The sequence below is a fragment of the Streptomyces radiopugnans genome (assembly GCF_900110735.1).
Taxonomy (GTDB): Bacteria; Actinomycetota; Actinomycetes; order Streptomycetales; family Streptomycetaceae; genus Streptomyces; species Streptomyces radiopugnans.
This window is the reverse complement of the sequence record NZ_FOET01000007.1, coordinates 1-112427: the sequence shown is the minus strand read 5'-3', so window position 1 is coordinate 112427 and position 112427 is coordinate 1. Positions and strand designations below refer to the sequence as shown.

Here is a 112427-nt window from a genome sequence, read left to right as displayed (position 1 = left end):
CCGCGCTGCCGCGATCGCCTCGCCCGCGGTCCGGCCGCTCCCGGTCCTGCCGCTCCTCGCCCGTGCGCTGTCCGCCGTCCTGCTCGCCGCTCCGCTCCTCACGGGACCGCTCGTCCTCCGCCTGCTGCCTCCGGTCGGCGGTTTCGGCGTCCTCCCTTTCGTCCTCCAGCAGTTCGGTGGCGTCCGGAACGGCCTCGGGGGTGCCGAGCGCCTCCGGTTCGAGCGTGCCCTCGTCCTCGGTCTCCTCGACCAGTTCGACCAGCCGGTCGAACTCCGAGGAGAGCAGGCGCGATTCCAGCCGGTCGAGAACGGCGTCCTGCATCTCCGGGGAGAAACGGGCGAGTTGTATGCGCACGCGCTTGGAGCGGTCCTGCGGGTCGCCGCGCAGCGAGCGCAGAAGGCCGTTGGTCAGGCGGTCGGGCAGCATCGCCGGATCGATCTGCTCCATGCGCCGGCGGTCGGCGTCGACCGTGGCGTAGCGCAGCCAGCCCGGGGTGGCCCGGCCCTCCTCGACGCGCTCGGCCGCCGCGCCGTCCGTCCCGCCGCCGCGGGCCGCGTCCTGCTCCGCCGACGCCCGGGCCGCCGTCTCCGCCTCGCGTTCCACCGTCTGCTGCGGCAGGCTCACCGCGCCCAGGTCGCGGCCGGCGCGCAGTGCGCCGAGACCGTCGGGGTTCTGGACGGTGTGGAGCAGTTCGTGGGCGAGCAGGCGCATGCCGTCGGCGGTGCCCGGTCGGTAGGCGCCCTCGCGGAAGAAGACGTCCTGGCCGACGGCGACCGCGTCCGCGCCGAGCAGGTCGGTGAGGGCGGCGGCGTCCCGGTCGGTGTGCAGGCGTACGCGTCCCAGGTCGTGGCCGAGCCGTTCCTCCAGTTCGCGGCGGACGCTCGCGTCGAGCGGCAGTCCGGCGCCGCCGACGACGTCCTTGGGCTCGGGCACGGGGGACTTGGCGCCGCGCTCCTTTCGCTCCCTGCGCTTGCGGCGTCGGGCTTCCTGCGCCGAGCGGGAGTCCTGTGACGTGGTGTGGGAACTCATCGGCGCCTCCTCCCGTCCGCGGGAGCGGCCTCGCCGCGCCCCGACAGGCCCGCGTGCACCGCGCGTGCCAGTGCCTCGCCGAGGCGGGCCGGCGAGGTGGTGGCGGGCAGCGGCGGCAGGCCCGACAGCGCCTCCAGTGCGCGTCCTTCGCCGTCCGCCGCCAGCGGTACGCCGCGCTCGCGCACCAGCCGGGTCAGCTCGGCCTCGAACGCAGCCGTGACCCGTTCGGGGTCGATCCGCGCGTCGAAGCCGTCGAGCACCAGCTCGCCGATGTCCACCCGGACCGCCGTGTCGCGTGCCGCGCCGCGCTCCGTGTCGCGCACGGCGTCGTGTGCGGCATGGCGCGGCGCCTCGTTCACACCCATCCGCGGACCTCCGAGGGCGTCAGGGAGCGTTCCAGCTTCAGGTACTCGGTGCGCGCCGCGGCGAGCATGTGCCGCATCCGCAGCGCGTCCCCCTCCTCGGCGGCCAGGAAGGCGGCGGAGAGGGCGATGTTGCGGATCGAGCCGCCCGCGACCGTCAGCCGCGCCAGCAGCTCGGGGGCGACATCCTCGACCGGGGCGCTCTCGGGCAGCACCCGGCGCCAGATCTCGGCGCGTTCGGCCTCGCCGGGGAAGGGGAAGTCGACGACGAAGCGGATACGGCGCATGAAGGCGGTGTCGAGCGCCTTCTTCATGTTGGTGGTGAGGATCGCCAGGCCCCGGTAGGCCTCCATCCGCATCAGCAGGTAGGAGACCTCGAGGTTGGCGTAGCGGTCGTGGCTGTCCCTGACCTCGCTGCGCTTGCCGAAGAGGGCGTCGGCCTCGTCGAACAGCAGCAGGGCGCCGCCCCGTTCGGCGGCGTCGAAGACGCGTCGCAGGTTCTTCTCGGTCTCGCCGATGTACTTGGAGACCACCTGGGAGAGGTCGACGACGAACAGGTCCAGCCCCAGCTCGCGGGCCATCACCTCGGCGGCCAGGGTCTTGCCGGTGCCCGAGCCGCCCGCGAACAGGGCCGTGACCCCAAGGCCCCGGCGCAGGGTGCGGGCGAAGCCCCACTCCTGGTGGACGGTGCCCCGCTGCCGTACATGGGCGGTGATCTCGCGCAGTACGCGCAACTGGCGCTCCGGCAGGACCAGATCGTCCCAGCCGGCCTCCGGTTCGATGCGGCGGCCCAATTCGTCCAGGCCGATGCGGGCCTCCGCGAGCCCGGCCCGCCAGGCCAGTCCGGAGACGTCCGCCCCGGCTGTCCCGTCCTGGCCGGCCTGCCGGCGTACGGCCGCGGCGGCGGAGCGGACGATGTGCGGCGGCAGTGCGAACTGCGCCACCAGTGCGCGCAGTTGCCGTTCCCCGATCCGCGGCACTCCGGCGAGGGCGTCGGCCCACAGGCCGAGTTGCTCCTCCTCCCCCAGCGCCGGCACCGTGACGCGCTCGGCGCGCGTCCGCTCCGTCCGCCTCGGGTCGGGGCTGGAGACGGCGAGCGGTACGGCGGCGGAGGCGGTGAACGCGTCGGCCGCCGCGTCCTGTTCGCGGTCCGTTTCGCCTGCCTCCAGCAGCAGGGCGGCGGGCAGCAGGATCGCCTCGCGCTGCCACAGCCGGGCGAGCCGGTCGCGTTCGGCGTGGTCGGTGGGCAGGTCCTCGGCGCTCAGGGTGTAGAGGCCGAGTCCGCAACTGCGGGCGGCGGCCGCGGCGATGTCGTGGCGGCTGTGCCGGTCGCCGCCGGTGAGTTCCACCCTCGGCGGCGTACCGGGGCCGGCTCCGGCCCAGACCTCTGCGACGCGTTCCGCGGCGCGCTCGTAGGAGGGCGGCAGCCTGTCGGGCGCGGCGGCGCGGGTGAGCATGCCGTGCAGTCGCGCGTCCAGGTACGGGGAGCCGAGGAGGAAGTGCAGGATGCGTTCGTCGAGGCGGATCCGGGTGGTGGTCAGCCTGGTCTCGTCGTCGAGTTCCACCAGGCGCCAGCGGCGCAGCGGCGCGACGGGGGTGAGGGCGCTCCAGTGCGGCTCGCCGAGGGCGGCGAGTGCGAGGGAGAAGGTGGGGTGGGCGCGTTCGGGGTCTCCGCTCGCGGCGGCGCAGCGGCTGCCGGTGGTGGGCTCCAGTTCGGCGGCGGCCAGCAGCAGGACGATCTCGCGTTCGAAGGGTGTCAGCCCGAAGCAGCAGACGAGCGCCTCGAGTGCGGCGGGCTCAGGGGGGTCGGCGGGGTCGGCGGGCCCGGGGGCGCCTGTGGTTCCGGGAGCGCCCACGCCTGCGCCGTCCCCGCGGGCACGGGCGGCGTGGGCGTCGAGGCGGGCCAGGACGGCGCGCATGGCGGCGGCCAGCGCCGGGCCCTCGGCAGTGCCCGTCCTGTCGGCGGTGCCGTCCATGTGCCCGCCCGCCCCCGTCGTCGTCACCTCGTCTCAGCCTTCCTGGTCGTTCGTGGTGCCGTCGTCCCTGTTCGCCTGTGCGCTCCCGCCTGCGCGCGCGGAGCCGCTGCCGGACTGTTTGCGCGTACGGGGCCGGGACGCGGCGGCCTTGGCCGTGGCGCGCCGCTTGCCGGCGGCCTTCTTGGCGGGCGTCTTCTTGGCCGACGCCGACGCCGACGTCTCCGGCCCGCCCTCCGCCTCGGCCTGCGGTGCGGGCGCGGTGGATCTGGCGGCCATGCCGCTCGTCCGGCTCGCCCGGGCCGCCACTTTCCGGGCTGCCGCCCCGGATGAGCGTTCCGCGGATACGGCGGTGGCGGCGAGGTCGGCGGTGCCGGTGCCCGGCCGTCTCGGGGGTTCCGGCGCGCCCGGGGCTCCGAAGGGCAGCGCGCGCACCGTGTGCCGCTGGACCGGACGGGGCACGACGGGCTGTTCGCGGCCCTCGACGAGCACCAGGGCGGCCTGGTAGGCGACCGACAGCGAGTAGGGCGTCTGGTGGAGCATCCCCCACAGCTTGGAGGTCTCGTCGATGTCCATCCGGGTCGGTGTGAAGCGCACCCTCTGGACGGCCTCCGCCAGGTCGCTGCCCGCCAGGTACGGCCGCTGCGCGGCCTCCTCGATCAGCTCCCCCGGCAGCACCGGGAACTCGTGCAGGGTACGCACCACACAGCCGATGAGCCGCTGTCCGACCAGTTCCGCCTCGTTGCCGTAGGCGCTGATCAGGTAGTGCAGGTCCAGCGCCGCCGCCGGGCGCCTGAGCAGGGTGCCGTCCGGGGCGCGGGTGGGCAGGTCGTCGTTGCCCCGGGAGGCGTTCGGGGTCACCTGGTAGAGGAAGACGGTGATGGTGGCGTCGTCGGTGGCCTCCGCAGGCGGCCGCTCGGTCTTCACCGCGACCTGCATGTCGATCTCGGGTTGCAGATTGTGTTCGATCAGCAGGGCGAGTGCCTGTGTGACCGTGGCGACGGCGAGTGCGTTGCTCATCTCCTCAGTCCCTCCGCTCGCTGCCGGCCAGGTAGTCCGCGAGGCTCAACGCGGGCGCGGGCCGCGCGGGCCGCTGCGGGCGGCCCGCGCCGGCGGGGCCCGCGGCAGGTGGTGCGGCGCTGACCTCCAGCCGGCCGATCTGCACGTGTACGGTCCGCTCCGCCGTCCGGGACCGGCGCCTTCCTACGGCGGCGCGTGCGGCCTCGCGCGCCGCCCGGGCGCCGGCGGCGGGCCGCAGGGGCACGGCACCGGTGGGCACCAGGGCGGGGCCCGCGTCCCTGGGCACGGGTGCTGGCGCCGCCGCGGGGAGCGTCTCCCGCGCCGTGCGCGCCGGGACGGTACGGCCGCCGCGCGGGGGCGCGGGCACGGCCGCGGGACGCGGCGAGGCCGCCGCCCGCCCGGTGGGCGGCGGCTGTACGGGCCGTGCCGCCGCGGGCGGTCGCGCCCGGTCACCGTCCTGTGCCGGTTCGGTCCGCACCACCGTTCGGTGCTCGGTGCGGATCTCCCGCTCGTGCCGGGCCGCCGCCCGGTCCTCCCCGGGCCGCACGGCCGGACGGGGTGCGGGCGGGAGGAAGGGGCCTGCTTCCTCCGGCTCCCGGGGCGCCCCCCGCAGCGCCTCGACGCGCTCGTACGGCTCGGGCAGCCGCGGGCGCACCCGTACGGGTACGCCCGGCCCGCCGCCCGGGGCGGCCTCGGCGCCACGGACCGCGGGGACGTGCCGGGTCAGCAGCCGGTCGAAGTAGTCAGGCATCGGCGCACAGCTCCAGGTAGTAGCGGCGCCGCAGCGGACTGAGCGCCAGGATCTCCGGCTCGGTCCAGCCGTAGGCGCCTGCGAGCAGGTGGACGTCGAGGAGCAGGTCCCTCGCCCAGGCGTCGAGTTCGGCCCACAGGTAGGAGGCGATGTCGAGTTCGGCCCGGGTCGTCCCGCCGCATTCGGGGCAGGAGACCCTGAGCGTCACGTCGGCGGCGGGGTCGGCCCGTTCGGCGGCCTCGGCGACGCGTCGCAGCACCGTCTCGGGCAGCAGGGCGGGCAGCCGGTCGGCGGGGACCGGCCGCCCGGCGCGTACGGCCGACACCGTGCAGCGGGCGACCAGCAGGGCCCGGGCGGAGGCTCCGTCCGGGTCCTGCCCCGCCGCCGCGTCCTGGCCGGCTGCCGTGTCCCGGCCGGCTTCCACCGCCTCGGCCACGGCCGCCAGGTCGGCGACGGTCGGCAGCCGGAACTCCACCTCCCAGTCCTCCTCGGCCACCCGCAGCGGGCCGTCCCGCCGGGGCCGCCGGGCGGCCAGATCACCGGTGCCGAGGTCGAACTCCATCGCCTCGCCGCATGGTTCGCACTCCACCCGTACCTGCATCCGCTCGCCGAACAGCGCCCGGCGCAGCGCGAACAGGTCCGCCTCCCGCTCGCCGACCGGCGCCGACAGCAGTTCGCCGTCACCGGCCTCCGGGCGGGCGGTGCGGTGCAGCAGGAGGGCGCGGCCGGGGCCGGTCAGCCCCAGTCCCGCCTCCCAGACGGCCAGCAGTTCCGCGGGCCCCGCCGTCTCCGCCGCGGCCATCACCGCCGTCACCGCTGCCGCCCCAGCCGTCATCCGCCGTACCGTCCGCTCAGGGGTTGGTGAACGAGGGCTCGGTGGGCTCGGGCACCTCGTAGTCGCGCTCCCAGCCCTCGCACTCCAGCTTGAGGCTCTGGATGGCGACCGCGTTGGCGTTGGCGTCCAGCTCGCCCAGCACCTGGTACTCGCTCGGCCAGGTCCGGTAGAGCTTGTGCGAGACGGCCACCTGCCCGGCCTCGTTGAGGACCTGGATGACGATGTCCTTGCGGAAGTCGGCGAGCGAGACCTCGGCCCCGAGTCCGGCGCCGACCTGCCACACCTTGTTGGCCCAGCGGTCGAACTCGGGGTCGTGTGTGACGCCGCGTTCCAGGGTGATGCCCTCGAACTCGGAACGGCCCGGCGATTTGCGCGGTGAGCTCGGGTCGCCGCCGTGCCGGTGCTTGACCACTTCCGTGGTCCGCTTCAGCGGGCTGATCTTGCTGACGCCCGCGACCGTGCGCCCACCCCACAGCACCAGGAACTTGAAGTTCTTGTAGGGGTCGAAACGCTGCGCGTTCACCTGGAATTCAGCCATCGGAATCCTAAATCTCGAACTGTCCGGCGGTCTGCTGGATCTTGACGACCACGAACTCGGCGGGCTTGACCGGCGCGATCCCGACCAGGACGTTGACCACACCGCGCGCGACGTCCTCGTCGGTGGTGGTCTCCCTGTCGCACTTGACGAAGTACGCCTCGCGCGGGGTCGCGCCCTTGAACGCGCCCTGCCGGAAGAGGGTGTTGAGGTAGGCCGAGGCGTCCAGCCGGATCTGCTGCCACAACTGCTCGCCGTTGGGTTCGAACACGACCCACTGCAGTCCGCGGTACAGGCTCTCCTCGACGTGCAGCGTCAGCCGCCGCACGGAGACGTACTTCCACTCGCTGTCGAGGGCGTCCGCGCCCTGGAGGGTGCGGGCGCCCCAGACCACCGATCCGACGGCCGGGAGGGTGCGCAGGCAGTTGACGCCGAGCGGGTTCAGCAGGGCGTTCTCGCGCTCGGTGAGCCGCACGCTCAGCGAGCGGACGCCGGCCAGCCGGGCCTCGGTGCCCGCGGGCGCCTTCCACACGCCGCGCTCGGCGTCGGTGCGGGCGCAGACGCCGGCGATCGCGCCCGAGGGCGGGAAGGAGCGCAGCCGTCCCGTGAGCGGGTCGGTCATCTGCAACTGGGGGAAGTACAGCGCCGTCTGCCCGTCCCGTACGGGGTCGAAGGCGCTCAGCCCGGCGCGGACGCTGTCGACGTCGGCCCAGGAGCCGGGGGCGTCCGCGAGCAGGAAGATCCGCCGCTCCCGGCAGAGCGCCTGTGCGGCCGAGATCACCGTGATCATGTCGTCGGTGGAGTCGTAGGCCGCGAGTTCCGGAAGCGACAGCAGGTTGACATCGTCGACGTCGCGCAGCGCGTGGAGCCCGGTCTTGCCGGCCTCGTCGCCGACGATGTCGCGCGGGCCGGGCGGGTCTCCGTCCGCGCCTCCGGCCAGCGGGAAGACCGGGGGGTTGACGGTCGCCTCCAGGCCCAGGTCGTTGGCGCACTCGCCGAGGAAGCGGACGGTGTCGCGGGGGTCGGTGGAGCCGGCGACGACCTGGAGGCGGCTGCCGAAGGCGGTGACCTCCGCACCGGCGAAGGCCCGCCTGCCGGGCGCGTCCGGCAGGGCGCGCAGCTTGCGCTCCAGGAGCAGGGCCAGTTCGGCGACGTTCCGCGGGGGCTCGCCGTCCCGGTCGGGGTCGTGGAGCGTGAACTCGCGTTCCACGTCGCCGATCTTCACGGTCAGCTCGACGGCGAGGCCGGGCAGTTCGTCGGCGAAGGGCTTGGAGACCGTGCCCGACGGGTCCGGCCTGCCCTCGCCGATGACGTCGGCCCGCACCAGCGCGGAGCCGGCGTTCACCACCGTCTCGGCGTGTCGTCCGTGGCCCGGGTCCATGGACAGGCCGGTGAAGGTCTCGCGCGTGCTGCCGTCCGCGTCCAGGATCCGCAGGTTGAAGGTCTCTTCGGGGTCGCGGGTGTCGTGGTCGACGGCCAGGCGCAGCCGGGAGCCCCAGACACCGGGCTCCTTGGCGTGCACGGTCATCACGGGGCAGGCGCTGTGCCCCTCGGTCGACTCCAGGGTGGTGCAGGCCTCCTCACCGGTGCCGGCCGCGGCGACGCGCACGACCACCGCGGTGGTGCCGCCGTTGCCGAAGAACTGGTGCACGGCGTAGGCGACGGCGCTCTGCGCGGTGAGCCCGCCGAAGCGGCGCTCGAAGTCTGCGAAGCTGGTGACCCTCACCGGCCGGTTGAGTGGACCTCGGCGGGTGTGGCCCACGAAAGCGGTGACCGAGGTGGTGACCGCCGAGATGGTGCGGACGCTGCTGGGAAGTTCCTCGATGTATACGCCGGGATGGCCCGTTTGCACCGGCATTCCCCTCCATTCCCTTCGCGCACCGAGGGTTGAGGAGAAAGAGTGAAGAGAATGCGCGCAGGCGGCGACGCACTGCGCGCGTCTTGTTCAATTCCCCCGTCACACACCCCGTGCGCGGTCGGTTTCGCACGGCCGGGCCGGGCGGCCCGTAACCCCTGATGCATGAGTTCCCCAGGAAGTGTCGAGCCCTGCTGCACGACGGGTCAAGGAGGGGTTTCGGTCATCCGGAAAGTGAGTTCGGCCGGCGCGCCACTTCCTCGAATTCCGCCTGCACGAGCCGATTTATAGACATTAAAAGATATGGAAATAAGATCAACGAGGAACCTGTTCCAGGAAATCGAGCATCGATAACAGGACGAATGCGCGACCCCTTCGGCGCGTCGATTTGCGGCCGGCGCAGGCCCGCGCCGGATCCCGTGCGGCCCGGGGACCGGGCCGGGCCCGGCGCCATGGCCGGAACCGGTCCACGCCCGCTCCGGCCGGCCGTGCGGCCGACCCGCGGAGGGCCGGTCGGCGGCCCGGGGACCCGGTACCCCGTACGGGTGAAACCACCGCCCGTACGGCTCGATGGGGCGCTCCGGGTCCTAGCGTGTCCGCATGAATGATCGAGGGCCGTACGAACGGTGGACCAGACGCCGCCTCCTGCGGGCGGCGACGGGGCTGACGGTGACCGGCGCGACGGCACCGGCCGCCGCGCCGGCGTTCGCCGGAGGCGCCGCTGACGTCCCGGGCGTCCCTGGCGTCTCGGGCACCGATCCCTCCGGCTTCCCCGAGCAGGTCCGGCTCTACCGCTCCCCCTACCGCAACTGGTCGGGCGAGACGGTCTCCGACGGCCTGTGGGCGTGCGCCCCTCGCGACACCGGCCAGGTGGTCGCCGTGGTGAACTGGGCGCACCGCAACGGCTGGACGGTACGACCGCGGGGCCACTCCCACGGCTGGTCGCCTCTGACCCTCGCGGACGGGGCCCGGGACGGGCGGCCGGTGCTGCTGATGGACACCACCCGCCATCTGACGGACGTCCGGGTGAGCGCACCGGCGGGCTCGCCCGCGTCGGTGCGGGCCGGCGCGGGCGTGTCGATGGAGGAGCTGCTGACCCGCCTGGAGGAGCACGGCCTCGGTCTGACCGCCGCTCCCGCGCCCGGCGACCTCACGCTCGGCGGCGTACTCGCCGTCGACGCGCACGGCACCGCCGTCCCCGCCCGGGGTGAGGTACGCGCCCCCGGCGGGACCTACGGCTCGCTCAGCAACCGCGTCCTGTCGCTCACCGCGGTCGTGTGGGACGCGGACGGCGGCGAGTACACCGCCCGGACCTTCGACCGCGACCACCCCGACTGCGCCGTCCTGCTCGCCCACCTCGGCCGGGCACTGGCCACCGAGGCCGTGCTGCGCGTTGGCGGCAACGACAACCTGCGGTGCGTCAGCCGCACCGACATACCCGCCACCGAGCTGTTCGCCCCGCCGGGCCGCGGCGGACGCACCCTCGCCTCCTTCGTGGAGGAGACCGGGCGGGTCGAGGCGATCTGGTTCGCCTTCAGCGAGCACCCCTGGCTGAAGGTGTGGAGCGTCTCCCCCGGCCGCCCGCTCACCTCGCGGCCGGTCGACCGGCCGTACAACTACCCCTTCTCGGACAACGTTCCGAGGCCCCTGGCGGACCTGGCCGGGACGATGGTCACGGAGGCCGCCTGGTATCTGGCCCCCGCCCTGGGCGAGGCCCAGTCCACCGCCGCCGCGGCCGGGCTGGTGGCCACGGCCTCCGCCGACCTGTGGGGCCCCTCGAAGAACACCCTGCTCTACATCAAGCCCACCACCCTGCGCATCACGGCCAACGGGTACGCGGTGGTGACCGCCCGGTCCCGGGTGCAGCGGGTGGTCGCCGAGTTCACGGCGTTCTACCGGGAGCGGCTCGCCGCGTACGCGGCGGAGGGCCGCTTCCCGGTCAACGGGTCGGTGGAGATACGCGTCACCGGGCTCGACCGGCCGGAGGAGGCCGACGTGCCCGGCGCACAGGTCCCGGCGCTGTCCGCGCTGCGTCCGGTGCCCGACCGCCCGGAGTGGGACACGGCCGTCTGGCTGGACGTGCTCACCCTCCCCGGCACACCCGACGCGCCGTCCTTCTACCGGGAGTTGGAGCGCTTCCTGCTGCGCGCCTTCGACGGGACGTACGCGCTGGCCAGGGTCGAGTGGTCCAAGGGCTGGGCCTACACCGACCGGGCCGCCTGGGACGACCAGGAGGTCATCGGCACCGCGGTGCCGGCTTCCCTGCCCGGCTGGGACGGTGCGGTGGCCGCGCTGGACCGGCTCGATCCGCACCGGGTGTTCACCAACCCCTTCCTGGACCGGCTGCTGGACCGAGGCGGCGCCTGAGATGCCGCCCGGCGCGCGGTCCGGCGCACGGTCCGGCCCGCCGCCGGTGGTTTGCGCTGGAGCGCGCTCCAGCCCGCAGGGTCCGGCGCGAGGCCGCCGCAGGTTCCCGCACAGGACCGACGCGAGGGGGAGCACCATGCGGTAAACGCTGTTCGGCAGGACCGGTCCGCGCGTGAGCGAGCCGGCCCCGGGAGCCATGACCATCGGCGGCGGCGGGGGACGGGGCACCGACATCGAGGACCGGCGCCGCCTCTTCCGGCGTCCGGTCCCCGGTGGCCGCTGACCGGCACAGGGCCGCGGGCAGGTCCCGCGCCCGGCCGGCAGGCGCCGCCCGCCGCGGCCGTCCCGGCTCCGCCCGCCGCGCCCCCGCCCGTACCTCCGGGCGTGCGCGGCGGCCCTCACCCCGCGCCCTTCGAGGGCCGGGCGCGTACGTGCATCCGCTCGCCCTGCGGCCCGAAGATGCTGATGAACTCGACGGGCCGCTCCCCGGCGTTCGCGAAGCCGTGGGGGGTACGGGTGTCGAACTCGGCGGCCTCCCCCGCGCCGAGGACGAGGTCGTGCTCGCCCAGGGCCAGCCGCAGCCGCCCGGACAGGACGTAGAGCCACTCGTAGCCCTCGTGCGTCTGCTGCTCGGGCCGCCCTCCCCCGCCGTACCCGGCGGGCATGATCTGTTTGTAGGCGTGCAGACCGCCCAGGCTGCGGGTCAGCGGTACGAAGGTCTGCCCGTACCGGGTGAAGGGGCGGGGGTGGACGCGGGGGTCGCCGGTGGCGGGCGCGCCGACGAGTTCGTCCAGCGGGACGTGGTAGGCCTTGGCCAGGGGGAGCAGCAGTTCCAGGGTGGGCCTGCGCTGCCCCGACTCCAGTCGCGAGAGGGTGCTGAGCGAGATCCCGGTCGTCTCGCTCACCTGGGAGAGTGTGGCGCCGCGCGCCTGGCGCAGGGTCCGCAGCCTGGGGCCCACACCGGTCAGGACGTTCTCGAGGTCGTCGTCGGCCATCTTCCCATTTGCCGATCCGGCAAAGATGTTTGTCAAGCGGATGGGCACGGGCGGAGGCTTGCCGTATGACGGAAGGAGAGACATGACCGGATATGACGGGCCCTCCGCGGTCCCACCCGTCCGGGACGCCGAGCGGCTCTACGACGTGGTGGTCGTCGGGGGCGGCGCCGCCGGGCTGAGCGGGGCGCTGACCCTGGCCCGGGCGCGCCGCTCGGTCCTGGTGGTCGATTCCGGGCGGCCGCGCAACGCCCCGGCCGCCGGTGTCCACGGCTATCTGGGGCTCGACGGCACACCGCCCCTGGAACTGACGGCCGCCGGGCGCGCCGAGGTGCTCCGCTACGGGGGCGAGATCACGGCGGGCACCGTCACGGCCGCCGAGCGCCTGACCGCCGGGGGTTTCCGCCTCTCCCTGGACGACGGGACCGCCGTGGCGGCGGGCCGGCTGCTGGTGGCCACGGGCCTGGCCGACGGGCTGCCCGGGGTGCCGGGGCTGGCGGAGCTGTGGGGGCGCGACGTCCTGCACTGCCCGTACTGTCACGGCTGGGAGGTGCGCGACCTGCCGATCGGCGTGCTGTCCACCGGGCCGGCGGCCGTCCGGCAGGCGCTGTTGTGGCGGCAGTGGAGCGCGGACGTGATGCTGTTGCGGCACATCGGTCCCGAGCCCGGCGACCGGGAGTACGAGCGGCTCGCCGCCCGGGGCGTCGCGGTCGTCGACGGCGAGGTGACCGGCCTGGAGACGAGCGGCGGCCGTCTCGCCGGCGTACGGCTCGCGGGCGGGCGGACCGTGCCCTGCCGGGCGCTGGTGGTCGCCCCGCGCTTCACCGCCCGCGCGGGTTTCCTGGCCGGTCTGGGTCTGGAGACGGCCGAGCAGACGGCAGGCGGCCACGTCCTCGGTGAGCGCGTCGCCGCCGACGCGACCGGTGCCACCGCCGTCCCCGGGGTGTGGGTGGCCGGGGACGTCGCCGACCTGGCCGGGAAGGTCGTCGGCGCCGCCGCCGCGGGTGTGAGCGCCGCCGCGGCGATCAACGCCGATCTGGTGGAGGAGGAGACCGCCCGGGCCGTCGCGGCCCGCGCCGGTCTGGGAAGGGAGGTCCTGCGATGAGCGGCGACGGTATGGACGGCGCCTCGGCCGGGGAGTTCTGGGACGACTTCTACGGTGCGGGCGATCGGGTCTGGAGCGGCGAGCCCAACGCCGTCCTGGTCCGTGAGACGGCGGATCTGGCCCCGGGCAGCGCCCTGGACCTGGGATGCGGTGAGGGGGCCGACGCGATCTGGCTCGCCCGGCAGGGCTGGCGCGTCACCGCGGTCGACGTGTCGGGGATCGCACTGGAGCGCGGAGCCGAGCAGGCCCGGCGGGCGGGTGTGGCCGACCGGATCGACTGGCAGCGGCACGATCTGGCCGAGTCCTTCCCCGAGGGCGTCTTCGATCTGGTCTCCACCCACTTCCTCCACGCCCCCTCCCCCGTCGAGCTGCCCAGGGAGCGGATCCTGCGCGACGCCGCGGCGGCCGTGTCGCCGGGCGGCGTGCTGCTGGTCGTCGGGCACGCCGGTCCTCCCCCGTGGGCGGCCGACCACGGCCACGACGACCACCCGCCCCTGCCCACGTCGGCGGAGGTCCTCGGCTCGCTCGGCCTGTCGGAGGAGGAGTGGGAGCCGCTGGTGACCGGGGAGTACCGGCGCGACGCGACCGGGCCCGACGGACAGCGGGCGGTCCTCGAGGACGCCGTGGTCGAACTGCGGCGGCGGCCCGGCCGGTCCCTCTCCCGCTGAGCCCTCCCCGGATGGGCCCTCCGGGCCGGCTCCGGGGACACGGCCGGGCCGGCCGGCACCGCACACGCGGCACCGGCCGGCCCTGTCGTACGCGGGGCCGTGCCCCGGGCGCGGCGGGTCAGACGAGCCTGGCGTCCAGGGTGATGTTCTTGACACCGGCCAGGGCCTGGCTGACCGGGCAGTTGGCCTTGGCCTCCTCGGCGGCCGCCTGGAAGTCCTCCTCGGACAGTCCGGGGACGGTGGCGCGGACGGTCAGCTTGATGGCGGTGATGCCCTCGCCCGGCTGGAAGGTGACGTCCGCCTGGGTGTCGACCTTCTCCACCGTGTGGCCCTTGCCCGCCAGACCGTGCGAGAAGGCCATCGAGTAGCAGGCGGAGTGGGCCGCCGCGATCAGTTCCTCGGGGCTGGTCTTGCCACCGGGCTCCTCGGCGCGGGCGGGCCAGCTCACGTCGTAGGTGCCGATCCTGGAGGACTCGAGGGCGACGTTGCCCTTGCCCTCGAGGAGGTTGCCTTCCCAGCGGGTCTTGGCAGTACGGGTGGTTGCCATGGCGGTCGCTCCTGACGGGTCGTGAGTGAAGAGTAAAGATCTGCGGTGATCAGTTTATGCAGTGGAACGGCCCCGGCCCGTCGAAACGGTAGGGGCCCGGCGCGTGCCCCACCGGGGTGGGGGTCCGCGGGCCGCGGGAGGGATAACCGATGGCCCGCGGCCCGCGGCGCCGGTAGCGTCCCTTCCCGTACGACACGGCGGCACACATCCGTCTCTTCCTCTTCCTCTTTCTCTCCCGCACGCACGCACCGAAGGCGATGCCCATGACCGGCCGGCCCCCGACGACGACCCTGTGGCGCCCGACCGGGCCCGGGGAACTGGCGCTGGTGCGGGAGTCGCGGTGGCGTGCCTGGCCGCCCCGCCTGCCCGAACAGCCGATCTTCTACCCGGTGCTGAACGAGGACTACGCGATCAGGATCGCCAGGGACTGGAACGTGAAGCACGACGGAGCGGGCTTCGTCACACGCTTCGAGGTCGAGACGGACTTCCTGTCCCGGTATCCGGTGCGGCAGGCCGGCGGGGAGAGCATCCTCGAACTGTGGGTCCCGGCCGAGGAGCTCGATGAGTTCAACGCCCACATCTCCGGACGGATCCGGGTGGTCCACGAGTTCCGCTGATCCGCCGGCGCTCCCCGCGGCCGGGCACCCCGCGCCCCCGCTCGCACGCCCCGCGCTAGGGTGCAGCGTGCTCCTGCGATCCCACCACGGCTCCCTGGCCGACGTACGCGTCCTGCACCACCGGGAGCAGGGCGGTTCCTGGCCGATGCTGTTCTGGAGGCCCGGGGCCGAGCGGCGGATGATCAGCAGCGCGCTGCTGGGCGGCGGGCTGGGCGGGCGCGGCTGGGTCCTCAACGTCCAGGTGCCCCCGGGCTACGCACGGCTGGACGCCGAGCGGCACCTGGCCGAACTGGCCGGGCGGGCGGGCGCGGAGGGCCCCGGCGTGGGACTGATGACCGCGGCCCGGGTGCTGGACCGCTGCCTGGCGGTGGACGAGGGGGTCGAGGCCCTGGTCACGGCCGGGATCGGTGTACACGGCTGGGCGGCGGCGCCGGGCGCGGGCAGCGGTGGGCCGCTGCCCGCCGGGACCATCAACATCCTGGTCTCGGTGCCGGTCGCGCTCTCGGACGCCGCCCTGGTCAACGCCGTGGCCACGGCCACCGAGGCCAAGGTCCAGGCGCTGCGGGACGCCGGTGTGGACGCCTCGGGCACGCCGACCGACGCGGTGTGCGTCGCTGCCGCGCCGCCCCCGCCGGGCCGCCCGGCCGCCGTCGAGCCCTTCGCCGGACCCCGCTCCCTGTGGGGCGCCCGCCTGGCGCGTGCGGTGCACCGGGCGACCTATCTGGCCTGTACGCGTACGGCGGCGGCCGGCGGCTGACGGCTGACGGTCCGGACGGTTCGACACCGCGCGGACCGGTTCACAGATCCGCACAGATCCCGCGTGCCCGCTCCAGGTCCTCCTTCGCCCGGGCGTCGAACTCGAAGGCCGAGAGGACCCGGTGGTACGACTTCCTCAGCGCCTCCGCGAGCGGCTCGTACCGCTCGTCGCCCGCGGCCGCCGCGGCGGAGAGGGCCTGCGCCGCTCCCCAGCGGTTGAGCGCCGCCTCGCCGGCCGGCCCCTTCTCCGCGTACTCCGACTCCTCGAAGCGCTCCAGGACGCCGCACGCCGCCCGCGCGTCGGCCTCGGGGCCGCCCGCGCCGCCGCTTCCGCCGGTGAGGGCCCAGGCGGCTCCGACGCCTGCGCCGCCGATCACCACTCCGGCCGCCAGCGCGGCGACGAGCGCACCCGTGCGGCGGCGGGCAGGGGGCGTCAGGGTTTCGGATGGCTGCTGCACGGAGCCGAATCCTAGCGGCGGGCCGCCGCGCCGTGGGATGCCCCTCCCCGGCGAACCACCCTGCCCGGCGGCCGAGTTGTCCCCGCCCGGGCTCAGGCCGCGCCGTGGAGGCGCCGGTGCAGCTCGCGTACCTCCCGCGCGAGGCCGGGTACCGGCCCCTCCACCGCGACACCGGGCGCGATCTCCTCGATCGGCAGCGTCCGCACCGGCGGCGCGGGCACGCCCAGTTCGTCGAGCCAGGAGGCCAGTTGCGCGGAGGAACTCGCGTAGACGATGCGGCCCAGCCCGACCCAGGCGTGCGCGGCGGCGCACATCGGGCAGTGCTCGCCGGAGGTGTAGACGGTCGCCGCCGCGCGTTCCTCCGGTGTCATGTGGGCGGCGGCCCAGCGCGCCAGCTCGAACTCCGGGTGGCGGGTCCGGTCGCCGAGGGCGACCCGGTTGCGGTCCTCGGCCAGGACCGTCCCGTCCCCGCCGACGAGTACGGAGCCGAACGGCTCGTCGCCCGCCTCCAGCGCCTCGGTCGCCAGTTCCACGCAGCGGCGCAGATGGCGCAGCCCGGCATCGTCCACCATGACGGCCTCCCCGGTGTGCGGTTCCCGCCCGGATGCTACTGCGCCCGCCGGGCGGGCTCCGCCCCGCCGCGCGGACGCCCCGCCGGGCGGGCGTTCCGGGGCGGGCGGGGGCGGACGGCCCCCGCCCGGCCGGATCAGTACATGGTCGCCCTGTAGGCGCTGAGCGCCTCGGGAACCGGCTGGTAGAAGGTGGTGCCGCCCCTGCGGCAGTCGCCGCTGCCGCCGGAGGTGATGCCGAGGGCCAGGGAGCCGTCGTAGAGGGGGCCGCCGGAATCGCCGGGCTCCGCGCAGACGTTCGTCTGGATCATGCCGCGGACGGTGCCGCTCCCGCTGTAGCGGACCGTGACGTTCAGGGCGGTGACGGTGCCGCTGTGGGTGCCGGTGGTGGAACCGGTGCGCTTGACCGACTGGCCCACGTAGGCGTCGGCCGGGGTGAATCCGCCCGGGTGGCCCAGGGATGTGTTGTCGTAGCGGACGAGGGCGTAGTCGTTGCCGGGGAAGCTCGATTTCACGGTCGGGCCGATGAGCGTGCGCTGACCGGAGTCGGCGTACCAGGTGCCGACCACGTCGCCGCAGTGCCCGGCGGTGAGGAAGTGGTACGTGCCGCCGCTGAGGACGTTGAAGCCGAGCGAGCAGCGGTAGCCGTTGCCGTAGATGGCGTCGCCGGCGGAGCCCAGCGGGGCGATGACGCCCGGTGTCCGCTCGATCCTGATCGCGCCCGCGTCCGCGCCGGCGGCCTTCCGCAGGGCCGCGACGTCGGCGGGTGAGACGGTGCTGTCGGCGGTGACGACGACGCGTCCGGTGCGGTCGTCGGCGTGCCAGGCGATGCCGTCGACGTCCGTCCGGAGCACGGCGTCGCTCACCCGGGAGAGTTCGGCCGCGCCGTAGGCGCGCGGGGCGGCCGCGGTGGCACTCGGCGCGGTGGCCACGGCGGCGACTCCCAGGCCGATCGCGGCGGCGAGCAGCCGGGTGCGGCGGGCGGTGCTCCTTCTGGTGGTGCGCCTGGTCCTCACGTGGTCTCCTCCTCGTGGTGGGGAAGCCGGTGGGCGACGGCACGTGGGGGGTGTCGCGCGGCGCGCGGAGACGTGTCCACCGAAGGCCATTGATGACGCGTACCTGACATCAATGGAGCGAGTATCGGACCGGCCCGGCGGCCCGTACAAGACCGCCTCCCCGTCCCGCCCTCACACCCGGCCGCCCCCTCGGGCGCGCCGGGCCACGACCAGCCGGCAGCGGGGACTGCCGCCCGCCCGCCGACCGAGCTCCTCCAGCGGCAGCGTGCCCACCTCGAACCCCGCGTCGGCCAGTTCGCGGCGTACCCGGGGAAGGGGGAACGTGCGGTAGTACATGACGAACCGCGGACGCCACAGCGCGTTGCGCACCCGCATCACCGCGTCGAAACCCCACAGCGTCCAGTACGCGCGCGACCCGACCGGGGGCGGCGCGCCGACGGGGAAGGCGAACAGGCCCCCGGGCCGGAGCGCCGCGTGCACCCCCGCGAACAGCCCGGGCCGCTCCCGGGGCAGGAAGTGCCCGAACGCCCCGAAGCTGACGGCCAGGTCGAAGGCCCCGGCGAAGGGCAGCCTCCGTACGTCGGCGCGCACCCAGTCCACCGCCGGCCCGCCGGGGGACCGCGGGTGGGCGGCGCGGGCCCGGCCGAGCATGCCGGCGCTGAAGTCGACACCGACGGCCCGCCGTTCGCACAGCCGCCGCAGGACGCCCACCCCCGCGCCGGTCCCGCAGCACACGTCCAGGCCCGTCCCGAACGGCCCCAGCGGCTGGAGTGCGCGTGCGGTGGCGTCCAGCAGGCGGTCCGAGGTCCTGAACGGCGTGCGGTCGAACTTCGGCGCGAGCAGGTCGTAGCCGCGCTCGACGGACGACAGCGCCTGCACGGCGAGTTCGGGGAGGGTCGGGCCCTGGGCGGTGAACATGGTGCCCACCGTAACGAGCGGGCGGGCCCGCCCGTCACCCCCGGCAGCCCTCCGCCCCTGCCGGCGGGGGCTGCGGCAGGGGCGGAGGGCGGGCCGGCCGGGGCCGGCGGCGCGTCACATCTCGAAGACGACGCGGGCCCTGACGTGGCCGCCGAGGATCTCCTGGATGCAGTCGTTGACGGCCTCCAGCGGGCGGGTCTCGTAGATCGCCTTCGTGCGCCCGGCCGCGTGGAGGGCGAAGACCTCCGCGAGGTCCTGCCGGGTGCCGACGATCGATCCGATGACGGAGGTGCCGTTCAGCACGGTGTCGAAGACCGGGACGCGCAGGGCGCCGCCCGCCGGGAGCGAGACGAGCACCAGCTTCCCACCGCGCCGCAGGCCGCGCTGGAGCGCCTCCGTCGCCCGGTCGTCGACGGCGAGCGCGATGGCGGCGTGTGCTCCGCCGTGCCGCCGGAGCACCTCGGCCGGGTCCTCCTTGCGGGCGTCGATCAGGATGTCGGCGCCCAGTTCCCCGGCGAGGGAGAGCTTGTCGTCGGTGACGTCGATGGCCGCGACAGTGGCTCCGGCGATCTTGGCGTACTGGACGGCGAGGTGCCCCAGCCCGCCGATCCCGGAGACGGCCACCAGATCGGTCGGGCCCACCCCGGCGACCTTGACCGCCTTGTAGGTCGTCACGCCCGCGCAGGTCAGCGGGGCCGCCTCGCGCGGGTCGATGCCGTCGGGCACCGGCTGGGCGAAGTCGGCGTGGGCGAGCATCATCTCGGCGTGTCCGCCGTCGACGCCGTACCCGGTGTTCTTCTGCCGCTCGCACAGCGTCTCCCAGCCGGACAGGCAGTGCTCGCAGCGCCCGCAGGCCCAGCCGAGCCAGGGGACCGCCACCCGCTGGCCGACCGACAGGTGGGTGACATCGTCACCGAGCCGCTCGACGATGCCGACGCCCTCGTGGCCGGGGACGAAGGGCGGGTTGGGCTTGACCGGCCAGTCGCCGCGGGCGGCGTGGATGTCGGTGTGGCACAGACCCGACGCCTCGACGCGGATGCTGACCTGCGCGGGGCCGGGCCGCGGATCGGGCCGGTCCTCGATCACCAGGGGCGCGCCGAGTGTTCGGACGACTGCTGCTCTCATGGCCTTGGCTCCTCGTGTCCGGTTCCGGCGTACCGGAGTCCTGTTCTTCGTCTGTAAGCCTCCCGCCCGGCGAGGGGACGGCGGCAGGTCCGACAGGAGCAGTCCGCGGGGCCGAACGGCCCTCTTCCGGGTGCCCTTCGGCCTCGGCCGGCACGGCCGCGGGGGTGGCGGTACGCCGGGCGGTACGCCGGTCCCGCGGGCCGGTGCACCGGAGGCGGGTCAGACGGGGCGGCGGCCGTCCGGCGCGCCCAGGAGTGCGGCCAGGGCGCCGGGCAGGTCGTGCAGCGGGGCCGCGGCACCGGGGATGCCCGGGGGCCAGCCCGGTCCGGCGGGGTGGACGGGGGCGGAGGTCGTCTCCAGCGCGCTCCGCAGCCAGGAGAGATCGGCCGTTCCCCGGGAGCGCGCCCACAGCACCACGGCGCCGGGGCGGGCGCGGACGAGGGCGTCGGTCAGGGCGGGGACGGGCAGGTCGCCGGTAAGGAGCACGGCGCGGCCCTCCTCGGCCAGTGCGGCGGCCAGGGCCGTCAGCGGCAGCGTGTGGTGCTCGGCAGGTGCGGCGGCCAGGAGTACGGGGCCGGGGGCGTCGGGGGCGGGCGGGAGCGCGGCGGCGCGGTCCTGGGCGTGGCGGCGCAGGGCGCCTTCGACGATGCCGCTGGTGACGTGCTCCACCTCGACGCCGCGGCCGGTCTCCTCCCAGTGGTCGCCGATGGCGGTGAGGGCGGGCGCGAGCACGGCCGTCCAGGCGCCGGCGGCCCCGAGCCGGGTCAGCGCGGCCGACACCACCGTCTGGACGGCGGCGGTGTCCAGCGCGTGCATGGCCTCGGTCAGCTCCGCCACACCCGCCCGTGCGTCCGCCGGGCCGGCCGCGCCCACCGCGCGGGCCGCGTCGGCGGCGGGTACGCCCCGGCGGACGAGCGTGCGCATGCGCTCCAGCCGTTCGAGGTCCCGTGCCGAGTAGCGGCGGTGTCCGCCACGGGTCCGTCCGGAGGGTGCGAGGCCGTAGCGGCGCTCCCAGGCACGGAGCGCGGCGGTGCTCATCTCCAGACGCTCGGCCACCACGCCCACCGGCAGCAGGATCTCCTCCGCCTCCTGATCGAAGGCCGGCCGCGCGGCGGCGCGGGAGGGATGAGCGGAAGACATGGCGCCATCGTCCGCCCAGGTCGGACCGGGCGCAAGTCGCCTGCTGTACAAGTTCTGCACAAGTTTGTTTGAATCGGCCGGGCACGGGCACCCGCGGAGCGACGGGCCACCCGAACGGCCCGGTGTGCCATGGAGGGGGCTGTCACACGTGCGTCGGCACCGCGCCCCTCCTGTCGCCCATCCGCGCCGCGCGGTGCCTGCGCTTCACCCGTCCAGAGCGCCCGAACTGAGAACATTGTCTTCAATGTTCGGGTGTGAAAACTTCTGTCCGTACGTGCGCCGGGCGTCTCGGCCCCGCGCCGGGAAGGAGCCGCGATGCGGCACCAGGCCACCGACCTGGCCCTCGCCCCTGCCAGCCCCGCACCCGCACGTCCCGCGCCGGCCGCCCTGGGAGGGGAGCAACCCGGCCGGGCCGCGCCCCTGCCGCCGCGTCACCCGGACGAGACCCGCGCGGACCGCCCCGCGGACCGCGGCTCCCTCCCCCACGGCCCCGACCGCGACGTCGCGGCCGCCGTCGACGCCGTGCTCACCGAGTACCTGACGCTGCGCCGGGCCGACGCGCGGCTGATCAGCGACCGGTTCACCGCCGACGTCGCCGACTGCCTGATCGACCTGGTGCGGCGCGGCGGCAAGCGGCTGCGCCCGGCGTTCCTGTGGTGGGGCTGGCGGGCGGGCGGCGGCACACCCGAGCACGCCGACGCGGAGGCCGTGCTGCACGCCGCCGCCGCGCTGGAGCTGATCCAGGCCTGCGCGCTGGTGCACGACGACCTGATGGACGACTCGCCGCTGCGACGCGGCGCGCCGGCCGCCCATGTGGCCCTCGCCCGCCGGCACCGCGCCCGGGGCCTGCGCGGGGACGCCGAGGCGTTCGGGGCCTCCGCCGCCCTCCTGACGGGTGATCTGGCCCTGGTGTGGGCGGAGGACCTGTGGGACGCGGCGTCCCCCTCCGAGGAGGCCCGGCGGCGGGCCCGCCCCGTCTGGCGGGCGATGCGCACCGAGATGGTGGCCGGGCAGTACCTGGACCTGCACGGGCAGGCGGCCGGCGCGCCCTCCCCCTCCTCCTCCCTGCGTGTCGCCCATCTCAAGAGCGGTCTGTACACCGTGGAGCGCCCGCTGCACCTGGGAGCAGCGCTGGCCGGCGCGGACGCGCACACCACCTCGGCCCTTCGGCGGGCGGGACGGTGCGCCGGGGTGGCGTTCCAGCTGCGCGACGACATCCTGGGCGTCTTCGGGGACCCGGCCCGCACGGGGAAGCCGGCGGGCGACGACGTGCGGCAGGGCAAGCCCACCCATCTGATGGCCGTCGGCCTGCGCCTGGCCCGCGTCCGCGGCCGGCGCGCGGCCCGGGAGCTGCTGGAGCACGCGCTCGGCAACCCCGCGCTGACCGAGGGGGAACTGGACCGCGTACGCGCCGTGCTGACCGAGCTGGGGGCCCGTGACGCCGTCGAGCGGCGCATCGGCGGCCTGGCCGGCGACGCGCTGGCCGCATTGGAGGAGGCCGAGCTCGACGGGGTCCCGGCCCGGAAGCTGTCGGCGCTGCTGTACGCCGTCCTGGGCGAACCGGCCCTCGCCCACCGCCCCCGCGGCGGCGCTCCCCGTGACGCCGCCGCCCTCTCCACCCGCTGAACACCTGCCGAAGGAATCCAGATGAGAAGAGTGCACGGGCCGGGCGACCACGTCGTCATCGTCGGGGCGGGGCTGGCCGGGCTGGCCGCCGCACTGCACCTGCTGGGCGCCGGGCGCTCGGTCACCGTCGTCGAGCGGGAGGACGGGCCCGGCGGCCGGGCCGGGCGCGAGGAGTGGGCGGGGTACCGCGTCGACACCGGCCCCACCGTGCTGACCATGCCCGACCTGGTCGACGAGGCCATGGCGGCGGTGGGCGCCAAGCTCGCCGACCACGTCGAGCTGATCGGGCTCCACCCCGCCTACCGCGCCCGTTTCGCCGACGGCGACTCCCTGGACGTGCACACGGACCCGCACGCCATGGAGGCCGAGATCGCCCGGGTGGCCGGGCCGGAGGAGGCCGCCGGGTACCGGCGGCTGCGCGACTGGCTGGAGCGGCTGTACAGGGTGCAGATGCGCTCGTTCATCGACGCCAACTTCGACTCGCCGCTGGGGCTGCTGGGCGCCGACCTGGCCAGGCTGGCCGCGCTCGGCGGGTTCGGCACCTGGCACGGGCGCGTCGCGCGCTTCCTGAAGGACGAGCGGCTGCGCCGCGTGTTCTCCTTCCAGGCGCTGTACGCCGGGGTGCCGCCCACCCGGGCGCTGGCCGCGTACGCCGTCATCGCCTACATGGACACCGTCGCCGGGGTGTGGTTCCCGCGCGGCGGCATGCACGCCGTTCCCCGGGCCATGGCCGAGGCCGCCGCCGGCGCCGGGGCCCGCTTCGTCCACGGCTCCGAGGTGACGCAACTGGAGCGCTCGCCGGGCGGACGCGCCGCGGCGGTGCGCACCGCCCGCGGGGAGCGCATCGCCTGCGACGCGGTGGTCCTCACCTGCGACCTGCCGGTCGCCCACCGCCTGCTGGGCGGCGCGCCGCGCCGCCCGGTGCCGCTGCGGTACGCGCCCTCGGCGGTCGTCCTGCACACGGGCGGCGACCGCACCTGGCCCGAACTGGCCCACCACACAATCTCGTTCGGCTCCGCCTGGGAGTCGACGTTCCGGCAGCTCACCCGGACCGGCGAGCTGATGAGCGATCCCTCCCTGCTGATCACCCGGCCCACCGCCACCGATCCCGCGCTGGCCCCGGAGGGCAGGCACCTGCACTACGTGCTCGCGCCCTGCCCCAATCTGGTCACCGGTCCCCGGGACTGGGACCGCGTCGGCCCCCGCTACCGCGACACACTGGTCGCCGAGCTGGAGCGCCGCGGACTGGACGGCTTCGGCGACGCGATCGAGGCCGAGCACCTGGTCACCCCGGCCGACTGGGCACGCCAGGGGCATGCGGCCGGCACCCCGTTCTCCGCCGCGCACACCTTCGCCCAGACGGGCCCGTTCCGGCCGCGGAACCTGCCGCGCGGCTGGGAGAACGTGGTCCTGGCCGGCTGCGGCACCACGCCCGGGGTGGGCGTGCCGACGGTGGTGGTCTCCGGCAAGCTCGCCGCCGCCCGCATCACCGGCGGCGGCCGTCCACGCCCGCCCGGGCGCGCGGCGCAGGCGCCCACCGGTGCCGGCGCGGCCGAGGGAGCGGCCGTATGACGGCGCGCGAGCTGGACGCGGCGGGCGTCCACGACCCGGCGCTGCGCGCGGCCTACACCCGCTGCCGCGAACTCAACTCCCGCCACGGCAGGACGTACTTCCTGGCCACCCGGCTGCTGACACCCCGCCAGCGCCCGGCCGTCCACGCCCTGTACGGCTTCGCGCGCTGGGCGGACGACATCGTCGACGACCTCGATCCCGCCCTCTCCCCCGAGCAGCGCGCCCGGGCGCTGGCGGAGCTGGAGGAGGACCTGCGCGGGGCCCTGCGCACCGGGCGCGGCGGGCACCCGGTGATCGCCGCGCTGGCCGACACCGCCGCGCGCTACGCCATCGACCCGGCGCACTTCGGCGACTTCATGCGCTCGATGGGTATGGACCTGCACACCACCGAGTACCCCACCCTCGACGACCTGCGGGTGTACATGCACGGTTCGGCGGCCGTGATCGGCCTCCAGGTGCTGCCGGTGCTGGACACGGTCGCGCCGCGCGAGGAGGCCGCCCCGCACGCCGCGGCGCTCGGGGTGGCCTTCCAGCTCACCAACTTCCTGCGGGACGTGGGCGAGGACCTGGACCGCGGCCGGATCTACCTGCCGCTGGACCGGCTGGCCGCCCACGGCGTCGACCGCGACCTGCTGCTGTGGTGCCGCCGCACCGGGCGCACCGACGCCCGGGTGCGGGCCGCGCTGCGGGAGCTGTGCGAGACCACCCGGGGGGTCTACCGGGAGGCCGAGCCGGGCATCGCCATGCTGCACCCGGTCTCGCGGCCGTGCGTGCGCACCGCGTTCGTGCTCTACCGCGCCATCCTGGACCGGATCGAGGCGGCCGGGTACGCGGTGCTCCACCGGCGTGCCGTGGTCCCCCGCCGGCGCCGGGCCGCCGTGGCGCTGGGCGGGCTGGCGGGCGTGGCCGCGTCCCGCGCCCGCGGCGCTGTGAGCGGCGACCTGCCGCGAGTGCCCGGCCACCCGCGAAACCCCGCGCGGAAGCAGGAGGAAGCCCCGCGGCCCCGTAAGCGGGACGCGCAGCGAGGAGGAGTGCTGTCTTGAGCAAGCGCCGTGCGGGGGGTTCGGCCGGTTGGCGCAGCCCCCTGCGCCTGATGTCCGATCCCGGCTGGAGCCGCCAGGAGCCGACGTGGCGGGCGGCCCGGCCCCAGCTCATCGCCGACGCCCTGAAGCGGGCCGCGGCCCGCCCCTCGGGCAACTGGTACGTGGTGGCGGCCAGCCGCGAGATCCGCCCCGGCCGCCCCTTCGGCCGGACGGTCGCCGGGGTGGAGCTGGTGCTCTGGCGCGCGGAGTCCGGGCGTCTGGCGGCCGGTCCGGGCGCCTGCCCGCACCTGGGCGCGCCGCTGTGCGACAGCGTGGTGGAGTCCGGGCGCCTGATCTGCCACTGGCACGGTCTGGGCCTGACCGAGCGGGGCATGCCGGGCTGGGAGCCCTTCCCCGTGTACGACGACGGGGTGCTGGTGTGGGTGCGGCTGGACGCGGTGGGCGGCGAGGAGCCGCTGGAGCGGCCCTGCCTGCCGCAACGCCCCGACCCGGCCGTCTCGGTGGACGCGGTGACGACCCTGGTGGGCGCCTGCGAGCCGGAGGACGTCATCGCCAACCGGCTCGACCCCTGGCACGGCGCCTGGTTCCACCCGTACGCCTTCACCCGGCTGACGGTGGTGGAGGAACCCGACCCGGCCGTCAACGGCGACCGCTTCCTGGTGGACGTGGCCTACCGCGTCGGCTCCCGGGCGGGCGTGCCGGTGCGGGCCGCCTTCAGCGCGCCGGAGCCGCGCACGCTGGTGATGCACATCGTCGACGGCGAGGGCGAGACGTCGGCGGTGGAGACCCACGCCACGCCGCTGACCGCCCCGGGGGACCCGAACCCGCGCACCGCCGTGATCGAGGCCGTGCTGGCCGCCTCCGACCGGCCGGGCTTCGCCGTGGCGCGGGCCGCCGCGCCGCTGCTGCGGCCGCTGATGCGGCGGGCGGCGGCCCGGCTGTGGCGCGACGACCTGGCGTATGCCGAACGCCGCCGGCTGCTGCGCGGCCAGGGCCGTTTCCCGGGGGCGGTGTGAGGGCCGCGGGGGCGGCGGCCCCCACCCCGGGCACCGCACCGGGCACCATCCCGGGCGCCGCACCGGACCTCGCGTCAGGTCTCGTACCCGGCCCGGCGGGGGGCGCGGGCGAGGAGGGTGTGGAGGATGCCGTACTCCCAGCCCGGCACCGGCACCGGCACCGTGCGGACGAGGTCGAAGCCCGCCGCCGTCAGCCGCTGCGCCAGCTCCGGGGCGGTGTCGAACTCCAGGACGCTGCGCCACAGGTGCCGGTACAGGCCCGGCCCGCCCGGACCGAGGGAGCCGGCGGGGATGATCACCGAACGGCACACGGCCGTCCAGACCAGCCGGTGCCGCCTCGCGCCGGACAGCGCGTACTCGTGGACGGCCAGCCGTCCGCCGGGGCGCAGCAGGCGGCGTACACCGGTCAGCACCCCGTCCGGGTCGGTCAGGTTGCGCACCAGATAGGCGGCGAACACCGCGTCGAACGGCCCGCGCACCCCGGCGCGCTCCAGGTCCTCGGCGGGCGTGTGGGCGAAGGTGACGTTCTCCGGCCACGTCTTGGCGGCCGCCCGCTCGAGCATCCCGGCCGAGGCGTCCACCGCGGTGATCTCGGCGCGGGGCGCCGCGGCCAGCAGCGCGGCGGTGGAGGCTCCGGTTCCGCAGCCCAGGTCGAGTACGCGCAGTCCCTCGCCCCCGTCCGGCAGGGCCAGTCTGCGGGCGGAGCGGCGCAGTTGCCGGTGGTAGCCGGGGTTCGCGCCGACCAGGCGGTCGTAGGCGGCGGACGCGCCGTCGAACGCTGCGGTCAGCGCGCCGTCCTGCAGGAGGGTCATCGCGTCCGTCCTTCCGCCCGTACGGGCCCGGGGTGTGCGGTCACGGCCGCACGCCTACCCGGCGTGCGCCACCGGGAACGCGCCGGGGAGAGCTCCGGGGGCGCCTGCGGGGGGAGGGACCGCGGATGAGCCGCCCGGAGACGGACATGGACGCGGACGTGATCGTGGTGGGTGCGGGAGCGGCCGGCCTGTCGCTGGCCGGGCACCTCCTCGACGCCGCCGCCTCCTCCTCGCCTCCCCCGTCGGTGGCGGTGGTGGAGCCGCCGCCGGGTCCCGCCCGCAGCCCCGAGCGCACCTGGTGCTTCTGGGAGGAGGAGGGCGGCGGGCCCGGTGCCGGGCTCGGCGCGCCCGTCGCCGCCTCCTGGCGGCGTCTGCTGGTGCGGGGCCCGGACGGGGAGAGCCTGGGCGGCGACAGCCCCCGGCGCTATCTGATGGTCCGCTCCGCGGACTTCACCCGCGCAATGGACGCCCGTCTGGCCGCCGCCCCCTCCGTCACCCGCGTCACAGGCACCGTCACCGCCGTCGGGGACGGGCCGCACGGTGCGCGGGTGAGCGGTACGGACGCCGCGGGACGGCCCTTCGCGCTCACCGGCCGCTGGGTGTTCGACTCGCGGCCGCCGCGGGTCCTGCCGCCCGCGCGCACCACCTTGCTGCAGCACTTCCGGGGCTGGTTCGTGCGTACCGGCGAGGACCGCTTCGACCCGGGCACGGCCGAGCTGATGGACCTGCGCACCCCGCAGCCGCGGTGCGGGCTGTCCTTCGCCTACGTCCTGCCCCTCGGCCCGCGCGAGGCCCTGGTGGAGTACACCGAGTTCTCCCCCTCGCCCCTGACCGGCCGGGAGTACGAGGCCGCGCTGCGGCACTACACCGAACGCGTCCGGCCGCTGGGCGAGTTCACCGTCACCGGTACCGAACAGGGCGTCATCCCCATGACCGACGGGCACTTCGCGCGCCGGGCCGGGCGCTCGGTGTTCCGCATCGGCACGGCGGGCGGCGCCACGCGTCCCTCGACCGGCTACACCTTCGCCACCGTCCGGCGCCAGAGCGCGCGGGTGGCCGCGGCCCTCGCGGCCGGGCGCACCCCGCTGCCGCCCCGGCCCCACGCCCGCCGGCACCTGGCCATGGACGCCGCGCTGCTGCGCGCCCTGGCCACCGGCCGCGTCGACGGCGCGGACTTCTTCGCCCGTCTCTTCCGCCGCAACCGGCTGGACAGCGTCCTGCGCTTCCTCGACGGCGGCTCCGCGTTCCACGAGGAGGTGGCGATCGGCCTGCGCTCCCCCGTGTGGCCGATGGCGCGCTCCCTGGCCGAACTCCCCCTCCTGCCGCGCAGGCCGTCCGCCGTCATGCCGCGGTCCGGCGACTCCCACCAGCGAAAGGCCCCCAGGTGACAGACGCGAGAAACCCGTTCCCGTACCCGCTCCCGGGCCGGGGCCGTACCCGGCTGGCCCGCGACCGGTACGCCGTGCACCGGCCCGCCCCGGCGGGGGCGGCCCGTCTCGGCGACCGCGAGGTGCGCGCCGCCGTGGTGGGCGGCGGCATCGCCGGGCTCACCGCCGCCACCGCGCTGGCCGAACGCGGTGTGGCCGTTGACCTGCTGGAGCGCCGGGAGGTGCTGGGCGGGCGCGTCGGAGGCTGGCCGACCAGGCTGGCCGACGGTACGTCCGTCACCATGAGCCGCGGCTTCCACGCCTTCTTCCGGCAGTACTACAACCTGCGCAATCTGCTGCGGCGTATCGACCCGGCCCTGTCGATGCTCACCCCGCTGCCGGACTACCCGCTGTGGCACAGCGGCGGAGCGCGGGACAGCTTCGCGCGGGTGCCCCGCACCCCGCCGTGGAGCGTGCTGGGCTTCACCGCCCTCAGCCCGACCTTCACCCCCTCGGGGCTGGCGGGCATGAACCCCCGCGCGGCGCTGCCCCTGCTGGACGTGCGGGTGCCGGAGGTCCACGAGCGGCTGGACGGCGTCAGCGCCGCGGAGTTCCTGGACTCCATCGGCTTCCCCGAACCGGCCCGGCACCTGGCCTTCGAGGTGTTCTCCCGCAGCTTCTTCGCCGATCCGCGCGAACTGTCGGCGGCCGAACTGGCCCTGATGTTCCACATCTACTTCCTGGGCTCGGCCGAGGGCCTGCTCTTCGACGTCCCCGACGACCCCTTCCCCGCCGCCCTGTGGGACCCGCTGGCCGCCCGGCTGGAGCGGCTGGGCGCACGGGTGCGCACCGGCACCGCCGTGGAACTGGTGCGCCCCGAGCGGGACGGCTTCACCGTGGTGACGGCCGACGGCCGGGGGCCGGGGGCGGAGCGCGGCGAGCGCTACGACGCGGTCGTCCTGGCCGTGGACGGCGCGGGCCTGCGCGCCGTGGTCGGCAACTCCCCGGGGCTGGGCGGTCCCGGCTGGCGGGCGTCGGTCGGGCGGCTGCGCGAGGCCCCGCCCTTCCTGGTCTCCCGCTACTGGCTCGGCCGGCCCGTGGCCGCCGACCGGCCCGGTTTCCTGGGCACCAGCGGCTACGGCCCGCTGGACAACGTCAGCGTCCTGGAACGCTGGGAGGGCGAGGCCGCCCGCTGGGCCGCGCGGACGGGCGGCAGCGTGGTGGAACTGCACGCCTACGCCGTCGACCCCGGCGCGGACCGCGCCGCCGTCCAGCGGGCGGCCCTGGCCGAACTGGCCCGCGTCTACCCGGAGACGGCCGGCGCCCCGGTCGTCGACGAGCGGCACGAGTGGCGGCAGGACTGCCCGCTGTTCGCCACCGGCACCTGGCGGGACCGGCCGGGGGTGCGCACCGGCCATCCCCGGCTGGTGCTCGCCGGGGACCTGGTGCGCACCACGCTGCCGGTGGCGCTGATGGAGCGGGCGGCCACCACCGGCTTCGAGGCGGCCAACGCCCTGCTGGCCACCTGGGGGGTGCGCGGCCACCCGCTGCTGACGGTGCCGCGCCGGGGCCGCTCGGCGCCGCTGCGGCTGCTGGCCTCCGCACTCGGCGGCTGACGGGCGGTCAGACGGCGCCGGGCTGCCGCTCCGGGTCCTCCGCCTGCCCCGGGGGCTCCTCCCCGGGCGGCGCGGTGAGGTGCTCCAGGGTGCCGGTGATCTCCAGGAAGCGCTCCAGGAACCGCGGGCGGTTGTCGAGGTGGAGGCGGGTGCCGCGGGCGCCGGCGAGGCGGTGGATGAGCAGCAGCCCGGACAGTCCCGTGGAGTCGCAGGTGCTCAGCGCGGCGAAGTCGAGGTGGAGATCGTCCGGCGCCGGCCGGCCGGTGAGCCGCGGGCGTACGGCGCCGACCAGTTCCTCGGTGGTCTCGTAGTCGAGGTCGCCGGTGACGTGGAGCCGGACGGTGCCGGGGCCGGTCTCCACCGTGAGTGCGAAGGAGGGGCGGTGTGCCTGCCCCGGGTGTGGCCGTCCACCGTGCTGAGGTGCACGGTGCGCGGCGCGGTGATGGCGACGACGGCCATGTCGTCGTGGTTTCTCCCCCCGACCCACTGACCGGCGAGCATCTGGACGCGTTCGACCACCGCCTCGGCCGGCATGGCCGCGCACTCCCGAGCGCGTCCTTGAGCCGGCGGTCCCCGAACATGTCGCCGCCCAGGGGACCGCCGCGGGCATCGGTGATGCCGTCGGTGTACAGCAGGCACGTCTCGCCCGGTGCGAGCTCGACCGTGGCCGTGCGCGCCCTGGTCTTCGGCAGCACACCGAAGAGAATTGCCGTCCGGCAACCTTCTCCCAGATGCCGTGACCAAGGCAACCGCGGCGCCCGGCGGCGGGAGGGCCCGTCGTACCCCGGCCCCGCTCCCGCCCGCCCCGCGGGATCAGCCGGCGGGGCGGGTTCCGGACGGAGAGCGGGGTTTCACGGTGGACATGAGAAACCTCACCACCCCCGCTCCGCTCCTGCGCCCCCGGCGGCAGGGCGGGCGGCGGTCACGGCCTGCCGGGCTTGCGGGCCGGGAGACGCGCCTCGGCCGTGCCGGGGGACCACGGCCGCCCGCGGCCGCACCCGTACGGCACTCCACGAAGACGGCATATCTGAATAATGGGCCCTATGTCGTTTTCGCGGCGATCCTCGGAGAGCGGAGAATTCACCGGGCTGCCCCTGGAGGTGTTCGATCCGGCCCCGGTCGGTGTCATGGTGTGCCAGGGCCCCGAACACGTCGTGACGTACATGAACGCCACCTACCGGGCGGTCTTCGGGGACCGGCCCCTGGGAGTGCCCGTACGCCGGGCGTTCGCCGATCTGGAGGAGCGGGGCTATCTGGAACTGCTCGATCCGGTGCTCCGCGACGGCGAGCCGGTGCGGGTCTCCGCCGCGCCCGTCACCGTCTGCTACGCCCACGGCGAGGTCGAGCGGCGGTTCTTCTCGTTCAGCATGTCCAGGATCGCCTCGGCCGAGGGGGAGTCCGGGGTGCTCATCGTCGCCGCCGAGGTGACCGGGGAGGTCACCACGGCCGAGCACGCCCGGACCCTCGCCGAGGAACGGCGCCGGACGCTGCTGCGTTACGAGAGCCTGGTCGCGACCAGCACCGAGAAGCTGTGGGTGGCGGACGCCGACGGGCTCCTCGTGGAGGGGAGCGACGGGTGGGAGCGTGCGACGGGACGCCCCTGGGGGGAACTGCGCGGTGCCGGTTGGCTCGGCACCGCGCACCCCGACGACCGCGCGGCCCTGGCCGAGGCGTGGTTCCGGGCCGTCCGGGAGGTGCCCGAACTGTTCCAGCACACGTACCGGCTGCGGCACGCCGACGGGACCTACCGGCACTGTCTGCTGCGTGCCGTGCCGGTGCACGACGGCGGGGGCGTGCTGGAGTGGATGGCCGCCTGCGTCGACGTCGAGGAGCGGTGGCGGCGGGAACTGCGCGACTCCCTCCTCGGCCGTGCCGCCGCGGCGGTGACGGAGCCGGAGAACGCGCCGGACGCCTTCGCCGCCCTGAGCCGGGTGATCGTCCCCGCCCTGGCCGACGAGTGCGGCATCTACCTGCTGCCCGAGCCCGCCGGGCAGCAGCACGGGGACGGTCTCCTGACCGTGGAGCGGGTCGCGGCCACCGCGCGCGAGGGGCTGCCCGCGGGCCTGCCGCCGCGCCGCGAGGAGCACGTCGCTCCCGGCCACTCGCTCGCCCGCGCCGTCCGTGAGCGGCGCCCGGTCCACTGTTCCTTCTCCCCGGGCGCCGTACCGGCGGACGTCGCGCCGCCGGGCGTGCGGCCCTGGCTCTCCCGCACCGGGGCGCACAGCGGGGTGGTGCTGCCGGTCCTGGTCGACGGGGCGGTGGCAGCCGTGGTGACCGCCTTCGTCTGCGGGGACCGCGCGCCGATCGGCCCGCAGGACCGGAACCTGATGCGGGAGGTGGTGGAGCAGGCCCACGACGCGCTCAGCCAGGCGCTGCGGCTCCAGCGCACCCAGCGGGTGGCACGGGCGCTGCAGCACAGCCTGCTCACCGAACCGCCCGACCACCCGTACCTGCGGATCGCCGCGCGCTATCTGCCCAGCCCGACCGCGGCCGATGTGGGCGGGGACTGGTACGACTCCTTCCCGCTGCCCGGCGGTGCCCTGGCCCTGGTCATCGGTGACGTGGCCGGGCACGATCTGCGGGCCGCCGTCACCATGGGCATGATGCGCAACATGCTCCGCGCGCTCGCCGCCGACCACGGCGGGCGGCCTCCCGGTGAGGTCGTGCGGCGACTGGACGCTGCCGTGCAGGCCCTCGACCCGGACACGGGCACCACCACCTGTGTGATGGCCCGGGTGGAGCGCGGCCCGGCGCCGGAGGCGGACGGCGGGGACGCGCAGGGGCCGTGGCGGCTGACGTACACCGCCGCCGGGCACCCTCCGCCCCTGCTGATCGCCGAGGACGGCGGCACCCGCTTCCTGGAGGACGCTCGCGGCCCCCTGCTCGGTGTGCTGCCGCCGGGCACTCCCCGCGGCAGCGCGACCGAGGACCTGCCGGCCGGCTGCACCCTGCTGCTCTACACCGACGGACTGGTCGAACGTCCCGGGGAGTCCCTCGACCGGGGGCTGGAGCGGCTGCGGCGCAACGCCGCGGCCCTCGCCCGCGAGCCCGTCGGCGTCCTGTGCGACGCCCTGGTGACCACCACCCCGGCCACCGGACGCGACGACATCGCCCTGATCGCCCTGCGCCTGCCCGTTACCGGCCGCTGAACCGCCGCGGCGGACGCGGGCGGCGGGCCGTACGGGGCAGCGATCGCGGGCCGTCCCGGGGTCGCACGTCCCCGCCCCAAGGCAGCGGCCGGGGCCGTACGTCCCGGGCGGCGGGGCCCTTCGGCCCTGATCGCCGCTCGGCGCCCGAAAGCGCGGCCCGCCGCTGCTAGACAGGTTGTGGCCGCGCTTCGGCGGCCGACGAACCCCGTGCCCCGCACTCCTAGGAGCGTCATGCTTTCCGCCGAATCGGCCTCGGTGATCCGTGCCACCCTGCCCGCCGTTGGCGGGGCGCTGGACGAGATCACCACCCGCTTCTACGCGACCATGTTCGCCGACCGCCCCGAGCTGCTCGACGGCATGTTCAACCGCGGCAACCAGGCCAGTGGCGCGCAGCGCAGGGCCCTGGCGGGCTCCATCGCCGCCTTCGCCGGCGCCCTGGTCGCCGAGCCCGGCACCCGGCCCGACACGCTGCTGGCCCGCATCGCCCACAAGCACGCCGCCGTCGGCGTCACCGAGGACCAGTACACGATCGTGCACAAGTACCTCTTCGCCGCCATAGCCGATGTGCTCGGCGACGCGGTCACCCCCGAGGTGGCGGCGGCCTGGGACGAGGTGTACTGGCTGATGGCCGGCGCCCTGATCGCGCAGGAGGCCCGCCTCTACCTCATGGCGCAGGTGAAGCCGGGGCACCCCTGGCGGCGGTGGACGGTGGTCGAGCGGCGCGAGGAGACCCCCGACACGGTGTCCTTCCTGCTGCGTCCCTCCGACGGGGCCCCCGCGCCCGCCGCCCGTGCGGGCCAGTACGTGAGCGTGCGGGTGCGGATGCCCGACGGCGTCCACCAGTTGCGCCAGTACAGCCTCTCCTCCGCCCCCGGGGACCGGACGCGTCGGATCACCGTCAAGCGGGTCCACGGCGACGGCGCCCCGGAGGGCGAGGTCTCCAACCTGCTGCACCGCACCGTGCGGGCGGGCGACGGACTCACCCTGTCCGCCCCCTTCGGGGACGTGGTGCTGGACCGGTCCGACCGGCCGCTGATGCTGGTCTCCGCGGGAATCGGCTGCACCCCCATGGTCGGCATGCTCGAACACCTCGCCGTCACCGGCTCCACCCGCCCGGTGACGGTGCTGCACGCCGACCGCTCCCCCGGGGACCACGCGCTGCGCGCCGACACCGACCGGCTGGTGGAGCGGCTGCCGGGCGCGCGTTCGGTGTTCTGGTACGAGCGGCCCGGAGCCGAGGAGCCCGGCGCCCGCGAGGGGGTGATGGACCTCGGTGATCTGGAGGTGGACACCGACGCGAGCGTGTACCTGTGCGGTCCGCTGCCCTTCATGCGCTCGGTCCGCGAGCAACTGCTGCGCGCGGGTGTGCCGGCCCGGGAGATCCGGTACGAGGTCTTCGGGCCCGACCTGTGGCTGGCCGACGCGGCGGCCTGAGGCCGCCGCCCCTCCCCGGGGCGGCCACGGGTGGACGTGCGGCCCGCCGGTGCGACCGGCGGGCCGTACGCGTTTGCGGGGCCGGCCCGGTCCGGCGGGCGGCGGGCGGGAACATCCCGGGCCCGCGCAGCGCTACCCACTGTGCCCCTGCGTTATGAGCGGTATGAGATGGAAGGTGTGGGAACAGTGGCGGAGACAGGACGGGCGCTTCCCCAGCCGGCCGGCGAGACGCCGATGATCACCTCCTGCGACCGGCGGATCACCGTGAAGTGTCTGCGGCTGCCCACCGCGGGTCGGCCGATCAGCCGGGTGACCCTGGATCTCGGTCCGGGCAGCGGCAGCGCGCCCGGAGCCTGGGCCGCTCTCACCACCCGGGAGGCGCGCGAACTGGCCCGGCGGCTCCTGGACCAGGCCGCCCTGGCCGAGCGCGAGGCCACCACGGCGCCCGGCGCCCTCCCGTCCCCGCCCTCCTCCGCGTCCTTCGGGCCCGCGTCGCCCGGCTTCCCCTCCTTCTGACCCGGTCCTCCCCCGGCTCCCGGCGCGGGTGACACGGCCCGGCCCTCCGTTCCTCACCGGGAACGGGGCGGCCGGGCCGTGCGGGTCAGGCGCCGGGTGCGGGGAGACGGCAAACACTCCCTGGCACGTTTTCGGGCCGTGTCACCGCACCGGCCGGACGGATGCGCCGGAAGGCCGGACGGGGCCGGAAAGGCCCCGGACGCGGCGAGGCGGCCCGGGCCGCTCCTCCCGGGCCGCTTCGGCCTCTCCCCCCTTGCGGCTCCCCACAGCCGCACGACGATGCTGCCCGCCCCGGCGCATCCGCCACAGGGCCGAAAGGGAACACCCGGCAGGGACCAACGTCCCTCCCCGCCCGGCCCCGTGCGGAATCCGGCCCCGTCCGGCGAGGCCCGCATACGGGCCCTCACTCCGGGTATCCGGCGACCACGGCGCGGTGACCGCGCCGCTCCAGCCGGCGAACCGTCAGAAACCGGGGGTGGCAGCGGATGAGGCACGGTCTCCTGTCGAGGGGCACGGGTACCGAACCGGCGCGGGACACACCGCGCGAGGAGCCCGCCGCCCCCCGGTCGCCCCTGGTGCGGGCGCTGGTGATGGTGGTGGCCCTGGCGGCGACGGTGCTGTTCGCCGTCGTCCTGGCCAGGCTGACCCTGACGCCGTCGTACGCCTCCGAGGCACTGACGCACAGCAATCTGCGGCCGGGCGACTCCATCCGCAACTACCTGAACCAGCCCGCGTTCCGCGACACCGTCAAACAGCTCGGCGGCAACATCGCCCTGGGTGTGCCGTTCGGGGTCCTGCTGCCGGTGGCCTGGCCGCGCGCCCGCGGGCTGCTGCGGGTGGTCCTGCTGACCACGGCGGTGATGGTCGTGGTGGAGCTGGTGCAGGGAGCCGTCGTGCCGGGCCGGGCGTTCGACATCGACGACGTCATCCTCAACACCACCGGCGCGCTGCTGGGTTACCTGCTGCTCGGCCGCCGCATCGGCCGGGCCGTCCACCCGCCCCGCCGTCGCCGGTGGCAGCGGGGCGCGAGGCGGGAGCGCACCGCGGCGACCGGGTCCGGGAAGGCGTGAAGGCCTGAGGGCGGGGGCGCCGCGGCACCGTTGGGAACGGTGCCGCGGCGCCCCCGCCCTCCCTCTCAGCGGCGGCCCGGCCGGAGCGCCGGTCTCACCAGATGGCCTCGACCCACTCGGGGCGGTCGATGAACGGGTTCCGGTTGTACTGGTACTCGTTGTAGATGACCTCGTTGCGGTTCCGCTCGAAGGAGTCCGGCGGGTCCTCGCGGTGCCACTGCTTCAGGACGCCGAGACGCCCGTGGTACGGCGCCGAGCCGTTGCCCACACGGTCGTTGGGCTCCAGGTCGGCGAAGCCGTCCTCGCCCTCGTAGCGCACGGCCATGTAGAGGATCATGCGGGCCACGTCGCCCTTGACCGCGTCGCGCGGCTCGAAGCTGTCGCCGTCGGTGTAGTTGCCGGGGGCCCCGGAGACCGCGCTGCCGCCGTTGTCGAAGTCCTTGTTCCCCCGGATGCTGTTGACCCGTACGTCGGTGGGGCGCAGATGGTGCAGGTCGGTGCCGGGTCCGGTGCTGGTGCCGAAGTCGCCGTGGGACTTGGCCCACACGTGCTCGCGGTTCCAGTCGCCCAGATCGCCGCCGTGCTCGGACTTCGCCTGGGAGCGGCCGGTGTACAGCAGGATCACGTTGTCCGGGTCGGAGGGGTCCTCGTCGGTGTCTCCGAGCGCGTCCCAGACCTGGCTGTAGGAGAGTCTGGCCTGCTCGCTGATGATGTCGTTGAGCGCCGCCTTCAGGGCGGTGCCGGTCTTCCCCTCGGCGGGCGCGTAGTAGGTGTCGGCCGACGCGGAGGCCGGGGCCGGGCCGGGCGACAAGGGTGCGGGGGCGGCCGAGACGGAAGTGGGGGCGGCCACGGCCAGCAGGGCGGCCGCGGCCAGGGCTATGCCTCCGGCCGCGGACCCACGGGAGCGGGACATGTGGGGATGTCCTTTCGGTAAGCCCCGGATCAGGGACTGCCAACGGTTGTCCGATATGCGGAGCCTCCCATATAGACATGTCCCTGCCAACAGCGCAACGGGAAGATCCCGTGACCGCCGCGAGAACACCGGCCCCCGCCGGAGGGACCGCCCGCGGCCGGGGACGCCCGTGTACTGCCTGTGCTCCGGACGATGTGCAGCGGCGTTTGAAGGCCGTCTCGCCGCTGACCCCCTCGGTGGGGTACTGGCCCGTCTGCAGGGCCGGAATCGCGCGCCGGATCAGGTTGAGCCGCTGCACATGCCTGGCCGGCGGCCTGTCCAGGGTCTCGGCGACCGCTCCGGCGGCCGACTCCACCTTCGAGAAGTCCGGTGCCCTGACGCTCCCGGCGAGGTGGTCGCCGTAGTGGGCGCGGCCGGTGGTGGCCAGCGGGCAGGTGGGCCCCATGACACCCACGTAAAGAGCCGCGCGGCGCGCAGGCGGCCCCGCGCCGCCGGCCGCCCCGGGCCCGGGCCTCAGGGGCAGGAAGGGGCGGCGGGCAGGTCCGAGACCAGCTCGGACCACCGGTGGGTCCGCCTCGCCCGGCAGACCTCGGCCGCCACCTCGCCCGCGTCGATACGCCACAGGCGCTTCTCCTCGCCCGCGGTGGCCAGGGTGCGGCCGTCCGGGCTCAGGGCCATGGCGGAGATCTCCCCGTCGCCGGTGAGTGTGGCCGCCGTGTCGTGCGAGGCGGTGTCCCACAGGTGGATCGTGCCCGCTCCCGCGGTGACCAGCGTTTCGCCGCCCGGGGCGAACGCCACGTGCTCCGCGCCGTCGGGGTGGCCCGTGAGGGTGGCGGCGGTGCGGTACGAGGCCGTGTCCCACAGCCGTACGCGGCCCCCGGCGGCGGTCGCCAGCAGACGGCCGCCGGGGGCGAACGCCACGCCGGTGACCGGACCCTCGTGGCCGGTGAGGGAGGTCCGCACCCGCCGGGCGCCCGTCTCCCACACCAGTACGGTGCGGTCGGCGGAGGCCGTGGCCAGGGTGCGGCCGTCCGGGGAGAAGGCCAGCGCGCGCACCCGGTCGGTGTGCCGTCTGAGGACGGCCGTCTGCCGGCCCTTCCCGGCGTCCCACAGCCGTACGGTGTCGTCGGCTGAACCGGTGGCCAGGGTGCGGCCGTCCGGGGAGAAGGCGACGGCCGTCACCGCGTCGGTGTGGCCGGTGAGGGCGGCCCGCCGCCGTCCGGAGTCGGCGTCCCACAACCGGACCGTGCCGTCGGCGGCGCCGGTGGCCAGGGTGCGGCCGTCCGGGGAGAAGGCCGCCGTGTGCACGTCGCTTCCGTGTCCCAGGGTGCGCAGCCGGCGGTGTCCGCCCACCCGCCACAGCTCCACCGCCCCGTCGGCGGACCCGGTGGTGGCCAGGGTGCGGCCGTCGGGGGAGAACGCCGCCAGCCGGGAGAACGGCGCGGCGGCGCCGAGGACGGCGGTCCGCTGCTGCGTGGCGGTGTCCCACAGCTGCACCCGGCCCTCGCCGTCGGCCACGGCCAGGACGCGGCCGCCGGGGGACAGCGCCGTCTCGTAGGCGGCCGGCTCCTCCCCTGCGGTGATGGTGGCGGTCGTGCGGTGGTCGCCGGTGTCCCAGAACCGGACGGTGCCGTCGGCGCCGGTGACGGCGAGGGTCCGGCTGTCGGGGGTGAACGCCAGTTCCCGGTGGGCGTGTTCGCGGCGGCCCGTCACCGCGGTGGTCTTCCGGTAGTGGTAGGTGGCCGTGTCCCACAGCCGGGTGATCTCGGTGCCGGCCGCGGCCAGGGTGCGTCCGTCGGGTGAGAACGCCACGTCGTAGACCGGACTCCGCTGCCCCGTCGACGCGTTCCTCATGACGGCGAGGGTGGCGCTCTCCCGGCCCGACGCGGTGTCCCACATGCGCAGGGTGGCGTCGACGCCGCCGGTGACCAGGGTGCGGCCGTCCGGGGAGAAGGCGACGGCCGTCACCTCGCCCGTGTGTCCGGACAGGACGGCCGACTGCCGCTCCTTCCCGGTGTCCCACAGCCGTACGGCGCCGTCGCCGCCGCCGGTGGCCAGGGTGCGGCCGTCCGGGGAGAAGGCCACCGTCGTCACCTGGCCGGTGTGGCCGGTGAGGGTGGCGACCACCCGGTGGGTCCGGGTGTCCCACAGCTTGGCGCTGCGGTCGTCGCCCGCGGTGGCCAGCAGCCGGCCGTCCGGGGAGAAGCCCACGTCGTTCACCCGGTCCGTGTGGCCGGCGAGGGTGGCGGCGATCTGGCGGGCCCGGGTGTCCCACAGCCTGACGCCGTGGCCGTCCCCGGCCGTGGCCAGGGTGCGGCCGTCGGGGGAGAACTCCATCGCCGACACGGTGCCGGCGTGTGCGGCGAACCGGTCGGCCCGGTAGCGGGCGTAGGCGGACAGCAGACTGCTGCGCGTCTCGGGGACGTCGGCCCGCTGGAAGGCGGCCAGGGCCAGCATCGCCGCCGCCTCCGGGCGTTCCCCGGCCATCGAGTCGGCCTGGGCGGCCAGTTCGTGCGAGGTGACGACGCGGCGCTGTTCACGGGCGATCGAGTACTGCTGGAAGGTCGCCGCGACCGCGGTCGCGCAGAGCACCAGCAGGGCGGACAGCATCACCGACAGACGCCGCAGCCGCGTGGTCCGGGCGCGGGCCTCCTCCGCCTCCGCCTCCTCGGCGGCCTCGCTGGCCAGCAGGAACTCTCGCTCCAGCGCGGTGAGGCCGACCCCCGCGCCGCCGAGCCGGTCCCGGGCCGCCGCGAGCCGGGCGCCCCGGTAGAGGGCTCCGGTGTCGCGGTCCAGGGAGTGCCATGCCTGTGCCGCCTCGGTGAGCTGCCGGTGGACGAGCAGCCGCCGCCGGTCCGCCTCGATCCAGCCGCGCAGCCGGGGCCAGGCCGCGATCAGCGCCTCGTGCGCCAGGGTCACCGTCGAGCCGTCGAGGGTGACCAGACGGGCCCGTGCCAGCCGCTCCAGCACCTCCGCCTCGGCGGTGCGGCCCGCGCCGTCCGCGCCCAGCTCGCCGCGGTCGGTGGGGCGCCGGGTGTCGGGCGCGCCCTCGCCGGGGTTGACCAGCCGCAGCAGGATCCTGCGGGCGGCGGCGGCCTGCTCGGGGTCCAGCCGGGTGTAGAGGTCCTCGGCGGTCTGGGCGATGGCGCCGCGTATGCCGCCGGCGGCCTCGTAGGCCGCCAGGGTCAGCGCGCGTCCGCGGCGCCGGCGCCAGGTCTCCAGCAGGGCGTGGGACATCAGCGGCAGCCCTCCGGGCTCGCCCGTCGCCTCGTCCACCAGTCTCGCGGTGAGTGCGCGTTCGACGATCAGGCCCGCGTCGGCGGCCGGGCGGACGATGGCCCGGCGCAGTTGTGCCGGGGTCATCGGCCCGACCAGGAGCGTGGCGTCCCGCAGGGCGTCGGCGAGGTCGGGGTGGCCCGCGCAGTGGCCGAAGAAGTCCGCCCTGACCGCGACGACGACCCGCAGCCGGCTGCGGGGGCGGCGGGCCGCCAGCAGCAGGCCGATGAACTCCCTGCGCTCCCCGGGATCGCGGCAGAGGGTGAAGACCTCCTCGAACTGGTCGACGACGACCACCGTGTCCGCGTCGGGGGCGTGGGAGGCCGGCGCGAGCAGACGGGGGTGGTCCCTCATCGGGTGCGGGCCGGGGGTGAAGACGCGGACGGCGGCCGGCCGCACCGCGGCGGTGCCGGAGCGCAGGGCGGGGATCAGCCCCGCGCGCAGCAGCGACGACTTGCCGCTGCCGGAGGCGCCGACGACGGCCGTGAACCGGCCCTCCCCCATCCGGCGTACGAGGTCGCCGGTGAGCTGTTCGCGTCCGAAGAACCGTTTCTCGTCCTCCGGCTGGAAGCGCCGCAGCCCCGGATAGGGGGCGTCGGCGCCGTCCTCCGCGCCGGAGGGCCGGGCCAGTGCGTCGGCGGACGCCCGGCGCCAGCGTTCCTCCCACTCCCGCCGGTCGCCGCCGCAGGCCTGCGCGTAGGCCAGGGCGACCGGGAGCGTGGGCAGTCTCCGGCCGGCCGCCGCCTCGGCCAGGGTCGCCGCCGAGTAGGGCGCCCGCTGCGCCATCGCCCGGTAGGTGGTGCCGCCCGACGCCCGGCGCAGTTCGCGCAGTTCGGCGGCGAACCGCTGCACCGGGCCGGCGGCCGGATCCAGTGGTTTCTCCCGGCGCCCCATCGCGTGTCCTCCCCCGCCGCGTCCGCCCGCCGCGTCCGCGATCGGGCGCCACCGTAGGCCCCCCGCGACCGGCCGACAAGTCCGCGCCCGGTCCCGTCTCCGGCCGCCCCGGCGGCGCCGCGCGCCGGCCGCGAATTGTCCGGAGCGGCGGAACGGGCCTGCCTGACAACCCGTACTCCCCGAGACTCGGTGCCGGGCATGGCCGGACGGACCGGTGTGCTCCGGCCGGGCCGGCGGCGGGGGCACGACCGGGGAGAAGGAGGAGCACATGGTGTACGAGACGGCGTTCACAAGCGAGGACGTGCCCGCGGCCGAGCGGTTCGACCGCTGGCGTGAGCTGGTCCGGCGGGCCCACGCGCCCCTGGAGGCGGACAGCCCCCACCGGGCGGACTTCCGGGCCCGGGTGCGCGTGCTGGGCGTCGGGGCCGTGACGGTGTGGCCCGCGGAGTTCCGGCCCGCCGTACTGCGGCGCACCCCGGAACTGGTCCGGCGGCACGACCCGCGGACCGTCCATGTGTCCCTGCCGCTGCGGGGGCGGCTGAGGGTCGCCCGGGAAGGCCGCGCGGACGGTTACGGTCCCGGTTCCCTGTGCGTGGTGGACACCTCGCGCCCGTGCGAGATGTGGGCGGGCGACGGCGACGGCCCGTACAGCGGCATCGGGCTGGAGGTGCCGCGGGACCTGCTGCACCTGCCGCCGGAGCGGCTGGCCGGACTGACCCGCCACCGGCTGTCGGCGCGGGAGGGGATGGGGGCGCTGCTGGCGCAGTTCCTGACCACGGTGGCGGCGGACTCCGCCCGCTACCGGCCGTCCGACGGGCCCCGGCTGGCCGCGGTCGCGGTCGACCTGCTGTCCGCCCTGTTCGCCCACACCCTGGAGAGCGACCACGCGCTGCCGCCGGAGGACCAGCGGCGGGCCCTGCTGCTGCGCGTCAAGGCCCACATACGCCGGCACCTGCACGACCCGCACCTGTCCCCGCCCGCGATCGCGGCGGCGCACCACATCTCCCTGAGCCATCTGCACCGGCTGTTCCGGGACGAGGGCTCCACCGTCTCGGCTTTCCTGCGCGACCAGCGGCTGCGACGCATCCGGCAGGACCTGTCCGACCCCGCCCTGCACCGCACGCCCATCCACGCCGTCGCCGCCCGGTGGGGTCTGACCGACCCCTCCGCCTTCAGCCGCGCCTTCCGCGTCGCCTACGGCACCTCGCCCAGCGACCACCGGCAGCGCGCGCTGGCCCGCGGCGGTGCGCCGGCGGCCGTGCGGGGCGGCCTCGTGGCGAACGCCGCGGGCCGCTGACGCGCTGTGTGGCCCGGTGCCCGGTGACCGGTATCAGCCCATGTTCAGGCGGTCGGCGGCCTTGCGCAGCATGCCCGCCTTCTGCTCGACCGGCTTCTGCTGCTCGCCCTGGAGCGCGCTGACGACGGTGAGCGCGCCGGTCAGTACGGGGATGCTCCACTGGGCCCAGCGCAGCTGGCGCTCGGCGTCCTCCGTGGAGGCCGGGTGGTGCTGGGCCCCGGCCGACTTCTCCGGGTCGGAGGAGGTGGCCATCTCCAGCTTCTTGCCCATGACGCGGCTGTAGGCGGTGGCCGCCAGGGCCGCGCCGGTGAGGACGGTCTTGATCGCCGAGGAGGCTCCCACACCCCGCTGGTGCTCCACGCGGTACATGTTGGACGCCAGCAGGGAGACGGCACCCGCCAGGTGGGCGGCGATGGCCAGTCCGTTGACCGGCGTCCACTTCGCCCATCCGATGCTCGCGATCCTGTCGCCGGTCGCGGCGTCCTCCCACTCCCTGGCGACGCCGTTGAGCCCCACGGCACCCATCAGGGAGCCGCCGAACCATGCGCCCATCCCCAGGTCGTGCAGGCTCCGAGCGAGCGTGTTGCGTTCGGACACGATGATCTCCAGTTCGCCTTGTCCTGTTCGAGCGTTGTCCACGACATTCGAGAATTTCGCGGCATTCAAGGCATACCAGAGGTTTCCGGGGGCCGCCGCCCGGAGCTGTACGGCCGGGCGGCGCTCACGCCCGCCCCCGGAGCGCGGCGGCGGTCACCCGCCGGAACCCTCCCCCGCCCCCGCCTCCCGCGAGGACACGGCCCGCGCAGGCCGCGCAGGCTGCGGCGCGGGGCGGCACAGCACGGGGTTCTGGAGCTCGGCGCACGGACGGTGACCGCGGGAACGCACGACGTCCCTGCCGACCTCGTTCGTCAGGTAGCGCAGGAAGCCAGCGGCCAGGGACCTGGCGGGCGGCTCGCCGTAGGTGTAGGCGTACTCCGTCTCCCAGAAGGGGTAGGCCCCGTGGTCGGCCGCCTCCAGGGTGGCCCGCTGCCCGTCGATGCGCACCAGCCGCAGGTCCTTCCGGCCGGACGCGTCGTCGAGGCCGCTGTAGCCGATCGCCCCGGGCGTGCGCGCCACCTCGTCCAGCACCCCGGCGGTGGAGCCCCGCTCGCAGTTGACGGGGCCGCGCGGCATGCCGGGGAGCGGGGTGCGGCAGTCGTCGGAGGTGCGTACGAGCCGCCGCGATCCGCTGAAGATCCGCTCCTCGAAGACGTCGCGGGTACCGGAGTTGCTCAGGCGGCTCACCAGGCGGACGGGCAGGTCCGCTCCTCCCACGTCCTTCCAGTTGGTGATCTTCCCGCCGTACAGGTCCCCGATCTGCTCCAGCGTGAGGTCCCGGACCCCGGTGTCCTCGTGGACGACGAGGGTGAAGAGGGTGAAGGCGACCGGACGCGGCAGCAGCAGCGGCTGGTCGTCCCGCTTGCCCCCGTCGGTGAACGCCAGCATCCGCGTGTTCCCCTCGCCCTCCCGCGCGCCCTCCCGCGCCAGCGCGTCCAGCCCCTCCTTGCTGCCGCGGTAGTCGTGGTGGAACGTCACGCCCTGCTCGCCGCAGGTCTCCTGGTACGCCTTCGCGGCCTCCCTCAGTACCGGTTCGAAGGCGGTGGACCCGGTGAGGGTGAGCTCACCGCCGGCGCAGTCCAGCGGCGCCGCGGCGTCCTCGCGGCCGAACACGGAGAAGGCGAGCTGGCCGAGGATGACCAGGACCAGGAAGCAGACCAGCGCGACGGCCTGCCACGGCGTCCCGGTCTGGCTCCTGGTCTCCTGTATGCCGCCGTTGCCCACGCCGCCCTTGATCCCGCCGATGACCCTGGGCGGCTCGAACGGCGCCTGCGGGTCCGCGCCCGTCCCCGTCTCGCCGGTGCGTTCGAGGGCGGCCAGGACCTTGTAGTGGGCGGAGCGGTTGAGCGGCACCTTGGGGAGTTCGATGACGCCGTCGCGCACGCTCAGGCCCGAGTCGTCGCTGAAGCAGGGGCGCAGGAAGTCGTCGCTGAGCTCGGTCACCACCATCCCGGCCACCCTGCGCCCGGGGAACTCGACCCGGACACCGACCCTGTCGTCGGGGAGGACGGCGTAGTCGTCGATGTCGATGTGGGTCGCGCCGCTGTTCTCGATGCGCAGCAGGACGAACGACGGGTCCACCAGCCGGGTGCCGTCGCCGTCCTGCAGCTGCTGCAGCGCCCCCGCGTACTGGATTCCGGCGTACCGGGCGTGGACGGCGTCGGTGGCGGTGGTGTCCATCTGCACCCGGTAACCGAGCCGTTTGCGTCCGACGAAGACGAACTCGTAGAGCGCGGCGACGATCGGCACGAGCACACCGAGCACCGCGAGAACGACTTCCCACCGAAGCATGTCCATGGCCTGTCCGACCCCCGTGGAGAACATGGTGAAGGGCCGTCAAACATATGAGCGGGCCGGGCTCCGGCGAAGTGGTGTATCCGGCTTTCGGCGAGTGTTCACCGGCTGTTGGGAGGCGGTGCGCCCGTCGTACGGCGGGTCTTACGACGGGCGCACCCGCGGGCCTCAGCCGCAGGAGGCCGTCCTCTCGTACCATCCGGGCTCGGTCTCGGTGAGCGAGGTGACGGTGTAGACGTTCCACAGCCCCAGCGCGTCACCGGAGCCGACCGCGTAGGCGTAGCCGTAGCGGACGGTGGCGCGGCCCTGCTGCACATGGGTGTAGTTGCTCGCGGTGAAGCAGGCAGGCGTCTGCGGGTCGCCCGGCTCTCCGGGGTCGCCCGGGTCACCGGGGCCGGTGCCGCCCAGGCCCCAGTCGGCGGTGATGTACGCCGTCGAGCACATCAGGTCGGCGGTGTAAGCGCCCGCGGTGCCGCAGCCCTCCGACGGGCGCACCGGGACGGCGTGCCCCATGCCGGAGACTCGGTAGTCCCTCACGGCGGTGCCGGCGGAGGACCCGTAGTCCCGTCGCGTCACCCCGCCCGGCAGCGAGGCCGTACCGTCCGCGGTGGCGTCCGTGCCGTGCGCGTTCGTCCACTGCTTCACCAGCTCGTCCGCGTTCGCCGGGACGACCGTGGTGTCGGCGGTGCCGTGCCAGACGGCGACCGACGGCCACGGGCCGCCGTATCCGGGGTTCTGCGCCCGGACGAGGTCGCCCCACTGGGCGGCGGTCTTCGTGGCGCCCGGGTTCATGCAGCCGAACGCCTGGGCCATGCTGGTGGCGCAGCCGTGCGGGATGCCGGCCAGCACGGCGCCGCCCGCGAACACGTCCGGATAGGCGGCGAGCGCGCTCGCGGCCATCGCCCCGCCGCCGGAGAACCCGGCGACGTACACCCGGGACGGGTCGGCCCCCACCGCGCTCACGGTGTGGGCGACCATCTGACGCAGCGACAGCATCTCGCCCCGGTCGCGCGAGGTGTCCCCGGCCTGGAACCAGTTGAAGCAGCGGGAGCTGTTGTTGGCCGTCTCCTGCTGGGCCGCGACGAGCGCGAAGCCGCGCGCGTCGGCGTACGCGCGCCAGCCGTAGGTGGCCGTGAAGCCGGGCGCGTCCTGGGTGCAGCCGTGCAGGACGAGGACGACCGGGGCTCCGGCCGGCAGGTCGTCGGGGACGTAGCGGTACATGGTCAGCGCGCCCGGGTTGGAACCGAAGCCGGTGACGCGTTCGAGCTCGGCGGCCGCCGCCGGGGCGGCGGACAGCCCGGTGAACGCCAGCGCGAGCGTGCCCAGCAGCACACCCGCGCGGCGCAGGAGGTTCGTGGCTCTCATGAGGGGGGTCCTTACGCCTGAAAGGGACCTGACAATCGGTGCCCGTACCGTAGGCCGTGACGCAGATCACTCGAACATGCCGGAGCCACAGGGTCGCCGGCACGCCGGTGGCCGCCGCCCACATTGCCCCGGAAGACCGCGGACGGACCCCTCTCCCGTACCCGCCGCGGCAGCCCGTCCGCGGGGGTCACTCGGCGGGCGCCGAGGACGGCCGAGGGGCGCGGACGGATCACCACCGCAGGGCGAGCGCCCCGTCCGGCTCGCGGTCGACACGCGTGCCGAGGTCGCGGCCGGTGCGGTCCAGGACCGCCCGCAGCCACCCGGCGTCCTCCGGCGAGGCGTGGCGCAACCGCATCCGCCGGGCCTGGAGCGGCACCATCCGCACGCCGGCCGTCCGGCCGTCCGGCTCCAGACCGACGAAGTACAGCAGCCGCAGGTCGTCCCGGTACCGCTCGTGGCCGGCGATGCCCTCGTAGTCGTCGACGAGGTCGCCGCAGCCGTACAGCACGAGCCTGTCCCGGTACACCTCCAGGGGCCGGGGGTGGTGCGACGAGTGGCCGTGGACGACGTCCGCGCCGCCGTCGACCAGGGCGTGCGCGAAGCCGGTCTCCTCGCGGGAGACCTCATACCCCCAGTTCGGCCCCCAGTGGACCGAGACGACCACGATGTCGCCCGGCCGCCTGACCCGGCGGATCCGCTCGGCCACGGCCGCGGCGGCGGACGGCGAGGGCTCGGCCACGACGTCCACGCCGGGCCGGCCGGGGCCTGCGGACCAGGACGGCGGTATGCCGCTGGAGGGCATGCCGAAGGCCAGGACCACCACCCGCCGCCCGTGTCCGAGGGGCACGGGCGCGGGCCGCCGCGCGGCGGTGAGGTCCCGCCCCGCTCCGGCCGCCGCCCGCCCGGCGTCCGCCAGGGCGTCGAGCGTCTCCTCCAGACCGGGGCGGCCGAAGTCCAGGACGTGGTTGTTGGCCAGGACGCAGACGTCGGGGCGGGCGGCCGACAGGCAGGGGAGGTTGGCGGGGCTCATCCGGTAGTGGACGCCCTTGCCCGGCGCGAACGCGCCGCTGCGCGTGACACCGGTCTCCAGGTTGACGATCCGGGCGTCGGGGGCGGCCTCGTCGATCGCCGCGAGCGCCTCGCCCCAGGGCCACTCGAAGCCGACCGGCCGGGGGATCGGGCCGTTGGCCGCCTCCGCCAGCTCGACGTAGGCGCGGGCGTCCCGGACGTACGCCTCGCGCAGCGCCGGATCACCAGGGTGCGGGAGGATCTGGTCCACGCCCCGGCCGAGCATCACGTCACCGCAGAGGAACAGGGTGACCGCGGCCCCGCGCATGCCTCCAAGGGTAGGACCCTCCCGCCCTGTCCCGGGGGCCGGTCGGCCCCCGGGACAGGGGACCGTCGGTGGTGTCCTGGTGGTGGCCCCGGAGGCGGCCACCGGACGCGGAGAAGCGGAGCGAGACCGCGCACCGCGCAATCGGAGCCCGCGGGAAGCGGGTGGCCTCCGGCGGGCCCCGTGTGCCCGGCGTGACCCCCGTACGCCGGGCACACGGCATGGGCGCGCCGCTACGCGCCGCCCGGCTCCCCGCCCCGCTCCCGCCCGGCCCCCTCCAGGGTCGCGGCGTGGTCGGGCACCCAGGTCTGCGTCTCCATCGGCGGCCGCCGGTAGCCGGTGGACGGCGGCCGGGGCGGCAGGCTCAGCTCCGGCGGCTCGACCTCGTGGTACGGAACGCCGGACAGCAGATGGGCGATCATGTTGATCCGGGCCCGCCGCTTGTCGTCCGCGTCGACGACGTACCAGGGGGACTCAGGAGTGTCGGTGTGGGCGAACATCTCGTCCTTGGCCCGCGAGTACGCCTCCCAGCGGACGCGGGACTCCAGGTCCATCGGGGACAGCTTCCAGCGCCGCATCGGGTCATCCAGCCTCGACCGGAACCGCCTCTCCTGCTCCTCGTCGCTCACCGAGAACCAGTACTTGCGCAGCAGGATGCCGTCCTCGATCAGCAGCCGCTCGAAGACGGGGCACTGGCGCAGGAAGCGCACGTACTCCTCGTCGGTGCAGAACCCCATGACGCGCTCGACGCCCGCGCGGTTGTACCAGCTGCGGTCGAACAGCACGATCTCGCCGGCCGCCGGCAACTGCTCGGCGTAACGCTGGAAGTACCACTGGGTGCGCTGGCGTTCGGTGGGCGCGGGCAGGGCGGCGATACGGGCCACGCGCGGGTTGAGGTACTCGGTGACACGCTTGATGGCTCCCCCCTTGCCCGCCGCGTCGCGCCCCTCGAAGACGACGACCAGCCGGGCGCCGGTGGAGCGCACCCACTCCTGCATCATCACCAACTGCTCCTGGAGCCGGAGCAGTTCCTTCTCGTACACCGGGCGGGGCAGCTTGGCGCGCCGCCCTCCGGGCCTCTTCGGCGACCGCTTCCCGCCGTCCTGTCGCGGCATACGCGCCCTCCCACACCTTCCGGATGTTTTCCACTTCCGCTGACGAATACTGTTTTCCCAGGTGAAACCGGGAAACACGGAGGAACGATCCATGTGACCCGACCCGGAGATGATGAGCATGGCAACCGGAGAGACCGGATTCAGCGATGTCGTCTACGACCTGATCTCGGTGCAGTACCACGCGCTGAAGGCCGGACACGACTACGGACAGTACGTCCGCGACGCCGAGAACGCGGGCAAGCAGGAGATCGCCGACTTCTTCCGCAAGGTGATGGAGGAGGACTCGCGGCGCGCCGCCCAGTGCCACAAGTACCTGGCCCAGCTGTCCGGTACCGAGGACGCGGGTCCGGCGGCCCAGTAGGCCCCGGTCCCCTTCGGCGGGCCGGGGCGCCCGCGGCCGCGTACGGCGGTACCGCGGGCGCCCCGGCCGCCGCGTGTCCGGCGGCGCTCCGCCGTTCCGGTGCCCCACCGTCCCGGCTCCGCTCGCCCCGGGGCGCACCGGACCCCCGGCCTCGGGGAACATCGGTACAGCGGTCGACGCCAAGCCGGTGATCATGGCCTCTACCACGGGCGGCAGGCCCGGCGGCGAGGTTCGGCGGAAGATCCCTGAGCGGCCGCGGGCGCCGATAGCGTCGCGTCCATGCCAGTGGAGTTCCTGACCGATGAGCAGGCGGCGTCGTACGGCAAGTTCGACGAGGAGCCGACCCGGCCGGAGCTGGAGAGGTTCTTCTTCCTGGACGACGAGGACCGCAAGCTGACAGCGAAGCGGCGCGGGACCACAGTCGGCTCGGGTTCGCTCCCCGGATGTGCACGGTGCGCCACATCGGCCGGTTCCTCCCGGACGACCCGCTGGACGCGCCGTGGGTCGTGGTCGAGCACCTGGCCGCGCAGCTCGGCATCGAGGACGTCTCCTGCGTGAAGGCGTACACCGAGCGCAAGCCGACGGCGTACGAGCGCGCGTGGGGGATTCGGGACGCCTACGAGTACCGCGAGTACGAGGATGCGGAGTGGTCGCGCCGGTTCCGTACGTTCCTGCACGGGCGGGCGTGGACGCACGCCGAGGGGCCGGCGGCGCTGTTCAACCAGGCGGTGGGCTGGCTGCGCCGTCACCGTCACCGAGCCCCTGGCGGAGCTGGTCCGCGCTCCGGACGCACCGGAGCCGGACGAAGACGACGACGGCGGGCAGGAGTGAGTGTCAGGAGCCGATCGGATCAATCCGTGACGGGCAGGCACTCGGCGAGCAGAGCGACGATGTCACGCCAGGCTCGCTGTGCGTGCCGTGGGTGGTAGCCGACGCCGGGACGCACGGTGTGGTCAACCGGTGGGTGGTGGAAGGCGTGAAGGGCCCCTCCGTAGACCACGAGGCGCCAGTCGACGCCCGCAGCCTGCATCTCTGCGGTGAACGCGTCCCGCTGGGCGGGCGGCATGATCGGGTCTTCCGACCCGACCCCGGCCCACACCGGGCAGCGAATGCGTACCGCCTCACCCGGTCGGCCCGTGGTCAGTGCGTTGACTGTCCCAATCGCGCGCAGGTCGACGCCATCACGGCCGAGTTCCAGTGCGACTGCGCCTCCGGTGCCGTAGCCGACGGCGGCGGTCCGGTCGGGGTCTGCCCGTGGTTCGGCACGCAACACGTCGAGCGCGGCGTGACCGATTCCTCGCATCCGGTCGGGGTCGGCGAGCAGCGGCATGCAACGGGCCAACATTTCCTCTGGGTCTTCCAGATAGCGTCCACCGTGGAGGTCGAAAGCCAGCGCCACGTACCCCAGCTCGGCCAGAGCCTCGGCCCGGCGGCGCTCGACATCGCTGAGCCCCACCCCCTCGGGGCCGATCAGTACTGCGGGCCGACGCTCGGCACCGGCCGGGAGCGCGAGGTACCCGATCATCGTCAGGTTGTCGGCCGGGTATTCGACCGTACGAGTTGTGACCGTCGTCATGTGACTGGACGGTAATGACCGTTGCGCCCGCTCGGGGTGGTGTTCACCGATGGCAGACAGCAATCTGTCCCGGCCACATCACCCGGACGCGTCGACTGCCCTGTCGTCAAACGATCGTTTGACGGCAGATAGGTTCCGATCCTCCGCACGGAAGAGGCCCCGAGTGGCGAACCTGGTCTACAAGCGGGTCTCGACCGACCAGCAGTCCACCGCCCGGCAGAACCTCGTCCTGGACGAGGCCGGCATCGAGGACCCGGTCGTCTTCGAGGAAGACCCGGGCACCTCCAGCCGCCTCCACCCCCTCCAGCGCCCGAAGCTCCGCGCGCTCCTCGACTACGCCCGGCCGGGCGACACCGTGCGCATCTCCGAGATGTTCCGCCTCGTACGCGGCACCGGGCACATCCTCGACGTGCTCGACGTCCTCCACCGCGACCGCCTCGCCCTGCGCGTCCACGACGGCGCGTTCTCCGCGATGGACCTCACCGCCCGCCACCCGAGCACCGGCGAGCTGCTGTCCACGGTGAGGTTCATGGTGCAGACCCTCGCCGCCGGCGAACTCCAGCGCGACCTCCAACGGGAGCTGACGTACGACGGCCTGCGCGCCGCCGAGGCCAAGGGCAGCAAGGGCGGCCGCCGCCCCACCGTGGCGGCCGACAAGACCGCCGACGTGCGCACCTCTTACCTGGAGAGCCGCTCCATCGCCGCCCTCGCCCGCGACCACGGCGTCAGCCGCGGCGCGATCCGGACGGCCGTCGCCGACCTCCTGCCCGACCAGGCCGCCATCGAGGAGAACTCCCCGGCCCCGGAACTGCCGGTCACCCTCGACATGCCGGGCACGGTCGCCGACTTCCTCCGCCGCACCGAACCGGACCCCGCCGAGCGGGACGCGCTCGACCAGGGGGTGACCGTACGACGCGGGCAGGGCCACACCCTGCGCGTCAGCGCCGTCCCTGCCGTGCACCTCGGACTCCTCGCCCGCTGCCGGCCGCTCGACGGCGCCTGGGGCGCCCCGGCGGTTCCGGCACAGCGCAAGGCCCGCCGCGAGTACGAGGACCACGTCACCGGCCTCGGAGCCCCGACCTGACCAAGATCATCACCTTGGCGTTGACCGCTGTACCGATGTTCCCCGAGGCCGACCCCGCACAGCAGTCACCATGGAGGCATGTCCCGACGCCGATCCCGTCCGCGCCAGAAGGCTCCCTCCGCCTCGCCCGCCCCTTCCTCCCTTCCCCTCTCCCCCGGCGCGCCCTGCCCGTGCGGGCTGCCCGCCCCCTACGCCGACTGCTGCGGCCGGTTCCACCGGGGCCCGGCCGCCGCTCCCACCGCCGAGGCCCTGATGCGCTCCCGCTACAGCGCCTTCGCCGTGCGCGACCGGGCGTATCTGCTGCGCACCTGGCATCCGGACACCGCGCCGGAGCGGCTGGAGCCGGACCCGGAGACCCGGTGGCGCCGGCTGGAGGTCCTCGGCGCCACCGGCGGCAGTCCCTTCCACAACGAGGGGACCGTCTCCTTCCGCGCCCACTTCACCGAGCGGGGGCGCGAGGGGGTCCTGGAAGAGCACAGCCGCTTCGTGCGGCACGCCGGCGCATGGGTCTACCTCGACGCCTCCGGCGCCCCCTGACCGTCCTCGAGCGCCCCGGGCGCCGGGAGCGGCCCGGCCGGGGGAAGACGTGAAGAAGCCGTGCACCGGCGGCGCACGACCGGCTCCGGTGCGGCGGTGACCGAGTAAGGTCCTTTCCGGGGACCATCCGTGAGCGACCGCGTACTCTGCGGTGCGGTGGGGTACGCACCGGCCGCGGAGCGTTCGCGCGGGCGCACGGCGGTCCCCTTCGCGCCCCGCCGTGCGGGTGCGGGGGAGGAACAGGAGGGGGAGATGGCGTTGCGTCCCGACCCGAGGCCGCAGTCTCGCCGTCAGGCCGCCGGGCGGCCGCGGTCCCTGGGCCCGTGGGACCGTCCGGAACCGGACACACCACGGCGGCCCGGCGGCGTGTCCGGGGCCGGTCCGCGGGACGCGGAGGCCGGCGGCTCCGGCCCGGACGGTCCGGCCGCGCCGGCCGAGTCCGTCGCACCCCCCGAACCGCGCACGGGCTTCCTGACCGGGCGCCGCGGTCCGCGCACCACCGCCCTGGTCCTGACGACCGGCGCGATCGGTTCCGCCCTGGCGACCCTGCTGGTGGTCTCCGGTGTCCTGACGCCCGCCGACCCGCGTACGCCGCTGTCCGGCGGCCCGCCTCCCTCCTCGGAGCCGGCGGACTCCGGGCCGGACGACCCGCCGTCCGCGTCCGGCTCTCCGGAACCCGAGGCCTCCGCCCCCTCCACGCCCGCCACCGCTCCGGACAACACGCCGTCCGGGCCCGCGCAGCCGGTCCCCACTCCGCCGGCGTCCGCCGCGCCGCCGCCCAACCCCGCCTCCCAGCAGTCGCGGAGCCCCGCGTCGGGCATGCTGCGGGAGGGCGACAGCGGTCCGGAGGTGGCGGAGCTCCAGCGGCGGCTGCGCCAGATCCAGGACGTCTACCCCGGCGGCGACGTCGACGGCCGCTACGACGCCGAGGTCGCCGAGGCCGTCGCCCGCTACCAGCAGTGGTACGGCATCCGGGGGGACGAGGAGGGCGTGTACGGCGACGACACCCGGCGCGACCTGGAGGCGCGCACCTGACGGGCGCGCCGGCGTGCCGTCCCGCGGACGGGGCGTGCGCCCAACACCCCCGCGCCCACCATCCGTGCGCTCACCACCCGTGCGCCCCGAGCCAGGACTCCACCCGGTCGCCGTCCCACGCGCCGTCCGCGATCACCACGCGGTAGCGGTAGGCGAAGCTCTCGCCCGGCGGCAGCTCGAACTCCTCGAAGAAGGCCCAGGAGAAGGCCACGACCGGGGTCGGCTCGGATCGTACGAACCAGTGGGAGGCGTGGATGGCGCCGTCGTTCTCGGGCGCGTGGGCGAAGACCAGGGTGGTGTGCGCGTCCACCGCGTCGCGTTCGGCGGTGAAGGCCAGCCAGGGTGCCCGCGTGCCCATCATGGCCGCGGCGCCGGCCTCCCCCTTCCCGCCCCGGCCGCCGGGGCCGAGGACGTCGCCGCCGGTGAGATCGCGCGGGCCGCGCCAGTGGAGGCCGGTGTAGCCGGCCATCTCGCGCCCGGCGGTGGTCGGGGAGCCGAACACCAGCGGCTCGGCGCGGATGTTGGTGAGGCGGATCGACCAGTCCAGCGCCCAGGCGCCCTCCTCGGGCTCGGCCGAGTGCACCTCGACGGTCCGCGTCTCCCGGGCCCACTCCCGCCCGCCGTTCTCGATCCACGTCAGCCGTTCGGCCATGCGCACCCGGTCCCCGTCCGGGCCGAGGACGTCCACCGCGTCGAAGGCGTCGTGCCGCATCCACCCCACCCGGTCGCGCAGCGGCAGGTAACCGCGGCCGTGGACGTAGGAGTTGCCGCCCCAGAAGTTCTGCCCGGACAGATGGCTGGCGGTCATCTGCAGCCCCTTGTGCCAGCGGTGGTCGCTGGGCCGGTAGCCGGTGACGGTGCGGCCGGCCAGGGTGCGCAGGGGGTGGGCGTACGGCTTGCGGGACTCGAAGGCGTCCGGGTCGGGCCGGTAGACGTAGGCCATCAGCTCCACCGCGCCGCAGGAGACGGAGATCCGCTCGCCGTGGACGTGGGTGACGTTCAGCGGCGCGCTCATCGGGCCGCCTCCGCCGGGGAGGTGCGCGGCGCCCAGTCGGGGTGGCCGCCGTGCATGGCGGTGTAGTACGGGTCGCCGGGGGCGATCTCGCCGGCGCGTACCGGGCGCCCGGTGAAGGCGGCCTTGTACAGGGCGGCGGTGAACTCCACCGTGCGGCGGGCCTCGTGGCCGCTGCCGGGCGGCCGGACGCCCGCGCGCCGGGCGGCGAGTACGGCCGCGAGCTGGGCGGTGTGGGAACTGGGCAGGTCGGCCGCCGGGGTGCGCCAGGCGCGGACGCGGTCGGCTCCGCCGGGGGCCGACACCACGTGGGGGGCGGGCGTGTAGACCCAGTCGTCGTTGGAGTGCCCGTACAGATGGGTGAGTTCGACGGTGGCGTCGGCGCAGTCGATCCGTATGCGGCTGGTCTCCTGAGGGGACAGGACGCTGTTGACGACGGTGGCCATCGCGCCGCTTTCGAAGCGGACCAGGGCGGTGGAGACGTCCTCGCTCTCCACGTCGTGCACCAGGCGTCCGGCCATGGCCCGCACCTCGGCCCAGTCGCCGAGCAGGTGCAGCAGCAGGTCCGTCTGGTGGATGCCGTGGCCCATCGTGGGGCCGCCGCCCTCGGTGGCCCACCGGCCGCGCCAGGGGGCGGAGTAGTAGGCGGCGTCGCGGTACCAGGTGGTCTGGCAGTGGGCGACGAGCGGGGCGCCCAGTGCGCCGGAGGCGAGCAGTTCGCGGGCGTGGACGGCGCCGGAGCCGTAGCGGTGCTGGAAGAGGACGGTGGCGTACGGGCCGCCCTCCTCCCGCGTTCCCTCGGCGGCGGCGATCTCGTCGTACTCGGCGAGGGAGAGGCACAGCGGCTTCTCGCACAGCACCCACGCGCCGGCGCGCAGGGCGGCCGTCGTCTGCTCCCGGTGGAGGGAGGGCGGGGTGCCGATCAGCACCAGGTCGGGTCTCTCCCGCTCCAGCATCCGGTCCAGGTCGGTGTAGCCCGCCACTGCGGTGCCGGCCTGCGCGCGGAAGGCGTCCAGCCGTCCGGCGTCCACGTCGACGACGGCGACCGGCTCGACCTCGTCCGCGTGGGCCTCGAGGGCCGGCAGATGGCCGACGGTGGCGATGGCTCCGGCGCCGACGACGGCGGCGCGGAGGCGTTGGGTGACCGGGGGCATCGGGTTCGGGCTCCTTCGGTGGCCGACGGCGGCAGAAAGCGCTTACCGACCTAGACCCTAGAAGCGGCACGGGCATCTGGAAAGGGCCCGTGCGCCACGATCCGCGAGCCCCTTCCTCCTGCGGCGGACCGTTCCGCCGCAGGAGGACCGGCTGCGCGGAGGGTGTCACCCCCGCGGGGACACGGGCCCTGCGGGCGGTCGGCTTCGCGGGACGTCCTTGACGAACACGACGCCGTCGCTGTCCGCCAGATGGGCCGGGTCGAGGGGGGCGTAGCCGAACCAGGGGGACACACGGGGCTCGGGACGCGTGCTGCCGAGGGCTGCGGCCAGCCGCCGGGCGTCGATGAGGAAGCGGTCCCGAGGGACCGCGTACAGGAGCCCTTCGAGGGTGTCCGGCGGCGGGGTGTCCACCCCCCGGTGCCGGATCGTGCCCAGGGCCGTGGCCACGAAGGCGTACTCCTTCCCGAGCCGGGCGCTCACCAGTGCGCCCGCGCTCCACCACTCCAGCGGCCTGCCGCCCATCCGCATCCTGCTCTCGTGCCGCTGGAGATGGGCGTTGTGGGCGTGGACGAACACCGGACCCCGTTCGGCGAGGGCGAGGAGGTTGCCGGCCATCATCGAATCCCGCAGGCTCGTCAGTCGCGCCAGGCGGTTCGGTGAGGTGTCGGCCATCCGCCGGTGGTAGCGGAGCAGCCCGGTCGCGGTACGCCCGTACAGGCGCGCCCGGTCCCATTCCTCCCGCGAGGTCGCCGTGATCAGGTGCGGCGTCCGCTCCTCCAGCAGCGCCACCAGATCGTCGGCGAGCAGTCTCAGCCTGCCGGTCTCGGCCGACCGCCCCGCGGAGCGGGACGGGTCCGTCATCGCGGCGGGGTCGGTCCACCGGTCGTCGGGGCCGAGCAGGCGGTCGAGCGTCCGCGCGGTGCAGGGGAGCAGGTCCGCGTCCACATGGGCCGCCAGGTAGCCGTGGAGTGCGGTGAGGGCCTGCCGGGGGCTCGCGGCGTGGGTGATCTCCAGCGGGCCGTCGAAACCGGCGAAGCGGAGCCGGTCGGACGCGGGCCTGCCCTCCTCGGCGACGCGGACGTTGCGGGCGCGCATCCACCGCACGAGTTCGCGGTTGGCCGGGAAGGCCCCCCAGCCGTGGCTGAATCCGCTCTCCACGACCTGATCGAGGGTGCCCGTGCCGGAGGTGACGTAGTCGTCCACGATCAGGCCCGCCATGCAGTCGCTCTCGACCGCGATCGTCCGGTGGCCCTCCTCCTCGACGAGTTGCCGGAACAGTTCGTTGCGCAGATCCAGCAGCGCGCCCTCGCCGTGGGTGGGCTCGCCCAGTGCGAGCAGCCGGGGCCGGCCGGGGAGCATCCCCATGACGGCGGCGGCCTCGACGGGATGGGCGGTGTCCTTGGTGTCGGTAACCATGGCCTCAACGCTATCGTTGAACCCTCGGTGGAGACTTTTCCGCGATAACGTCGGCCACATGGCGCGAAACCTTCAAAGCGGCAAGCGGCTCAGGCCGGTCGATCTGGCGCGCGGGCACGGTCTGTCCACGCAGGCGGTCAGGAACTACGAGGCGGCCGGCATCCTCCCGGCCGCCGACCGCACGCCCCACGGCTACCGCACCTACACCCCGCTGCACGCGCGGGCGCTGCGCACCTTCCTCGCCCTGGTGCCCGGCCACGGCCATCAGGGGGCGACGGCGATCATGCGTGCGGTGAACGAGGGTGCGGACGAGGAGGCGTTCCGCCTCGTCGACGAGAGCCACGCCCAGCTCCTCGAGGACCGGCGGACCCTCCGGGCCGTGGAGAGCGCCCTGCGCGATCTGGAACCCGAAGCCGGGCGCAGTGCGGGGCCGGGGCGGGACGCGGCATCCGGCTCCGGCAGCACGTTCATCGGGCCGCTGGCCGGGAAGCTCGGCATCCGGCCCGCGACACTGCGCAAATGGGAGCGCGCCGGGCTGGTCCGCCCGCACCGCGACCCGCGGACCGGGTACCGCGTCTACGGCGAGGACGCCGTACGGGACGCCCGGCTGGTCCACCAGCTCAGGCGGGGCGGCCATCCGCTGGAGCAGATCGCCCCGCTGATCGACCGGGTGCGGGCGGCCGGCGGGCTGGAGCCGCTGGAGGCCGTGCTGCGCGACTGGCACGGCCGGCTGTCCGCCCGCTCGCGGGCGATGCTGGCCGGGGCCGCCGAACTGGAGGCGTACCTCCGGGAACGCGGATGAGACCTCGGCCGCCGACCGGAGGGCGGGGGCCGTCGACGGTGCGATCAGCGCGCCGGGCGGGCCCCGGGACCGGGGCCCGCCCGGCGTACGGTCCGGTGTACGGCCCGGCGCGGTGTCCCCCGTTCCTCGGCGAGCCGACACCTCGCCTTCGTGTACATGCCACAACTGCCGGGGAAGGTATGGCCCACCGGTCTCGGCGGCCGGCCGCGGCCGTCCGGTACGCGAAAGGAGGCTCGTACGAGTGGAGTTGGGAATCCTGGGGCCGGTGGAGATACGACGGCACGACGGCGCGCGGCTGGGCCCGCGCGCCGGCCGTGAGAGATCCCTGCTGGCGCTGCTCGTGCTCAACACCGGATACGTGCTCCCCCACGACCGCATCGTCGACCTGCTGTGGGAGGACCCTCCCGGCAGCGCCCGTGCCCAGGTGTACAACCTGGTCAGCGGGTTGCGGCGGCGGCTGCGGACGGATGCGGGCGGTGCGGGGCGCGAGGCGCTGGTGACCACCGACGGCGGCTATCTGCTCAGGTCCGGAACGCACACCACCGACCTCGCCGTCTTCCGCGACCACGCCTCCCGGGGCCGCGGCGAGGCGGAGGCGGGGCGGTTCGGCCGGGCGGCGGAGCTGCTCTCCGCCGCTCTCGGCTGCTGGCGCGGCACGGCGCTCAGCGGTTGCTCGGAGCCCTTCGTCCCGGCCGCGCGCCAGGGGCTGGAGGAGGAGCGGTGGCGGACCGTGGAGGCCCTGCTGGACGCACGGCTGGCCCTGGGCGAGTACGAGCGGGTGCTCGCGGAGGTCGATCCGCTCCTCGCCCGGCAGCCCCACCGCGAGGACCTGTACCGAAGACGGATGCTCGCGCTCGCGGGACAGGGGCGGCGCGCCGACGCGCTGGCCTGCTACCGCGAGGCGTACCGCAGGCTCGGCGACGACCTGGGCGTCGGGCCGGGGGCGCAGCTGCGCGAGCTGCACCGGCGGATCCTCGAGGGAGCGGCGGTCGGCGCGCCGGACGGAGCGGACGGTCCGGGCGGCGCGGGGGCCGTCCGGCGGGAACGCCGCGGAGGGCCGGCGGAGCCGGCGGACGCCCCGGCGGAGGCGGCACCGGTGGCGGCGGCGCGGACCGCGCCGCCCGCGCCCTCCTCACCGCCTGCGCCACCCTCACCGGTCCCCCGCCAGCTGCCCGCGGTGACGGGGAGTCTGTACGGGCGCGGCCGGCTGCTGAACGGCGTACGGGCGGCCCTGCGCGGCGGCGGCATCACCGTGCCCGTGGTGGTGCTGACCGGGCCGGGCGGCGCGGGGAAGACCGCGGCCGCCCTGCACGCCGGGCACGCGCTGGCCGACGAGTTCCCCGGGGGCCAGCTCCACGCCGATCTGCGCGGCTCCCAGGAGACGCCCGCCGACCCGTACGACACGGCGGCCCGGCTGCTGCGCGGCCTGGGCGCGGACGGCCAGGACATCCCCGCCGACCCCGAGGAGCGGACCGCCGAGCTGCGCAGCCGGCTCGCCGGGCGCCGGGTGCTCCTGCTCCTGGACGACGTGCGCGACGAGGCCCAGCTGCGCCCGCTGCTGCCCGGCACCGCCGACTGCGCCGTACTGGCCACCTCCCGCCGGCGGCTGACGGCCCTCGCCGGAGCCCGTACGTTCACCGTGTCCACCCTCGCCCCCCAGGACGCCGTCCTGCTGCTGACCCGTCTGGTGGGCACCGGGCGCACCGCCGCCGAACCCGCCGCCACCGCGGAGGTGGCCCGGCTGTGCGGCCATCTGCCGCTGGCCCTGTGCATCGCGGGCGCCCGGCTGGCGGCCCGGCCCGACTGGACGATCGGCGGCTTCCGCGACCGTCTGGCGCGGCACCGGCGGCGGCTGGACCAGCTCGCCGTCGGCGATCTGGACGTACGTGCCGGCATCGCCCTGGGCTACCGGTCCCTCGCGCCCGATCTGCGCACCGCCCTGCGCAGGCTGGGGCTGCTGGACACGCGCAGTGTGCCCGCCTGGGTCCTCGGCGTGCTGGCCGGGCGGCCCGACGGCACGGCCGACCGGCTCACCGACCAGCTGGTCGAGCGCCATCTGCTGGAAGCCGTCGGGACGGACCGGGCAGGCCAGCCGCGCTTCCGGCTCCACGTCCTCGTCCACGACTTCGCGGCGGAGCGGGCCCTGGCCGAGGACTCCCCCGCCGAACGCGAGGCCGCCGTCCTGCGGGTGCTGCGGGCCTGGGCGGCGCTGGCCTCCCGGGCGGCGGAACGGCTGGGCCACGGCGGCGCCCTGGACCCCGTCGAGGGCGCGGGCGAACCGCCGGCCGACGCGGCGCGGGCCGCCCGGAGGCGGCCCGCCGACTGGTTCTCCGCCGAGCAGGCGAACCTGATCTCCGCGGTCTCCCTGGCCGCGCGGCTGCGCCGTCCGGAGCTGGCCGCCGACCTGGCCCTCCAGGTCGGCGGCCACCTGCTGCTGCGCTTCTACGAGAAGGAGCGCGAGGAGGTCGTCCGCACCGCGATCGGCTGCTGGGGCGAGGACGCCGCCGGCGACCGCAGGCTCTGCAGGCTGTACTTCGCGCTGTGCTGGACGCTGTACCAGCAGGACCGCTACGAAGAACTCCTCCGGACCGCCGAGCGTGCCCTGGCCGCCGCCCGCGACCTGGGCGACCCGGAGATCGTCGCGGACGCGACCTGGCAGGTGGCCAAGGCGACCGCCCTGAAGGGGCGGCTGCCGGAGGCCGCAGAGCACTACGGGCGCTCGGTGCGCGAGTGCGAGCGGCTGGACCTGTCCGACCGCGCACGGGTGTACTCGCTGACCGGGCTCGCCAACACCCTCGCCGACCTGGGCGACGCCGCCGGGGCCGTGGACCACTACCGGCGGGCCCTGGAGCGGCACACCGCGGCCGACCGCACCCGGGTGGTGATGCTGCTGCGCTGCGCGGAGGCCGTCGCCGACCGCGGGGACGGGCCGGAGGCCCTGGGCCTGCTCGCGGAGGCCGGGCGCATCACCGCCGGGATCGGCGACGAGGTCGGCGCGGCCCATGTGGAGCGGGTGCGCGCCCTGGTCGCCGTCCTGGGGCACGACTGGCCCCGCGCACGCTCCGCGCTGGTCTCCGCGCTGGAGGTGCTGCGGGCGCACAACGAGGCGTCGGGCACCGCGCAGGCACTGCGGAGCCTGGGCGACACCGAGATCGGGGCCGGGCGGACGGAGGAGGCGTGCGGAGCGCTGCGCGAGGCGCTGTCGCTGTACCGCGGGATGCGGGCGCCCGTGGAGATCGCCCGTACCGAGGCCCGGTTGAGCGCGGCGCTCGTGCTGGCCGGGGAGCCCCCGTCGGCCGGCGGGCACGCGGCGGCCTTCCGGAGCGCCCTCGACCGGTACGGTCTGCCGCCGGCCAGCCTGCGCCTTCCCCCGCACGTACGGCGGCTGCTGCCCGCCGCCGACTGAGCGGTGGCCGCACGGGGCCGGGCGGCGGCCCGGGCGGTGTCCCGGCCGCCCGGGCCGCCGAACCGGACCGCCGCCCGGGCCCGCCGTACGGCCCGGTTCCGCGTACGGCCCGGTCCGCGTACGGCTCAGATCGCGGTGTCGCTGAAGCCGTGCCGGGCTATGCGCGCCAGCATGTTCCGCCAGGCGACGATCTCGGAGTGCGGGTCCCCGCTGATGCCGAGCCGGTTCTTCGCGCGGTTGAACCAGGTCTGGGTGTTCGAGCCCCAGATGCCGTCCACGGCCAGACCGGCGCCCATGAAGTTGTTGCACATGGCCTGGACGAACACGGTGTCGCTGCGGGAGCCCTTCTCGCACGTCGTGGGCAGGCCGCCGAAGTCGGCGTGGATGTGGTCGTGGTGGGCGGAGTTGTACCAGCCGTCGAGGACGTAGCGGAACCGCCTGCGGCACACCGCGTCCACCGCCAGGTAGCGGCGGCGCAGGGTGCGGCCCTCGGCGTGGTGGCGGTCGAGCGGCGAGCAGCGCCTGCCGCCTGCCCAGCGCACCATGTCCAGGTCCATCGCGGTGCCGGCGCCGTGCTGGCCGCTCCGGTTGACGTAGAAGCCGGCGGACACCAGGAAGTCGACGCTGCCGAAGCCGCCGTCGGCGGAGAGGTTGCGCAGGTCGCGTATCCACAGCACCAGCCGGTCGTAGAACGCGTCGGTGCACTGCCAGCTGCGCAGGGTGGTGTTGCCGCGGTCACCGCGCCAGTAGTAGACGGGGGTGCCGTCGATCCTGCTGAACGTCCTCATCGCCAGGGCCGAGGGCGCCTGCATCTCGCGGGGCAGCGCGGCCGCCGCCGGGCCCTCGGCGGCCTGCGCCGCCGCGCCCGCCGGGCCGACCGCGAGCGCCGTGGCCGCCGCGCCGACCCCGCCGAGGAACAGCCGCCGGTCGATGCGCGGGGAGGGGGCGGGGGCGGCCGGCCCGGCGGTGTGGTCGTGGGCGGGTCTGTCCACTGGTTCCTGCATGGTGTGCTCCTCTGCGGTACTCGTCGGTTCCGTTCCGGGCTCCCGGCGGCGGGAAGGGGGGCGCGGAGCCCCGCCTCCTCCGGCGGGGACCGGCTCCGGACGTGCCCGCGGCCCCGGGAGAGCGGTGGAGCGCGGGGCCGGGGCGGGCACGGAGGGGGTGGGCGGATCGCCGGTCCCCGTGATGGTCGGCGGCGCACCTACTGCCGGTCTCATTTCCGTCTCACTCGCCCCGCCGCGACCGCGGTACGGCCGCCGGAGAACGACCGGAGGGCGGCGGTGCGCGGCGGTACGCGGTGGGGGCGGAGGCGGGAGAACGTCCCGGACCCGCCCCCGCCGCCTCCTGCCCCGCCCCGTCCGGCGGCTATGGTGCGGTCACCGGTCGGGCGAGGGGCACGAGGGGGCGGCATGGCGGACGGGACGGCCGAGGGCGGCGGTGCGCGGACGGGGGCCGGCGCGGGGCCGGCTCCGGATCCGGGGCCGGAACCCGTGCTGGAGTCGGCTCTGGAGTCCGTGGTGGTGCACGCCGTCGGGGCCGTGTGCGTCCGGCGCGCCCGCTGCGTCCTGCCGCCGGGTCCCCCGGCGGCCCCGGACGCGGCCGTACGTGTCCGGGTGGAGGGCCTGCCGATCGCCCTGTACGACCACTCGCTGCGCGGCCGGGTCGTCTCCGGCCCGCCCGGACTGCGGGTGACCGACGCACGGGTGGTACGGGTCGCCGCACCCCGGCAGGACCGCGAACTGCCCGCTCTGCGCCTTGAGTTGGAGGAAGCCGAGGACCGGCTGGACCGGCTGCGCGAGCGGCGCGACCGGCTCGCCGAGGAGGTCGGGCGGGTGGCGGAGTTGCGGGCGGTGCCGCCGCAGCAGCGCCGCGGGGACCCGCCCCGCTGGGCTCCGGTGGAGTCCCTGCTGGCGCTGGCGAACTTCGTGGACGGCCGGCTGGCACTGCTCCACGAGCGGCTGCGGGCTGTGGAGGCCGAACTGAGCGGCGCCGAGTACGAGGTCGGTGTGCTCGTCCACCGTCTGGAGGCGGCCTCCAGCGCGCTGCCCGCCGCGCGGGCGGGCGAGTCGGCCGCCGCCGTCCTGACGCTGGAGCGGCCCGGGGAGGCGGCGGAGCACGCCGGAAGCCGGGACGAACAGGATTCCGCCGAGGCGGAGTTGGAGGTCGAGTACCACGTGCCCGGGGCCACCTGGTCGCCGGTGTACCAGTTGCGGCTGGACGACGCGGCCTCCGGCTCCGGCTCCGGCTCCGGCGGGACGCTCGTCCTGCGGGCCTGCGTGGCCCAGCGCACCGGCGAGGACTGGACGGGCGTACGGCTGGGCCTGTCCACCGCCGACCTGCTGCGGCGTACGGACGTCCCCCGGCTGCGGTCGCTGCGGATCGGGCGGCGCCAGGAGGAGCCCGCCGCGCGGGGGTGGCGCGAACCCCCGCCGGGGCTGGAGGAGTTGTTCGCCGGGTACGACGCGGCCGTCCCGCCCGGGCCGCTCCCCGCCCCTGTCCCGGCCCGGGCGGGCGGGGCGCCGCCCCCCGTCTCCGCGGCTCCGGTGCCGGGCGCCGCGGCGGAGCCGGAAACGGGTCGCACGCTCCCCGAGGCGCATCACGGGTTCGCCGCGTACGGCGCCCCCGCCGCGGCCTCCGCCCCCGCACCGCTCGCGCCGGCCTCCCCCGGGGGCCTTCGGGCCGCGGCTCGGGCGGCAGCCGTGTCCCCGCCGTCCCCGCCTCCCCCGCCGGGCCCGGCCGAGGGCATGCTCGACTACTCCGGTCTGACGCTGGCCGGGCCGGACGAGCCCGGCCGGCGCGGCAGACTGCGGCCCGCACCGGACGAGCGGGGCACGGCCGTCGCCGAGCACCGGCGGCGGGCCGAGTCCGTGGCACGGCTGGCGCGCCCCTCCCACGCGGTCGACGTACGGCAATCGGCCGGTTCCTTCCACCACCGCTACGACACGGCCGCCCCGGTGGACGTGGCCGCGGACGGGGCCTGGCACACCGTCCCCGTACGCGAGATCCCGGTGGAGACGGTGCCGGAGTACGTGTGCGTGCCGTCGGTGGACCAGACCGTGTACGGCACGGTGCTGCTGACCAATGCCTCCGGCCACCCGCTGCCGGCCGGGCCGGCCGACGTCGTCGTGGACGGCGGCTTCGTCCTCACCACCCCTCTGCCCACCCTCGCGCCCGGAGAGTGCCGCAGGGTGGGGACCGGCGCCGTCGAGAGCGTGAAGGCGGCGCGGCGCACGCGTCTGCGCGAGTCCACCGCCGGGCTGCGCGGCGGGACGACGGTGCTCGACCACACCGTCGAGGTCGAGCTCGCCAACCGCCTGGCGCACCGGATCACGGTGGAGGTGCGCGAGCGCGTGCCCGTCGGCACCGACAAGGAGGTGCGGATCGAGGAGCGCCCGGCCGAGCCGCCCTGGACGGCCGCCGACGGCCCCCTCGACGACCCCGACGGCGGCGACGGCCGCCATGTGCGCGGGGTGCGGATCTGGCGGGTGGAGCTGGAGCCGGGCCGGACCACCGTCCTCAGGGGCGGGTACGAGGTGCGGATCCCCGCGGGCAAGGCACTGGTCGGCGGGAACCGGAGGGACTGATCCGAACCATGACGAACGCATCGCAGGACACGGCCGGCCGCGGTGCGCCGGCCTCCCGGCCGGAGCCGGTCCCCATGCCGGTCACCGCCGTGACGTGCATGGAGGACCGCGCCCAGGTCGAGCGGCACGGGAGTGTCGAACTGGCCGCGGGGGCGCAGCGGCTGCTCGTCGGCCCGGTGACGCCGCTGGTCGTGGACCGCTCCCTGCGCGCGGAGGTCCCGGCCGGGGACGGTGGCGCGGGCGGCGTCCGGGTCGTCGACGCCCGCGTGGTGCGCACGTACGCGCCCCCGCGCCCGGGGCGGCCCGGCGACGACGCCTCGGAGCTGCGCCGCAGGGTCCACGATCTGGAGGAGGAGCTGCGCGACGCCCGGTGGCTGCGGCAGCGGCTGGAGAGCCGTCTCGCGGTCGTCGCCCAGGCCAGGGCGGACCTGTACCGGGATGTCGCCGAGGGCGCCGGGGCCGGCTCGGCCGACCCGGAGCGCTGGGCGGACCGTCTGGAGCGGATCGACGAGGAGGACGGGACGCGCACCGGGGAACTGCACCTGCTGCGGCGCCGGCTGCTCCGCACGGAGGAGGAGCTGGAGGAAGCACGCCGGGCCCTGCGGCGCACCGAGGAGGAGCCTCAGGAGCTGACGGCGGTCGTCGAGGTGGTCGTCGAGGCCGATCGCGCCGGGCCCGCCGTGCTGCGCCTGACGCATCTGGTGCCCTGCGCCCTGTGGCGGCCCGCGTACCGGGCGACGCTGGCCGGGGACGAGCGGTCGGTGCGCCTGGAGACCGACGCGGTGGTGTGGCAGCGCACCGGCGAGGAGTGGAAGGGGGTGCGGCTGTCGCTGTCCACCGCCCGGCCCACCCTCGCCGCCGGCCCTCCGCCGCTGTACGAGGACGAACTGGTGCTGCGCGACCGCTCGGCCGGGGAGCGGCGCACGGTCGAGGTGGATCTGCGCGAGGAGGAGGTGCCCACGGTCGGGCACGAGCCGGCCGCGGACGGGTCCGCCGGGGCGGACGCGGAGCTTCCCGGGCTGTCGGACGGCGGCGAGGTGCGGGTGATGGCCGCCGCTTCGCCCGTCGACGTGGCCTGTGACGGGCGCCCCCACCGGGTGCGCCTGTCGGCGTTCACCGCGCCGTGCCGCACCGAGCTGGCGTGCGCCCCCGAACTGTCGCCGCTGGTGGCCCGGGTGGCCCGGACGGTCAACGGGGCCGGGCACGTCCTGCTGGCCGGGCCGGTGGACCTGGTGCGCGGCGGCGGTTTCACCGGGCGCGGTGAACTGCCGTTCGCCGGGCAGGGCGAGGAGATCTCGCTGTCCTTCGGCAGCGAGGACACCTACCGGGTGGTGCGCCATGTCGAGGAGAGCCGCGGCACCGCGGGCCTGTCCGGCGTCAACCACCGCACGGTGATCACGCGTACGGTGCGGCTGTTCGTCTCCCGGCTGGACTCCTCCCCGCAGGGGGAGGCGGCGGTCGTGGTGGTCCGCGAGCGCGTCCCGGTCTCGGAGGTCTCCGCCGTCGAGGTGCGGCTGCGGAGGGCGGCGTGCCTGCCGGAGCCCGACGAGGACGTCGACGCGGAGGGCATGGTGCGCTACACGCTCCGTCTGGCTCCAGGCGAGAGGCGCGAGATCACGCTGGAGTACGAACTCACGGCCGCGGACGGCGTGGTGGGGCTCTGAAGGGTCTCCGGCTCCCCATAGCGCATTCTCCGTCCGGTGTTCAAGAGCCTTCCGGACGGCTCGCTACGCTCGCCGCATGGACTTCTCCGCAGCCCTGGAGCTACTGAGGGACGGCCGCCGTGTGGCGCGCCGGAGCTGGATCCAGCCGGGCAAGTACGTCTACCTGGAACCGGAGTCGGTCTGCGTCTGCCCCGACGGGCGGAGCCGGCCGCTCGCCGCCCATCTGCGGTTCGTCACCGCCGACGGCACCGTGCAGGCCGGGGTGCAGCCGTCGCACGCCGGCCTGCTGGCCGACGACTGGTACGACGTCGACGCGCCGGAGGAGGCCGGCGGCGGGGACTGAGCGGCTCCGCCGCCGGGGCCGGGGCGGCCGTCAGATCTCGCCGCGCACCATGGCCAGCAGCCGGCCGTAGACGGCGGGGTCCACCCGTACGCCGTCGTGCGCGTGGGCGTTGGTGATCCAGGGGCGCAGGCCGCGCACGGCGGCGGCGGTGCGCAGGGAGTGCTCCCGGTCGACGTACATGTCGTCGTGGTAGACGGCCGCCGCGACCGGCACACGGTTGGCGGCCAGGCGGTCGGCGTCGTACAGCGGGGGCCAGTCGGTGCGCCCGGCGAGCAGGTGGGCGGCCTCCCGCAGCGGCTCCAGCGCCGGGTCCTCCTCGAAGTGCCAGGGGTAGACCATCTCCCCGGTGAAGCGCAGCGGCCCGCCCCGGGAGGCGTCGAAGACGGGGAACTCCTCACGGATCCGGTGCGCGGACCAGGCGGTGGGCCGGCCGCCCTGGGCGTAGATGGCCTCGTGCAGGACGGCGTACAGGGGGTGCTGGGCGTAGGAGACGGCTGCCTCGACGCGGCGCAGGAAGGTGTCGGACAGCTCCGGTCCGCGCGCGCCCGGCACGAACGCGGTCTCCAGCAGGTAGTGCAGGGAGTCGAAGGAGGAGACGCCGCCGAAGGCGGCGCCCAGGGTCTGGAAGCGGCGCACGGTCAGTCGTTCGCCGGTGGGCAGCCGTACGTCCTCGCTCCCCAGGTGCCCGGCCACGGCGTCGGCCAGGCGCTGGTCGGCGGGGTAGCGGTCGAAGTAGCGCTCGTTGTGGTCCGCCACGCGGGCGTAGGCGGCGCGGTAGACGTCGTCGGCGTGCGCGGTCAGGGAGGGCAGGCCGCCGGTGATCATCACCTTCTCCAGTCCCTCGGGCGCCAGAGACAGGTAGGTCAGGGCGCAGAAGCCGCCGAAACTCTGGCCGAGCACCGTCCAGGGGCGGTCCTGCTCGCCGTCGGCGGCGAGGTGGCGGCGCAGCAGCTCGGCGTCGCGGACGATGGAGTCGGCGCGGAAGTGCGCCAGGTGCGCGGCGGTGGCGGCGGCTCCGGGGAGGGCCGCGAGGGTGCGGCGGTCGGCCGGGGTGCTGCGGCCGGTGCCGCGCTGGTCCATCAGGACGACGCGGTGGTCGCGCAGCGCCTCGCGCAGCCAGGCGCCCGGGGCGTCGGGGCGTTCGGCCCGGTGACCGGGACCGCCCTGGAGCCACAGCAGCCGGGGCAGGTCCTCCCCCTCCCGCCCGGCGGCGGTCACCTCGCGGGCGAACAGGGTGATCTCCGGGCCGTCCGGGCGGGCGTGGTCCAGTGGTACCCGGAGGGTGTGGTCGGCGCAGACGAGCCCGTTGTGGCGGTAGACGGCCGTGTCCATGGTGCTGGGGCTCCTCGTGCCGGGGGTCGGGTGTGTGCCGGGGCGCCCGGGGTGGGCGCCGGTGGCTCCATCCGCACCGTACGCGGCCCGCGCCGCCCCGGGCGGACGGGCCCCCTCCGAACGGGTTGCGGCCGGGCGGCCCGAGGCGGTGTTGACGCCCCCGCCGGGGCGTTCCTACTGTGCGGGGCGCGGCCCGCGCACCGCGCACCCCGCGTGCGCCGCGTGTTCCGTCCTCCCGAACCGCCTGTCACCACGCACGACTTCAGCTTCTCGACGCCCGGTCCGCGCACCGCACCAGCCGAACGAGAGGAACGCCGTGACGTCTTCGCCGAGAGGCGGCGGACACCGCGCCCGCAGGAGCGTGTGGCGGGCCCCGCTGCTGATACTGCTCGTCTCCCTGCTGCTTCCCCTGCTCTCGGCTCCCCCGGCCGCCGCCTCCGCCTCCGGCACCGGAACCGGTGAGACCGGGTCGCGCGGGCGGGGGCCGGCGCACGGCCGCAGCGCGATCTGGAGCGCGAGCCTCCAGGGGAGGCACGGCACCTCACCCGATGTGACCGTGCGCAACATCGCCCGTGCCTCGGTGTCGGCCACCTGGCTGCGGGTGCGGATCGGCAACCCGTACGGCGACCGCCCGGCGACCTTCCGCTCCGCCACGATCGGGCTGCAGCGCCGGGTCGGGGAGGCCGACCTCGTCCCCCGCTCCCTGCGCACCCTCACCTTCGGCGGGCGCGCCCGGGTGACCCTGGCCCCGGGCGAGCGCGTCTACAGCGATCCGGTGCCGCTGCGGGTGTCCGCCCAGCAGAACCTGGCGGTCAGCCTGTACGCGCCCGGCGCACCGGTCAACGACCACACCTTCCCCCCGCCCACCCCGAACCCTCCCGGCAGCTTCCTGTCGCTGCCCGGCGACCACACCCGTGACACCGGCGACGCCTCCTATCCGGAGCAGGACCGGGGGCTGTCCGCCGAACCGGGTTACCACCCGGGCCAGTTGTGGTGGGTGGACGTCGTCGACGGCCGCACGCCCGCGGCGGGCGCCATCGTCGCCCTGGGCAACTCCAACACCTCCGGCCACAACGCCACCGGGGGCGGCGACCGGTGGACGGACCTGCTGGCACGCCGGATCAACGCCCTGCCCCCGCACCGGCAGCTGGCCGTCGCCAACGCCGGGATCTCGGGCAACACCGTCAGCCGCCGGCCCAACCCGTACGACCCCACGGGCCAGTGCTGCGGCCCGCCCGCGCCCGACCGGCTGGAGCAGGACGTACTGGCCCTGGCGGGCGCGCGGTACATGGTCCTGTTCGAGGGCACCAACGACCTGGGCGGCGGCGAGTTCGCCCCTCCGGCACCGGCGGAACAGGTCATCGACGCCATGCGGGAGATCACCGAACGCGCCCGCGCCCGCGGGCTGAAGGTCGTCGGCGCCACGCTGATGCCCATGTGCAACGCCGCCGGCGGCGCCAAGGAGGCCAACCGCCTGGCGGTGAACGAGTTCGTGCGCACCGGCGGGCTGTTCGACGGTGTCATCGACTTCGACGCCGCCGTCCGGGACCCGGCCGACCCGACCAGGATCCGCGCGGAGTACGAGGCGGACTGCTACCACCCCAACGCGGCCGGCCACGCGGCGATGGCGGAGGCGATCGACCTCGGCGTCTTCGGTCTCGGCCGGTGGGAGGCGGGCGCCGCCCGCCCGGGCCGGGCCGCCTGAACGGCTCCGCCCGGGCGAACGGGCCGGATCGGCTCAGGTCCGCAGGTGGGAGGCCCCGTTCAGGTCCAGCACGGCGCCCGCGCTCCACTGGGCCTGCGGGGACGCCAGCCACAGCACCGCCGCGGCCACCTCCTCGGGCGTGGCCACCCGCCCGTACGGGCTCTGCGCGCGGATGGCGTCCCCCTCGGGACCGGTCAGCCGGTGGGTGACGCGTTCGGTGTCGATGAAGCCCGGCGCAACCGAGGTGACCGCGATGCCGTACGGGGCGAGGGCGACGGCCAGGGACTGGCCCAGCGCGTGGACGGCGGCCTTGGTGGCGCCGTAGGCGGGGTGGTCCGGCTCGCCGCGGAACGCCCCGCGCGAGCCGACGTTGACGATCCGGCCGCCGGTGCCCTGGCCGATCATGTGGCGGGCGGCGGCGTGGCTGAGGTTCGCCGTGCCGAGCAGGTTGACGTCCACGTGCCGCCGCCAGGCCTCGCACCAGTCCCCGTACTCCGTGGTCGCGGGCGGGTGCGGGGTGTTGACGGCCGCGTTGTTCACCAGGACGTCGAGGCCGCCCAGCGCCTCGGCCGCCGCGTCCGCGAGCTCCACGGTCTGCCGCGGGTCGGCCAGGTCCGCGCCGAGCAGGACGTGCCCGCCGCCGGGCAGGGAGGCCAGGGTGGTCTCGGCGTCGCGCCGGCGGCCGCCGTGGTGGACGGCCACCCGGTCCCCGTTGGCGGCGAACGCCCGCGCCACCGCCCGGCCCAGCCCCCGGGACGCGCCGCTGACCAGGACGCGCCGGCCGCTGCCGGGGAACGCGGTGCTGTCCGCGGCCGCCTCGCCGGCGGCAGGTGTCTCGGACCGTTCGGGGTGCTGCACGGCGGGGCTCCTCGGTGGTTGGCGGCGGTTCACCGCGGTCGTCGGGGTCGTCGGGACCGCCGGGTGCCCACACCCTAATCCGGGTGCGCGGACGGGGCGGACGGGTGAGACTGGGCGGCATGGAGCGTGTCGCGCAGGGTTCGGGGGACTCGGGGGAGGAGCCGCTGCCGGGCGGGAACGTCAGCGCGGGCATCGTCCGCGTGGGCGACACGGTACGCCGCCCCGCGGGACCGTGGACTCCCGCCGTCCACGCCCTGCTGGACCATCTGCACCGGGCGGGGTTCCGGGGCGCTCCCCGGCCACTGGGCGTCGACGACCGCGGACGCGAGGTGCTGGCGTACCTGCCGGGCCGCACCGTGTGGCCGGACCACTTCTCCCTGCTGGATCCGGTCCACGGGCTGGAACGGGTGGCGCGCCTGATCCGGGAGTTCCACGACGCCGTGGCGGACTTCGTCCCGCCGCCCGGCGCACGCTGGCGGCGGCTGATCCCCGCCGAGGGGCACGAGATCGTCGCCCACCACGATCTGGCCCCGTGGAACCTGGTGTTCGACGGCGACCGGGGGTGGGCGTTCATCGACTGGGACGGCGCCGCGCCCGGCTCCCGTCTGGAGGACCTGGCCTACGCCGCCCACGGCTTCGTCCCGCTGTCGGCGAATCCCGCCTTCCGGCGTACGGACGCCGGGGCGCGGCTGCGGGCCTTCGCCGGCGCCTACGGGCTGGACGAGGACGAACGCCGCCGCCTGGTGCCCCTGCTGGGACGCCGTACCCGCGCCATGCACGACTTCCTGCGGGACCGGGCCGCACGCGGCGTCCAGCCGTGGGCGAGGCTGTGGGACGAGGGCCACGGGGAGGTGTGGCGGCGCGACGCCGAGTACACCGAGCGGCGCGAGCGGCTCTGGCTGGACGCCCTGCTCGGCGGCTGAGGCGTCCGCGGCGGCCTGGGGCCGGGTGTCCGGGTGTCCGGGTGCCGCGCAATACGGTTGCCCGACCGGGCCCGATCCCGGATGCTGCGGTGGTGATCGACACCGGACTGGACGGACAGGTCGTACTCGTCACCGGCGCGGGCGCGGGCATCGGGGCGGCGATCGCCCGCGCGTTCGCCGCCCAGGGAGCGCGGGTGGCCGTACACCATCTGCCCGCGCAGGGCCCTCCGCCGCCCGGAGCGTGCTGGGAGCACGCCACCCCACCCGCCGAGGCGGTGCGGGAACTGGTCGCCGAACTGGGCGGAGCGGCCGCGGTCGCCGCCGACCTGGCCGCGCCGGACGCGGCGGCGCGCCTGTTCGACCAGGTCGAGGAGCGGTTGGGGCCGGTCGGCGTCCTGGTCAACAACGCCGCGCACTGCGAGAGTCCGGACACCCTCGACACGCTCACCGCCGAATCGCTGGCACGCCACCACCGCGTCAACTCCATCGCACCGGCACTGCTCACCGCCGAACTCGCGCGCCGCGCCCGGGCCGGTGGCTGCGGCACGGACGGGACCGCGCCCTGCGTGGTGAACGTCTCCACCGACTCCGCGCGCGCCTTTCCGGGCCAGATCGGCTACGGCACGTCCAAGGCGGCGCTGGAGGCCTTCACCCGGGCCGCCGCGCTGGATCTGGCCGCGTCGGGCATCCGGGTCAACGCCGTGGCCCCGGGGCCGGTCCAGACGGGCTGGATCGGGGTGGACCGGATCGACGAGGTCCGCGCGATCGTGCCCCTGGGCCGGGTGGGCGAGCCGGAGGACGTCGCCGACGCCGTGGTGTTCCTGGCCTCCCGGCAGGCCCGCTGGATCACCGGGCAGGTCCTCCAGGTCGCCGGCGGCCACGCCCTGTGACGGCCGCGGGGCCGGACGGGTCACGTCCTCCCCGCCCCGGTGGGGCCTGCCCGCACAGGCGCGTGTGGGCCGGCCGCGGCCGGGAAACCGTCAGGAGCGCGCCGAGGCGCATCCCCTCGGCCCCGCGCCGGAGGGAGTGTTGATGGCGACTGACAGGACCGTGGACTCATCGGCCGGTACGGGCACGGTCACGACGTCCGTACCGGCCCGGCTCGACCGCCTCCCGTGGTCGCGCTGGCACTGGATGATCGTGATCGGGCTCGGCACGGTGTGGATCCTCGACGGCCTGGAGGTCACGGTCGTCGGCAACATCGCCGGGCGGCTGGCGGAGGAGGGCAGCGGACTGCCCATCACCTCCGCCCAGGTCACCGGTATCGCCGCGGCCCTGTACGTGGCCGGCGCCTGTTCGGGGGCACTGTTCTTCGGCTGGCTGACCGACCGCTACGGCCGCAAGAAGCTCTTCATCATCACGCTGGCCGTCTACCTGGGCGCCACCGCGCTGACCGCCCTGTCCTTCTCCAGCTGGTGGTTCTTCGCCTGCCGCTTCCTGACGGGCTTCGGCATCGGCGGCGAGTACGCGGCCATCAACTCCGCGATCGACGAGCTGATCCCCTCCAAGTACCGGGGCCGCATCGACCTGATCATCAACGGCAGCTTCTGGCTGGGCGCGGTGGGCGGCTCGCTGCTGTCCATCGTGATGCTGGACACCGACGTCTTCGCCCTCGACGTCGGCTGGCGGCTGACCTTCGCCCTCGGTGTCGTCTTCGGCCTGGCCATCCTGCTGGTGCGCCGCCATGTGCCCGAGAGCCCGCGGTGGCAGTTCATCCACGGCCAGGGCGACGAGGCCGAGAAGCTGGTGAGCGAGGTCGAGGAGGGGATCCGAGCCGAGAAGGGCGCCGAACTGCCGCCGCCCGCCGGTGAGATCACCATCCACACGCGGCGCAGCATCGGCTTCGGGACGATCGCCCGCACGGTCTTCTCCCACTACCGCAAGCGGGCGGTCCTGGGGCTGTCCCTCTTCATCGGCCAGGCGTTCCTCTACAACGCCATCACCTTCGGCTTCGGCGCGATCCTGACCACGTTCTTCGACGTGGGCACCGGTTCGACCGGCTACTACTTCGCCGTCATCGCCATCGGCAACTTCTTCGGCCCGCTGCTGCTGGGCAGGTTCTTCGACACCGTCGGCCGCCGCGTGATGATCTCCGGCACGTACATCCTCTCCGGCCTGCTGCTCTTCGTGACCGCCTGGCTCTTCGGCGGCGGGCACCTGAGCGCCACCACGCTGACGGCCTGCTGGTGCGTGGTGCTGTTCTTCGCCTCGGCCGGGGCCAGTTCGGCCTATCTGACGGTCAGCGAGGTCTTCCCGATGGAGACGCGGGCGATGGCGATCGCCTTCTTCTACGCCATCGGCACGGCCGCGGGCGGCATCAGCGGCCCGCTGATCTTCGCCAGGCTCACCGAGTCCGGCGTCGTCGCGGACACCGTGCTCGCCTTCCAGATCGGCGCGGGTCTGATGACCCTGGCCGGGCTGGTGGCCGTCCTCCTGGCGGTGCCGGCCGAGCGGCGCGCGCTGGAGGACATCGCCGTACCGCTGTCGGCCCAGGTGACGACCGCGCCGGGCGATCGGGAGTGACCTCGGTCCCGAAGAAGGGGGCGCCCCGGCGGTGTGCCGGGGCGCCCCCTTTTCTCCGGGAGGGGAGGACGCGTCAGGAGCCGGCCGGGTGCGGCGCCAGTGCGCGGATGCGGGCGTCCAGCTCGCCGGCGTAGAAGTCCAGGAACCCGTCCGGGTCCGGGCCGGCGTTCATCAGCACCAGCCGGTCGAAGCCCGCGTCGACGTACTGCTGCGCCATCTCGGTGAACCTGGCCGGGTCCGGGCCGCAGGCGAAGTTCTCGAGGATGTCCTCCTCGCGGACGGTGGTGGTGGCGGCCTCGAAGTTGACCGGGTTGGGCAGCTCGCTCATCACCTTCCAGCCGGTCACGGCCCACCTCGTGGTCTCCAGGACGGCACGGGCCGCGGTGTGCTCGTCGGGTGCCCAGGCCACGGGCACCTCGGCGTAGGCGGGTCCTGAGCCGCCGGCGTCGTGGTAGTGGCGCAGGATCTCCGGCTTGGCCTCGGTCGCGAACAGCCCGTCGCCGAGTTCGGCGGCGATCCGCGCCGACGGGCGGCCGCTGGCGGCCACCGCGATCACCGGGAGCTCCTCGGGGAGGTCGAAGACCCGCGCGTCCTCCAGGCTCAGGTGCTTGCCCTCGTAGGACCGGTATCCGCCGCTCCACAGCAGCCGGATGATCTCCAGCGCCTCGCGGAGCATCTCGTGGCGCGCGGCGACCGCGGGGAAGCCCCGGCCGACGACGTGCTCGTTGAGCCGCTCGCCGGAACCGACGCCGAGGACGAACCGGCCCTCGGAGAGCAGGGCGAGCGTCGCGGCGGCCTGGGCGATGATCGCCGGGTGGTACCGCACGGTCGGGCAGGTCACCCCGGTGGCCAGTCCGATGCGCTCGGTCTTCGCCGCGATGGTGCCCAGGACCGTCCAGGCGAACGGCGAGTGGCCCTGGTTGTCCAGCCACGGGTGGTAGTGGTCGCTGATCTCGACGAAGTCGAAACCGGCCTGCTCCGCGCGCACCGCCTGCCGGACGAGTTCGGCGGGGCCGAACGCCTCCGCCGCCAGTTTGTAGCCGATCTGCATCTGTCCCTCTGTCCCTCGTTCCATGTCGCCGCACGTCGTGCCGTTCGGTTGCCGCTCGCGCCGGGTTCCCGGGACGTGCGGTGCGAAACGGCGTGGTGGGCCATGTGGGCGAGGAAGGGCGGGAGAGAGGGGAAGGGGGAGACCGGGGCGCGGGGGCGCGGGGTACGGCCCCCGCGGATCGGCGGCTCAGAGGTCGAACTCGTGCGGGGGCAGGTCCAGTGCCTGGCAGACCTCGCGGACCACGGCCCGTTCGGCGAGGTCGAAGCGGCCGTCGGCGCCTGCGATGAGGATGCCGATCTGGACGACGGCTCGGGCCTCCAGCGGTTTCCTCCTGACCTTGGCGATCTCCTGGAGGGCGTCGGCCCTGCCGCGCTCGCGGTCGGCGGCGATCGCGTCCAGACGGTCCTCGAAGAGGCTCCGCAGTTCGTCGGCGGGGAAGTTCCTCAGCACCTCGTTGTTGGCGATCAGGTAGGAGACACGGCGCCGTTCGGCCGGTTCGACCGTGCCGTCGGCCGCGGCGACGAGCGCGCACACCGCCATGCTCGCGTCGCGGAACGCGCCGCCTCTGAGCTCGTTCCTCCTCTCCTCCAGCTGGGCCTGCATCGTCTGTGCGGATTCCTTGAGGCGGTTCCACAGGGCCATGGGCACACTCCGTACGTCGCTGAGAGGTCCGGGCCGCGCGCCGTCCGGACCGTCCGCCCGGCGGGGGCGGCGCGGAGTCACGGCCGTCCGCGCGCCGTTCGACTCCGGGGGAAGGATAGAAGTGCCGCGCCCGCGTCGGTGACATCGCCCCTGGCCGGGCGTGTGGGTGTGCCGATCGGGTGATGCGGCGTCATGGTGCCCGCCGGGATGCGCGGACGGGGCCGGGGGCGCCCCGGCCGGCCCGGAGGCCGGGCGCGGGAGAGACGGATCGCCTTTCCCGCCGTCGGCCGGGTGTGAGCGGCGGATCGCCGGGCATGCGCACGGTACGGCCGCGCCCGCGATGCCCCCTCCCCCTCGTCGCGGCGCGGCCTCGCGCTGTCCAGGCCCTGTCCGGGCCCTGTCCGGGCCCTGTCCAGACGCCGCCCGGGCCCTGTCCAGACGCGGTCCGAGCCGGAGTGCACACCCGGCTGCGGACGCCTCTCAAGCCCTCCGGAAGACTACCGAAAGTTTTGGCCGGAGCTGCGCCGGATACGGATGGCCGTCTTTCCCATGTTCTCCAAAACCCCCGAGAATAAAGGGATATGACGCGCAGTCCTCTCCGGAAGTTTTCCGGAAGGAAGCATTGACGGCGACTTGCAACCCGCGCATACTCCACATCGATCGCTGCCGATCGCCATGGACCTGTCACCGACCTCGCGCCGGGCGACGGGCCCAGGAGCCGCGAACGGCACACCCACCGGCCCGACGGCCTCCCGTCCTGCCCCGGCAGGACGGGAGGCGGGCCACGGACGAAGGGACCGCAATGGTCGACACCCCCCACGCCTCGCCCGGACCCAGAACGCCAGGCAGGCGCGGACGCTCCTCGCTGCGCAACGCCCTGGTCGTGGGCGCCACCCTGGCGCTGGCCGCCGCGGGCACCCTCACCGCTCTGACCGGCACCGCCTCCGCGGCCTCCACCCTGGGCGCGGCGGCGGCGGAGAAGGGCCGCTACTTCGGGACCGCGATCGCCGCCAACCGGATGGGCGAGTCGGACTACATGAGCGTCCTGAACCGGGAGTTCAACTCGCTCACCGCCGAGAACGAGATGAAGTGGGACGCCCTGGAGCCCTCCCGCAACTCGTTCAACTTCGCGACCGCCGACCGGATCGCCAACCACGCCCGCAGCCAGGGCATGAAGCTGCGCGGCCACACCCTGGTGTGGCACTCCCAGCTGCCGAGCTGGGTGACCAACCTGTCCGCGAACGACCTTCGCTCGGCGATGAACAACCACATCAACCGGGTGATGGGCCAGTACAAGGGCCAGGTCCACTCCTGGGACGTGGTCAACGAGGCGTTCGAGGACGGCTCCAGCGGCGCGCGCCGCAACTCCGTCTTCCAGCAGCGCCTGGGCAACGGCTACATCGAGGAGGCCTTCCGCACCGCCCGGGCCGCCGACCCGAACGCCAAGCTCTGCTACAACGACTACAACACCGACAACTGGAGCCACGCCAAGACCCAGGCCGTGTACAACATGGTCAAGGACTTCAAGTCCCGCGGCGTGCCCATCGACTGCGTCGGCTTCCAGGCCCACTTCAACAGCGGCAACCCGGTGCCCAGCAACTACCACACCACCCTGCAGAACTTCGCCGACCTCGGCGTCGACGTCCAGATCACCGAGCTCGACATCGCCGGCTCCGGCTCCTCCCAGGCCGAGCAGTACCGCGGCATCACCCAGGCCTGCCTGGCCGTCTCCCGCTGCACCGGCATCACCGTCTGGGGCGTGACCGACAAGTACTCCTGGCGCTCCTCCGACACTCCGCTGCTCTTCGACGGCAACTACAACAAGAAGCCCGCGTACACCGCCGTCCTGGAGGCCCTCGGCGGCTCCGGCTCCGGCGGCACCACCGGAGGCACCACGGGCGGAACCACCGGCGGCACGGACGGCGGGACCACCGGCGGCGGCGGCACGGCCTCCTGCACCGTCACCTACGAGCAGACCGACCGCTGGGGCGACCGCTTCAACGGCAGGGTGACCGTCCGGGCCGGCAGTGCCCCGATCAGCAACTGGTCCACGACCGTGACCGTCACCTCGCCCCAGAAGATCTCCGCCACCTGGAACGGCACTCCGAGCTGGGACTCCAGCGGCAACGTCATGACCATGCGACCCAGCGGGAACGGCACCCTGTCCGCCGGCTCCTCCACCAGCTTCGGCTTCACGGTGATGGCCAACGGCAACTGGACCGCTCCCCGCATCGGTTCCTGCACCGCCTCCTGACCCCGGTCACGGCGACTCCACGCGCACAACCTCCCCCCACAGCCGGTGGTGCGGCGGCCTGAAGGCCGCCGCACCACCGGCGCGTCCGCCCCCCGTTCCGAAAACGCCCTTCCCAGGGCGCGGCCCCGTAGCGGAAAACCGGTTCAGACAGGTCTCCTGATCCGGTTCAGCTCGTTTTCCCGAATTACCGCTCGGCGCTTATGAGGAATTACCCCCCCCCCGGCGGATTGACAGCCCGATCGGCTCTCATTGCTTTCTCCTGGCAGCGCCGCGGTACGGCGGGCGGCCGGCCCGGTGACACGGCGCGGCGCAGCGCGGATCCCGGCAGCCCGCGACGTCTTCGGCCGGGGCGGTGTGCGCACGGCCGTCGTGATCCTGGGCGTCAACGGCAGCGGCGACCATCTGCACCCCGACGGCGCGGGGACACGCGCCCTGGCCGAAGCCGTCGACCCGGCGATGCCGATCGACGGCACAGGGCGCGGCGGCCGGCGGGGCAGCTGACGGCACGGGCGTGATCCGCCGCCCGCCCGGATTCACCGGGCGGGCGGCGATGAGTTCCGGCGGCCCGGCCGGTCCACCCATCGGAAAGCGTCCGGCACACGCACGCCAGGAGGGCACGCCATGCAGAAGCAGAAGATCGCGACCTGTCTGTGGTTCGACGGCCGCGCCGAGGAGGCCGCCCGGTATTACACATCCCTCTTCCCCGACTCCCGGATCACGGACGTCCAGTACTACGGCGAGGCCGGGCCGGGCGAGCCGGGATCGGTCATGACGGTCACCTTCGAACTCGCCGGCCGGGAGTTCATCGGGCTCAACGGCGGCCCGGAGTTCACCTTCAGCGAGGCGATCTCGCTCTCGGTGGACTGCGCCGACCAGGCGGAGGTGGACGAGCTGTGGGCCAGGCTCACCGACGGCGGCGAGGAGAGCGTGTGCGGCTGGCTCAAGGACCGCTACGGCCTGTCGTGGCAGATCGTCCCGCGGGAGCTGACCGAGCTGCTGAGCCACCCCGACCAGGCGGTGTCCCAGCAGGTCATGAAGGCCATGCTCGGCATGAAGAAGATCGACGTCCAGGAGCTGCGGGAGGCCGCCGGGAAGTGAACACCCGCCGCCCCCGCCGGTGACCGGTCCCTGCGGCGGCGCCCGGGCCGGGCCGCTCGGGCCGGGCGGGGGGCTCCGTGCACACCAGGGGCCGGCCGCACGGCCGGTCCCTGGACATTCATACCCCGCCGGGTATACAAACGAGGGCGTCCGCGTCACGGACCCCTCCGCCGCGCGGCGGAGGGAGGGAAGATCCACGTCCGGCACCGTCCTGTACGCTGCCGGACGGCCCGGATGGCCCCGGGCAGCCCGCCGGGGCGGGCGCACACACCACGCCGAACGAGCCCTGCGGGAAGGGGGGAGCGCAAGCGATGCACGTCCTCCGCCGCCTCCCCGCCCCCTCCCCGTGGGCCGTCTGCACGCTGGCCCTGGCCCTCACCGCCGTACTGACGGTGCTCTGCGTCCAGGCACCGGCCGCCCCGGCCCACCGGGGCGGCACGTTCGCCTCCGCCGCGTCCCCGGCCCTCGCGGAGGGGTCCCACGCCTCCGCGGCGCCCGCGTACCCCGACCGGGCCGCGGCCCTGCCCGCGACCGGCGACGGCGGCTCCCCCTCGTGCTCCGGCGGCGACGGGAACGCACCGGCGGTCGTTCCGGCCACGGGTGCGGGAGACCCCGCCGCGGCCCCCGAGGTCCACGGGCGCCCCGTCTGCGCGGACCCGGACGTCCACGGCGCCCGGGCCCCCGCGGACCGGGCCGGGCCCGGGCCGCACGCCTCGCGCTCCTTCACCGTCCTGAGGATCTAGACCCTGTCCCGGGGCCGCCCTCCGCGGCCCCGCCGTCGCCACCGTTCACCCGCGGTCCGCACACGGCCCCCGGTCCCCCGGTTCCGCGTCACGACAGGACAGGATCTCCTCCATGCTCTCCTCCGTCCCGCGCGCCCTGCGCACGGCCGGCACCGCCCTCGCGGCGTGGACCCCGCTGCGCTGGGGCGCCGCGGCGGGCGGCGCCGCCCTGACCGCCCTGCTGGTCGGCCTCCCCACCGCCGTCATCCCCAATCCGCTCTTCTCCCGGATGACCCCGACGCCGTGGTGGAACCACCCGGCGCTCGCCGCCACAGCCGTCCTGGCCAGCATCGTCATCGCCACCTACGTCCGGACCCCCGCCGCTCCCCGGACGTCGCGCTCGGCCTCCATCGGCGGCGTGCTGTCCTTCCTGGCCGCCGGCTGCCCGGTGTGCAACAAGTTCGTCCTCGTCGCCCTGGGCACCTCCGGCGCGCTCGGCGTCTGGGCCCCCCTCCAGCCGTTCCTCGCGCTCGCCTCGGTCGCACTGCTGGCCGTGGCGGCGGTGAAACGGCTGGACGGTGAGATCGCCTGCCGCACCCCCGTACAGGACGCGGCCCCCGCGGCCTGACCGCCTTCCCCCCGCAGGGCTCCCGGCAGACCCCTTCCTCCTGCCCTCCCCCTGCTTTCCGCCGCTCCCCCCTTCCTCCTTCCCGTTCTTCCCGTTCTTCCCGGAGCTTCGCCATGCCCTCCATGCCCTCCATGCCCGCCACGTCCAGCACGTCCACACGCCGCAGGCGCGGCGTCCTGGCCGCCGTCGCCGTTCTCGTCCTCGCACTCGTCCTGGGCCTGGTGTCGGCCCTGGGCGGCGCCCCCGGCCCCGGCGGCGAGGAACCCGCGGCCCGGGTGGATACACCGCAGGACACCGCGCCCCCCGACGAGGACCTCCTCGCCCTCGCCCGCCGCGACGACGGCGACCCGAAGGCCCTCGGCAGCCCCGACGCCCCCGTGGTACTGATCGAGTACGCCGACTTCCAGTGCCCGTTCTGCGGGAAGTTCGCCCGGGACACCGAGCCGGAACTGATCGAGAAGTACGTCGAGTCCGGCGTGCTGCGCATCGAGTGGCGTGACTTCCCGATCTTCGGTGAGGAGTCCGAGAACGCCGCACGGGCCGGGTACGCGGCCGGGCGGCAGGGCCGCTTCCGGGAGTTCCACAGGATCGCCTACGGCGAGGAGGGCGAGATGAACAGCGGCCGCTTCGCCGAGGACGAACTCGTGCGGATGGCCCGCGAGGCCGGGGTGAAGGACCTGGACGAATTCCGCTCCGACATGGGGAGCGACGCCGCCGGCGAGGCGATCGAGCGCGACACCCGGGAAGGCTACGAACTGGGCGTCACCAGCACCCCGGCCTTCCTGGTCAACGACCGGCCCATCCTGGGCGCCCAGCCGACCGAGGTCTTCACCGACGCGATCGAGGACGCGGAGAAGGCGGCGGAGGCGCACGGCAGGTGAGCGACATCGGATATCTCGCCGCGTTCGCCGGCGGGCTGCTCGCCCTGCTCAGCCCGTGCAGCGCCCTGCTCCTGCCGGCCTTCTTCGCCTACTCCTTCAACAGCCCGGCCCGGCTGCTGGGCAGGACCGCGGTCTTCTACGGCGGCCTGTGCCTGACACTCGTCCCGCTGGGCGCCGCCGGCTCCTTCGCCGGCCGGCTGTTCTACGGCAACCGCGACCTGCTGGTAGCCGTCGCCGGCTGGACGATCGTCGCACTCGGCGTCGCCCAGATCCTGGGCCTCGGGTTCGCCTCGCGCCGGATGCGGGCGGCCGCGTCCGGCGTCCGGCCCTCCTCGCCCCTGTCGGTCCTGGCCCTGGGCGCGGTGTACGGGCTGGCGGGTTTCTGCGCCGGGCCCGTCCTGGGCGGCGTCCTGACCGTCGCCGCCGTCGGCGGCAGCCCCTGGTACGGCGGTGCCCTGCTGGCCGTCTACGCCCTGGGCATGGCCGTTCCCCTGTTCGTCCTGGCCCTGCTCTGGGACCGCTTCGATCTGGGGCGCAGACGGTGGCTGCGCGGCCGCCCCCTGCGCCTCGGACCGCTGGAGACGCACAGCCTCTCGCTGCTGTCCGGGCTGTTCTTCATCCTGCTGGGAGCCGTCTTCCTGGTCTTCGACGGCTCCTCCGCGCTGCCCTCACCGCTCGGTGTCGACCAGGAGTTCGCACTGCAGCGATGGGTGACGGACCGGTTCGGCGGCATCCCGGACGCGGCGGTACTGGCCGGGGTCGCCGCCCTGACGGCCGCCGCCCTGCTGGTCCGGGCACGGCGCTCCACCGGCGGGGCGGCCGGCACGGAGCCGGAGAGGGACGCGGCCGGCCGGGCCGACTGAGGCCGACCACCTCGCATCCGCCCGGCGCTCCCGCCCCCGGCCGTGCCCTCACGGCGACGGCGGGGAACGGGAGCCCGGGCACCGGGGCGGGCGGGTCAGAGCCCGGCGGTGGTCCAGGCGCGGCGGAGCTGCTCGAAGCGGGTGGGCAGCGGGGGCCGCCGGCCGGCATGGGCGGCGTTGGTCCGGTACACGAAACGGCGCCAGGAGAGCACCAGGCCCTGCCGGGTGATGGGCAGCCCGGCCGCGACCGTCACCCCGTTGTCGTGCGTGTGGTGCACCGTCAGCAGCAGCGCCTCGGGCACCGACCCCTCGAGCTCGGCGCACAGGTCGGCGCGGACGTCCATCCAGCGGCGCAGCACCAGTACCGTGCCCGCGTCCAGGCCGTGCCGCCGCGGGACGCGGTGCTTGCCGTGCTCGACGTCCACCCACCCCGCCCCCAGGTCCAGCGACCGCACCGTGCACCGCAGCAGATCGCCGTAGCGCGCGCCACTGGCCCGGGCCAGCCCGGTCACCACGGCCAGCCGCACCGTCTCCGGTTTCGCGCCCTCCTCCATGGCCTGCGAGGCCAGGGTCCGCCACACCCACTCGGCCTCCTCCAGCGACACCGGAGGCCTGGGGTAACGGGCCTCCGCCGCTCTGTCCGGCCCCTTCGCCTCTTCCGCCTGCCCGGCCGTCATGGTCTCCGTCCCGTTCGCGCCCGCTCGGACCCTTCCGAGTCATCATACGCTTGGCACATTATTTCTTTCCGACGATGGTGCCCCGCTCCGGCGGGACGGTCACGCCCCGCCGGTCACTCGGTGTGGATGCGGCGCCCGGTGACGCGTTCGGCACGGACGACAACCCACAGGTCGCGTTCCTCTCCCCCGGCCCAGGGCTCGCCGAGTTCCTGTCCGGCCAGGTGCCGGGCCTCCTCCTCGCCGGCGGCCCGGGCGCGGCCGACGACCAGGACGCTCCAGCCGCGCCGGAAGACGTCGTCCACGTAGTCGACCTCGAACGCCACCTCGTGCCCCACGGCCGCCGAGGGCGCGGAGCCGGGTTTGGTGCGGAAGGCGATCGCGCCGTCGGCGACCTGGTAGTTCACCGGGATGATGGCGGGGCCTTCCGCGGTGGTGACCGCGATGCGCCCCACGCCGTGCGTGGAGAGCCTGGCCCAGCACTCCTCCTCGTCGAGTTCGAGGTACCGGGGGCGGCCCGAGGCCCGCCCCCGCCCGGGCGGGGCGTTGGTGCCGCCGCCGCGCAGCCACTCCACGGAGGTCTCCAGAGCGGCGGCCAGCCTGAGCAGTCCCGGCCCGCTCGGGGCCGAGGGGTGCTCCTCCAGGTACTCCAGGTACCCCGGCGCCATACCGGCCCGTACGGCGGCCTCCTCCCGGGTGAGGCCCAGCCGCTCGCGCTGGAGGGCCACCCGCCGGCCGATGTCACCGGGGTCCGGCAGTCCGTGGTGCTCCTTGTCGGACACGGCCACCGCCTCCTTCCTCGAGCCCTCCGCCCGGCGCGGGCTCTGCCGTGGCGATCGGGTACCCGTGCACGGATACCCGATCGCGCCCTCCCCCATGAGGGCCGAAGGGGCACACTCACGGGCGGGAGCGGCGGGCGCCGGGGCGGGCGCCGGATCAGGCCTCGGCGGTCGGCACCAGTATCGCCCGGCCGTCGACCCGGCCGTCGCGCAGCCGCTGGTAGACCTCGCCCGCCTCGCCGAGCGGGTGGACCTCCACGTGCGGGCGGATCCGTCCGGCGCGGGCGAGGGCGACGACCTCGGCCAGCTCCGGCCGGGTGCCCCAGTACGGGATCGACACCGCGGCCTCGAAGGGCACGGCTCCGAAGGTGACGGGCAGGGTGCCGCCGGCCAGTCCGACGACGGTGATGTCGGCCTCCACGGCGGCGCACGCGGCGGCTGTGGCCATCGTGGCGTCGGCGCCGACGCAGTCCAGCACCAGGGTGGCGCCGAGGCCGCCGGTCAGTGTGCGGATCCGGTCCGCGTCCCCCTCTCCGGCGGGCACGCAGTGGTCGGCGCCCGCCCCGGCGGCCAGGTCCAGCTTGTCCGAGGCGACGTCGACGGCGATGACGTCAGCCGGGCTGAGCGCCTTGAGCAGCTGGACGGCCATGTGCCCCAGCCCGCCGACGCCGATCACCACCGCCGCCGTCCCCGGCACCAGCTTGTGCAGGGAGCGCTTGACGGCGTGGTAGGGCGTCAGCGCGGCGTCGGTCAGCGGGGCGGCGGTGCGCGGGTCCAGGTCGCCCAGCGGTACGAGCAGCCGGGCCGAGGGGACGAGCATGTACTCGGCCATGCCGCCGTCCAGGCCCAGCCCTCCGCCGGCGGCCCGCAGCTCGGCGGCCCGGTGGCAGTAGTTCTCCGCGCCCCGGGCGCAGGCGGGGCACACGCCGCAGCCCCAGGGGCCGTAGACCAGCACCGCGTCGCCCTCGCGCAGTCCGGTGTTCTGCGTGCCCGGCCCCAGGGTGTGCACCCAGCCGGAGGTCTCGTGGCCCAGGGTGAAGGGCAGGTCGTAGGGGAGCGCACCGGCGGGCCAGTCCATGACGTGCAGGTCGGAGTGGCACACGCCCGCGCCCGCCACCTTCAGCAGGACCTCTCCCGGGCCGGGTTCCGGCACCGGGACCCGGGTCACCTCCGGGGGCTTCTGCCAGCCGGTGAGCCGCACCGCGGTCATCTCGGACATCCGCTTCCTCCCATCCGTACACGGCCTCGAGGCCGTCCCGCCCCGCGGTACCCGCGGAGTACAGGTGCGACACCACCGGGCCGCGGGGCGGGAGGGAACGTACGGGGGGTGCGGGGGCGCGTCAGCCTGCCAGGGCTGCCAGGGTGGCGTCCAGGTCGGCGGGCCGGGGGCGGTTGTGGGGCAGTTTGGCCAGTACACGGGCCATGCCGCAGGTGTCGGTGAGCGCGGAGAAGACCAGGCCGCCGGCGATGCCCGCGGAGACCAGGCGCGCGGCCGGCCTGCGGCGGCCGGCGATCAGGCCCAGCAGGACCAGGGAGCCGGCGGCGAGCCGGACCTGCCGCTCCATGGCCCAGGCGGTACGGGCGCCGGCGGGCCGGTGCAGGTCGTGGCCGCGCTCGGTCCAGGCGGCGGTGCCGCCCTCGAGGGTGGCGGCGGTGATGCCGTGCTCGGCCAGGACGGCGCAGGCGGTCGCCGAGCGGGCGCCGGAGGCGCACACCACCAGCAGGTCGCCGCGGGCGGAGGCGGTCCGCAGGGCGGGCAGGGCCTGCTGGAGGCGGTCCAGGGGGATGTTGTGGGCGCCGGGCAGGTGGCCGGACGCGTACTCGCCGGGGGTGCGCACATCGACGACGGTCAGCTCGTGTATGCGGGAGCTGCTCTGCTCGACGGTGAGTGCGGGGGCGGGGGACATGTGTGAGATGTTTCCTTCCGGTACGGGGGAGGACGACCCAGCAGGTAGGGTACCCGGTGGGGTATGAAAGGGGAGGTTCCGTGGAACTGGCGATGGCGGCCGAGGAACTGAAGACGGTGGTCAACCGGCTGCGCCGGGCGCAGGGCCAGATCGCCGGAGTGATCAAGATGATCGAGGAGGGGCGGGACTGCGAGGAGGTCGTCACACAGCTCGCGGCGGCCTCCCGGGCACTGGACAAGGCCGGTTTCGCGGTCATCGCCACCGGTCTGCAGCGCTGCCTGACCGAGAACCCCGACGGCGACCCCGCGGCCGCCCTCGACCGCGAGCAGATGCGGGCCCGGCTGGAGAAGCTCTTCCTCTCCCTGGCCTGATCCCCGGTCCCGGCCCCCGGCCCGCCCGGCGGCGGCGAAGACGGGCCCGGCCTTCCAGCGCACCCGACGGCCCTGACCGCGCACGCGGTCAGGGCCGTCTGCGACGTCACGGCGACGATCAGCGGGGAGGCCGTGGTGGCCTCGGCCGGGTCGGAGCCGAGCAGGTGGATCAGGGCGGACACGGTCAGGATGCCGCCGCCCGCTCCCGGCGCGCCCAGCGACCGTCCGGCCACGGCCCAGCCGCAAGGGCCGGGCCGGGGCCGGGGTCGGGGCCGTCACGCGACGGTGCCGGGGCGGCCGCGCCCGTCACGCACGGGCAGGCCCTCCCTCTCCCACGCGGCCATGCCGCCGGTGACGTCCACCGCGTCCACGCCGCAGGCGGCCAGGAGCCTGGCGGCCTTCTGGGAGCGGTTGCCGGAGCGGCAGACGGCGACCACCGCCCTGCCCTCCAGGTGGCCGGGCAGTGCCGCGCCCTCGACCAGGCGGGACAGCGGCAGGTGGACGGCGTGCGGGGCGTGGCCGGCGTTCCACTCGGCGTCCTCGCGCACGTCCAGCAGGACGGCGTCGCCCTCGGCGGTACGCCGGTCGGCCTCGGCCGGGTCGACGCGGCCGGGGCCGTGGCGGAACAGGGACATGGTGCTCTCCTCCGGTGGATGGTGCGGGTGGTACGGGTGTCGCGGGCGGCCGGGCCGGCGGACGGGAGGGCGTGAGAGCACCTCAGGGCCGTACGACGGTCAGCCCGGCCTGCTCGGCCGCGTCGAAGGGATCGTCCACGGCGACCACCTCGCGGCCGGCCGCGTCCAGCATCGAGGCGGCGATCGCCGCGCGCATCCCGCTGGCGCAGTGGACCCAGACGGTCCCGTCGGGCACCTCGGCCAGGCGGCCGTGGAGCCGGTGGACGGGGATGTGGACCGAGCCCTCGACATGGCCGTTCGCGCGCTCGGAGCCGCGGCGCACGTCGAGCACCACCACCTCATCGCCGCGTTCGCGGGCACCGGCCAGCTCGGCGAAGGCCGCCCGGGGGAAGGAGCGCGGTTCCTCGCCGTCGCCGAGCCAGTCGGCGGGGCCGCCGGTGGCGGCCGCGGCGGGGCGGTCGATGCCGACCCGGACCAGCTCCCGCTGGGCGTCGGCCAGTTGTCCGGAACTCTCGGCCAGCAGCGTGACCGGCTTGCCCCAGGGGATCAGCCAGGCCAGGTAGGTGGCGAGCTTGCCGTCGGCCTCGAAGTTGAACGCGCCGGCCACATGGCCCTCGGCGAACGCCACCCGGCTGCGCAGGTCCACCACCCACTCCCCCGCGGCCAGCCGGGCGGCTATCTCCTCCGCGTCCGCGCGCCGGGGCGGGGTGAGGTCGACCGGCCGCGGTCCGGCGGAGTTCACCGGCCCCATGTGGGCGTAGTACGCGGGGATGTCGTCCAGACCGGCGAGCAGATCGGCGACGAACTCGTCGACGTCCTTGACCAGCGCCTCGTTGGCCGCGCGCTCCTTGCCGATGGTGGTGGACTCGCCCTCGGCCTGGGTGGAGGAGCAGAAGCTGCCGAAGCCGTGGGTCGGCATCACGGGCACGTCGTCGTCCAGCTCGTCGGCCAGCCGGCGGGCGGAGGCGTGCTGGGCGCGGGCCAGTTCGCGCGTCATGCGCGGCTCGACCAGGTCCGGCCGCCCGACGGCGCCGATCAGCAGCGAGCCCCCGGTGAAGGCGGCGACCGCGCGCCCGTCCTCCTCCAGCACGTAGGAGGTGTGGTGCGGTGTGTGGCCGGGGGTGGCCAGCGCGCGCAGCACCAGCCCCTCCTCGATCCCGGCGGTGTCGCCGTCGGCCACCGGCGTCCGGGGGTACGACACCCGGGCACCGGCGGGCACCAGGTACTCCGCGCCCGTCACCCGGGCCAGCTCCAGGCCGCCGGTGACGTAGTCGTTGTGCACGTGGGTCTCGACGACGAGCGCGATCCGCACCTCCCGCCGGGCCGCCAGTGCGAGCATCCGGTCGATGTCACGCGGCGGGTCCACCACGACGGCCGCCGACCGGCCTCCGGCCAGGTAGCCGCGGTTGCCCAGTCCCCGGATCTCCACGGTGTCGACGAAGAACACGGTGTTGCTCCTTCCGGATCGCTACCCCGGGGGGTATGGTCGCCACCGTAGCACAATATACCCAGGGGGGTATTCTTGAAGGCGGGGCGTCGCGTAGCCCCTCACCCCGGCGGGTACCCGCCGGGACGAGCGGAAACGGAAGCGGCGCACCGGCCTACGGCACCATCGAGCACAGGAGAGTCACGACGTGAGCTACGACCGCACCGTCCGGGTGGGCACCGACTTCGACACCACCGTGACCGCCGTCCGCGACGCGCTGGCCGAGCAGGGATTCGGCGTCCTCACCGAGATCGACGTCACCGCCACCCTGAAGAAGAAGCTCGACCAGGACATCGAGGACTACCTGATCCTGGGCGCCTGCAACCCGCAGCTGGCCCACCGGGCGCTGGAGAACGACCGCGGCATCGGCCTGCTGCTCCCGTGCAACGTGGTCGTGCGCCGCGACGGCGACCAGACGGTCGTCCAGGCGCTCGACCCGAACACCATGGTCACCCTCACCGGACTGCCCGCCATGGAGCCCGTCGCCTCCGAGGCCACCCGGCGCCTGGACGCGGCCCTGGCCGCCCTGACCTCCCGGGACTGAGGTACGCCTGCCGGTCCGGGCCCCCCGCCCGGAGCCGCCGCGGCTCCGGGCGGGGCCCTCTCACCGGCCCCGTCGCGCGGGCAGCACGCACACCGCCCGGTCGAAGGCGAGCGGCTCCCCGGCCGGCGCGAGGGCGCCGCTCACCGGGTCCCGGCGCAGGAGCGCGACCGTGCCGGAGTCCTGGTTGGCCGTGTACAGCAGGCGCTGGGCCGCCCCGAGGGCCCCGGAGGCTCCCGGGGCCGCGGCCCCGAAGGCGATGTGCCGGGGCGACCTCCCGCCGCAGGGGTGGTGGGAGACCGGACGCGGGCGGATCCCGCCGGACGCGCCCGCGGCGAGGACGGTGACGAGGTCGTGGCCCCGGTTGGAGGCGTACACGAACCGGCCGTCCGCCGAGACCAGCACCTCGGCGGCGGTGGTGCCCGCCGGGTCCGCGCCCCGGGGCAGGATCGGCACGGTGGCGACGGGCGTGAGGGTGCCGCGGGCGGGGTCGTACGCGCAGGAGGTGAGCGTGGAGTCCAGCTCGCCCAGCACGTACACGGTGCGCCCGCAGGGGTGGAAGGCCAGGTGACGCGGGCCGGAACCGGGCGCCATCCGCACCTCGGCGCCGTCCGTCAGCAGACCGCGCCGGGCGTCGAAGCGGTGGACGCGGACGGTGTCGGTGCCCAGGTCGGCGGTGAGCAGCCGCTCCCCGGCGGGATCGGGCAGCACCATGTGGGCGTGCGGCCCGTCCTGCCGCTCGGGGTCGGGGCCGGAGCCGGTGTAGCGCACCACCTGGACCAGTTCCCCCGGCGCGCCGCCGGGCCGCAACTCGACGACGCCGACCGTGCCGGAGGTGTAGTCGGCGGTGAACAGATGGCGTCCGCCGGGGTGGAGGGCGAGGTGACAGGGGTGGGCGCCGCCGCTGGGCGACTGCCCCAGAAGGCCCCGCACGGTGCCGTCCGGGGCGAGCGCGTAGGCCGACACCCGGCCCTCCGCCACCTCGTTGACGGCGTACAGCACACGGCCCGTCGCCGACAGCGCGAGGAAGGAGGGGTCCTCGGCGGGAACCACCGATTCCAGCCGCAGGGAGCCGGTGTCCGGATCCGCGCTCGCCACCCCGATGCCGCGGCCCGGGGCGCCACCGGTGTAGGCGCCCAGGTAGACCCGTAACCGCCGCCCCTCCCTCCCCCTCGGCCGCGCGGCGGCCTCCGGTGCGTACACCAGGCCCGCGGCGGCCGCGCCTGCCAGGGCCAGGGCCGTGCGCCGTGTCGGGCGGTGCTGTCCGTTCATCGGTTCCTCCGGTTCGGGATCGATTCCACAGGGCGTCCGTCAAGGATCACCGCCCCTCCCCTCCCGGGGAAGGGAGCGTCCGCCGGCCGGGTGGCGGGGCACGGGCGGCGGCGTGATGCTGGGGGCATGAGTGGACACCGGCGGGGAGCCCGTCTGCTCCCCCTCACCATGGCCTCCGCGGCCTCCGCGCTCTACGCGTTCTGGCTCCGCCCCCGGCTGCTGACCTGGGGCGCGTCCGAGGAGGAGGCCGCCGGCACCTACCCCGGCGACGACCTCGTCCCCGACGCCACCAGCACCTCCACGATGGCCACCACCCTTCCCGCGCCGCCCGAGGAGGTCTGGGCCTGGCTGGCGCAGATGGGAGACGACCGCGGCGGCTGGTACAGCTGGGACAGGCTGGACCGCCACGGCGAGCCGAGCGCGGACCGGCTCGTGCCCGAGTGGCAGGGCCTGTCCGAGGGGCAGCGGCTGCTCGCGACGCGCGACGGCCGCGCCTGGTTCACCGTGGCGCTGCTGGAACCGAACCGGACCCTGGTGCTGCGCTCGGACCTGGAGCTGCCGTCCGGCCACTCCTTCGACATGCCGACCGTCGCCCCGCCCCGGGCGTACCTGGACGGCATCTGGGCCTTCCACCTGCGGTCGGCCCCCGGGGGCGGGACGCGCCTGGTGGTCCGCACCCGCGGCCGGAGCCGGCCGCGTGGGATCACCAAGCCGTTCGACCTGCTGATGGGCGAGCCGGCGCACTTCATCATGCAGGTGCGGCAGTTCCAGAACCTGCGGGCCCGCGTCGGCGCGGGGGCGTGATGTCCGCCGGGCGCGGGCGTCCCGGCTGCTCACGCTCCCCTTCGCCCCTTCGACTCCTTTCCGTGGAGGGCGAGTTGCCGTAGGGTGCCGGACGACCGCATGGGAGCGCTCCCAGAGCGGTTCGGAAGTCCCCGACCACCCGACGGAGAACTCCCATGCGCTCCTTGCCCCGCCCACCCCGCCGGCCCCGTTCCTCCCGGCGGCCGTCCGGCCTGCTCGGCGCACTCGCCCTGGCCGCCGTCACCACCCTCGCCGCCACGGGCGGCGCCGCCCCCGCCCCCTCCCACGACGGGCCCGGCGACCGCCTGCCGCACCGCGGCTGCGCCCCCTCCCCCGCTCTGCTGTTCTGCGAGGACTTCGAGGACCTGCCGCGCGGCGCGGGCACCAGCTCGGACTGGGGGGTGGACACCCGGCACGGCACGCTGGCCGTGGAGCGGTCCACCGGGCGCGACCGCCGCCACGCCGGGAAGCACCGTCCGGGGCAGGTGCTGCACCTGCGCACCGAGGGCAACGGCCACGCCTTCCTGGAGGTCGACGACTTCGACGCCCCCGGCAACAGCTTCTTCGGCCGGATGCGGGTCCGCGTGGACGCCTTCCCCACCGCCCCGGACTGGGCCCACTTCACCCTGGTCGAGGCCACCGGCCGCGGCGACGGCAGCGTGGTGCGGCCCATCGGCGGCCAGTACGTGCCGACCGTCGGCGACGGAGTGCAGCTGTGGGGCGTGGGCTCCGACGGCGGGCCGACGGGCGACTGGACCGACTGGCGCGAGTCCGCCCCGGCCGAGGCCGGGAAGTGGACGTGCCTGGAGTGGGAGATGGACGCGGACGACAACCGCGTCTCGGTCTGGATCGACGGCGAGCCCAAGCCGGACCTGACCGTCACCACCACCCGCCACGGCGGCAACCCGGTCGACTTCGTCCTCCCCGACGTCGACACCGTCCGCATCGGCTGGCAGCTCTACCAGGGCGACCCCACCCCGGACTCCTACGACCTGCTCCTGGACGACCTGGCGCTGTCCACCGAGCGCGTGGGCTGCGGCCGCTGACCGCCCGTCCTCCCGCGACGGCCACTTCCGGCAGGAGTCCACTCGATGCGCAGCGTCTACGTCATCACCCACCCGGAGGCGGCACACCACGTGGAGAAGGTGGTCGGCGGGTGGCACGACTCGCCCCTCACGCCCGCGGGCAGGCGCGCGGCGGTCGCCGTCGCCCGGGCGCTACGGGCCCGGATTCCCGAAGAGGCCGAGGTGGAGGTGGTCTCCTCGGACCTGCTGCGCGCCCGGCAGACGGCCGACCGCGTGGCCGAACTGCTGGGCGTGGAAGCGCTGTCGGACCGCAGGCTGCGGGAGAAGTCCTACGGTGAGGCCGAGGGAAGGCCGCAGGAGTGGCTGGACCGGCGGTTCGTCCCGCCGCCGGCCGCCGGGGACCGGATGGGGCACCACGAGGGCGTACGGGGGGCCGAGACCAGGGCGGAGTGCGCGCGGCGCGTCTACGCGGCCATGGACGGGATCCTGCGGCGCCCGTGCGAGCACCAGGTCGTCGTGACGCACGGTTTCGCCCTGACGTTCGTCGTGGCGTTCTGGATCGGGATGCCGTTCGAGTCGCTGGGCTCCGTCAGCTTCCGGGCTCCGTCCGGCAGCATCACCGTCCTCCGCGAGGACGACTTCTTCCACAACCGCCAGGTCGTCAGCCTCGGTGACACCGGCCACCTCGATGGGTGAACGGGATGCGACGCCTCCCGGGCGGGCGTACGGGCCGGCCGGTCGGTCTGCCGCGGTGCGCCCCGGCCGCGCGGCGCGGCGGGGGTTCGCCCCGGGAGAGCGGCGGTCCGCCGGGCGCCCCGTGGAAGCGGGACGCCCGGCGGACCGGTTCGGGTGAGTGGGCGGGCGGACGGTCAGCGGGTCAGGCGGTGGGCCTCCGTCAGGTGGCGGATCGCCTCGGCGTAGTCGCCGGAGGCCAGGGCGTGGTCAGCGTCCGCGGTGCGGGCGGCGGCCTTCGCCGGGGCGCCGTCCCCGGCCTTCAGCAGGGCGGTCTGGGCGATGTCCCGGGCGACCGAGGCGAGTTCGTCCGCCTGGAGGTAGGAGTCGGCCTTCGACTTCTCCAGCAGTGCGGCGGCCCTGGCCAGGGGCTTCAGGACCGCGTCCGCGTTCCGCACCGCGCCGTCGGCCCGGAAGTTGGAGCGCTTCAGGGCGTGGCGCAGATGGACGGCGGCGACGCGGGAGGCGATGTCGCGGCGGTCCCGCAGCTCGTCGCGGACGTCCTCCAGGCGGTCGCGGGCGCTGTCGGTGCGCAGGCCCCAGCCGTACGGGTAGAGCGGGTCGTAGGAGGCGTCGCCGACGTTGACCGGGACCTGGGCGGCCGAGCGCGGCCAGCTCACCGGCAGGCGGCCGGTGAAGGGCCGCTCGCCGAAGAGGGTGTCGGCCACGCCGGTGCCCTCGGTGCCCGGCAGCCAGGACGCCACCAGGGCGTCTATGTCGCCCAGTTGGTCGGTGATGATCTGCGGGCGGCCGGAGACGACCAGCACCGCGCAGTCCATGGCGCCGCAGACGGTGTCGATCGCCTTCCTGTCCGCCTCGGACAGCTCCAGGTCGTGGCCGTTGCCGACGTCGCCCACGCCCTCGGCGTACGGGGTCTCGCCGACCACGACGATGCCGGCCCGGTGTCCGCCGGTGGGCGCGGAGGCGTCCTCGCTGAAGGTGACGGAGGCGTCCGGGGCGACCTGGCGGATTCCTTCCAGGATGGTGGTGCCCTCGGTGATGTCGCCGGAGGAGCCCTGCCAGGAGATGGTCCAGCCGCCGGCCTGGTTGCCGATGTCGTCGGCGTTGGAGCCGGCGACGTAGAGCTTCTCGTCACCGCTCAGCGGCAGCAGGTTCCCGTCGTTCTTCAGCAGCACCTGGGAGTCGGCGGCGGCCCGGCGGGCCAGTTCGCGGTGGGGGCCGGAGCCGACGGAGTCCAGGTGGGTGCGGTCGGCGTAGGGCTTCTCGAACAGGCCGAGCTGGAACTTCTTGGTGAGGATGCGGGTCACCGCGTCGTCGATCCGCGCCATGGGCACGGCGCCGGAGTCGACCTGCTCGCGCAGGGTGGAGGTGAAGCCCTTGTAGTCGTACGGGACCATGATCATGTCGAGTCCGGCGTTGACCGAGGTCCGCACGTCGGAGGCGTAGTCGCCGGGGATCTGGTCGATGGCCTGCCAGTCGCTGATCACGAATCCGTCGAAGCCGAGGTCGCCCTTGAGGACGTCCGTGATCAGGTCGGCGTGGGCGTGCATCTTGACCGGTCCCTCGCCGTCGCCGAGGAAGTCCACGCTGGAGAAGGACGGCATGACGGTGCCGACGCCCTCGTCGACCGCCTCCACGAAGGGGGCGATGTGGACGGTCTCCAGCTCCTCGCGCGTCGTCCTCGTGACGCCCTGGTCGATGGTGTACGTGCCGGTGGTTGAGGAGCCGAACTCGGTGCCGCCGTCGCCGACGTAGTGCTTGGCGGTGGCCAGCACCCGGTCGGCGTCCTTCAGGTCCCGGCCGTCGGCGCGGCCCTGGTAGCCCTCGACGGCCGTGGCCAGCCGCGTGACCAGCGCCGGGTCCTCGGAGAAGGCCTCATATGCCCGTCCCCAGCGCTCGTCGCGGCTGACGCACAGGCAGGGGCTGAAGTTCCAGGGGACTCCGGTGGCGCGGACCTCCCTGGCGGTGGCGTGCGCGGTGTCCTCGACCAGCTTCGGGTCGCGGGCGGCGCCGAGGCCGGTGTTGTGGGGGAAGACGGTGGCGCCGACGACGTTGTTGTGGCCGTGGACGGCGTCGACGCCGTAGATCAGCGGGATCTGCAGCCGGGTCTGCCGGGCGCGCAGCTGGAAGCCGTCGACCATGTCGGCCCAGGCCTCGGGGGTGTTGGGCGCCGGGTTGGAGCCGCCGCCGGACAGCAGCGAGCCCAGCTCGTAGGAGGCGATGTGGTCCTGGGCCTCCAGGGCGCCGCGCTCGGCCTGGGTCATCTGGCCGATCTTCTCGTCGAGCGTCATCCGGGACAGCAGGTCCTTGACGCGCTTGTGCACCGGGAGCCGGGGGTTCTGGTACGGCAGGCCGTGCGCGTCGATGACGACGGTGGGCGGGTCGTCGGGGGCGCGCCCGCCGTCGACGGAGAGGGTGATGGGGATGGTCTTGGCGGTGGCGGGCTCCGCGCTGCGCTCGGTGTCGACGGTGAAGGTCTTCGCCGTGCCGGAGGGGGTGCCGGCGGGGAAGGTGAGGGTGCCCTCGACCGGGGTGTAGTCCTCGCCGGGCTCCGCGGTGCCCTCGCCGGTGCCGTAGGTGACGGTGACGGGCTCGGCCAGCGGTACGTCGCCGGTGGTGCCCACCGACACCTTCACGGTGGCGGTGCCGCCGTGGCCGACGGTGTAGACGGGCCGGTCGGTGGCGACGCGGGCCCGCACCCCGCCCACGCCGTACAGCTCGACCTGGTCGAACTCCAGGGTGCCGGAGGCGGTGGGCAGGTTGACGGCGTAGCCCCACATCCGGGTCAGGTCCAGCACGCCGTCGTCCGGGGCGCCGGCGGGCTGGTAGTCGGGGCGCCGGACGAAGTCCTCGAAGGGGGTGCGCACCTGCTTCCAGCCGTCGGTGTCGTCGGTGAAGTAGCCGGCCCACAGCTCGGCCTGACCGGCGTTCGGGCCGCCGTCCTTGACCTCGAACTGGACGCGCTCCCCGCTGCCGGTGCCCTTCACCCAGAAGGAGAAGCCCTCGTGGCCGCTCCAGTCCTCGGCGCCGCTCAGGGCGTGGTCGAAGCCGCCCCAGGCGGTGATGTCGTACTCCACGCGCATGGCGCGGTTGAAGGCGTTGGCCCCGGGGCGGGCCTCGGCGGCGACCTGGCTGAGCTTCGGGGTGTCCTCGGGGGTGCTGCCGTAGGTGCCGATCGGGCCGGGGACGGCGTTGTCGAAGTCGTCCAGGACGCGGTCCTGCGCCGCGGCCGACGCGGTGGGGGTCAGGCCGGAGGCGAGCAGGGCGAGGAGGGCGCCGAGGGTTCCGGCGGCCGTTCGCCTGCGCCGCCTTCGCCGGCCTCCTCCCCTGGGGTCCGGTCCTGTGTGCAGCGGCTGTCCCATGGCGGCTCCCTCGGGCGCGGTCGGCGTTTTCAGCACTTGAACACACGGAGGCGCAAGCGCACTGTCATGTGCACGGCGCTGATCCTGTACGCGCCCGGATGGGCCGTCAAGACCCTTGATCCGTAAATCTCTTGGAGCCGGGAGCCCTCCCAGGGCGTTTGCCGACCGGAGGATGAGAGCGCTCTCGGAATCATGGCAGATGAGGGGCCTCCGAGGCGCTCCCAACCGCCCCGGAGGCCCCCGGCACGCCGTTGCCCGCCGGACGCCCGGCGGGCCGTCAGTCGCCCGGGTAGCGGACCCCGACGCGCTCGCGGACGGCGTCCAGCGTCGCCATCACCGCGAGCGTCCCGTCCAGCGGCACCAGCGGGGACTCCGTCTCCTTCTCCCGCAGGCAGCGCATCACCTCGGCCGCCTCGGGCCCGTAGCCGGTGCCGCCCTCCGCCCGCGGCACCCGGACCTCCTCGGCCTCGCGCCCCCCGCGGTGCAGCACGAAGGACTCGGGGGCGAAGAAGCCGTGCGGCAGCTCGATGCGCCCCCTGGTGCCGCTGACGGCCGCCACGGTGGGGCTGGCGGAGGCGATGGAGCAGGAGAGGGTGGCGACGGCACCGCTGTCGTAGCCCAGCAGGACTCCGGTGGTCTCGTCCACGCCCTCGGGCGTCAGATGGGCCCAGGCGGCGACGGAGGAGGGTTCGCCCAGGACGAGATGGGCGAAGGAGACCGGGTAGACGCCCAGGTCCAGCAGGGCGCCGCCGCCCAGCCGGGGATCGCGCAGGCGGTGGGAGGCGTCCACGGGCGCGACGATGCCGAAGTCGGCGTGGACCGAGCGCACCTCGCCGATCGCTCCGTCGGCGACGAGTTCGAGCATGCGGCGGACCACCGGGTTGCAGTAGGTCCACATGGCCTCCATCAGGAAGACGCCCCTGCGGCGGGCCAGCCCGACCATCTCCCGCGCCTGGGCGAGGTTGAGGGTGAGCGGCTTCTCGCACAGCACCGCCTTGCCCGCCTCCAGGCAGACGGCGGCGGCCTCCAGGTGCGCCGAGTGGGGCGTGGCGACGTAGACCACGTCCACGTCCGGGTCGGCAGCCAGTTCGGCCCAGCTGCCGTACGCGCGCGGGACGCCGTGCTCGTCGGCGAAGCGGCGGGCGGACCGCGGCGAGCGCGAGCCGACCGCGAGGAGCTCGCCGCCGGGCAGGGCCGCGAGGTCGCGGGCGAAGGCCGCGGCTATGCCGCCCGTGGCGAGGATGCCCCATCTGATCGTGTCGTCGGTGCGCGTCATGTGCTCCCCCGGGTGCGGGCCGTTCCGGCTTGGGCGTGTCGCGGTCACCCTACGGCGGGCGCGCGGCGCGCGGCCGGGCTGTCCGCATGGTGTACGCGGGGGCGGCGGGGAGCGGGGCGGCGGGGGCCCGCGGGTTACGGTGGGACCGTGCTTGTGCTGATCACGTCCGACACCCACGTCCCCAAGCGCGCCAGGCGGCTGCCGGAGGAGCTGATGGCGCGCGTGGCGGAGGCGGACGTGGTGGTCCACGCCGGAGACTGGGTGGACACCGCCACCCTCGACCTCCTCCAGGAGCGCTCCCGGCGCCTGATCGGGGTGTACGGCAACAACGACGGGCCCGAACTGCGCGCCCGGCTCCCGGAGGTGGCCCGCGCGGAGCTGGACGGGCTGCGCCTGGGCGTCGTCCACGAGACGGGCCCGAAGCAGGGGCGGGAGAAGCGGTGTGCCGAGCGCTTCGGCGATCTGGACGTCCTGGTCTTCGGCCACAGCCACATCCCCTGGGACACCACCGCCACCACGGCCGCCGGCACGCCGCTGCGGTTGCTCAACCCCGGCTCGCCCACCGACCGCCGCTCCCAGCCGTACCGCACCTGTCTGACGGCGGTGGTGGAGGCGGGGCGGCTGGAGGCGGTCGAGCTGCACCGGCTGCAGCCGCGCGGCTGAGCACCCGGCGCGCACACCGGTTCCACGCGCCCACGTTTGAAGCCGGGCTCCGGGGCGATCATCACTCCACCGGCCCCTGTGGGAGGAGGTCCGTTGGAGACCCGGCAGGTCGTACTGATCGCCGCCGGCGCGGTGCTCGCCGCCGCGCTGCTGGCCGTCGCGGCGGTCCTCCTGGTGAGGCTGGTGCGCACCTATCTGCTCCTGCGCGGCGCGGACGTCCCCGTGAGCGCCAGGACCGCGTTCTGGGGGGCGCTGGTCTACACGGTCTTCCCCGTCGATCTGCTCCCGGATCCGGTGTACCTGGACGACATCGGCCTGCTGCTGCTCGCCCTCCACCACCTGGGCGGGGTGGCGCGGAGGTACGGGCGGGCCCCCGGGGAGACGGAAGCGGCGCTCCCGAAGACCCCGAAGACCCCGGAGGCGCGCCGCCGGCGCTGACGGGCACGCCCGCGCGCGCCCCGCCCGCACGCGTCCCGGAACTACCCTCGTCCCATGACACAGCGGGACGAGGGGGCGGCGGCTCCGGTGGGTTCGGTGGATTCGGTGGAGGGCACGGCCTCGGTGATCGATCTCAACGCCGACCTGGGCGAGGGCTTCGGGCGGTGGGAGCTCACCCACGACGAGGCGCTGCTCTCGGTCGTCAGCAGCGCCAACATCGCGTGCGGCTTCCACGCCGGGGATCCCCCCACCATGCGCCGGGTGTGCGCGCAGGCGGCCGAGCGGGGGGTGGCGATCGGCGCCCAGGTCGCCTACCGCGACCTGGCGGGCTTCGGGCGGCGGGCGATGGATGTCCCGGAGGACGAGCTGGCCGACGAGATCGCCTACCAGATCGGCGCCCTGCGGGTGTTCGCCGAGTCCGCGGGCGCGCGGGTGGCGTACGTCAAACCGCACGGCGCGCTCTACAACCGCGCGGTGCACGACGAGGGCCAGGCCCGGGCGGTGGTGTCCGGGGTGCTGCTGGCGGGCGGGGGGCTGCCGGTGCTGGGGCTTCCCGGGTCGCTGCTGCTGCGGGCCGCCGAGGAGGCCGGGCTGCCCGCGGTCGCCGAGGCGTTCGCCGACCGCGGCTACACCGCGCGGGGCACGCTGGTGCCCCGGCGGGAGCCGGGGGCGGTGATCCACGAGCCGGACGCCGTGGTCTCCCAGGCCCTGGGCATCGCGCTGCACGGGAGCGTGGCCACCGGCGACGGCGGGCGGGTGGCCGCCGTCGCCAGGTCGCTGTGCGTGCACGGCGACACCCCCGGCGCCGTCGCGCTCGCCCGGCGGGTGCGCCGGGCCCTCGCTGAGGCCGGGGTGCGGATCGAGGCGTTCGCGCGATGAGGGTGACGAGGGTGCTGCCCATGGGCAGGCGCGCCCTGCTGCTGGAGGTGGGGGGCACCGAGCGGGCCCAGGCCCTCCACGCCGAGCTGGTGCGGCTGCGGGAGACCGGCGAGCTGCCGCCGGTGGAGGAGATCGTCCCGGCGGCGGCCACCGTCCTGCTGGACGGGCTGGAGGACCCGGGATCGCTGACGGAGTGGCTGCGGGACCGGGAGTTCCCCGACACCGCCCCGGCGGGCGCGGCCGCCGTGGTGCTGCCGGTGCGCTACGACGGCCCCGATCTGGCCGGGGTCGCGGCGCTGTGGGGGGTGGACGAGGAGGAGGCGGTCGCGATCCACACGCGCACCGAGTTCCGGGTCGCCTTCTGCGGCTTCGCCCCCGGGTTCGGCTATCTCACCGGGCTGCCCGAGGAGCTGGGCGTGCCCCGCCGCACCGTCCCCCGCACCTCGGTGCCGCCGGGCTCGGTGGGTCTGGCCGGGGCGTACACGGGGGTGTATCCGCGTACCTCGCCCGGCGGCTGGCAGTTGATCGGCCGGACGGACGCGGTGCTGTGGGACGTCTCCCGGGAGCCGGCCGCGCTGCTGGCCCCGGGTGCCCGGGTGCGGTTCGAGGCGGTGCCGTGAGCGGCGCGGGGGTGCTGGAGGTCCTGCGGCCGGGGGCGCTGACCACCGTGCAGGATCTGGGCAGGGTGGGCCGCGCCCATCTGGGGGTGCCGCGTTCGGGGGCGCTGGACTCCCCCGCCCACCGGCTCGCCAACCGCCTGGTGGGCAACTCGCCCGGTGCGGCGACGCTGGAGACCACCCTCACCGGGTGCGCGGTGCGCCCGGACCGCGCCGTGGTGGCGGCGGTGACCGGCGCTCCGTGCCCGGTGCGGATCGACGGCCGTCCGGCGCCGTGGGGAGCGGCGGTACGGGTGCCGGGCGGGGCGGTGCTGGAGGTCGGCGCCGCGCGGGCCGGGGTGCGCAGCTATCTGGCGGTGGCCGGCGGCGTCGACGTCGAGCCGGTGCTCGGCAGCCGCTCCACCGATCTGCTGTCCGGGCTCGGCCCGGCCCCGCTGTCGGAGGGGGCGCGGCTGCCGGTGGGACCGGCGCCGGGGCCCGTCCCCTGGGCCGACGCGGTCGCCTCCGCCGCGCCGGGGCCGCCGTCGGACGAGCTGGTGCTGCCGCTGGTGCCCGGGCCGCGCGAGGACTGGTTCGCCCCGACCGCGCTGCGCGCTCTGGCCCGCGGGGTCTACCGGGTGTCCGCCGAGAGCAACCGCGTCGGGCTGCGGACCGAGGGGCCCGCCCTGGAGCGGTCGGTGAGGGGCGAGCTGCCCAGCGAGGGCATGGTGGCGGGCGCGGTGCAGGTGCCGCCGGGCGGTGAGCCGATCGTCTTCCTCGCCGACCATCCGACCACCGGCGGCTATCCGGTGGTCGGCGTGGTGCCGCGGGAGGCCCTGGCGGCGGCGGCGCAGGCGGTGCCGGGGCTGAAGGTGCGCTTCGTTCCGCTGCGGCGCTGAGCGCGCCGGCTGCGCCACGGCCCCGCGCCCGGCACCGGTGCCCGGCGCAGGGTTCCGGTGCCGGGGCTCAGCCTCCGGACTCCCGGCCGGAGCCGGTGTCCGTCCGTCCCGCCCTGCCGGAGGCGTCCTCCTCCGCCCGCCGCGCCTTGCCGGAGGCGTCCTCCTCGGCCTCGACGCCCTTGAGCGGTTCGCCCTCGACGGTGCCGCCGCCGGAGAAGCCCTCGGCGGCGCTCGCCGTGCCGGGGACGACGCGGTGCTCCATCCGCGTCTCCCGGCCGGAGTGGGCTCCGGGGCCCCGGTCGGCCGGGTCGGTACGGCGCTCGGCCCCGTGGCCGTGCTCGCCCTCGCCCTGCTCGTGGTGCCTGTTCTTCTCGCCCATGGCCGTCGTCCTCGCAGTGTGTCGCGTTCGGGTGCACGGCGCAGGTACCCGGTGGGCGGGGCCGGAAACGGCGGACCGGGAGGGGCGGCCCGGCCGGGCCGGGGCCGCCGGGCCGGGTCAGCGCATCCGGACGCCGACGACGCAGGTGTCGTCGTCGGTGTCGGAGTTGCTGTAGGTCAGCAGGCGGTCGAGCTGCTTGTCCAGGGTGGCGCCGGAGTCCCGGGCGAGGGCCATGAGCTGGTCCAGGGACTCCTGCAGGGAGCGGTCCCGGCGCTCGATGAGACCGTCGGTGTACATCAGCAGCATGTCGCCGGTCTCCAGCACCAGCTTCTCCTCCTCGTACCCGGCCTCCGCGATGGCGCCGAGCAGCAGTCCGCCCACCAGTGGCAGCGTGACGGCCTCCCCCCGGCGCACCAGGACCGGCGGCGGATGGCCGGCCCGGGCCCAGCGCAGCGTCCGGGTGTCCGGGTCGTAGAGGCCGCAGACGGCGGTGGCGGTGACGTTCTCGGTGAGGTGGTGGGCGACGGTGTTGAGCCAGGCCAGTATCTGCGCGGGCCCGGCCCCTGTGGTGGCCAGACCGCGCAGGGCGTTGCGCAGGACGACCATGCCGGTGGCCGCCTCGATGCCGTGGCCCGCCACGTCGCCGACGGAGAGCAGCACCTGGCCCGATGGCAGGACGACGGCGTCGTACCAGTCGCCGCCGACCAGGTGGTCCTTCTCGGCGGGGCGGTAGCGCACCGCGATGTCCAGCCCCCCGGCGTCGATGGGGCCCCGGGTGGGCGGCATGATGGCGCGCTGGAGCTGGAGCGTCATGCGGTTGCGCTCGGCGGCCTGCTGCTCGGTCTGGGCGAGCTGGTCGCGGGTGGCGCCCAGCGCGACCTCCGTCCAGTGCTGTGCGGAGACGTCCTGGTAGGCGCCGCGCACCGCGACCAGCCGGCCCTCGGCGTCGAGGGCCGGTTCGGCGACCACGCGGATGTGGCGCACGATCCCGTCGGGCCGCTGGAGGCGGAAGGCCGTGGAGGCGGGGCGGCGGTGGTGCAGCAGGGTGCGCAGGAAGCGCCCGATGGCGGCCTCGTCGTCCGCGTGGGTGTGTGCGGGCAGCTGCTCCAGCGGGATCGGCGCGGCGGTGGGCGGCAGTCCGTGGAGGGCGAAGAGCTGGTTGTTCCAGACGATCTCGCCGGTGACGAGGTTCTCCTCGAAGCCGCCGATGCGGCCCAGGCGCTGGGCGTGCTGGAGCACGCTCGCCAGTCGCGCCGCCTCGTCCTGGACACGCCAGATGAGCAGGACGTTCTCACCGTGGCGGCTGATGCTGACGGACGCCTCCACCGTCAGCGGCACCTGGCCGACCAGTGCGCGCAGCACCATCCGTTCGGCGCGGAACGGCTCGCCGGTGGCGTGCACGTGCTCGATCTTCTCGAACAGACCGCTCTCGCCCACCGCCATCGGATAGGCCTCCAGCAGCATCGCTCCTGCGACGGCGCCGCGCGGGCGGCCCGCCGGATCGACGAAGTGGGCGCTGACGTGGTGGATGCGGAAGTCGGCGAGCCGGCCCTCGGCGTCCAGTTGGGGCACCAGCACCAGGGCCGGGTCCAGCAGGCCGTCGGCGAAGTCCACCAGTTCCGAGGCGCCCGGGTGCCGTGCCTGGAGTGCCTCCCCGGAGTCCTCGGCGCCCGCGTCGCGGCTGTCCAGGGTGTGGGCGCACAGTTCGGCCAGGGCCTCGATCTGCCGCTGGACCTGCGGGGGCTGCGGCTCCAGCGGGCCGGGCCAGCAGATCTCCAGAACGCCCAGGATGCGGCCGCCGTTGTCGGCGGGGACCGTGACCCGGCAGCCCTCGGGCGCCTGCCGCCGGCCCAGGGTGGGCAGCCCGGTCTCGGCGGGAGTGGCGAACCACACGGGGCGGCGCTCGGTGAGGGCCCGGCGGGCGAGGGTGGCCACGCCCGGCGGTACGTAGTGCCACCGCGCGGCCTCCTCGGCCGCGTAGCCCGCGGAGCCGGCCAGGGTGAGGGAGGCGTCGGTGCCGGCGGCCCAGATGGCCACCGCCACGGCGCCCAGCGGGGTCAGCGCGTGCTCCAGCAGGGACTCGGCGACCGCCTGGGTGTCGTCGGCGGCCAGTGCGCCGCTCTCCGCGGTGCGCAGCCGTACCGACAGCGAGGGCGCCTCCCCGCCGTCCCCTCCCCGGCCGCCGTCCCGGTCCGTGCCGCCCCGGCCTTCGGCACCGCCCTCCGCCCTGGCCAGGAACTCGCGGGCCGCCTCGGTGACCCGGTCGTGGGCGGCCTGGTCGATGAGGTCGGCGGCCAGCTCCAGGCGGGAGAGGCCGGCCTGGTCGGCGAGGGTGTCCAGCTGCCTGGCGGCCTGCGCCGGGCCGCAGCCCAGCCGCTCGACCAGGATGCCCTTGGCCATCTCGATCAGGGCGCGGCCCTCGGCCGCGGCGTGGGCCTCGCGCACCTCGCGGCGCAGCCGCTCGACGGTGGCGGCCAGCCTGCCGACGCGGACGTCGGCGCCGTCGCGCGGCGGGGCACCGTCGTACACCCCGCGCTCGTACACCCTGCCCTCGTACGGCTGCCGCACGGACGGCACCGGGGCCGCCGCCTCCCGCACGGACCCGTCCGCGGCGGACGCGTGTGCCGCGGACGCGTGTACCGCGGACGCCTCCCGTGCCGGGGCGGCGCTCGGCGGCCCGTCCTCGGGGACGGGCTCGTCCGGCCGCTGGGTCTGCACTGCGCTGCTCCTCGGGGAGGGGGTCGGCTGACGGACGGTGCCGGCGACTACACGCCCAGGCAGCGACGGATGCACGCGACGAGGTCGCGGGCGTCCAGCGGCTTGGTCACGTAGTCGGTCGCTCCGGCGGCGATGCTCTTCTCCCGGTCTCCGGGCATCGCCTTGGCCGTCACCGCGATGACGGGCAGGTGGGCGTGTTCGGGCATGGCGCGGATCGCCGCGGTCGCGGCGTAGCCGTCCATCTCCGGCATCATCACGTCCATCAGCACCAGATCGACGCCGGGGTGGCCGGTGAGGGTCTCGATGCCCTTGCGGCCGTTGTCGGCGTGCAGGACGTGCATTCCGTGGAGCTCCAGGATGCCGGTGAGGGCGTAGACGTTGCGCGCGTCGTCGTCGACGACCAGCACCGTGCGGCCCGCCAGCGAGCCGTCCGCCTCCTCGGGCGGGGCCGCCGGCACGGCGGTCTCCTCGGAGCGCACCAGCGGGAGCACGTCGCCCGGCTCCTCGGCGGTCAGGTGCAGCGCGATGCGTTCGCGCAGCTCGTCCAGGCTGGAGAGCAGCTCCATCGGCCGGCTGCCGGTGCGGGAGCGCAGTGCCCGCTCCTGCTCGGGGTCCAGACGCCGGTTGTTGTGCGCGAGGACCGGGACCCGGCGCAGGGCCGTGTCGCCGTCCATGGCCTCCAGGAAGCCCATGGCCGTCCCGTCCGCCATATCGAGCTGGAGCACCACGCAGTGGCAGGCCTCCGCGGCGAGCGCGGCGGCGGCCTCCTGCGCCCCGACCGCGGTGACGACCTCCACGGGGCCGCGCGGGTCGTCCATGTCCCGGGCGCTCTCGGCCAGGTCCGCCACGGCGTTCTCCGCGACCAGGGAGAGCAGGCCGCGGGGGCGGTCCTCGATCACCAGCAGCCGCCGCTTCTGCGGCCGCGGCGGCTCGGCGGGCGGCTCCTCGGCGGTGGCGGGCCCGGTCTCCTCCCCCTGGACCGCGGACTGCTGGACGGCGTTCGGCGCGGCGGTGAAGTCGGGCCGTGCCACGGGCAGGTAGAGGGTGAAGGTGCTGCCCTGCCCTGGAACGCTCTCGGCGGTGATGGCGCCGCCCAGCAGATAGGCGATCTCGCGGCTGATGGACAGGCCCAGGCCGGTGCCGCCGTACTTGCGGCTGGTGGTCCCGTCGGCCTGCTGGAAGGCGCCGAAGATGGTCTCCAGCTGCTGCTCGGGGATGCCGATGCCGGTGTCCTCCACCCGGAAGGCGACGGCCGAGCCGTGCAGCCGGACGGTGGAGGGCAGTTCGTCCGGGGCGACCGGCTCGATCCTCAGGGCCACGCCGCCGGACTCGGTGAACTTCACCGCGTTGGACAGCAGGTTGCGCAGCACCTGCCGCAGCCGGGAGTCGTCGGTGAACAGGTCGACGGGGACGCCGGGCGCGGTGGTGATCGTGAAGCCGAGGCTCTTCTGGGTGGTGAGCGGCCGGAAGGTGGCCTCGACGTAGTCCAGCAGGCCGCGCAGCGGGACGCGCTCGGGGTTGATGTCCATCTTGCCGGCCTCGACCTTGGACAGGTCCAGAATGTCGTTGATCAGCTGGAGCAGGTCGGAGCCGGCGGAGTGGATGATGCCCGCGTACTCGACCTGCTTGGGGGTGAGGTTGCGGGTCGGGTTCTGCGCCAGGAGCTGGGCGAGGATCAGCAGGCTGTTGAGCGGTGTGCGCAGCTCGTGGCTCATGTTGGCCAGGAACTCCGACTTGTACTTCGAGGCCAGCGCCAGCTGCTGGGCGCGGTCCTCCAGCTCCTGCCTCGCCTGCTCGATCTCCAGGTTCTTGGTCTCGATGTCGCGGTTCTGGGAGGCCAGGAGGGCGGCCTTCTCCTCCAGCTCCGCGTTGGAGCGCTGGAGTTCGTCCTGCTGGACCTGGAGCTCCTCGGAGCGCTCCTGGAGCTCGGCGGCCAGGCGCTGGGACTCGGCCAGCAGCTCGTCGGTGCGGGCGTTGGCGACGATGGTGTTGACGTTGACGCCGACGGTCTCCATGAGCCGGCCGAGGAAGTCCTGGTGGAGCGCGGTGAAGGGGGTGACCGAGGCCAGCTCTATGACGCCGAGCACCTGGTCCTCCGCGGTGATCGGCAGCACGATCAGGCTGGTGGGCTCGGTGGCGCCCAGGCCCGAGGCGACGGTGACGTAGCCGGAGGGCAGGTCGTCGACGGTGATGGTGCGGCGGCTGCGGGCGGCCTGGCCGACCAGGGACTGACCGAGCCTGAAGCGCGGCGGCTCGGCGCCGTCTGCCGCCGCGGGGTGGCCGTAGGAGCCGACCAGGCGCAGTTCGGTGCCCTCCTCGTCGTCCTCGGCGAGGTAGAAGGCGCCGTACTGGGCGCCGACGAGCGGGGTCAGCTCGTCCATGATCAGCTCGGCGACGACGTCGAGGTCGCGGTGGCCCTGCATCAGGCCCGAGATGCGGGCCAGGTTGGTCTTGAGCCAGTCCTGCTCCTGGTTGGCCCGGGTGGTCTCGCGCAGGGACTGCACCATGAGGTTGACGTTGTCCTTGAGGTCGGCGACCTCGCCGGAGGCGTCCACGGTGATCGAGCGGGTCAGGTCGCCCTCGGCGACGGCGCTGGTGACCTCGGCGATGGCGCGGACCTGGCGGGTGAGGTTCCCGGCCAGCTCGTTGACGTTCTCCGTCAGGCGCTTCCAGGTGCCGGAGACGCCCTCGACCTCGGCCTGGCCGCCCAGGCGTCCCTCGCTGCCGACCTCGCGGGCCACCCTGGTGACCTCCGCGGCGAAGGCGGAGAGCTGGTCGACCATGGTGTTGATGGTGGTCTTCAGCTCCAGGATCTCCCCGCGCGCGTCCACGTCGATCTTGCGGGTGAGGTCGCCCTGGGCGACAGCGGTGGTGACCTGAGCGATGTTGCGGACCTGCCCGGTCAGGTTGTTGGCCATCGAGTTGACGTTGTCGGTCAGGTCCTTCCAGGTGCCCGCGACGCCCGGCACCCGTGCCTGGCCGCCGAGGATGCCCTCGGTGCCCACCTCGCGCGCGACCCTGGTGACCTCGTCGGCGAACGCCGAGAGCGTGTCGACCATCGTGTTGATGACGTCGGCGAGGGCCGCGACCTCGCCCTTGGCCTCGACGGTGATCTTCTGCGACAGGTCGCCGCGCGCGACGGCGGTGGCCACCTGGGCGATGGAGCGCACCTGACCGGTCAGGTTGGAGGCCATCACGTTGACGGAGTCGGTCAGGTCCTTCCAGGTGCCGGAGGCGCCGCGCACCGCGGCCTGGCCGCCGAGCTTGCCCTCGGTGCCCACCTCGCGCGCCACCCGCGTGACCTCGTCCGCGAACGCCGAGAGCTGGTCGACCATCGTGTTGATGGTCTCCTTCAGCTCCAGGATCTCCCCGCGCGCGTCCACCCGGATCTTCTGGGAGAGGTCGCCCTCGGCGACCGCCGTGGCCACCTGGGCGATGGAGCGCACCTGGCCGGTGAGGTTCCCGGCCATGAAGTTGACCGAGTCGGTCAGGTCGCGCCAGGTGCCGGAGACGCCCTTGACGTCCGCCTGGCCGCCGAGCTTGCCCTCGGTGCCCACCTCGCGCGCCACCCGCGTGACCTCGTCCGCGAAGCCCGAGAGCTGGTCGACCATCGTGTTGATGGTCTCCTTCAGCTCCAGGATCTCCCCGCGCGCGTCCACCCGGATCTTCTGGGAGAGGTCGCCCTTGGCGACCGCCGTGGTCACCTGGGCGATGGAGCGCACCTGGGCGGTGAGGTTCCCGGCCATGAAGTTGACCGAGTCGGTCAGGTCGCGCCAGGCTCCGCCGGCGCCGGGCACCTGGGCCTGGCCGCCCAGGCGCCCCTCGCTGCCGACCTCGCGGGAGACGCGGGTCACCTCGGAGGTGAACAGCGACAGCTGGTCCACCATGCCGTTGAAGACCGTGGCGATCTCGCCGAGGACTCCGTCGGCGCCGTCCGGCAGTCGGGTGCCGAAGTCGCCGTCCCGGACGGCTGTCAGGCCGGCCAGGAGCTGCCTCAGCTCCTCCTCCCCCGCCCTGCCGCCGGTGCTCCGGCTCCGGGTGGTCCTGCCGCGCCCCGCCGGGCGCGGCTCGCCAACCGTGGTGTCAGCCATGTCCGCCATCGCTCCGCTCGTCCGCCACCGGGTTCATCACGTGCCGTGCTCCCCCGGTCGCACCCGGACGGGCAGGCGGTGTGCTCACACCACGTTCACAGTCCCTCACGCTTGTCATCCGACAAACGTGCAGACACGCCGAGATTACCCCACCCCGGGACGGTCACCGAATCTCCGTCTTTGAGAACACCGGCGTACATGTCAGAAGTTGAGCGTGCGGGCGGCATGGCGGTTCGCGGAGGTTCCCCGGTGGCCTCCTTTCCGTCGGGGAACGGCCGGCGCCCCTCTCCCCCGCAACCCGGCTGCCGGCTGCCGGCTGCGCGGACGACGTGGACCCGTACTCCGGCACCGCGGGCGGGAGGGGGGCGCGGAGGCCGCCGCCTCAGCCGGAGAACCGGTCCCGGTCGGTGACCACCGAGGGGACCGCCGAGGACAGCAGGCTGGTGATGGCCAGCCCCGTCACCAGGGCGACGGCCGCCGTGCCGAACTTCGACTCGGTGGCGATGCCGGTGGTGAAGGGGAACAGCATCATCGCGGCGGTCACCAGGAGCACGATCCAGGTGAAGAAGCGGCCCGGCCGGGGCGTGGCCACCAGCAGCAGGTGCAGCAGGGCCGTGGCCACCAGGGCCGCGCCGGCGGCGAGGGCGGCGAGGTAGCCGGTGGTCGCGTCCCCCCACGCGCCCGCCCCGTCCGGGGCGAAGACGGGGACGCCGAGGACACCGCGGATCAGGAGTGTGGTGACCACGGCGGCGAGGGCGGCGACGGCGGCGGTCGCCGCACCGGTGGCCCACAGCCGTCCCGCCGCGATCCGCGCCGGCGCCGGTTCCCGCCGGTCGCCGTGAGAGGGGTACTGGTCGTAGGGGGGCGGGCCTGTCATGGGTCACCTCGCTGCGTTGAGGTCGGCTCTCTCGCGGATACCCGTAACGGCCCGGCGTTCACCTCCGCGGCGGCCGTCGCGGGAGGGCCGGGCCACGGCGCGGTGGCGCACCTCCGGCACGGCCGCCCCCTCGTCCTGCGGGACCGGGGGGTGGGGGCCGCGCCCCCACCCCCCGGTGCGCCCGCTCCCTCGCTCACTCCTCCAGCTCGAACGAGCCGTGGCCGGGCGGCCCCGCCACCCGGTAGGTGTTGATCGCCACCCCGGTGGAGGTCGTCCTGCCACCGGTGCGCTCCAGCGCGGCCGGCACGGCCCCGCCGTCGAACAGGCGCTTGCCGCCGCCCAGGATGACGGGGTAGGTCAGCAGGCGGTACTCGTCGATGAGGCCGTGCGCCATCAGGCTCCGCGCCAGGTTCCCGCTGCCGTGGATCTGCAGTTCGCCCTCCAGCCGCTCCTTGAGCGCGGCGACCTCGCGTACCGCGTCGCCCCTCAGCAGCGTGGAGTTGTGCCACCCGACGCCGTCCAGCGTCCGGGAGGCGACGTACTTGGGCAGGGTGTTGAGCCTGCTCGCCACCAGGTTGTCCGCGTCGGTGACGCGCGGCCAGTAGGCGGCGAAGATCTGGTACGTCCTGCGGCCCAGCAGGAAGGCGTCCGCGGACCGGAAGCCCTCGTCGACGAACCGCCCCATGTCCTCGTCGGCGTAGGGGACCAGCCAGCCGCCGTGCTCGAATCCGCCGTCGCGGTCCTCGTCGGGGCCCCCGGGCGCCTGCACGACCCCGTCCAGGGTCAGGAACTCCGTCAGCGTCACTTTCGCCATCGTCCTCGTCCTCTTCCTCCGCGCTCGGTCTCACGGGTACGGACCCGCCGGTGCGCCGGAACTCATCGGTCCCGGTGTGTCTCCTCTTCCGCGCGCCGTTCGGCGCCGGTGGCGGCCGTCCGGGTGAGGATGGGGACATGCTGCTGGCCGAAGTCGCCCGGATCTCCCACCAGGTCGCCCAGACCTCCTCGCGTACGGAGAAGGTCGCCCTGCTCGCCGGGCTGTTCCGCGCGGCCGGCCCCGAGGAGGTCCCGGTCGTCGTCACCTATCTGGCGGGCAGGCTCCCCCAGCGCAGGACCGGGATCGGCTGGAAGGCGCTGAGCCGGGCCGTCCCCCCGGCGGACGCGCCGTCGCTGTCGGTGACGGACGTGCACCGGGCCCTGGAGGCGATCGCCGCCGTCTCGGGCCGGGGCGCGCAGGCCGAGCGCGGGCGGCTGCTGCACGGGCTGCTGTCCGCCGCCACCGGCGAGGAGCAGCGCTTCCTCGTCCGGCTGATCGGCGGCGAGCTGCGGCAGGGGGCCCTGGACGCGTTCGCCGTCGAGGGCCTGGCGGCGGCGGTGGGCGCGGAGCCGGCCGGGGTGCGGCGGGCGGTGATGGTCGGCGGCTCGCTGGGACGTGTGGCCCAGGCCCTGCTCGCCCGCGGCCCCGGCGCGCTGGCGGACTTCCGCCTGGACGTGGGACGGCCGGTGCTGCCGATGCTCGCGCAGACCGCCGGGAGCGTGGACGAGGCGCTGGACCGGCTCGGGCCGTGCGCGGTGGAGGAGAAGCTCGACGGCATCCGCGTCCAGGTGCACCGCGACGGCCCGGAGGTGCGGGTCTTCACCCGCACCCTGGACGAGATCACCGGCCGCCTCCCGGAGGTGGTGGCCGCCGCCCGGGAGCTGCGGGCCGGGCGGGCGGTCCTCGACGGCGAGGTCATCGCCCTGGGCGAGGACGGCCGGCCCAGGCCCTTCCAGGAGGTGGCCGGCCGGGTCGGGTCGCGGCTGGACGTGGAGCGGGCGCGCGCGTCGCTGCCGCTGTCGCCCGTCTTCTTCGACCTGCTGTCGGTCGACGGCCGCGACCTGCTGGAGCTGCCGGCGGCCCGGCGGCACGCGGAACTGGCCCGGGTGGTGCCCGGGCCGATGCGGGTGCTGCGCACGGTCGTCGAGGATCAGCGGGACGAGCGGGCCCGTGCCGCGGCGCGGGGGTTCGCCGACGAGGTGCTGGTCCGCGGCCACGAGGGCGTGATGCTCAAGGCTCTGGACTCCGCGTACGGCGCGGGGCGGCGCGGGGCGTCCTGGCTGAAGGTGAAGCCGGTGCACACCCTGGACCTGGTGGTGCTGGCGGCCGAGTGGGGGCACGGGCGGCGCGCGGGGAAGCTGTCCAACCTCCATCTGGGCGCGCGCCGGGCGGACGGCTCCTTCGCGATGCTCGGCAAGACCTTCAAGGGCCTGACCGACGCCCTGCTGACCTGGCAGACCGGGCGGCTGCGCGAACTGGCGGTGGAGGACGACGGGTTCACGGTGACGGTTCGGCCGGAGCTGGTGGTGGAGATCGCCTTCGACGGGGTGCAGCGCTCCCCCCGCTACCCGGAGGGGGTGACGCTGCGGTTCGCCCGGGTGCTGCGCTACCGGGAGGACAAGACGGCGGCGGAGGCGGACACCGTGGAGGCCGTGCTCGCCCTGGCCGGGTGAGCGCTCCCGCCCCGCGGAACGCCTTCCGCGTAGCCTGGGCCGTACGAGCGCGGCTTCGCGGAGGTCCGCCTCCGCCGCCGTCCCGTGGGGAGGAGCGCACCGTGACCGAACGCAAACCGCCCGGCGTCGACTTCGAGACATGGGCCGACCGGCAGATCCGCGAGGCGGCCGAACGCGGCGAGTTCGACGAGCTGCCGGGCATGGGCAGGCCGCTGCCCGATCTGGACCAGCCCTACGACGACCTGTGGTGGGTCAGGAAGAAGATGAGCCGCGAAGGGCTCTCCTACCTGCCGCCCGCGCTCGCCCTGCGCAAGGAGGCGGAGGACGCCCTGGCCGCCGCGCGCCGGGCCCGCTCGGAGCCGGAGGTGCGGCGGATCGTGGCGGGGATCAACGAGAGGATCCGCGCGGCGCTGCGGATGCCGCCGCCCGGGCCCCCGCTGGGCCTGGAGCCCTTCGACGCCGAGGAGATCGTACGGGAGTGGCATCAGGGGCGCGGGGAGCGTGAGGGGCGCGGGGGCGGCGGGCGGCGCCCCGCCTGACCTCGCGGGGACGGCCGGCCGCGGGCCCGGCAGACGGATCGGGGCCGGACCGCGGCCGGGGCTCCGGGCGCGGTCAGGCCCGCGCGCCGGGCTCCGGGGGCAGGGCGCCGTCGCGGACCACCTTCGCGTACCAGCGGGCGCTCTCCTTGGGGATGCGCCTGCCGGTGGCGTAGTCCACGTACACCGCGCCGAAGCGCTTGCTGTAACCGTACCCCCACTCGAAGTTGTCCAGCAGGGACCACAGGAAGTAGCCGCGCACGTCCGCCCCGGCCTCGATGGCCCGGTGCACCGCCGCCAGATGGCCGTGGAGGTAGGAGATCCGCTGCGGGTCCAGGACGCGGCCCTCGGGGTCGACGTAGTCGTCGAAGGCGGCGCCGTTCTCGGTGATGACCACCGGCATGCCGGGGAAGTCGTCCCGGACCCGCAGCAGCAGGTCGTACATCCCGCTCGGGTCGATCGTCCAGCCCATGGCGGTGGTCTCGCCCGGCGTCCGGTGGAAGGCGACGTCGTCGCCGCCCGGCCAGGGGCTGTGCTCGCTCGCGCCGTGCCCGTCGGCGTTGTGGGTGCCGGGGCCGGAGGCGGCGGAGACGAGGGTGGGGCTGTAGTAGTTGACGCCCAGGAAGTCCAGCGGCTGGTGGATGTCCGCCAGGTCGCCGTCCTCGACGAAGCTCCAGTCCGTCAGGTGCGCGGTGTCGCGCAGGACGTCGTCCGGGTACTCGCCGCGCAGCATGGGGCCGGTGAAGACCCGGTTGGCGACGCCGTCGATGCGGCGTGCGGCGTCGAGGTCGGCGGGGCCGTCGGTCAGGGGCCGCACATGGTGGAGGTTGAGGGTGACGGAGGTCTGCGCGCCGGCGGGGAGGGCGGCGCGGAGGGCCTGGGTGCCCAGTCCGTGGGCGAGGTTGAGGTGGTGGGCGGCGCGCAGCGCGTCCGCCTGGTCGGTGCGGCCGGGGGCGTGCACGCCCGAGCCGTAGCCGAGGAAGGCCGAGCACCAGGGTTCGTTGAGGGTGGTCCAGCGCTCCACGCGGTCGCCGAGCGCGCCGGCGACCAGGGAGGCGTACTCCGCGAACCGCTCGGCGGTGGCGCGCTCCGGCCAGCCGCCGGCGTCCTCCAGCTCCTGCGGCAGGTCCCAGTGGTAGAG

At 75.1% G+C, this 112427-nt stretch carries 97 protein-coding genes and 3 pseudogenes (1 of these 100 running past the window's edge); 49 read left to right on the top strand and 51 right to left on the bottom strand.

Features of this window, described 5'->3' with window-relative positions; all coding sequences use genetic code 11:
- The 8 genes in view from BMY40_RS15280 to BMY40_RS15245 are tightly spaced (at most 33 nt apart) and all read right to left on the bottom strand, a layout consistent with a single transcriptional unit that may run on beyond the window.
- Positions 1–1030: the start of an eCIS core domain-containing protein gene (locus BMY40_RS15280; protein WP_093659745.1), read on the bottom strand. 5591 nt of this gene lie to the left of the window's left edge; 1030 of the gene's 6621 nt are visible here — the first part of the coding sequence; the start codon lies at positions 1028–1030; the stop codon falls past the left edge of the window.
- Positions 1027–1395 carry a hypothetical protein gene (locus BMY40_RS15275; RefSeq protein ID WP_245770109.1) on the bottom strand — a complete coding sequence of 123 codons (369 nt, stop codon included), beginning with the start codon at positions 1393–1395 and terminating at the stop codon, positions 1027–1029. The genes BMY40_RS15280 and BMY40_RS15275 overlap by 4 nt, the downstream gene beginning before the upstream one ends.
- Positions 1386–3368 carry an ATP-binding protein gene (locus tag BMY40_RS15270; protein ID WP_093659743.1) on the bottom strand — a complete coding sequence of 661 codons (1983 nt, stop codon included), beginning with the start codon at positions 3366–3368 and terminating at the stop codon, positions 1386–1388. The genes BMY40_RS15275 and BMY40_RS15270 overlap by 10 nt, the downstream gene beginning before the upstream one ends.
- A gap of 33 nt (positions 3369–3401) precedes the next feature.
- The gene (locus BMY40_RS15265; protein WP_093659741.1) at positions 3402–4385 is read right to left on the bottom strand and encodes a Pvc16 family protein; all 984 of its coding nucleotides are present in this window, start codon (positions 4383–4385) and stop codon (positions 3402–3404) included.
- Between the two features lie 4 nt (positions 4386–4389).
- Positions 4390–5136, bottom strand: coding sequence for a hypothetical protein (locus BMY40_RS15260; RefSeq protein WP_093659739.1), 747 nt, complete (start codon positions 5134–5136; stop codon positions 4390–4392).
- Positions 5129–5971, bottom strand: a complete 843-nt coding sequence (locus BMY40_RS15255; RefSeq protein ID WP_245770108.1) for a T4 family baseplate hub assembly chaperone — start codon at positions 5969–5971, stop codon at positions 5129–5131. Before BMY40_RS15255 ends, BMY40_RS15260 begins: the two co-directional genes overlap by 8 nt.
- Positions 5972–5987: 16 nt before the next feature.
- Complete coding sequence (locus tag BMY40_RS15250) at positions 5988–6509, bottom strand: phage tail protein (protein WP_093659737.1); 522 nt, start codon at positions 6507–6509, stop codon at positions 5988–5990.
- A gap of 7 nt (positions 6510–6516) precedes the next feature.
- Positions 6517–8364 (bottom strand): phage tail sheath family protein, encoded by a 1848-nt coding sequence (locus tag BMY40_RS15245; protein ID WP_093659735.1) that lies wholly within the window; start codon positions 8362–8364, stop codon positions 6517–6519.
- A 597-nt stretch (positions 8365–8961) separates the two neighbouring features.
- Here BMY40_RS15245 and BMY40_RS15240 point away from each other — a divergent pair.
- Positions 8962–10728: a cholesterol oxidase substrate-binding domain-containing protein gene (locus BMY40_RS15240; RefSeq protein ID WP_093659733.1), complete on the top strand. Its 1767-nt coding sequence runs from the start codon at positions 8962–8964 to the stop codon at positions 10726–10728.
- 398 nt (positions 10729–11126) lie between these two features.
- On the opposite strand, the gene BMY40_RS15235 is transcribed toward BMY40_RS15240, so the two are convergent.
- The gene (locus BMY40_RS15235; protein ID WP_093659731.1) at positions 11127–11723 is read right to left on the bottom strand and encodes a helix-turn-helix domain-containing protein; all 597 of its coding nucleotides are present in this window, start codon (positions 11721–11723) and stop codon (positions 11127–11129) included.
- Between the two features lie 82 nt (positions 11724–11805).
- Here BMY40_RS15235 and BMY40_RS15230 point away from each other — a divergent pair, with 82 nt between their 5' ends.
- Together BMY40_RS15230 and BMY40_RS15225 are read left to right on the top strand one after the other, a co-directional pair.
- The gene (locus BMY40_RS15230) at positions 11806–12825 is read left to right on the top strand and encodes an NAD(P)/FAD-dependent oxidoreductase (RefSeq protein WP_093659729.1); all 1020 of its coding nucleotides are present in this window, start codon (positions 11806–11808) and stop codon (positions 12823–12825) included.
- On the top strand, positions 12822–13493 hold the full coding sequence (locus tag BMY40_RS15225; RefSeq protein WP_245770107.1) for a class I SAM-dependent methyltransferase: 672 nt from the start codon (positions 12822–12824) through the stop codon (positions 13491–13493). The genes BMY40_RS15230 and BMY40_RS15225 overlap by 4 nt, the downstream gene beginning before the upstream one ends.
- Before the next feature lie 118 nt (positions 13494–13611).
- Here the strand turns inward: BMY40_RS15225 and BMY40_RS15220 are convergent, their stop codons facing one another.
- A complete protein-coding gene (locus tag BMY40_RS15220) occupies positions 13612–14040 on the bottom strand; it encodes an OsmC family protein (RefSeq protein WP_093659727.1) in 429 nt (142 codons plus the stop codon).
- Positions 14041–14303: 263 nt separating this feature from the next.
- Between BMY40_RS15220 and BMY40_RS15215 the strand changes: the two genes are divergently transcribed.
- Positions 14304–14657, top strand: a complete 354-nt coding sequence (locus BMY40_RS15215; RefSeq protein WP_093659725.1) for a hypothetical protein — start codon at positions 14304–14306, stop codon at positions 14655–14657.
- 145 nt (positions 14658–14802) lie between these two features.
- The gene (locus tag BMY40_RS15210) at positions 14803–15414 is read left to right on the top strand and encodes an adenosylcobinamide amidohydrolase (RefSeq protein WP_093659938.1); all 612 of its coding nucleotides are present in this window, start codon (positions 14803–14805) and stop codon (positions 15412–15414) included.
- Positions 15415–15454: 40 nt separating this feature from the next.
- Here BMY40_RS15210 and BMY40_RS15205 read toward each other — a convergent pair whose 3' ends face one another.
- The 6 genes from BMY40_RS15205 to BMY40_RS15180 all read right to left on the bottom strand — a co-directional run bounded on the left by BMY40_RS15205 (position 15455) and on the right by BMY40_RS15180 (position 20639).
- On the bottom strand, positions 15455–15871 hold the full coding sequence (locus BMY40_RS15205; RefSeq protein ID WP_245770106.1) for a hypothetical protein: 417 nt from the start codon (positions 15869–15871) through the stop codon (positions 15455–15457).
- A gap of 92 nt (positions 15872–15963) precedes the next feature.
- Positions 15964–16443, bottom strand: a complete 480-nt coding sequence (locus BMY40_RS15200; protein WP_093659723.1) for a nucleoside deaminase — start codon at positions 16441–16443, stop codon at positions 15964–15966.
- Between the two features lie 134 nt (positions 16444–16577).
- Positions 16578–17456, bottom strand: a complete 879-nt coding sequence (locus BMY40_RS15195; protein WP_218158300.1) for a S1 family peptidase — start codon at positions 17454–17456, stop codon at positions 16578–16580.
- A 171-nt stretch (positions 17457–17627) separates the two neighbouring features.
- A complete protein-coding gene (locus BMY40_RS15190) occupies positions 17628–18374 on the bottom strand; it encodes a class I SAM-dependent methyltransferase (RefSeq protein ID WP_093659719.1) in 747 nt (248 codons plus the stop codon).
- Positions 18375–18488: 114 nt separating this feature from the next.
- Positions 18489–19499 carry a zinc-dependent alcohol dehydrogenase gene (locus BMY40_RS15185; RefSeq protein WP_093659717.1) on the bottom strand — a complete coding sequence of 337 codons (1011 nt, stop codon included), beginning with the start codon at positions 19497–19499 and terminating at the stop codon, positions 18489–18491.
- A 219-nt stretch (positions 19500–19718) separates the two neighbouring features.
- A complete protein-coding gene (locus tag BMY40_RS15180; RefSeq protein WP_093659715.1) occupies positions 19719–20639 on the bottom strand; it encodes a MerR family transcriptional regulator in 921 nt (306 codons plus the stop codon).
- A 315-nt stretch (positions 20640–20954) separates the two neighbouring features.
- On the opposite strand from BMY40_RS15180, the gene BMY40_RS15175 reads away from it, so the two are divergent.
- From BMY40_RS15175 to BMY40_RS15160, 4 genes are read left to right on the top strand one after another with little or no spacing between them, the layout of a single operon-like run.
- Positions 20955–22265 carry a polyprenyl synthetase family protein gene (locus BMY40_RS15175; protein WP_093659713.1) on the top strand — a complete coding sequence of 437 codons (1311 nt, stop codon included), beginning with the start codon at positions 20955–20957 and terminating at the stop codon, positions 22263–22265.
- A 21-nt stretch (positions 22266–22286) separates the two neighbouring features.
- Positions 22287–23837, top strand: coding sequence for a phytoene desaturase family protein (gene crtI / locus BMY40_RS15170; protein WP_093659711.1), 1551 nt, complete (start codon positions 22287–22289; stop codon positions 23835–23837).
- A complete protein-coding gene (locus BMY40_RS15165; RefSeq protein ID WP_093659709.1) occupies positions 23834–24880 on the top strand; it encodes a phytoene/squalene synthase family protein in 1047 nt (348 codons plus the stop codon). Before crtI ends, BMY40_RS15165 begins: the two co-directional genes overlap by 4 nt.
- Before the next feature lie 50 nt (positions 24881–24930).
- Complete coding sequence (locus tag BMY40_RS15160) at positions 24931–25896, top strand: Rieske (2Fe-2S) protein (protein ID WP_093659934.1); 966 nt, start codon at positions 24931–24933, stop codon at positions 25894–25896.
- A gap of 74 nt (positions 25897–25970) precedes the next feature.
- Here BMY40_RS15160 and BMY40_RS15155 read toward each other — a convergent pair whose 3' ends face one another.
- Positions 25971–26708 (bottom strand): class I SAM-dependent methyltransferase, encoded by a 738-nt coding sequence (locus BMY40_RS15155; RefSeq protein WP_093659707.1) that lies wholly within the window; start codon positions 26706–26708, stop codon positions 25971–25973.
- 146 nt (positions 26709–26854) lie between these two features.
- Between BMY40_RS15155 and BMY40_RS15150 the strand changes: the two genes are divergently transcribed.
- Complete coding sequence (locus tag BMY40_RS15150) at positions 26855–28096, top strand: lycopene cyclase family protein (protein ID WP_093659932.1); 1242 nt, start codon at positions 26855–26857, stop codon at positions 28094–28096.
- Positions 28093–29691: an FAD-dependent oxidoreductase gene (locus BMY40_RS15145; protein WP_425443114.1), complete on the top strand. Its 1599-nt coding sequence runs from the start codon at positions 28093–28095 to the stop codon at positions 29689–29691. Before BMY40_RS15150 ends, BMY40_RS15145 begins: the two co-directional genes overlap by 4 nt.
- A 7-nt stretch (positions 29692–29698) precedes the next feature.
- Here BMY40_RS15145 and BMY40_RS15140 read toward each other — a convergent pair whose 3' ends face one another.
- Both BMY40_RS15140 and BMY40_RS15135 read right to left on the bottom strand, forming a co-directional pair.
- Positions 29699–30052, bottom strand: coding sequence for an STAS domain-containing protein (locus tag BMY40_RS15140; protein WP_093659705.1), 354 nt, complete (start codon positions 30050–30052; stop codon positions 29699–29701).
- A gap of 17 nt (positions 30053–30069) precedes the next feature.
- Positions 30070–30395 (bottom strand): annotated as a pseudogene (locus BMY40_RS15135) (PP2C family protein-serine/threonine phosphatase); the annotation flags it as partial.
- 339 nt (positions 30396–30734) lie between these two features.
- Between BMY40_RS15135 and BMY40_RS15130 the strand changes: the two are divergent.
- The 4 genes from BMY40_RS15130 (at position 30735) to BMY40_RS15115 (ending at position 35860) form a co-directional block, all read left to right on the top strand.
- Positions 30735–32840 (top strand): SpoIIE family protein phosphatase, encoded by a 2106-nt coding sequence (locus BMY40_RS15130; RefSeq protein ID WP_093659703.1) that lies wholly within the window; start codon positions 30735–30737, stop codon positions 32838–32840.
- 231 nt (positions 32841–33071) lie between these two features.
- On the top strand, positions 33072–34274 hold the full coding sequence (locus BMY40_RS15125; protein ID WP_093659701.1) for a globin domain-containing protein: 1203 nt from the start codon (positions 33072–33074) through the stop codon (positions 34272–34274).
- Positions 34275–34460: 186 nt separating this feature from the next.
- Positions 34461–34790: a hypothetical protein gene (locus BMY40_RS28655; RefSeq protein WP_245770105.1), complete on the top strand. Its 330-nt coding sequence runs from the start codon at positions 34461–34463 to the stop codon at positions 34788–34790.
- A 485-nt stretch (positions 34791–35275) separates the two neighbouring features.
- A complete protein-coding gene (locus BMY40_RS15115) occupies positions 35276–35860 on the top strand; it encodes a VanZ family protein (RefSeq protein WP_412695874.1) in 585 nt (194 codons plus the stop codon).
- A gap of 94 nt (positions 35861–35954) precedes the next feature.
- Here the strand turns inward: BMY40_RS15115 and BMY40_RS15110 are convergent, their stop codons facing one another.
- From BMY40_RS15110 to BMY40_RS28970, 3 genes and pseudogenes are all read right to left on the bottom strand, one after another.
- Positions 35955–36773, bottom strand: a complete 819-nt coding sequence (locus tag BMY40_RS15110) for an endonuclease (RefSeq protein WP_093659699.1) — start codon at positions 36771–36773, stop codon at positions 35955–35957.
- A 189-nt stretch (positions 36774–36962) separates the two neighbouring features.
- Positions 36963–37215, bottom strand: a pseudogene (locus BMY40_RS28650) (hypothetical protein); the annotation flags it as partial.
- 71 nt (positions 37216–37286) lie between these two features.
- Entirely contained in the window at positions 37287–40943 is a 3657-nt protein-coding gene (locus tag BMY40_RS28970) for a WD40 repeat domain-containing protein (protein ID WP_093659697.1), read from the bottom strand.
- A gap of 268 nt (positions 40944–41211) precedes the next feature.
- On the opposite strand from BMY40_RS28970, the gene BMY40_RS15095 reads away from it, so the two are divergent.
- Positions 41212–42240, top strand: coding sequence for an AraC-like ligand-binding domain-containing protein (locus BMY40_RS15095; RefSeq protein WP_093659926.1), 1029 nt, complete (start codon positions 41212–41214; stop codon positions 42238–42240).
- A gap of 33 nt (positions 42241–42273) precedes the next feature.
- Here the strand turns inward: BMY40_RS15095 and BMY40_RS15090 are convergent, their stop codons facing one another.
- The 5 genes from BMY40_RS15090 to ppk2 form a co-directional block, all read right to left on the bottom strand.
- Positions 42274–42837 (bottom strand): hypothetical protein, encoded by a 564-nt coding sequence (locus tag BMY40_RS15090; RefSeq protein WP_093659695.1) that lies wholly within the window; start codon positions 42835–42837, stop codon positions 42274–42276.
- 153 nt (positions 42838–42990) lie between these two features.
- A complete protein-coding gene (locus BMY40_RS15085; protein WP_093659924.1) occupies positions 42991–44634 on the bottom strand; it encodes a substrate-binding domain-containing protein in 1644 nt (547 codons plus the stop codon).
- Between the two features lie 165 nt (positions 44635–44799).
- Positions 44800–45996: an extracellular catalytic domain type 1 short-chain-length polyhydroxyalkanoate depolymerase gene (locus BMY40_RS15080; RefSeq protein ID WP_093659693.1), complete on the bottom strand. Its 1197-nt coding sequence runs from the start codon at positions 45994–45996 to the stop codon at positions 44800–44802.
- Positions 45997–46225: 229 nt separating this feature from the next.
- Positions 46226–47332 (bottom strand): CapA family protein, encoded by a 1107-nt coding sequence (locus tag BMY40_RS15075; protein ID WP_093659691.1) that lies wholly within the window; start codon positions 47330–47332, stop codon positions 46226–46228.
- Positions 47333–47562: 230 nt separating this feature from the next.
- Positions 47563–48444, bottom strand: coding sequence for a polyphosphate kinase 2 (gene ppk2, locus BMY40_RS15070; RefSeq protein WP_093659689.1), 882 nt, complete (start codon positions 48442–48444; stop codon positions 47563–47565).
- 118 nt (positions 48445–48562) lie between these two features.
- On the opposite strand from ppk2, the gene BMY40_RS15065 reads away from it, so the two are divergent.
- The gene (locus tag BMY40_RS15065; RefSeq protein ID WP_093659922.1) at positions 48563–48805 is read left to right on the top strand and encodes an acyl carrier protein; all 243 of its coding nucleotides are present in this window, start codon (positions 48563–48565) and stop codon (positions 48803–48805) included.
- 279 nt (positions 48806–49084) lie between these two features.
- Positions 49085–49572, top strand: a pseudogene (locus BMY40_RS29060) (DUF4158 domain-containing protein); the annotation flags it as partial.
- 83 nt (positions 49573–49655) lie between these two features.
- Here the strand turns inward: BMY40_RS29060 and BMY40_RS15055 are convergent.
- Positions 49656–50381, bottom strand: coding sequence for a dienelactone hydrolase family protein (locus tag BMY40_RS15055; RefSeq protein ID WP_093659687.1), 726 nt, complete (start codon positions 50379–50381; stop codon positions 49656–49658).
- 163 nt (positions 50382–50544) lie between these two features.
- Between BMY40_RS15055 and BMY40_RS15050 the strand changes: the two genes are divergently transcribed.
- The 3 genes from BMY40_RS15050 to BMY40_RS15040 all read left to right on the top strand — a co-directional run bounded on the left by BMY40_RS15050 (position 50545) and on the right by BMY40_RS15040 (position 53037).
- Positions 50545–51465 (top strand): recombinase family protein, encoded by a 921-nt coding sequence (locus BMY40_RS15050; protein ID WP_093659685.1) that lies wholly within the window; start codon positions 50545–50547, stop codon positions 51463–51465.
- 78 nt (positions 51466–51543) lie between these two features.
- A complete protein-coding gene (locus tag BMY40_RS15045; protein ID WP_093659683.1) occupies positions 51544–52002 on the top strand; it encodes a YchJ family protein in 459 nt (152 codons plus the stop codon).
- A 366-nt stretch (positions 52003–52368) separates the two neighbouring features.
- Positions 52369–53037, top strand: a complete 669-nt coding sequence (locus tag BMY40_RS15040; RefSeq protein ID WP_245770102.1) for a peptidoglycan-binding domain-containing protein — start codon at positions 52369–52371, stop codon at positions 53035–53037.
- Positions 53038–53107: 70 nt separating this feature from the next.
- Here the strand turns inward: BMY40_RS15040 and BMY40_RS15035 are convergent, their stop codons facing one another.
- From BMY40_RS15035 to BMY40_RS15025, 3 genes are all read right to left on the bottom strand, one after another.
- On the bottom strand, positions 53108–54052 hold the full coding sequence (locus BMY40_RS15035; RefSeq protein WP_093659680.1) for a DUF6807 domain-containing protein: 945 nt from the start codon (positions 54050–54052) through the stop codon (positions 53108–53110).
- Entirely contained in the window at positions 54049–55203 is a 1155-nt protein-coding gene (locus tag BMY40_RS15030; RefSeq protein ID WP_093659678.1) for a Gfo/Idh/MocA family protein, read from the bottom strand. Before BMY40_RS15030 ends, BMY40_RS15035 begins: the two co-directional genes overlap by 4 nt.
- Positions 55204–55368: 165 nt before the next feature.
- Positions 55369–56619: an erythromycin esterase family protein gene (locus tag BMY40_RS15025; RefSeq protein WP_093659676.1), complete on the bottom strand. Its 1251-nt coding sequence runs from the start codon at positions 56617–56619 to the stop codon at positions 55369–55371.
- Positions 56620–56677: 58 nt separating this feature from the next.
- Here BMY40_RS15025 and BMY40_RS15020 point away from each other — a divergent pair, with 58 nt between their 5' ends.
- Positions 56678–57421 (top strand): TioE family transcriptional regulator, encoded by a 744-nt coding sequence (locus tag BMY40_RS15020; protein ID WP_093659674.1) that lies wholly within the window; start codon positions 56678–56680, stop codon positions 57419–57421.
- 241 nt (positions 57422–57662) lie between these two features.
- Positions 57663–60827, top strand: a complete 3165-nt coding sequence (locus BMY40_RS15015; RefSeq protein WP_143071776.1) for an AfsR/SARP family transcriptional regulator — start codon at positions 57663–57665, stop codon at positions 60825–60827.
- A gap of 125 nt (positions 60828–60952) precedes the next feature.
- Here the strand turns inward: BMY40_RS15015 and BMY40_RS15010 are convergent, their stop codons facing one another.
- On the bottom strand, positions 60953–61831 hold the full coding sequence (locus BMY40_RS15010) for an extensin family protein (protein ID WP_143071775.1): 879 nt from the start codon (positions 61829–61831) through the stop codon (positions 60953–60955).
- A 405-nt stretch (positions 61832–62236) separates the two neighbouring features.
- On the opposite strand from BMY40_RS15010, the gene BMY40_RS15005 reads away from it, so the two are divergent.
- The 3 genes from BMY40_RS15005 to BMY40_RS14995 all read left to right on the top strand — a co-directional run bounded on the left by BMY40_RS15005 (position 62237) and on the right by BMY40_RS14995 (position 66418).
- A complete protein-coding gene (locus BMY40_RS15005) occupies positions 62237–64411 on the top strand; it encodes a DUF4139 domain-containing protein (protein ID WP_093659668.1) in 2175 nt (724 codons plus the stop codon).
- 8 nt (positions 64412–64419) lie between these two features.
- Complete coding sequence (locus BMY40_RS15000) at positions 64420–66075, top strand: DUF4139 domain-containing protein (RefSeq protein ID WP_093659666.1); 1656 nt, start codon at positions 64420–64422, stop codon at positions 66073–66075.
- 76 nt (positions 66076–66151) lie between these two features.
- Entirely contained in the window at positions 66152–66418 is a 267-nt protein-coding gene (locus BMY40_RS14995; protein WP_093659664.1) for a Thoeris anti-defense Tad2 family protein, read from the top strand.
- 30 nt (positions 66419–66448) lie between these two features.
- Here BMY40_RS14995 and BMY40_RS14990 read toward each other — a convergent pair whose 3' ends face one another.
- Complete coding sequence (locus tag BMY40_RS14990) at positions 66449–67750, bottom strand: alpha/beta fold hydrolase (RefSeq protein ID WP_093659662.1); 1302 nt, start codon at positions 67748–67750, stop codon at positions 66449–66451.
- Positions 67751–68066: 316 nt separating this feature from the next.
- Between BMY40_RS14990 and BMY40_RS14985 the strand changes: the two genes are divergently transcribed.
- The gene (locus BMY40_RS14985) at positions 68067–69455 is read left to right on the top strand and encodes a GDSL-type esterase/lipase family protein (RefSeq protein WP_218158299.1); all 1389 of its coding nucleotides are present in this window, start codon (positions 68067–68069) and stop codon (positions 69453–69455) included.
- 33 nt (positions 69456–69488) lie between these two features.
- Here BMY40_RS14985 and BMY40_RS14980 read toward each other — a convergent pair whose 3' ends face one another.
- Positions 69489–70226, bottom strand: coding sequence for an SDR family NAD(P)-dependent oxidoreductase (locus BMY40_RS14980; protein WP_245770118.1), 738 nt, complete (start codon positions 70224–70226; stop codon positions 69489–69491).
- A gap of 206 nt (positions 70227–70432) precedes the next feature.
- Between BMY40_RS14980 and BMY40_RS14975 the strand changes: the two genes are divergently transcribed.
- The 3 genes from BMY40_RS14975 to BMY40_RS14965 all read left to right on the top strand — a co-directional run bounded on the left by BMY40_RS14975 (position 70433) and on the right by BMY40_RS14965 (position 73759).
- A complete protein-coding gene (locus tag BMY40_RS14975) occupies positions 70433–71236 on the top strand; it encodes a phosphotransferase enzyme family protein (RefSeq protein WP_093659656.1) in 804 nt (267 codons plus the stop codon).
- Positions 71237–71328: 92 nt separating this feature from the next.
- Positions 71329–72126, top strand: coding sequence for an SDR family NAD(P)-dependent oxidoreductase (locus BMY40_RS14970; RefSeq protein WP_093659920.1), 798 nt, complete (start codon positions 71329–71331; stop codon positions 72124–72126).
- 142 nt (positions 72127–72268) lie between these two features.
- Positions 72269–73759, top strand: coding sequence for an MFS transporter (locus BMY40_RS14965; protein WP_093659654.1), 1491 nt, complete (start codon positions 72269–72271; stop codon positions 73757–73759).
- Between the two features lie 73 nt (positions 73760–73832).
- Here the strand turns inward: BMY40_RS14965 and BMY40_RS14960 are convergent, their stop codons facing one another.
- The gene (locus BMY40_RS14960) at positions 73833–74810 is read right to left on the bottom strand and encodes a TIGR03557 family F420-dependent LLM class oxidoreductase (RefSeq protein ID WP_093659652.1); all 978 of its coding nucleotides are present in this window, start codon (positions 74808–74810) and stop codon (positions 73833–73835) included.
- Between the two features lie 186 nt (positions 74811–74996).
- Positions 74997–75452 carry a tellurite resistance TerB family protein gene (locus BMY40_RS14955; protein ID WP_093659650.1) on the bottom strand — a complete coding sequence of 152 codons (456 nt, stop codon included), beginning with the start codon at positions 75450–75452 and terminating at the stop codon, positions 74997–74999.
- An 802-nt stretch (positions 75453–76254) separates the two neighbouring features.
- Between BMY40_RS14955 and BMY40_RS14950 the strand changes: the two genes are divergently transcribed.
- The 7 genes from BMY40_RS14950 (at position 76255) to BMY40_RS14920 (ending at position 81898) form a co-directional block, all read left to right on the top strand.
- Entirely contained in the window at positions 76255–77706 is a 1452-nt protein-coding gene (locus tag BMY40_RS14950) for a glycoside hydrolase family 10 protein (RefSeq protein ID WP_093659648.1), read from the top strand.
- Positions 77707–78000: 294 nt separating this feature from the next.
- Positions 78001–78207 (top strand): hypothetical protein, encoded by a 207-nt coding sequence (locus BMY40_RS14945; protein WP_093659646.1) that lies wholly within the window; start codon positions 78001–78003, stop codon positions 78205–78207.
- A gap of 120 nt (positions 78208–78327) precedes the next feature.
- Positions 78328–78804: a VOC family protein gene (locus BMY40_RS14940; RefSeq protein ID WP_093659644.1), complete on the top strand. Its 477-nt coding sequence runs from the start codon at positions 78328–78330 to the stop codon at positions 78802–78804.
- A 311-nt stretch (positions 78805–79115) separates the two neighbouring features.
- The gene (locus BMY40_RS14935; protein ID WP_093659642.1) at positions 79116–79547 is read left to right on the top strand and encodes a hypothetical protein; all 432 of its coding nucleotides are present in this window, start codon (positions 79116–79118) and stop codon (positions 79545–79547) included.
- Positions 79548–79659: 112 nt separating this feature from the next.
- Entirely contained in the window at positions 79660–80154 is a 495-nt protein-coding gene (locus BMY40_RS14930) for a hypothetical protein (protein ID WP_093659640.1), read from the top strand.
- Positions 80155–80285: 131 nt separating this feature from the next.
- Positions 80286–81035, top strand: coding sequence for a DsbA family protein (locus BMY40_RS14925; RefSeq protein WP_093659918.1), 750 nt, complete (start codon positions 80286–80288; stop codon positions 81033–81035).
- The gene (locus BMY40_RS14920; RefSeq protein ID WP_093659638.1) at positions 81032–81898 is read left to right on the top strand and encodes a cytochrome c biogenesis CcdA family protein; all 867 of its coding nucleotides are present in this window, start codon (positions 81032–81034) and stop codon (positions 81896–81898) included. The genes BMY40_RS14925 and BMY40_RS14920 overlap by 4 nt, the downstream gene beginning before the upstream one ends.
- A 95-nt stretch (positions 81899–81993) precedes the next feature.
- Here BMY40_RS14920 and BMY40_RS14915 read toward each other — a convergent pair whose 3' ends face one another.
- From BMY40_RS14915 to BMY40_RS14900, 4 genes are all read right to left on the bottom strand, one after another.
- Positions 81994–82575, bottom strand: coding sequence for a tyrosine-type recombinase/integrase (locus tag BMY40_RS14915; protein WP_093659636.1), 582 nt, complete (start codon positions 82573–82575; stop codon positions 81994–81996).
- A gap of 113 nt (positions 82576–82688) precedes the next feature.
- Positions 82689–83354, bottom strand: a complete 666-nt coding sequence (locus BMY40_RS14910; protein WP_245770101.1) for a helix-turn-helix domain-containing protein — start codon at positions 83352–83354, stop codon at positions 82689–82691.
- 154 nt (positions 83355–83508) lie between these two features.
- Positions 83509–84561: an NAD(P)-dependent alcohol dehydrogenase gene (locus BMY40_RS14905; protein ID WP_093659916.1), complete on the bottom strand. Its 1053-nt coding sequence runs from the start codon at positions 84559–84561 to the stop codon at positions 83509–83511.
- A 130-nt stretch (positions 84562–84691) separates the two neighbouring features.
- Positions 84692–85258, bottom strand: a complete 567-nt coding sequence (locus BMY40_RS14900) for a rhodanese-like domain-containing protein (protein ID WP_093659632.1) — start codon at positions 85256–85258, stop codon at positions 84692–84694.
- An 80-nt stretch (positions 85259–85338) separates the two neighbouring features.
- Between BMY40_RS14900 and BMY40_RS14895 the strand changes: the two genes are divergently transcribed.
- Positions 85339–85629, top strand: coding sequence for a metal-sensitive transcriptional regulator (locus BMY40_RS14895; RefSeq protein ID WP_093659630.1), 291 nt, complete (start codon positions 85339–85341; stop codon positions 85627–85629).
- 275 nt (positions 85630–85904) lie between these two features.
- Here BMY40_RS14895 and BMY40_RS14890 read toward each other — a convergent pair whose 3' ends face one another.
- Together BMY40_RS14890 and BMY40_RS14885 are read right to left on the bottom strand one after the other, a co-directional pair.
- Entirely contained in the window at positions 85905–86264 is a 360-nt protein-coding gene (locus BMY40_RS14890) for a rhodanese-like domain-containing protein (RefSeq protein ID WP_093659628.1), read from the bottom strand.
- A gap of 82 nt (positions 86265–86346) precedes the next feature.
- On the bottom strand, positions 86347–87711 hold the full coding sequence (locus tag BMY40_RS14885; RefSeq protein ID WP_093659626.1) for an MBL fold metallo-hydrolase: 1365 nt from the start codon (positions 87709–87711) through the stop codon (positions 86347–86349).
- A 187-nt stretch (positions 87712–87898) separates the two neighbouring features.
- Between BMY40_RS14885 and BMY40_RS14880 the strand changes: the two genes are divergently transcribed.
- A complete protein-coding gene (locus BMY40_RS14880) occupies positions 87899–88294 on the top strand; it encodes a DUF302 domain-containing protein (RefSeq protein WP_093659624.1) in 396 nt (131 codons plus the stop codon).
- Between the two features lie 60 nt (positions 88295–88354).
- Here the strand turns inward: BMY40_RS14880 and BMY40_RS14875 are convergent, their stop codons facing one another.
- Entirely contained in the window at positions 88355–89563 is a 1209-nt protein-coding gene (locus BMY40_RS14875) for a lactonase family protein (protein ID WP_093659622.1), read from the bottom strand.
- A gap of 126 nt (positions 89564–89689) precedes the next feature.
- On the opposite strand from BMY40_RS14875, the gene BMY40_RS14870 reads away from it, so the two are divergent.
- From BMY40_RS14870 to BMY40_RS14860, 3 genes are all read left to right on the top strand, one after another.
- Positions 89690–90367, top strand: coding sequence for a hypothetical protein (locus BMY40_RS14870; RefSeq protein WP_093659620.1), 678 nt, complete (start codon positions 89690–89692; stop codon positions 90365–90367).
- Positions 90368–90522: 155 nt separating this feature from the next.
- Complete coding sequence (locus tag BMY40_RS14865; RefSeq protein WP_093659618.1) at positions 90523–91413, top strand: hypothetical protein; 891 nt, start codon at positions 90523–90525, stop codon at positions 91411–91413.
- 45 nt (positions 91414–91458) lie between these two features.
- Positions 91459–92088, top strand: a complete 630-nt coding sequence (locus BMY40_RS14860; protein WP_093659616.1) for a histidine phosphatase family protein — start codon at positions 91459–91461, stop codon at positions 92086–92088.
- A gap of 173 nt (positions 92089–92261) precedes the next feature.
- Here BMY40_RS14860 and BMY40_RS14855 read toward each other — a convergent pair whose 3' ends face one another.
- Positions 92262–95447, bottom strand: a complete 3186-nt coding sequence (locus tag BMY40_RS14855; protein WP_093659614.1) for a glycoside hydrolase family 3 N-terminal domain-containing protein — start codon at positions 95445–95447, stop codon at positions 92262–92264.
- Positions 95448–95724: 277 nt separating this feature from the next.
- Positions 95725–96723 (bottom strand): Gfo/Idh/MocA family protein, encoded by a 999-nt coding sequence (locus BMY40_RS14850; RefSeq protein ID WP_177214017.1) that lies wholly within the window; start codon positions 96721–96723, stop codon positions 95725–95727.
- Positions 96724–96870: 147 nt separating this feature from the next.
- On the opposite strand from BMY40_RS14850, the gene BMY40_RS14845 reads away from it, so the two are divergent.
- The 5 genes from BMY40_RS14845 to BMY40_RS14825 all read left to right on the top strand — a co-directional run bounded on the left by BMY40_RS14845 (position 96871) and on the right by BMY40_RS14825 (position 100198).
- Positions 96871–97386 (top strand): metallophosphoesterase family protein, encoded by a 516-nt coding sequence (locus tag BMY40_RS14845; protein WP_093659612.1) that lies wholly within the window; start codon positions 96871–96873, stop codon positions 97384–97386.
- Between the two features lie 93 nt (positions 97387–97479).
- Positions 97480–97824: a DUF1232 domain-containing protein gene (locus BMY40_RS14840; protein ID WP_093659610.1), complete on the top strand. Its 345-nt coding sequence runs from the start codon at positions 97480–97482 to the stop codon at positions 97822–97824.
- 123 nt (positions 97825–97947) lie between these two features.
- Positions 97948–98703: a LamB/YcsF family protein gene (locus BMY40_RS14835; RefSeq protein WP_093659912.1), complete on the top strand. Its 756-nt coding sequence runs from the start codon at positions 97948–97950 to the stop codon at positions 98701–98703.
- Positions 98700–99323 (top strand): 5-oxoprolinase subunit B family protein, encoded by a 624-nt coding sequence (locus BMY40_RS14830; protein WP_245770100.1) that lies wholly within the window; start codon positions 98700–98702, stop codon positions 99321–99323. Before BMY40_RS14835 ends, BMY40_RS14830 begins: the two co-directional genes overlap by 4 nt.
- A complete protein-coding gene (locus BMY40_RS14825; RefSeq protein ID WP_245770099.1) occupies positions 99320–100198 on the top strand; it encodes a 5-oxoprolinase subunit C family protein in 879 nt (292 codons plus the stop codon). Before BMY40_RS14830 ends, BMY40_RS14825 begins: the two co-directional genes overlap by 4 nt.
- A 67-nt stretch (positions 100199–100265) precedes the next feature.
- Here BMY40_RS14825 and BMY40_RS14820 read toward each other — a convergent pair whose 3' ends face one another.
- The 5 genes from BMY40_RS14820 to BMY40_RS14800 form a co-directional block, all read right to left on the bottom strand.
- Positions 100266–100577 carry a hypothetical protein gene (locus BMY40_RS14820; protein WP_093659608.1) on the bottom strand — a complete coding sequence of 104 codons (312 nt, stop codon included), beginning with the start codon at positions 100575–100577 and terminating at the stop codon, positions 100266–100268.
- Positions 100578–100694: 117 nt separating this feature from the next.
- The gene (locus tag BMY40_RS14815; protein WP_093659606.1) at positions 100695–103295 is read right to left on the bottom strand and encodes a SpoIIE family protein phosphatase; all 2601 of its coding nucleotides are present in this window, start codon (positions 103293–103295) and stop codon (positions 100695–100697) included.
- A gap of 47 nt (positions 103296–103342) precedes the next feature.
- Positions 103343–107386, bottom strand: a complete 4044-nt coding sequence (locus tag BMY40_RS14810; RefSeq protein ID WP_093659906.1) for a HAMP domain-containing protein — start codon at positions 107384–107386, stop codon at positions 103343–103345.
- Between the two features lie 382 nt (positions 107387–107768).
- Positions 107769–108263, bottom strand: a complete 495-nt coding sequence (locus tag BMY40_RS14805) for a DUF6069 family protein (RefSeq protein WP_093659604.1) — start codon at positions 108261–108263, stop codon at positions 107769–107771.
- A gap of 193 nt (positions 108264–108456) precedes the next feature.
- The gene (locus BMY40_RS14800) at positions 108457–109077 is read right to left on the bottom strand and encodes a dihydrofolate reductase family protein (RefSeq protein ID WP_093659603.1); all 621 of its coding nucleotides are present in this window, start codon (positions 109075–109077) and stop codon (positions 108457–108459) included.
- 137 nt (positions 109078–109214) lie between these two features.
- On the opposite strand from BMY40_RS14800, the gene BMY40_RS14795 reads away from it, so the two are divergent.
- Positions 109215–110750, top strand: coding sequence for an ATP-dependent DNA ligase (locus tag BMY40_RS14795; RefSeq protein ID WP_093659602.1), 1536 nt, complete (start codon positions 109215–109217; stop codon positions 110748–110750).
- 101 nt (positions 110751–110851) lie between these two features.
- Entirely contained in the window at positions 110852–111289 is a 438-nt protein-coding gene (locus BMY40_RS14790) for a DnaJ family domain-containing protein (RefSeq protein WP_093659600.1), read from the top strand.
- Between the two features lie 73 nt (positions 111290–111362).
- Here BMY40_RS14790 and BMY40_RS14785 read toward each other — a convergent pair.
- Positions 111363–112427, bottom strand: a 1065-nt coding sequence (locus BMY40_RS14785; RefSeq protein ID WP_107436773.1) for a glycoside hydrolase family 1 protein, incomplete at its 5' end; no start/stop codon positions are given.

Excerpts from the sequence above, each read along its gene's own strand:
- BMY40_RS15275 (WP_245770109.1), bottom strand. The coding sequence starts at position 1,395 with ATGGGTGTGAACGAGGCGCCGCGCCATGCCGCACACGACGCCGTGCGC.
- BMY40_RS15270 (WP_093659743.1), bottom strand. The coding sequence starts at position 3,368 with ATGGACGGCACCGCCGACAGGACGGGCACTGCCGAGGGCCCGGCGCTG.
- BMY40_RS15265 (WP_093659741.1), bottom strand. The coding sequence starts at position 4,385 with ATGAGCAACGCACTCGCCGTCGCCACGGTCACACAGGCACTCGCCCTG.
- BMY40_RS15260 (WP_093659739.1), bottom strand. The coding sequence starts at position 5,136 with ATGCCTGACTACTTCGACCGGCTGCTGACCCGGCACGTCCCCGCGGTC.
- BMY40_RS15255 (WP_245770108.1), bottom strand. The coding sequence starts at position 5,971 with ATGACGGCTGGGGCGGCAGCGGTGACGGCGGTGATGGCCGCGGCGGAG.
- BMY40_RS15250 (WP_093659737.1), bottom strand. The coding sequence starts at position 6,509 with ATGGCTGAATTCCAGGTGAACGCGCAGCGTTTCGACCCCTACAAGAAC.
- BMY40_RS15245 (WP_093659735.1), bottom strand. The coding sequence starts at position 8,364 with ATGCCGGTGCAAACGGGCCATCCCGGCGTATACATCGAGGAACTTCCC.
- BMY40_RS15240 (WP_093659733.1), top strand. The coding sequence starts at position 8,962 with ATGAATGATCGAGGGCCGTACGAACGGTGGACCAGACGCCGCCTCCTG.
- BMY40_RS15235 (WP_093659731.1), bottom strand. The coding sequence starts at position 11,723 with ATGGCCGACGACGACCTCGAGAACGTCCTGACCGGTGTGGGCCCCAGG.
- BMY40_RS15230 (WP_093659729.1), top strand. The coding sequence starts at position 11,806 with ATGACCGGATATGACGGGCCCTCCGCGGTCCCACCCGTCCGGGACGCC.
- BMY40_RS15225 (WP_245770107.1), top strand. The coding sequence starts at position 12,822 with ATGAGCGGCGACGGTATGGACGGCGCCTCGGCCGGGGAGTTCTGGGAC.
- BMY40_RS15220 (WP_093659727.1), bottom strand. The coding sequence starts at position 14,040 with ATGGCAACCACCCGTACTGCCAAGACCCGCTGGGAAGGCAACCTCCTC.
- BMY40_RS15215 (WP_093659725.1), top strand. The coding sequence starts at position 14,304 with ATGACCGGCCGGCCCCCGACGACGACCCTGTGGCGCCCGACCGGGCCC.
- BMY40_RS15210 (WP_093659938.1), top strand. The coding sequence starts at position 14,803 with ATGCTGTTCTGGAGGCCCGGGGCCGAGCGGCGGATGATCAGCAGCGCG.
- BMY40_RS15200 (WP_093659723.1), bottom strand. The coding sequence starts at position 16,443 with ATGGTGGACGATGCCGGGCTGCGCCATCTGCGCCGCTGCGTGGAACTG.
- BMY40_RS15190 (WP_093659719.1), bottom strand. The coding sequence starts at position 18,374 with ATGTTCACCGCCCAGGGCCCGACCCTCCCCGAACTCGCCGTGCAGGCG.
- BMY40_RS15185 (WP_093659717.1), bottom strand. The coding sequence starts at position 19,499 with ATGAGAGCAGCAGTCGTCCGAACACTCGGCGCGCCCCTGGTGATCGAG.
- BMY40_RS15180 (WP_093659715.1), bottom strand. The coding sequence starts at position 20,639 with ATGTCTTCCGCTCATCCCTCCCGCGCCGCCGCGCGGCCGGCCTTCGAT.
- BMY40_RS15175 (WP_093659713.1), top strand. The coding sequence starts at position 20,955 with ATGCGGCACCAGGCCACCGACCTGGCCCTCGCCCCTGCCAGCCCCGCA.
- crtI (WP_093659711.1), top strand. The coding sequence starts at position 22,287 with ATGAGAAGAGTGCACGGGCCGGGCGACCACGTCGTCATCGTCGGGGCG.
- BMY40_RS15165 (WP_093659709.1), top strand. The coding sequence starts at position 23,834 with ATGACGGCGCGCGAGCTGGACGCGGCGGGCGTCCACGACCCGGCGCTG.
- BMY40_RS15160 (WP_093659934.1), top strand. The coding sequence starts at position 24,931 with ATGTCCGATCCCGGCTGGAGCCGCCAGGAGCCGACGTGGCGGGCGGCC.
- BMY40_RS15155 (WP_093659707.1), bottom strand. The coding sequence starts at position 26,708 with ATGACCCTCCTGCAGGACGGCGCGCTGACCGCAGCGTTCGACGGCGCG.
- BMY40_RS15150 (WP_093659932.1), top strand. The coding sequence starts at position 26,855 with ATGGACGCGGACGTGATCGTGGTGGGTGCGGGAGCGGCCGGCCTGTCG.
- BMY40_RS15130 (WP_093659703.1), top strand. The coding sequence starts at position 30,735 with ATGTCGTTTTCGCGGCGATCCTCGGAGAGCGGAGAATTCACCGGGCTG.
- BMY40_RS15125 (WP_093659701.1), top strand. The coding sequence starts at position 33,072 with ATGCTTTCCGCCGAATCGGCCTCGGTGATCCGTGCCACCCTGCCCGCC.
- BMY40_RS15115 (WP_412695874.1), top strand. The coding sequence starts at position 35,276 with ATGAGGCACGGTCTCCTGTCGAGGGGCACGGGTACCGAACCGGCGCGG.
- BMY40_RS15110 (WP_093659699.1), bottom strand. The coding sequence starts at position 36,773 with ATGTCCCGCTCCCGTGGGTCCGCGGCCGGAGGCATAGCCCTGGCCGCG.
- BMY40_RS28970 (WP_093659697.1), bottom strand. The coding sequence starts at position 40,943 with ATGGGGCGCCGGGAGAAACCACTGGATCCGGCCGCCGGCCCGGTGCAG.
- BMY40_RS15095 (WP_093659926.1), top strand. The coding sequence starts at position 41,212 with ATGGTGTACGAGACGGCGTTCACAAGCGAGGACGTGCCCGCGGCCGAG.
- BMY40_RS15085 (WP_093659924.1), bottom strand. The coding sequence starts at position 44,634 with ATGGACATGCTTCGGTGGGAAGTCGTTCTCGCGGTGCTCGGTGTGCTC.
- BMY40_RS15080 (WP_093659693.1), bottom strand. The coding sequence starts at position 45,996 with ATGAGAGCCACGAACCTCCTGCGCCGCGCGGGTGTGCTGCTGGGCACG.
- BMY40_RS15075 (WP_093659691.1), bottom strand. The coding sequence starts at position 47,332 with ATGCGCGGGGCCGCGGTCACCCTGTTCCTCTGCGGTGACGTGATGCTC.
- ppk2 (WP_093659689.1), bottom strand. The coding sequence starts at position 48,444 with ATGCCGCGACAGGACGGCGGGAAGCGGTCGCCGAAGAGGCCCGGAGGG.
- BMY40_RS15065 (WP_093659922.1), top strand. The coding sequence starts at position 48,563 with ATGGCAACCGGAGAGACCGGATTCAGCGATGTCGTCTACGACCTGATC.
- BMY40_RS15055 (WP_093659687.1), bottom strand. The coding sequence starts at position 50,381 with ATGACGACGGTCACAACTCGTACGGTCGAATACCCGGCCGACAACCTG.
- BMY40_RS15045 (WP_093659683.1), top strand. The coding sequence starts at position 51,544 with ATGTCCCGACGCCGATCCCGTCCGCGCCAGAAGGCTCCCTCCGCCTCG.
- BMY40_RS15035 (WP_093659680.1), bottom strand. The coding sequence starts at position 54,052 with ATGAGCGCGCCGCTGAACGTCACCCACGTCCACGGCGAGCGGATCTCC.
- BMY40_RS15030 (WP_093659678.1), bottom strand. The coding sequence starts at position 55,203 with ATGCCCCCGGTCACCCAACGCCTCCGCGCCGCCGTCGTCGGCGCCGGA.
- BMY40_RS15025 (WP_093659676.1), bottom strand. The coding sequence starts at position 56,619 with ATGGTTACCGACACCAAGGACACCGCCCATCCCGTCGAGGCCGCCGCC.
- BMY40_RS15020 (WP_093659674.1), top strand. The coding sequence starts at position 56,678 with ATGGCGCGAAACCTTCAAAGCGGCAAGCGGCTCAGGCCGGTCGATCTG.
- BMY40_RS15010 (WP_143071775.1), bottom strand. The coding sequence starts at position 61,831 with ATGCAGGAACCAGTGGACAGACCCGCCCACGACCACACCGCCGGGCCG.
- BMY40_RS15005 (WP_093659668.1), top strand. The coding sequence starts at position 62,237 with ATGGCGGACGGGACGGCCGAGGGCGGCGGTGCGCGGACGGGGGCCGGC.
- BMY40_RS15000 (WP_093659666.1), top strand. The coding sequence starts at position 64,420 with ATGACGAACGCATCGCAGGACACGGCCGGCCGCGGTGCGCCGGCCTCC.
- BMY40_RS14995 (WP_093659664.1), top strand. The coding sequence starts at position 66,152 with ATGGACTTCTCCGCAGCCCTGGAGCTACTGAGGGACGGCCGCCGTGTG.
- BMY40_RS14990 (WP_093659662.1), bottom strand. The coding sequence starts at position 67,750 with ATGGACACGGCCGTCTACCGCCACAACGGGCTCGTCTGCGCCGACCAC.
- BMY40_RS14975 (WP_093659656.1), top strand. The coding sequence starts at position 70,433 with ATGGAGCGTGTCGCGCAGGGTTCGGGGGACTCGGGGGAGGAGCCGCTG.
- BMY40_RS14965 (WP_093659654.1), top strand. The coding sequence starts at position 72,269 with ATGGCGACTGACAGGACCGTGGACTCATCGGCCGGTACGGGCACGGTC.
- BMY40_RS14960 (WP_093659652.1), bottom strand. The coding sequence starts at position 74,810 with ATGCAGATCGGCTACAAACTGGCGGCGGAGGCGTTCGGCCCCGCCGAA.
- BMY40_RS14955 (WP_093659650.1), bottom strand. The coding sequence starts at position 75,452 with ATGGCCCTGTGGAACCGCCTCAAGGAATCCGCACAGACGATGCAGGCC.
- BMY40_RS14950 (WP_093659648.1), top strand. The coding sequence starts at position 76,255 with ATGGTCGACACCCCCCACGCCTCGCCCGGACCCAGAACGCCAGGCAGG.
- BMY40_RS14940 (WP_093659644.1), top strand. The coding sequence starts at position 78,328 with ATGCAGAAGCAGAAGATCGCGACCTGTCTGTGGTTCGACGGCCGCGCC.
- BMY40_RS14935 (WP_093659642.1), top strand. The coding sequence starts at position 79,116 with ATGCACGTCCTCCGCCGCCTCCCCGCCCCCTCCCCGTGGGCCGTCTGC.
- BMY40_RS14930 (WP_093659640.1), top strand. The coding sequence starts at position 79,660 with ATGCTCTCCTCCGTCCCGCGCGCCCTGCGCACGGCCGGCACCGCCCTC.
- BMY40_RS14925 (WP_093659918.1), top strand. The coding sequence starts at position 80,286 with ATGCCCGCCACGTCCAGCACGTCCACACGCCGCAGGCGCGGCGTCCTG.
- BMY40_RS14915 (WP_093659636.1), bottom strand. The coding sequence starts at position 82,575 with ATGACGGCCGGGCAGGCGGAAGAGGCGAAGGGGCCGGACAGAGCGGCG.
- BMY40_RS14905 (WP_093659916.1), bottom strand. The coding sequence starts at position 84,561 with ATGACCGCGGTGCGGCTCACCGGCTGGCAGAAGCCCCCGGAGGTGACC.
- BMY40_RS14900 (WP_093659632.1), bottom strand. The coding sequence starts at position 85,258 with ATGTCCCCCGCCCCCGCACTCACCGTCGAGCAGAGCAGCTCCCGCATA.
- BMY40_RS14890 (WP_093659628.1), bottom strand. The coding sequence starts at position 86,264 with ATGTCCCTGTTCCGCCACGGCCCCGGCCGCGTCGACCCGGCCGAGGCC.
- BMY40_RS14875 (WP_093659622.1), bottom strand. The coding sequence starts at position 89,563 with ATGAACGGACAGCACCGCCCGACACGGCGCACGGCCCTGGCCCTGGCA.
- BMY40_RS14870 (WP_093659620.1), top strand. The coding sequence starts at position 89,690 with ATGAGTGGACACCGGCGGGGAGCCCGTCTGCTCCCCCTCACCATGGCC.
- BMY40_RS14865 (WP_093659618.1), top strand. The coding sequence starts at position 90,523 with ATGCGCTCCTTGCCCCGCCCACCCCGCCGGCCCCGTTCCTCCCGGCGG.
- BMY40_RS14860 (WP_093659616.1), top strand. The coding sequence starts at position 91,459 with ATGCGCAGCGTCTACGTCATCACCCACCCGGAGGCGGCACACCACGTG.
- BMY40_RS14855 (WP_093659614.1), bottom strand. The coding sequence starts at position 95,447 with ATGGGACAGCCGCTGCACACAGGACCGGACCCCAGGGGAGGAGGCCGG.
- BMY40_RS14850 (WP_177214017.1), bottom strand. The coding sequence starts at position 96,723 with ATGACGCGCACCGACGACACGATCAGATGGGGCATCCTCGCCACGGGC.
- BMY40_RS14830 (WP_245770100.1), top strand. The coding sequence starts at position 98,700 with ATGAGGGTGACGAGGGTGCTGCCCATGGGCAGGCGCGCCCTGCTGCTG.
- BMY40_RS14820 (WP_093659608.1), bottom strand. The coding sequence starts at position 100,577 with ATGGGCGAGAAGAACAGGCACCACGAGCAGGGCGAGGGCGAGCACGGC.
- BMY40_RS14810 (WP_093659906.1), bottom strand. The coding sequence starts at position 107,386 with ATGGCTGACACCACGGTTGGCGAGCCGCGCCCGGCGGGGCGCGGCAGG.
- BMY40_RS14805 (WP_093659604.1), bottom strand. The coding sequence starts at position 108,263 with ATGACAGGCCCGCCCCCCTACGACCAGTACCCCTCTCACGGCGACCGG.
- BMY40_RS14800 (WP_093659603.1), bottom strand. The coding sequence starts at position 109,077 with ATGGCGAAAGTGACGCTGACGGAGTTCCTGACCCTGGACGGGGTCGTG.
- BMY40_RS14795 (WP_093659602.1), top strand. The coding sequence starts at position 109,215 with ATGCTGCTGGCCGAAGTCGCCCGGATCTCCCACCAGGTCGCCCAGACC.